We start from the raw sequence: 115,343 nt of genomic DNA, 5'->3' as shown, positions 1-115,343 counted from the left end.
TGTCATTAGTGGCACGAACTATTCCGCGAAAACGGTGCTAACCGTAAACCCCTTAACCACTAACCCGTTTTCTTCCGCAACAGCGAACCAGCAGATCAACATCACCACGGAACGAGCAATTCTTAGTTCAGGTGAAGTTGCTCGCCGAGCCGCCGAGAATCTTGGAGAAGACGTCAGTGCTTCTTCGCTTAGCGAGAATGCGAGCATTGAAGCACCCCAAGGTTCACAAGTTCTGACTGTGACCGTTGTTGACAGCGATCCGGAGCGTGCAGTGAACAAGGCCAACGCCTTGGCTGCCGCATATTTGGAGTTCCGGGCCGAAGGCGCATCCCAGGTAGCCAATACGTACATTGAAGCAATCGACAAGAGGATTGCCGCTATTGATCAATCTGAAACTGGCACTTCAGCGTCCAATTTGGTTCTGTCTGACCTCATTAACCAGCGAAATGACCTTGCTCTGGTTGCTGAAAACCCCGGAAGAATCATTGGGTTCGCGGATGCCACCGACACAAGAATGTACCCCGGCATGGACGTCTACCTGGTTGCGGGTGTCGCCGGCGGTCTCATACTTGGTGTTATCGCGGCCCTAGTGAGAGATCGTCTAAGTCGATCGACTGGAAACGCGGCTCGCCTCGCGGAGCGTACCGGGCGGAAAGTTTTCGAAGTGACTGATCCGGCGGACCTCGAAGGTGTGCGGTGGATCGTCCGAGCGCAGATGGGAGCTGAAACCCGACTCATCGGACCGAGTCGTGCAGTAGGGTTCCTTAGTCTTGGGCGGTTCCCCGAGTCGCAAATACGTAGAACCTTCGCTCAGGTTCTGAAATCGCAAGCCAGGCATTTCCATAGTCAATCGATAGCTGCCGTGCTGCCCGAAGAGCTTGATCGTGGCTGGCCCGAAAAATCAGAGTTGAGTTTGTGGTCGAGTCTGGATGCGGTGCTCACGGGGATACCGTCACACGTCGAGGCAACCAGGGTTGCAATGCTGTGCGATAGATTTCTGGATTCGATCGTACTTCTGATTGATCAGTCGACATCGTTGACGGCCGTATCCCGCTATTTGGAGATCTGCGATGGGATAGATGAGTCATCGGTGTTTTTGGTATTTATCAAACGTCGCAGCAAGAGAAACGAATATCCATCAAATTCGGAACCCTATGACGTTCCAATTCGAAGCAAAGTAAAAGTCGGCTAGAGCCGCATAGTCCGTTAGTGTTAGTTTTGCTGGAAGCGGTGACAAATGAAAATCCTACTCGTAACTTCACCAGGTGGGCACCTGGCCCAGCTCGTATCACTCAAGACGTGGTGGGGGCGTCATGAACACGAATGGGTGACTTTCAAACAGACCGAAGTTGTCTCAACGTTGGAAGGCGAGGAGATCACCTGGGCCTATTTCCCAACGTCTAGAAATATCCCCAATGCAGTCAAGAACTTTTGGCTCGCATGGCCCACCTTGCGAAGGATTCGTCCGGACTTAGTCATCTCAAATGGCGCCGGAGTCAGTGTACCGTTTTTTATCGTCTGCAAAATGATGAAGATTAGAACTGTGTACGTTGAATGTTTCGACAGGATCACACTGCCGACGCTCAGCGGAACAATTTGTTACCCGATAAGTGACCTATTTTGTGTGCAGTGGGACGAGCAAAAGAGGTTTTATCCCGATGCCGTGAATATTGGACATTTATTATGAAAACACTGGAAGAGACGCTCGGAGGCATCCGCCCGGAGATCGTGGTTTCGGTAGGTACCGATCTTCACTTGTTTGATCGGCTAATCGACTGGGTCGACGATTGGCTGGCTTGTCAAGACAACTGTCCAACGTGCCTGGTTCAATATGGGGCCAGCCATGAACCAAAACATGCCTTAGGGATAAGCAGGGTGTCTCGGTTGGAGTTGCTGGACCTGTATGCCGATGCCAAGGTGGTTATCGTGCAGGGTGGACCAGGTTCCATTCTCGACGCCCGCCAAGTGGGTGTATTGCCTATTGCAGTACCAAGGTGGCCGGAACGCAACGAAGTTGTTGACGGGCATCAAATTGCTTTTACTGAAACCATGGATGCGCATGGCGAAGCTGTGTTTGTGAATTCTGAGGACCAATTGAGGAATTCGCTCGAACTTGCGCTGGGGCATCCGGAACAATTTCATAAGAGTCCCAGAATTAGCCAGACTGAACTCGCATCCCGAGTCTTAGGTGATGAAATTGAGAGGCTGTTCAGCGAACCTAGAAAATCTCAAATAGCCAGGAGATCCTGGCGCCTCTTGAGAGCAAGAATGTCTGTATCTCACGAAGAACGAAAATCTCAACCCCAGGGCCAAGGGATCATTCAGGATGATGCGCACCGGATGATTTTTTGGGGGCCGCAGAATGAAGCTCAAAATCGGGCTTGGCCATGAAAAAACCGCATGTCGCTTCGATGTCGTTTCTGGCGATTTCGATGTTTTGCCTCGCTGGAGCCACTGGGTGTGTTTCGGAAGACCCACAGGCAGCGTCTTCTGAAACCTCCGCCACCGTGGCAAGTCAATCTCCCGCGGCCTCCAGCACTGAACCGGAAACGAAAGCAACAAAAACGAAAGACAGCCCTACGGAGGACGATACCCAGGAGCCAACCGCTAAATCCGAATCCAGTGCGAAGCAAAGTGAATCCACGCCGAATAAAACATCAAAGGCTTCCGCCGAAGACATAAAGACACCGAAAACGTGGCCGAAGGATTCCCGTGAAGGCGATGAGCAGGAGGCTTCCGTGACCGAGGGATTCATCGCGGAGACTGAAGGGCTGACCTCACCGAACTTTGACAAAAATGTGTTGAGCCCGGAAACGACACTTCCGGAGCCACCTGATTACAGCGAATTCGCCACCGGGGCCGCACTGGGAGAGCTCGAAGCTCAGTTCACGGAGTATGCGAACAACAACTGGAAGCAATCGGGCAAGGTTGTCGTGATCGGTGAATCGAAGGTGGAGGATCTAGTCATTGATGACGTACCTACCCACCGTGTTTATCTATGCCTCGACTCCAGCGATCTCCAGGTCTCGGAGCCTGACGGGTTTGTTGTCACGGCGAGGGTGGAACCAGGGACACGAACAGCATTAAATATTTACGATCTTCAGGAACGCGAAGGGCAACTTTTCGTAGTTGACCACATCTTTCCTGAAAATCCAGATTGTTGATCTTAGGTTTGGTCGAAATCATGAAACTTACTTTGAATTTCAGTTCAGGCGGGGCAAAAGGTTTGGCGCTTTGCGCGTTAGCTGCCGTTGGCCTTGTAGCTTCCACCATGAATGTCGTCAGCCCGCCAGCACAAGCTGACGGAGTACCGACATTCGATGGCTCCAGCCAGGGTAATGCAGCGGCTTCGTGCTGGGAAGTTAAGACTGTGAATCCCGCTGCTGCTTCGGGTATTTACTGGCTGCAAACGCCAGCGATGTCCGCACCCGAACAGTTTTTCTGTGATCAGGTAACTGACGGAGGTGGTTGGGTTCTGATTGGGCGTGGGCGGCAAGGCTGGAAAGAAACGTATGAGGGGCTCGGGACCACTGCTCAAGTCCGCAACGTTGTTACGGGTACGGGTGCCTTCGCGCCCAAACAGCTGGCGTCTACAACCATTGACCAGTTGCTTAACGGAAAGTCTGCCCAGACTTTGGCCGACGGCATTCGGCTGCGCCGAGCATTGGATACGGCAGGAAGTCAATGGCAGGAAGCCCGTTTTCAAACAAACAAGAGGGAACGCTGGACTTGGGCATTTTCTTCCGAAACACCGGTGACTACATATAAGTTCGGAAGTCTTGCTGGCAATGGTGGCGCGACCTCGACATTCGGTTCGGGGCAGGGGGTCAACCGAGTTGATACGCGTGAAACCCAAGCGCAGGGGTGGACCCAAGGATGGGCCTATGGATCAACTATCACCGGCACAAACTCTAGTGATAGTTTCCTCTGGTCCGCTACAACGGGGCTCGGTAGCGCGCGACCCTTCACACAGATGTATCTGCGGCCTAAATTGCTGCAAGCCGACGTTTCCTTTGCTGCGATTTCTGACAATGGAACATCAAAGTACGAACAACGATCGATGCAGCTGACCGGAGCGATGCCTACGGTGTGGGGAGTGAATGGCCTGGCCTCGGGCAGCGGCGAGTTGCGCACCGAAGCTCAGACATTTGCCCAGGTAGGACAATCCGTATTTGTGGGTGGCAACTTCCAGTATGTGCAAAAGAACTCCAGTGGCGGCAGCCGCGTGACGCAATCCTATGTAGCTGCCTTCGATGTAACTACGGGAGAATTTTTGCCGGGATTCAAACCCACTTTTAACGGTCAGGTCAAGGAACTGATTGCCCTGCCCAATGGTTTGCTGGTTGCCGGTGGAGAGTTTACCGTTGTCAACGGACAACCTGCGGTAGGAATCGTTGCGCTCAATCCAACAACCGGTGCTACTTCCACCGCGTGGAAAGTGGCGATGGAAAACCGGATTTCCGGTGGTTCCGTGTCGGTCAGGTCCTTGGGCGTGAGCGGAAATTGGCTTTACATTGGCGGTGCCTTTACTCATCTCACCGGCGGGACCAACACCAGTCCTGTTTATGCGAGGTCAGCTGCCAGGGTGTCTGTGATTGATGGAACCGCGGATCGAACGTGGAACCCGGCCTTCAACGGAACGGTGCTGGACGTCGCTCCGTCAAAAGATGGAAACCGGTTGTACGCCTCGGGCTATTTCACCACCTCTAATGGAACGCCTACGGATGCCGCGGCTGCGATTCGGACCACAGCCAATGCAGCAGTTGATCCGTGGAGTTGGACCCCCAGCGCGACGGCACACTTCCAATTTGGAATTGCTGATGAGGGTGGCCGGGTGTGGCTTGGCGGGTCAGAACACAGCCTGTTTAGTTTTAACCCTTCGACATTTCAACGGCTCTCGACCAACATCACCCGTGCGGGCGGCGACTTCCAGGATGTCACCGGACAAAACGGTCTGATCTATGCGGGCTGCCACTGTGGCAATTGGAATTACACCGACGGTACGGTCTGGCCGGGACCAGGGCCAAACTGGACGATTGCGGACAAGATCAACCTTGTGGGGATCTGGGACGCAACCACCGGGAATTACCTGCCGCAGTTCAACCCTGTGATCAAGGGACGTGGCGGATACGGTATCTGGGGCAACTTCGTTGACAGCCGCGGTGTCCTATGGAGCGGCGGAGACCTAGTGTCATCAGTCAGCACCACAGGTGCCGGACAATGGTCGGGCGGGTTTGCCCGCTTCGCCCTCAACGATTCGACGGCCCCCGGCACCCCCGGTGGGCTCAAGGTTGTCAGCAACGGAACCACCGATACCCTGACGTGGACTGCGTCCAGCGGATCGCCTTCCGGGTATCAGATCCTTCGGGGGGATCGCACCGTTGCCACCACAACCACCGGGCTGAGTGCCGCAGTGGATCACGTTGACGGAGGCCGCTACTTTGTCCGGGCCATTGATGCCTCGGGCAACCGTTCGGCATCCTCGAAGGTGGTTGTGGCGTCCACCGTGACGGTGCCAGCCGGAACGATTGATTTTATTGTCACCGGAGAGAACTGGAAGTATCGGTTCGAAAATAGTGCGCCGCCGACAGGCTGGACGGGGGTAAGTTTCGACGATACTGCCTGGGCCTCGGGAAAGGCTCCTTTGGGATGGGGTACCGCCGCGATTGAGACTACCCTCACCGCCGAAGGAACTAAACCGCTGTCGTATCATCTGCGAAAGTCTTTCACCGTCGATGACGCCAGCAAGGTTGCAAGCCTAGACCTTGCGACCCGCGCAGATGACGGACTTGTGGTGTACCTCAACGGGGTCGAGGTGACTCGGGCGAATATGGGTACCGGAACCATCACCTTCGGCTCCTACGCGACGGCTGCCCCCAGTACAGCAACGGCGACGGCGAATCCCTTGGAGGTCTCACTTCCGGCCACCGCGGTACGCACCGGAAACAATACGTTGAGTGTCGAGGTCCATTCGAATTACCGGAGCACTCCGAATTCATCATTTGATCTGAAACTGGTGGCCACCATGGGCAACTAGGCCACGCTGCATTCAACCACCGGCATCATCCTGATCCCAACGGCATTTCTACGTCAGGCAAGGGAGCATCCGCTTTATGGGTGAAGAGATGGTGTCGGCGGAAATGAGGTAGAAGATCAAAACAAGGACTGTTTGATCGATTGGATTCGTACATTTCGGGGGAACTGTGGGAACAAAAGATGCTGGGGTAGTGGTGGAAGGGCGCCCGTCCTTTACACAGGTTTTGAAGGAACTCGACCATGCTCAAAAGCCCGGCGACGGAGTTCCGGCCTACACTCGTTGGGTGAACCGACGGGCAGCAAGGGTGTTCGCCGCCGCCGCGGTGTCATCTGGTATCGGACCGAATACCGTGACGGTGCTCAGCGCCTGCTCGAGTTTTGTCGGGCTGGTATTGCTCGTGGTCCTTCCACAAAGCTGGGGCACGGGTGTACTGGTGGCTTCTCTCCTGGCCTTGGGCTACATCATGGATTCTGCCGACGGTCAGGTGGCCAGGACTACCGGGAAAGGCAGTCCGGCCGGTGAATGGTTGGATCATGTGGTTGATGCAGTTCGAACCCCGGCGCTGCACCTGGCGGTCTTCATCGGCTTTGAGCGTTGGTTCAATTTTGACCCCTGGCTGAGTTATCTTCCGCTGGTGTTTGCCCTGGTGGCGGTTGGACATTTTACGAGCCAAATTTTGGCCGAACAGTTGACCCGGCAGCGTGTTGCTCAACTGCCGGTTGCCTCTCCCGGGGTGTCCTCCGCCGAACCCCACCGGAAAGGAGCGCTCTGGTCGGTACTGATCATTCCTGCAGATACGGGAATCATGTGCTGGGTTTTTGTGCTGTGGGGGAGCCCAGTACTTTTTGCCGCAAGTTATGTGCTTCTTTTTCTGTTCTCGTTGATCTTTGCTGGAATATCGGCACGACGAAAGTTTGTGCACCTGGGGGTGCGGGTTAGATGACTTCGATTCGAGAAGAGGTGACACCGGCAACCGCGCCAGGCCACGTAAGCCCGAGCATCAGTGCGGTCATCACGACCTGTGGGCGGCCGGAGCTGTTGCGGAAGGCTGTGCGCTCAATCATCAATCAAACCTACGTCGGTGTGATTGAGATTGTGATTGTGTTCGACAAGATCCCGGTTGATGAACTGGAGGATGTGGAAACCCTTCCGAGGCGGAAGATCATTACGATCCCGAATTCTCGAACTCCAGGTTTGGCCGGTGGGCGTAACACCGGAATCCTTGCCGCGTCGGGGGAAATTATCGGGTTTTGCGACGATGATGATCATTGGCATCCAGAAAAAATCACTCAGCAGCTGAACACCTGGAACAACGTTCCAGAGGCGGTGGCCTTGGCCAGCGGTATCGATATCCGAACCGACGGAACGAACATCATTCGCAAACCGCCAGAAGAAGTGACGTTTGATGATTTTCTGCGATCCAGGGTCACTGCGATTCACCCATCCACCATGCTGTATCGACGTCATGACCTGACCGGGCGAATCGGGCTGGTTGATGAGCAACTCCCTGCCGGGTACGGTGAAGACTACGATCTACTGCTTCGAGCTACACGCTTCGGGAAGATCCACTCAAACCCAGAACCACTTGTTGGTGTTCTATGGGACCGGCCATCCTTTTTTGCGGGTCGATGGGAGAACATTGCCTCTGGGCTGACCTACCTGCTTCGCAAATTTCCGGAGTTTGAACGCAGCCCCAAGGGTGTCGCGAGGATTGCTGGCCAAGTGGCGTTTGCCCATGCAGCTCTTGGCGAGCGAATCCAAGCTCGACGGTGGGCTCGAAGTGCATTGCATCGAGACCCGACGCAATTGCGCGCCTATGCGGCGCTAATAGTCTCCACCGGTTGTGTTAACGCGGCGTGGTTAGTCAAGGCCATGCAAAAGGTCGGGCGTGGGTTATGACCGTGACACCGCACCGGCACCTAGCCTCCAAACATGACCTAGACAGTCTCAATGCAGAACTCCCGATTCGACACGTAGCAACGCGTGCGGGGGCCTTGCCTAGCTGGCCGATTTTCGCGCTCATCGTCGGATTCCCGGTGTGGTGGGCGCTGGGTGCCGTGCCAGTGATGTCTCCCGTGCTGGCCGTCGTCATGATCTTCTACTTGTTGAACGCCAAAAATCTTATGATGTTCCCCGGGATTGCCCCGTGGTTTATGTTTCTCCTCTGGGTTGGCGCCACCGTCATTGGTGTTCAAGGAGCTGGAGATCTTATCGGTTATGGAATGCGCGTCTCGGATCTGATCCTGGCCGGAGTGTGCATGGTGTATGTGAGCAATGCAGGTTTTTCGCTGTCGAAAAACCGTGTGGTGAATTATCTTGTGGTGATATGGCTCGCCATGGTTGTTCTGGGGTTCTTGGCACTGCTCATCCCTGACGTCAGATTAAAAACGCCAGTGGGAATGCTGCTCTCAGAGTCGATTACCTCGAACGAGCTCGTTCGCAATCTTGTGATGCCTCCCTTGGCTGAGGTCCAACAACCGTGGGGTGCCCCTGAGCCGTTCGTTCGACCAGCCGCCCCCTTCCCGTATGCGAATAGTTGGGGTGCGGCATTCGCGGTGCTGGTTCCGGTAGTGCTTTCGCGGATCGCGACGTTGACCAGCCGCAAGCGTTCGATTCTTCTTGGAATGGTCCTTGTTTTTTCCTTCATTCCAGCTGTGGCAACGAGTAATCGCGGCATGTTTGTGGGATTGATGGTTGCGCTGGCTTACGCACTCATGCGCCATGTTGGGCTGGGGCACTGGAAAGTTGCGGTCCTGACTGTTATCGGAACGACAACGATGACGCTAGTTCTTGTGGCGAGCGGGGCCGTGAGCGGAATTCTCGGACGGCAAGAGTTCAGCGATTCAACAGGTGGCCGTATGGCGCTGTATCTGAAAACCTGGGAGCAAAGCCTTCAAGCGCCGTTGCTGGGCCATGGAAGTCCGCGAATTGATCCCACCATTGGAGTGTCGCTCGGGTCTCAGGGATTCCTTTGGACACTGATGTTTTGTTATGGGTTTGTTGGCCTGTTCCTGTTTTTGTATTTTTTTGTTGGTGCAGTGATCCGCACACGGCGGGTCAGCACGATGCCCGATGTGTGGCTTCATGCTGCACTGATCAGTGGAATATCGCTTATCCCTTTTTATGGACTGTCGGTGCTTCAGCTGTCGGTCTTGTCCATAGTTTTTGCCTTGTTGTTGAGGCAAAGGTACGTGGGAACCAATGACTGATCCCTCGACGGCGATGGATCACGAGACGAAACGCCAATCAACAGCGACCACCACAGTATTGACCTTTTTGGGTGTGTTCAGTGGTGCTTTGTTGGCATTTGGCATCACCATCTATCTAGGACATCAGGTCGGAGAAGACGGAACCGGTCAGTTCTTTCAGATTGTGGCCTTTTTCTCCATCGCGATAACCCTGGCCACCTTCGGCGCTGACACCGGGCTGGTAAGGAACCTTGCCGCCCAAAAGGCGGTCGGCGCAACAAAGTACCTGGGCAGCACACTGACCGTGGCCGGAGTTCCGGCTGTTGTCTTGGCGCTGTTGTTGGGTATTGCGTTGTGGATGAGCGCGGAATCGTTGGAAACGCGGCTAGGAGTCGCCGGATTGGCTGGAACAATCAGGGTTATGGCGCCGCTGCTTGTTCCGGCAACGATAATGAACCTTGCCTTTGGAGCTTTGCGTGGACTGGGGCGGGTAGCAACCTTCAGCGCGTTACAGAATATTCTGCTTCCGGCGCTTCGCTTCTCAGCCGTTGTGGTGGCTGTCGCTGTGGGTGGAACCATGATCCAGCTCGCGGCCGCGTGGAGTTTTCCAACAGCGCTCGCCGCCCTCCTGGCCTGTGTGGTGACGTGGCAGACGCTGCGGCGGATTCGGCATGGAAAGGATGAATTCACGGCTGATTCCGACGGATTACCCTCGGCTAAGGTCTCATTCAGGGGATTTTGGGGGTTCTCATCCGCCCGCGGAGCCAGTGCACTGGTTGAGACAATGCTGGAGTGGATTGATGTTATCGCCGTGGCCGTGTTTCTGGGCCCTGCCGCAGCGGGAATCTACGGTGCCGTCAACCGTTGCGTCCGGTTGGGTGTCATGCTGGAACACACCGCGCGCCTGGTGACTGGCCCCATGCTCAGTGCCTGCCTGGCCGTTGGAAATAGGCAAGGTGCAAAACAACTGTTTGGTGACACCGCAAAGTTGCTGGTCTTCTGTGCCTGGCCCTTTTACCTGACGCTGGCCATCTTTGCTCCAGCAGTCCTGTCGCTCTTTGGCCCGGGTTTTGCTGCCGGGGCGCTGCCTTTGGCAATTATTAGCCTGGTGATGATGCTTGTCGTCTCGGCCGGAGGAGTTCAGAGTTTGCTCCTCATGGCAGGTAAGAGCCGCTGGCAACTCGGCAACAAAACATGTGCCCTCTTGGCGGCCCTCGTATTGAACTTGTGGCTTGTTCCTGCGTGGGGTCTTCTAGGAGCCGTCACGGCATGGTCCGTTGCCGTGCTAGTTGACTGCCTTTTGGCGACTATCCAAGTTTCGCGGGCGATGGGATTCGGTGCACCGCTGCGTCAGATGCTTCCGCTGGCGGCAACATCCCTGCTCCTATTCGGCGTAGCAGGAATCGTTTGGCGTGTAGTATTTGGACCCAGCTTGTTGGCACTTGGATTGCAGCTTGCCACGGCAGTTCCTTTGTATTTGTTTTTGTCCCTCAAATTTCGCCGCCGGCTTGGACTGGAGAAAGTAGTCGACGGGATTCGAGCGTCTCGGATTATTGCCAAGTTGCACCCGGCTGAAAACTAGCGGCGGTGTTCCTCTAGAGCCAGCCATGAAGACGTGCCGCTGGTGTCATAACTTGTTTTCCTGGGATTCCTTCGCAGCTGCAGAGCACAGATTGGTGTTGAGTCAGATACTGGAAGACCCGAGAGGGAAAACCGCGCACTTGGACCATGAGCATTTGATTTGCGGGAACAATGACGCATCGCTCGGCTGGAGTAGACCAGCCGAGCGATGCGGACGAATAACCCTGGGCTATCGAACCAAGGATGAACTTAGCGGTGAAGTCCACCCCGGATCCGAAGAGAAGCGTGCTTTTGCTTCAGATTGGCAGAGCTAGCCTTTGTACGACCATGCGCGGACATAGTCGATCTTGAAGTCTGCGGTGTCCTTGGTGGTCGAATCAGGCATTCCCCAGTACGGTGAGCCGTACTGCATGTTCAGGCGAACATGGAACTTGGCAGCCGTTTCGAAAGCCTTCTCATAGGCAGCGTTTCCAGCTCGCTTCACGGTCTTGTAGGCCTTGCCGTCGAATAGCCATGTCATGCCGTCTGGAGTCCATTCGAAGGTCCAGGTGTGGTATCCACCGGAAAGATCGGTCACAGGGATCCAGGAGTTAGTTTTGCTCTTACCCGTCTGGTCGTAGTGAAGGGTTCCTTCGCTACGGTTGAACGGATCGAACGAAGTATTAGCTGTATGTGGAGTTCCGTACGCCTCCATGATGTCAATTTCACCGCCGGTGGCGGCGCCGTCTGGACGGAGCCAGAACGCTGGCCAGACACCCTTGGCATTTCCCTTGGTCAGCGGCAGCTGTGCACGCATTTCCCAACGACCGTACTTTTGGGAGAACTTCCCAATGCTGTCGAGGTAGCCGGTGGAGAATTCGCGGGTGCCGCTCTTAACCACGGGCTTGTCCATGCGCTTACCCTGGATCGTCAAGATGCCATTTTTGGTGGTTGCGTTTTCTTTTTTGATGATGGCGCGGTCGTAGGACAGAACACCGTGGGTTGAGTCGTCACGAACCGTCCACTTCGACAAAGATCCGGAAAACTCGTCTTGCCATACCGGATTACCCCAGCCAGCAACATAGCCGTTTGTGGTTGATGGCGGAGTAGTAGGAGTGGTTGGTGTTGTCGGCACGGTCGGGGTCACAGGAGTAGCTGTGGAACCGGTGGCCAGCTTCATAGGCGAGATGACAAGGTCGTCATATGACAACGTCGACACTGGACTGTTGCTACCGCGGTACGCGCTGACATCAACGGTGCCGACACCGGTAATTGCGTCGCTGGAAGAATCGGTAGCAGAAATGTTCCAAGCCGTAGGCTCTGTGCTTCCAACGAGCCATGCTTTGGCGCGCACGCTAACAGCTGGTTTCCCGGTAACTTCAAGTTTGAGATTGACTTGCTTGTTGGCCGCAACTTTGAAGCCGAGTTTCACGGGGGTGGCTAGCGACTTCATTCCACTGCTGGTCCACCGGTTCAGCTCTAGGTAAGTAACACCCTGAGGGGATACTCGCAGGGTGGTGCGGTAGTCGCCGGCCGTTGACTTACGTGCATGGAGAGATGAGTAGATCCCTGCACCGGTAGTCGCAAGGGCATTGGTTGAAACCTTGTAGTTTGCGACGACATCCTGAAGATTGTAACTGGCGCTCACAGCTTTGGTCTGGCCGGAAGCTGGCAATGCAATCTGCGCCTTGGAGCCATTGACGGAAAACTCGCTGCCCTTGCTGCTGAAGGACACCGAAGACGAGTATTTGCCCCACCCGGAAGCCTGTGTACGAGACATCGAGTCCGAGACAATGGCTGTACCAACTGTGTATTTCGATGCGGCGTCGGCTGGAGCGGAGTTTCCAAGCACCGGCGATACGATCGCTATTGCCGTGGCGAGCGCTGCGGTTGCGACGACTGCTTTCACAATTCGTTTCGTGTTGGGTCGATGTTGCGAGCTGGGGGTCTCGAAATCGATATTCGTCAAGGGGAGGCCTCAAATCATAGGTCTGTAAAGCGAGCAAGCACCGGGGGATATCGGCGTCAAGCACAAATTGATGGGGGGAGTGCAAATCTGGGGGAGGCACTCCGCATCGGACGAGAAATATGGTTGCACGCATCCAATATTGTTAGCAAATCGTTATAAAGGTGGTTGCTCTTGCGGTTTGGGGCCAAAAAACTGCGTCAACGAGCGACTCTTGAGGCATGACTGAGGGCCTTGCGGAGCAGTTCGAATGGAATGTTGACCAGTGGCATTCGCCGATGATGCTAATCTTCCGCCGTAACGTATGAAATCACTTTGGATACCTTGTGATTCTCACCAGAATGGTAATCCGAGCGTAAGTTAAATCACGAACTGTTGACATGGCGATGGGGCTATGGGGTCCGTTGGTCAAGTTTGGCCAGCAGCGGTGCCGACTAGGCATGACTGTGGGAAGACTTCCTGGCGGTGAGTATTCGGGGCAAATTTTGTGCGTTGAGTGATTATGCAAGTCGATGTTGGGCAGGCCAATGCTTGCCAAAATGTCTCATAACAGTAGGCGCACCAATGAATGCTGCACGATTGCCGTCCAGTCGCGTTATGTGGATTGTGTTGTCCGCTGGAGATGATTGGCCCAAGCCTGTGGCCCACTCGGGCGCATATGTGCCCGAGGGCAAGGCAAGTTAAGTCCACGGTTTGATATCAGGGCTGTCGTTGTCGTAAGGGTGGAGCAGACGGCCGCCACGCGGGCTCGGTGCAGATATCTTTCAGGGTGGATGCTTGCGTGCGTGCATACCTGATGAGAACTTGCGTGGATCACCAACGGAGGGTGGGGCAACGCGAGTGTGTAATCCGGCTTCCCAGCGACATTGTTGATCGATGGTTTGTGACGAGCAGAAAAGAACTTGCCGCTATCGACCTGGTATCAGGAAACCTATTTTTGAAACCGTCTTCAGCGCGAAGAATGATGGAAGTAGAAAGTTCGTTGCCAAGCTCAGAGGGATGATCTGCAATATAATTCGTGACGTATCGGGGGAGTAATAAGTCCGTGCAGCCATGTACATTACGGGCGTACACCTAGCCATTCTAGGGGTTCGTGAAAATTTTCACAAAGTTCACAATTTGCTTCGTAACATGCGGGAATTCAAGGCAAAACGCCTCATGCGAGGGGTTAGTCTGATTAACGGAGCTCTTTCAGGAAGCGCTCCATGCAAGCCACCAGCCCAATGAAATCGCAAAGGTGTCACTCCCGTGTCTGACAACAAACCAATCGTACTTCTGGCCGAACAGCTCTCGCCCGCTACCGTCGCGGCACTCGGTCCCGACTTTGAAATTCGTCAGACCGACGGAGCAGACCGCTCTCAGCTGCTCGAAGCCATTGCTGACGTTGATGCAATCCTCGTTCGTTCCGCCACCCAGGTTGATGCAGAGGCCATTGCCGCAGCCAAAAACCTGAAGGTCATTGCCCGTGCCGGCGTAGGCTTGGACAACGTTGACATCAAGTCCGCCACCCAGGCTGGCGTCATGGTGGTCAACGCACCCACCTCGAACATCATCTCAGCTGCAGAACTGACCGTGGGACACATTGTCTCCTTGGCTCGTCGCATCCCCGCAGCCAATGCTTCGCTGAAGGGTGGCGCCTGGAAGCGTAGCTCCTATACCGGTGTTGAGCTTTTTGAGAAGAAGGCCGGCATCATTGGTCTGGGTCGTATCGGTGCCTTGGTTGCAGCACGTCTCCAGGGCTTCGGCATGGACATCATTGCATTTGATCCATACGTCACGCCAGCACGTGCCTCCCAGCTTGGTGTCACTTTGGTGACCCTTGACGAACTGTTGGCGCAGGCTGATTTCATCACCATCCATATGCCGAAGACCCCTGAGACTCTTGGGATGCTTGGCAAAGACGCTTTTGCCAAGATGAAGAACACGGCTTACGTAGTCAACGTAGCTCGTGGTGGTCTGGTTGATGAAGCGGCACTGTATGAAGCCTTAAAGAATGACGAGATCGCCGGTGCCGGTATTGACGTCTTTGTCAGTGAGCCGAGCACCGACCTTCCGTTCTTTGAATTCGACAACGTCACCGTCACCCCGCACCTGGGCGCTTCCACCGATGAAGCACAGGAAAAGGCCGGCGTATCGGTCGCGAAGTCTGTGCGCCTGGCGCTGGCTGGCGAACTTGTTCCGGATGCCGTAAATGTTGCCGGCGGTGTCATCGACGAGAACGTCCGCCCAGGTATCCCGTTGATCGAAAAGCTTGGTCGGATCTTCAACGCACTGACTTCAGGGTCGCTCACCAGCATCGACGTTGTTGTGGCTGGCGAAATCGCAGAACTGGACGTCAAAGCATTGGAGCTGTCGGCACTCAAGGGTGTTTTCATGGACGTCGTTTCGGACCAGGTCTCCTACGTGAACGCGCCGGTTCTTGCAGAGCAGCGTGGTGTAGCAACTCGACTGATCAAGACCAGCGACTCGCCTGAGTACCGTAACCAGCTCACCATCAAGGGTGCAAGCAACGAAGGTGCACAGTTGGCCGTAGCCGGTACCCTGACCGGGCCGAAGCAGATTGAAAAGCTCGTCGGTATCAACGGACACGAGATCGAGATCCCGATTTCCGACCACATGATCATTGTTCGCTACTCAGACCGTCCAGGCGTAGTTGGTGCCTTGGGTAACGTTTTGGGAGAGCAGGGCGTCAACATCGCCGGTATGCAGGTATCGCGAGATGAGAAGAGCGCTGAGGCTCTGGCAGTAATCAGCATCGATTCAGCTTTGCCACAGGGGGTACTGGACGTTGTCGGCACCGCGATTGGTGCGAGCGTTGCCCGAGAGATCAATTTAGAAGACTAGAGTCAGTTGTGTGCGATTCGGCATCAAGATGAGCGTAACTGATGCCGAAGCGCTTCACGCATAAACCGCAAATTATCCGGCTTTCGCTAGGACGAGTACGAGGAAGACTTCATGATTTTCACGTCAAGCACGTATTGACTTCGTTTCAACAGAAGGACAGTCAATTTCTGGTTCGCTTGATACGTCATGCAAGAGGTGAGGCGGGTGCCTCCTGCACTGTCAGTCATCGGGTATGATGAGACGCGAAATATTACAACGTAAGCACTATTACCATCTTCATCGTGCCCGCATTCGTTCGCTTGTTGGGCGTTGATCGTAGGTGCGGCCGCGATGCGAGATCTTGATACCACGACATCGAAGCCGCACCACTTTTCCTGATACTGGATAGTGCAGCTCAAGAATACCAATAGGAATCAGATGTTCTCTTCCATAGTCACATTGTCACCGCTAACGCTGGAGCCAGGAAACAGTGTTTTTAGAAAACCTCCGCGGCCAATCAATCAACAGCAACCCGACTACTTGGAGAAGTTTGATTCCCAGACAATCTTCTACGATGCATTTCACGACGGAGAAAATATTCGCTTCTCCGGTCCACCTCTTTTAAATTTGGCCGAGTACGTGGGTCCAGAGAATTTTCAGTCGGGACATCGCCCTCCTATTGAAGGAAAATTCTGCGATTTGGACAGGACCCAGTCATCATGGATTCGCTTTGACCACCGAACAAACGACGTATTATTCACTGGGCTTGGGATTCAGCATAAACTCTCAATTGGTGAATCATTCTTGGACGTCATGACATCACGGAATGTACTTGTAACCAAGTCAAAAAATAATGATTTGGAATGGATTCGCGACTGGATCAAGTTTCATGTGGAAGTTCAGGAAATTAACGCTGTCCTTTTGTATGATAACAGCTCAAGCGACTATGACAGTTTAGCTTTGATGGATATGATGCGTAAGATAGAGGGTCTAGAAGTTGGTGTTGTCGTCGAATGGCCCTTTAAATTCGGACCTCAAGGGGGAAATTGGGAAGGAATGAATAATGCACCTTGGGATTCCGACTTCACTGAATATAGTATTCTTGAACACGCCCGCCATCGATTCTTGAAAAAAGCGAACCTCGTTATTTCTGCAGATATCGATGAGTTGGTCATGTCTAATGGTGGCCAGTCGGTTCTTCATATTATTGACGAATTACAAACCGGCGGTATTGCATACAGCGGTCGATGGATCAACAATGTTCTTATCGATGAAAATCTGAACTCCTCGGGGACAACGTCTTTTGGTAGTTTTGGCTACTTTGATCCGCGCGAAGCGCCGACGACGCAGAAATGGTCCATTTTGCCTCGGTTAACAACAACAGCGAGCCAGTGGAAGACTCATAGCCTGGCTGGATACAAACTAACAAAGACTGATCTAGTGACTCATCGTCATTTCCGAGGGATTAGTAATAATTGGAAAACGGCCAGATCCAAACCGCAACAGCTGGATACTTCCCATCACATTTTTGATCACGTGCTTTCTAAGAATCTAGTCGAATCGGGCATTAGAGTCTCTAATGATCCAGCTGAAGATGCGTCGTCTGGAAATTTTCTTCGCAAACCGATCCTCACTTATCTCGCTGATGGCCTAAATGGAATGCGATTTGATTTTCAATGTGGTAAAGCCTTTGTTACCAGTGACAACTGCATCGAATTTCAGACGATTATTAACGGGCGAACCATTAGTATTACCATCGACCTCATTGACGATAAAGTTGTCGCGTACATTCGATTGAGCGATTCCAACAGCCAGTGGATCAGAGCACTCTTTGCCAATAGGTCGCTGTCGCTTGCCTCCGATAGAGTAATGCTCTTGACCTTGGAATCAGACGTCTCGCCTAAGGTATTCGCTGAATCGATTTTTGATCAGGTTCGCTGGATCTCACAACGTAATTACGAGCTTTTGTACCCGCAGGAACTGCGTCGCGAAGAGTCTTCGACTGCTGTGCCCACCTATTGGTGGAACGGAAGGACGAACTTTGGCGATCTGATTGGTCCTATGCTAGTCGGCTCGATTACGGGACGTCCAGTAAAGAACATGAAGGACAGTGACATGCAAGGTAGCACGTTGGTCACTGTGGGGTCTGTTCTAAACTTGATGGAACGCGAACGGATAGATATCTGGGGCACAGGTCTGATTGCACCGTTGCATTCAAAGAGTATCGCGAATTTGTCTAGGGTGAATCCTAGGCAAATTCATGCTGTGCGGGGTTGGCGTACATACAAAGAGCTAACACAAAAGATGGGCTGGGTAGTACCGAGAGTATTTGGAGATCCGGCTCTACTGTTGCCGCGTTTCTATCGTCCAAGTGCCGATAAAGCTAGTGACACGACGGTTATTCCTCATTACATGCACGCGAAATACTTCACCGATATGTCTCAGGATCTTCATGTTGTCAACGTAGAATCTACTGCCGAGGAAGTAATCTCAGTAATCGCTAATTCGAGAAACGTTGTATCGACTTCATTGCACGGTATAATTGTCGCTCAAGCGTATGGAATTCCGTGGACTTGGTTGCGAATTGAAGATCAAGTTCTTGCCGGAGATCAGTTTAAGTTTGAAGATTTCTTTTCGGTAATTGATCGAGATAGTGTGAGTAGCTTCAGCATAAAGTCATCTCAGATCAACGCTGGTGCGATAAGAAGTGTTTCCAAGTCCTCTCGTGTCCCTTCAAATAAGTTCAACTTTAATGCACTACTAGACGCCTTCCCTTCGAACTTTGAAATTTGAAAATCATAATTATAGGTTATTTGAATTTATTGCTACGAAATGCTGATCCGTTAGGTCCGTTGAATATTGATTCGAATCCGGCACTCCAGAATATTTCTCCTATGTAAAAATAACCTAAATCATAGTTTAACCTAGTAAATCCGTCAGCCTTCGAAGCTAACCGGAGGCTGCGGATTTCATAACACGTCTGATCGCGCTTGTTGAAATCGCTTTTCTGAGTGCTCGGCGCGGAATCTCTTCACTTCGCAGTCACCGAATCATATCTTTTTGTGGGCCCGGGATGTCGCATTCTCAGCTAAGGTAGTGTCCGACTAACTGATGAATATTGGTGCTAAATAGCTTCTCTTGGTAGTGCTTTTCTGGCAACCTGGTGTGTAATTGACCCTTGACTCTTTGAGAGCCAACAATATTGCGGTTCAGAGCCACCCTGTATAAGCTCCTCCCACCACGCAATAGTCTGTGTAGTGGAAGGAGCCATTTTCAATGGTACGAAAGATCAAAGCGAAGCGGATACTCCAACTTCGCGCCGAGTGCTTGTCAGGACGCACCATCGCGTCCACCCAAGGTCTCTTGCCGCAATAGCGTCGCAGAAGTCCTCAACGCTGCCGCCGCCAACCCCAATAGCTGGGACGAGCTCAAGGCCCTCACCGAAGACAAGGTCTACGAACTCTTATTCCTTGGCCGCAGTGAGCACGAGAGCGTGTTCACTCAACCCGACTGGCCCACGGTGCATAAGGAACTGGCCAAAGTCGGCAGCAACCTGAAACTCCTGCACGGCGAATACTCCGATCAGGCTAAAGCCACCGGTGTATAGCAGAGGTTTTTGGTAGCACATGTGCGCGGAAACGGTGTGAAATCTCTGGACTCTAAGGCGTTCAATCAACTGCGTGGCGGAACGATCGGCATCATGGAAGCCTATCTCGCCTCCCAAAGAAGCATGCCGATTACCGGACTACCCGGCAGGCCGACGACTCAGGGCAAGAATGAACGCTCGCACCAGACCCTTCAACAGTTCCTCAAAGCCAACAAACCCCAGAATCTTGCCGACGTGCAGAAACTGCTTGGCCGCTACCGTGCACACTACAACCAGCGCCGCCCTCATCAGTCCTTGAACCAAGTGCCAAATAGCGCCTCTTGGTAGTGCCGTTCCGGTCACCGGTCACCGGGTAGCGCTGTTCCGGGTACATGGTAGTGCGCGGGCACCTTTCGTGATGGGCTGGGCCGATCGCCGCATAATTCGATGTGGCGATCAGTTCAGAGGAGAAAGATCTTGGTGGATTACCACGCCATTATGTCCCTGCTGGTCACGGGACGAACCTACAGCGAGATCACCGCTTCGGTGGGTTGCTCGCACCGCGATGTCGCCACGGCGAAGCGAACTATGACCGCCGCCGGCATCACCGCGCAGCGGTTGGCCGCGCTGCAGGCCGCAGACATTGAGCAGCTGTTCCCAGATCAACGCAGGACGATTTCCCAAGAGTATGCGGACCCGCATTTCGCCCAGGTGATCGAGCAGATGAAGCACAACCGGTTCTTCACCCTGCAGCAGGGCTGGGTCAACTATCTGGGCGCAACCAGTGCCAAGAAGAAATACAGCTATTCGCAATACTGCGAACGCTTCAACCGGTTCGCTGCGGCCACCGATGTCGTGGCCACGTTGCAGCATGAGTCGGGCAAGTCGATGTTCGTGGACTGGGCTGGTCCGACGGTGCCGGTGGTTGACTTGGCCACCGGTGAATCGCAGAAGGCGTACTTCTTCGTGGCGTCCTTGCCGTATTCCGGGTTGGTGTTCTGCCAGGCGTTCAACACGATGAAGCAGGGATCTTGGAACCAGGCGCATGTGAATGCCCTGGCTTTCATTGGCGGGGTGCCGCAGCTGATCGTGCCGGATAACGCGCGCACTGCTACGCACCGGCGTGCCCGTAAGGATTCCGAGGTGGTCGTGACTGCCTCCTACCGTCAGCTGGCGGAGCATTATCAGACGGCGATTGTGCCGGCCAGGTCTAATCGGCCCCGCGATAAAGCCCATGTTGAGCGGATGGTGCAGGCGGTGGAATCCCGGATCATCGGGTATCTGGCCTCCCAGACGTGGACATCCTTTGATGAGCTCAACGACGCGGTTCACGAGCGGCTGCTGGACCTGAACGACCGGTTGCGTCGGGTCGACGGAAGCACTCGGCGGGAGAGATTTGAGGCCGAGGAAGCTGCTTTGCTGCAGCCTCTGCCGGATGATCCGTTTGAGTCGGTGGAATACAAGCAGTTGAGGGTCGGGAGGAATTACCACGTCACCAGCGATTACCAGCACTATTCGGTGCCTTATGAGCTGGCCGGGAAGATCCTTTCGGTGCGGATCACCTCGAGCACGCTGACGATGTTTGATGGGCAGGTCAAGGTCTGCGAGCATGCGCGGAAGGTTGGGCGCCGGGGCCAGTGTTCAACTGATCTGGCTCACGCGCCGGCGCATCATCAGCAGGTGCAGGGGTTGTGGTCAAGAGAATGGTTCGTGGCTGGGGCGAGGGCGTTTGGGCCAGCGACCGTGCAGGTGATCACCCAAATCCTGGACCGCAGCAAGGTCGAGGCCCAAGCTTATCTGGCCTGCCGCAATATTCTTTCGGAGTTAGGCAGCAAAAAGAAGGCGTTGTTGGAAGAAGCATGCCAGGAGCTGCTGAACCTGAACGGGTATCCCACCTACACCTCTTTGAAACGGGTGATGGCGGCCTTGGCGCAAGCCAAGGAGCAGGACGCGTCCGTGGTGCCTGCGCCGCAGAATGTTAAGGATCTGAGCGGGGTTCAGCACCTGCCAGGGGTGTTCGTGCGCGATGCCCAGCACTACCAGGGCTTCGGGGGCAGTGATGCTTAATAGCGAGGACCATCAGAAAATTAAGGAGCTTCGTCTGACGGTCTTCGCCGAGAAGTTCTTTGAGCTGGTACAGGATGAATCCAACGATAAGCTGCTGCCGGAGGAAGTCTTTATGGCCGCGGTGCATCATTCCTTGGATGCACGCCGTTCGCATCGGGTCGACCGGTTGATCAGGCAGGCGCAGTTTCCGTTGCCGCAGGCTTCGATTGCTGAGCTGCATTACGGTCCCGGCCGGAAGATTGATGAGGCGCGGATGAAACGCTACGCCACGCACCAGTGGCGGCATGACCCGACGAATCTGCTGATCATCGCTCCCAGCGGTGGCGGGAAGACCTATGTTGCGTGCGCGATCGGTATTGCGGCCTGCCACAGCGAGCATTCGGTGATCTATACGCGGATGGACGTGCTGGCGAGGAAGCTGCTGATTGCCCGCGAGAACGGGCGGGATCATGATGCGTTGTTGGATCGGCTGCGTGAGGCGGACCTGTTGATCGTTGATGATTTCTTAACGGTCGGTCTGGATCAGAACATCGCTAGCGATGTTTACGGGGTGCTGGCGGACCGGGAGCACAAGCTGCCGACGATGATCGTCAGCCAGACTGATCCGTCGTATTGGGTGCAGGTTTTGCCTGACCGTGTTGCCGGGGATTCAATCGTGAATCGGTTGGCGAACAACACGAGGTGGCTGTTGCTGGGTGAAGCTGATATGCGCAAGCTGAAGCATGAGAAGGCGCGGGAGTCAGTTGATTTCTGGGAATAAGTTGCGGTCTGTTCCCTGATAGCTCATCCCGAGCCTTCCTCTCAATAGCGTAATGGCTCAGAACCCCTGACGGGGTTCTGAGCCATTATCAAAAGGCCACGTCCTCCGCTACCGGCTAGCCGGATTTGAACTACCATCTGCCCGGAGCCCGTCCTACCAGGTTGCCAGAACAGCACTACCAAGAGACGCTATTTAGCACGCGCTGCTTTCCGGGTTGTTCAGCAGCCGTGCTACTAGGTCCCCCAGGCGTGAAGATGCGATCCATCTGCTGCAGTGCGTAGGGCTGGCCCGGGCCCTCGTTGCGGTCGCTCGCGGGAAGACGCTTCGAGACTGCCTCAACAGTGCGCGGGAACATGCGGTGTTCGACCATTGCGGTTGGGTTCCCATGGCTACATGACTGCGTTATTGTCAGCGACGCGAAACGGGTTTGCTGGGGACCCAACGAGGCAGAATGGAAATTCCACGTCTTGTGTAGTGCAGCAGATACCTGGGTGGTGTTACATAGGCCGCGCCGTATTCGATGCTTACGTGTTTGCTGTCGCAGGAGGCGTAGGGTGTCAATGGCTTTCTTGCAGTTCCGTGAGGGCGGAATAGCGGTACCACCTCTCCGGAACAGAAGTACCTTCAAGCGCTATTCTGCACACTGAGCCAGCGTACCGATCCGTTCAGCGATGACCGTTGAGGGCATCTCCGGTGTTTCCTTGAGCAAACGTCGTACGGCTTGTTCGTAGGGGTCGAACGCTGTTGCCTGCGGTTTGCGTTCGTATTTGGGTGGTGTGGTTGAAGCTGCCGCCTTCACAACGGTGGTGCGGGAGATTCCGAGGTCACGGGCGATCCGCGACTTGGGAACTCCTTCTTTTACGAGCCTTCTGATCAAAGCCCAATCTTCCAAAGTGATCACACTCCTTATTCTGAGAGTGTTCACTTTTCGAGTTCCGTTTATGACCAGTTTTCAACTTCCGTCGACAATGCACTCAATACAAGCAGGTCGATTGGCTGCCCGGTTGAATGCTGGTGCGTTGGCTGACGCAATCATGGAGGCATCGTTCACAACACGATCTGGGTTGAGACCGGTTGGTTCAACATGCGCGAGGCGACCATGGGTGCGGGAGCTAAACGCAGCCGGTATTCTCGGTGAGATTCTTTGCTCAGAGCCGCCGGTCAACTGTCGCGGTTGGATGGCTGCTCTGAACCGCAATAATGAGCGGCTCTCGTTCGGAATATCGATGTCTCTAAAGGCTTCGAATATTCAATCACCTCCACCATTAATCGTTGAAGCGGATATTTCTATGCTTTAGCCGGTCATATGATGAATGTTTTCAACTAGAATCATGAATTAAGTTCAATTCAATTGATCTATCGCATCCTGAATCGTCAGAAAATACTGACAACTCCACCAGCCTGAAATGCATATTAGAACTGGTGGAGCCGTAAAGCTGTTTGTAAACAGCGGGTTAATTAAGGGAGTGGAAATCTAGTCGATTTGAAATTACTTCGAACCCCAAATAGTGTCGGCAACTCGTCGGCTCGCCATCCCGTCGTCATTCGGTGCAAACTGATTCGAGTAATTCCTTACTCTGTACAGATATGCCAATGGATCTGCCTTCAATAGCGAAATCAAAGATTGAGTGGAGTCTAACAGCGGGCCGGGCAAGTTCTCACGGAAATCGAAGTAGAATCCTCTAGTTGATGAAGCGTAGTCATCGATATCCGGTGCAAGGATGAATATTGGTCTATTCAATGAGCAAAAATCAAACATGATTGAAGAATAATCGGTAACAAGCGAATCTGAAATCAGCATCAAATCGTTGATATTTGGATGCTTACTAACATCGATTACATTATCAAAATTGAACTGGCGACGAGCGTCGACTGTATTCGAATGTCCGCGCATCAATATGACCACTGAACTTCCGAATGCTTTTTTCATTGCAGAAAAGTCTAAGAAAGAAACAAGATCATAGTGATTTGAAGCTGTTCGCATATTGTCTCGCCATGTTGGTGCATACAAAACTACATGCTGATTGGGTAGAATTCCAAGCTGAGATCGCAAGGCATCCATTTTCACGCTATTTCGAAAGTTGACGAGTGCGTCGTTTCGTGGATATCCGGTGGAAAGGACCTTCCCGCTATACCCGAAGGCCTGAGCCAATCGTTCGGCGGAAAAATCATTCTGGGCAAGAAGCAAATCCCAATATGCGCTTTCGCGTTTCATTAGCGATCGGTAAGAGACGGACAGGTTTCCTGCAGGGACATCATTTCCGATCTTCTTAAGTGGCGTCCCATGCCAGGTCTGGATGTAAATCTGACCTTCAGTTTTGGCAAAGTAGTAGGGAAAATTATTGTTGTTGACAAGCCAGCGAGATGTAGACAAGACTCTTCTATACTCAGCGGAATGAAGTACAACGGGTATTGAGCCAGTTGGAACTGGAACGGAAAGATCCCTGACGGTCCAGTAGTGTGTCCCCCCAAAACCTCGTCGCTGTGCTTCTTCAAAGAGGGCAAGAGGTGAATCTGCGATCGCGTTTCCCGCGAAAGACTCAAATAGGGTGGCATCGGCAATAGATGAACCTGTCGAAGACACAATCTCTCGAGCATTTCGTTGCCCGAATTTTGTGGTGTCACCGAATGATAGCCTTGGGTAGATATTAAGCCACAAAGCTCCAGCCTTTGCTGTTCGAGAGAGCCGAACTCTAGAACTCTCGAGCATGGAGTGAATCGGAAGATTTACCTGAAGGGAATAATCTACTGGAATCCATACTTCAGCCGAACCTAAAGTAAGACGTGACTTACTGGCTTTCAGAGCATAGCCACCTTCGGGCAACGCTAAACTGCTTTCGCCACTGTTTTTTTCACTCAGTATAAACCGCGCGGAGAAGAGACCCGACTCCTTGTCGAATTCAGTGCTGTGCGGCAGAATTCTGTGGTTTGAGGAACTTTCGAAGTACAGGCGAGTTTCTGCTGCATGCGGGGAACCGTAACGACCTTCCAGAGTCAGTTCATCTCGCTCTTCATTGAATCTCACATTATGGACGCTGATTCCGAAATCTTTTTCTTCCAATCTCACAAAACCATTCGGCGATAGTGAAACTCGTAGCCGGCGTCCATGTGATGATAATTCGAGTAGGTCGTTGGACGACTGACTCGATTGGATCAGTGATGAAGAATGCCTGTTTGCAAGCCGAAGTTCCCAAAGTGCAGAACCCACTAATGTGTCGTCAAAAAGTGGAAGACTCACATCAAATATGAGTTCATCTTCAGTAACCATGCTAACTAAGAAGGAGACGTCTCGGCGATGCTTGGAACGAAGTACCAGCCTATCGAAGTCTCCGGCACTTCGTTTGTCAACGCGGAGAACTAAGTTCCTGCCATCTAAATTGATAGAACGACAAATGGGCTTTACTGTTGGAACATTGACGACCAATCCATGATCTTCATCGAAATCCAGTGCAAAGCGAACGTCCTGGGCCAGCCGACCATGCCCAAATGACGTACCGGACCCCAGAATGACTCGACCTGTCAGGTTTCCACTTCGAACGATGTTGGCTACATGCACTTCAGTCTCTACTGCCCACTTGAGGTCAGTCGTCGAAGTATCCACAGGTAGTTGGATAGCCTTTGTATCGATCTTAACCGAGTACACTGCTTCATGGTAGCTGTTGTAAGAGTCGCCGATCGGAACCAATTCGACAGGAACATCTACAGTCATGGCAGTAAGCTCGACAGGTTCGCCGTCATGGTTCAGTGGTATTAGTCTGGCCAGCACATCATAGTCAAAGACATTGGGCGACATTCCAGATATACGTAAGGCAATGATAGCTTCGATTACTGAGCCTTCATCTATCCACTTCACCCCCAAAAGATCTGCGCGAAGACGGATCGAGGATTCTGCAGGAACCAAGATATTTCGATCTACATCGAATGAAAGGTCAGGCAGGAAGTCTGTGTGACAGACTAGGCTTGAATTCTTGCCCGGCAGAATCGCATAGCCAGCCCCGTCCTCCTGCTTTTTCTGTAGTATCAATGACACGTCACTCTGGCGGCCGTTTAGAAGAGACAACGCAATGATGCGTTCCCAATAAGGAACCTCATTCCATAGTTCTTCTGTCATGAATTCATCGAGAAACCTGATTCCCAGAATCAATTCATTCCAGTACGCCTCATCCGTCCGAGGAATCTGATCATAATAAGGCTTGAGATCAAATCCAATGGACTTCAACAGCCATTTTTCAAATATTTCTGAGCTTGAATTCTGCCTAAGTACGTTGCCCACATTCTTCATGACAGCCATGCGGTCTTGTAAGTCTTCGATTTTGGCCTTTTGTTGGGTGATGCTCGTCCCGTCCTCTCGAATCACCCAAGTGTACACGACACGCTTTAGAACATCGAAATGCTCTGAGGTTGTATAGGCAATGGCAGTTGGCCCTTGATCTTCGTAACGAATATCGACAGGGAATTCTTTGATGTGTTCATCCCAAAAAGTACGACGAAATACCTTATTCCAGGCAAAAACGTCCTTGAGCAGTTCAGGATCATCAGCGAGAGTACCCGCAATTCTATCCTCCGAGTGAACGTTTTGAGCCCACTCTGGAATCCAAGTTTTCAACCCGCGTCGGCGTTCCACGGAACCCACAACAAAGTCCGAACCGGATGATTCCAACTGATCGACCATGGCTTTGTACGCGCCAACCGGAATATAGTCATCGGAGTCAGCGAAAGTAAGATACTTTGCAGTGGCTGCTCGTATTCCAGTATTTCGAGCCGCACCAAGACCAGCATTGTCTTGGGATATGACTTTAACTCGAGAATCATTGTAAGCGTACTCACGAGCGATTTCACCTGAACGATCAGGTGAGCCGTCGTCAACAACAATAATTTCGATTGGAATCTCGTTTTGAGCAAGAATTGTGTCAAGCGTTCCTTTTAGGTATTGTTCAACTTTATAGCATGGGACAATCACGCTAAGTATTGGATCAACTTCAGGTTCGACTGCCACAACAGGAATTTCAGACACTGGTACAACTGATTTTGCTACCGTGGATGTCGATTCTTCCGAATGAGAAGCGATAGATTCTCTTGACATACTTGGAACCTCAACCACAGAGGCCAAACCTTTGGTTTTGGTAGCGATTTTTTGGATTGTTCGTTTGAGCATTAGCTTCCTCGGTGGCTTGGATGAGTTCATGGTCGGATCAAGTTTCTAGTTTCGCTTCGTGCAATATCGTTATGCTTAGTCGGGCTGAAGTTTGGAAGAAAGCCGCCGCTCAAAATCATCTTGAGCATGCCTTCAGCCAAAGATTCATCTGTATTCTCAGTGATGATTCCGTCCTCTGGCCCGACTACACTGTCCACTACGTTGTATCTTGTCGTTACTACAGGCTTTCCTAAGACCATGGCTTCGATGACGGCAAGACCTTGTCCTTCGTACTTGCTGGAGAATGCGAAATAGTCGCACTTCTTAACGAGTGCGTGTGGATTGCGATGGTACCCAAGTAGATGAACATTGTCCTTTAGACTGAGGCTGGATATTAACGCTTCTAAATTAGAATAAAGCGGACCGTCGCCGATTATGTACAAATTAGAATCAGGATGGATTTCTGTTACAATTTTCATTGCCCGAATCATTCTAGATTGGTTCTTCTCGGGGGACAGACGGCCGACGGTAACGAAATTTTTACCTGTCTTAGGCGGAACAAAATTTCGGTATTCCTCAGAAAGCCTTAGCACTTCATCTTGATCAATAAAGTTCTGAACCGTAACGAACTTTTCTCGAGGTGCGTGCGCTGACATTTTGGCTCGATTAATTTCAGTCAACTCCGGGGAGACTGACACAATCTTGTCAAATGAATTGTATAAGCTAAAGAGAGAGCTTAGATTCTTATAATGTGGCATTTTTCCATTTATTGTTCTCTTTGCGTCTTGCATTAGATCATTATGCATCCAAATGTATTTCGAATTGGAATTCGCCGCAAGAAGAAGTTCTGCCCAGAACACAGAGTACCCATCGAAAGCGATAATGGTATCAAAAGTAGAATCTCCAAAACAACGCACCCATTCATGCTTGAATATTTCACGAATGGTTGACATGTTTACGTTTTTTGCTGTTCGGCCACCCTCGCTGAGATAGCGGCGATAGGCCCTTCGAGATGTCAGCGGTAGGGCTATACTGCCGACCCTTGGAAAATGTCTGATCAAATCTGAGAACTCATAAACCTTCGAGAGCTGGTGCTCTTTCTTTGAATATGGATAGAGGATACTGACGTCATGTCCATCGGCTGCCAACTGATTCGCGAAGTTAACTGCAGCGGTCGAAATACCATTTGGTATGAGAGAACCGACGTGCAACAGGATCTTCTTGTGACTTGCATCAGTTTCTATTGGTGTATCGCGTAGATGCTCGTTTTCATCCTGAAAAACGGCGTCAACGACCCGTTTTGTGGCGTTTCCGTCTTCAAGAGGTAGATACTTTGTAGTCCAGGCCTTCCTAAGATTTTTCAAGTCCTCAGTGCCGACAGGGTTTGCAATATGTGCTATGGTGTCAGCGATTGTCGAGCTAACTGTGCCCGGGAGCTCAGACTTCAAAACATACATCCCCCTACCATCGAGCGCAGAATCTGGGAAGTAGAAATGAATAGGTCTATTCTCTATTAAGAAATCGAAAACAATACTTGATTCATCTGTTATTAATTGATCTACTGCCGGGAGAATTTGATTTGTTGGAATTGAATTATCAATTATTCCAATGTTGGCAAGAGTGGCCTGATCGATTTTTCTCAGAGCGAGCTGGTGGACCTTTAGAAGCACGATGTACTCGCGAGGATTGAGACCCTGTATGAGTTCGGCGCAATCTTTCGCAAGCTGCTGACTGGAGTCGATAATGTCGCTAGGGGATGTACCTCTCCATGTGGGCGCAAACAGGACTATTTCACGATGGTCGGTGTGGTCAATCCCGAGATTTTTCCTGAGTAATTTGACATCGGTTTGGTTTGAAATTTGCGCATCCATCCGAGGGGAACCCGCCTCGATAATTTTTCCGCCGTAGATCCCTCTCAGCTTGAATGCCCTGTCCCATATTTTTTCCGTCATCAAAGAACTAGCAGAAAGAATGTAGTCGGAAGCAACTAAGTTTCGTATTACGTTTCTTGTGCTAGGTATTCCCAATGGAATGTCATATCCCATTTTTTTCAGCGGTATTCCATGCCACGTGTTTAGATATATTTGATTTTCTTTTTTCGTAAATTGATGGGGAAATGTTGAATTTGAAACAAGGTACTTCGATTTCGAAAGGTAGTAAAAATATGCTAAAGAACCGTGGTTAGCCCAAATAATGTTGCGTTTTTGTTTATATTTGTCCCACGTGTATCCCGTAGGTTCAGAGCCGCGATAACTCCAAATGAACTTAAAGTTGGCATACTCCGGGGCGTTGAGCATATATTCGAAAATTGCCAGAGGGTGGCAACTTTGACTCGAACCGTCAAATGATTCGAAAAGTACCATTTTGTTGTCAACTGAAGCAGCCTTGGACCTGAAGTGTAAGTCGTCCCTAAGATACCTTTTAAGGCGCTTCGTAAGATCGTGTAGCTGACGGTTCACTCGCAAATTGTCCTCGTATCGTGCGGCTCAGGCATTCGCATCCATAGATCCTCGCAGCATATTTTGGGGTCCGGCTGGACTTGGACCCTGGACTTGGCTACTGGGAGATTCATGGAAAATTCATTTTACTAGCGAAAGTATCCTAGCAAATCTCTGAAGGGTTTGCCCCCTGACGAACGTTGGAACATCGTCATCATGTACGCGCATCTTGACCTCAGCCCAGATCCTTCGTGATTGTCTCCGTGCTCACCAGCCCCAACCAGCATCCAGGGTTCAAGTGAGTTCTCGTAGTTCAGAGCACGACAAGTGGGGCCGAACACTTGCGCGTATGCCAGCGTCCAATGTATGGAAACTGTTGTTGAAGAAGTCAAGGACCAAGACTCAGCGGAACAGGCAACAAAATGCCCGCGCCTCCGCCGACCGGCCCGCTCTGCGATCCGTTCCCGCAGCAGAACGAGTTCCACTTTCGGTGCTGTTTTATGGAACAGCATTCGTTGGTGGCTGCTGTTGGTAACCAGTTTTACGGCCAGCGAGCAGACCCTGTGTTTCCATAATTTCAAGTCTCAACTCTATGGAGCATACTCCTCCGGCGCCACTGTCGGCTGCAACCAAAATACCAAAATCAAGGCGAGCAGGGTCAAGTACGCTCAAGTCTGGATAGCGCCGATCTTGAAGAACATCAGCCCGTCCATGCCTATAGCTTTCAACGACTTGATCCGATTCCGGCATCGGCGGTGCACTCGGTGGCGCAGGTCTGGAAATACCGGATCAATACGCGGACTATTAGTCAGAGTCGCAGTCGTCCGGTTTCCTTTAGTGTCTTACTAGCTGGCCATCGCGCTAGGATGCTACGGCTCGACCCGCAGGTCGATCGTCGTGATTGGAGTGTAGTCCTTCATCGTCAGGATTTTCGATACGTGAATTATCCACGTGCCCTTGTGCTCGACCCGTCTGGAGTGAGGGCTGGCTTCCAGCACCTTTTCTCCTATATCCATCCAATGTACCGTTCGTTGACGACCCGTATCGTGAAGGAAGTGGGGAATGGCAAGCCCAGCTGGTTCACGTGCAATAAAAACTCGCGGGTCGCATCAGACCTATTGATGCGAACCAAGATCTTTTCACAGATCAGGTTGTTGTGCTGCTCCTAAAAGCCATCAGACAATTGCTTCAGAACCTGGGCTAGGATGTTGATTTGATCGGTTGTTTAAATGGCCCTTTGTTTCCGAGACGCATCCTCATTGTCAGCACTTCGCCGATACCATAGTCTTTGTCGTGGTAGACCACTGCGATCATCGATGTGAACCGACGCCCTCGAACATAGGTGCCATTGGTGCCTTCCTAATCCGAGCGAACGTGAACGAGGGACGCACTTATATCCAGGATCGGCGGATTTGCACCGGTAGCAAGTGAGTCAGGGTTCCGTCGGCTAGTGACGGGTCAGAGTCGCAAGCGGACTCCTCGTTGAACCTTTGCGAAGTAGTCGCCAAACGCTCTAGGTTGGCCCGCCAGCCGGGTGGAGAAACAACTAAACGTCACTTCGGAGTCGATTGACTCGAACACGCCCTGCATAATGTGTACGTGTTGAGCATCACTGACTCGATCCGCACCGGCAATGGGCGCCAGGGTCTGATCACCGATGATTTCCCCTGACTGGTGGATCGCGATGGCTGGCGCGAATTGGGTGAAGCTGTCCTCGCGTAGCGTCGAGAACTCGGGACTGTTCAGTAAGCTCGGTCAGCGTACCAGACCCGAGCGGGGCGCCAGTTTTAGCTGTGTGGTCTAGATTGGGAGCGGATGGTAAGGACCGATAGTATTGTCTAGGAAAGAGGAAGTCCATTCAACGCTTCGTCCCAGACGCGTTCCCACGGAAGAAGCCCAGCAACGAAACGCTACGAATCACGGCCTGCAACTCATGGAACACCCCTCGATAATCCTCTGCGAGGATCTTCCAGTTCTCCAAGTGAGCGTTGCCCCGTTCAACCGACGCACGATGTTTTGAGAGCACTTTGTTGAACAGCTGATCATGCTTAATCAACTCTCCGGCACCGGCGCGATGCCCCTTCTTGTGCGGGATCATCCCCGACCTTCCTTGATAGTCGAGATCCGCGAGGTACGACGAATCAGCCAGCAGTTGCTCCACGCCGGTGCGGGTGAAAGTTACCCAGTCGTGTGTCCTCCGAGGCACTGGTTCACCGATATAAACAGCTCTTCAGGACAGCGTGGTGACGACTTGGATATTGACGCAATACCACTTCTTTTTCCCTGAGTAATGTTTATAATCGCGGGTCGGAGTTTGCGAACTTGTACTTCAGTGCCGTCTCTGATCTTTGATTCACCCCTGGCTAGTGCCTCTTTCGGATCGTGTGCTTCCAACGCCAGGGTCATGCTGATCAATGCCCAATGAGCGATGATTGCATGTGAAACGACTTCTGTTCGCGATGTTTTTAGCGATTGCGTATTTTAACAGAGGGCGTTTTTGTATAGCTTGGTAACGTCTAATGACTTTGCCTGGCCGGGTAAGGGCTCTTATTGGTGATTTGGGATTGTGTCAGACTTTGCGGGTGCCTTAGTCTCGAAGCCTTTGCGCTCGAAACCCTTTCATTTTGCAATGGTCAGCTTGGAGTTGGAATCGTAAAGACTTGTTATTGATGAAACGCTCACCAGCTGACTCACCGGAGAAGCGTGTTAACTTTCGAATGACAATGATGCCAGTGTGCAATACCGATTGCATCGGAAGGGGTAATGGGCTTCAACTACCCTCGTGGTCGCTCAACAACAAGAGTAAGGTTACAATCGCAAGTTTGTTCGTCGCTGTTTTCGTCGGAAGAAACGCCAAGCGTCTAGTGTACGAAGTACGATCGAATCATGACTAATCAAACTGCAATATTTATCGACGCAGGGTTCCTTCTGTCTTTAGGGGGTCACCGTGTGGCAGGAACAACTCTAAGAACCGCTTTTATAACTCAATACGAATCCTTGGTGCGCGGGATCGTGCAGACAGTAAAGAAGAATACTGGGTTGAGCAACCTGAGGGTTTACTGGTACGACGCGTCTAAGGATGGCCTGTTTACTGAGCAGCATAAGAGAATCGGCCTGATTCCTGGTGTTAAGGTTCGATTAGGGAGAATTTCGTACAACGGAGAGCAGAAGGGCGTTGATCTTCGATTGGCTTTGGATCTTGTGGGCGTCGCCCGTAATCGTTCGGCCAGTACCGCTTACTTAGTTTCTGGCGATGATGATCTGGCAGAAGCAGTAGAAGAAGCCCAAGACTTGGGGATGAAGGTTGTTCTTCTTGGGATCGCAAAGCCGGAAAGTCGACTAGGCGTTGCTTCGGTTGCCGAGCATTTGGCCTTGACCGCCGATGCAATCGAGATCCTTCCAGACCAGTTGCTGGATTCTGCGTTCAATCGTGTACTTGAATGGGACCCGGATCATTCTGAGAAATCTGCTCGTATAGCCGAAGCGGCTTCTGCAGCGAATAGCACAACACCCGCGCACAAATCGGCAGCACCTACACCTGCGATCATGGCGCAGCGCCCAGCAGTTAATCCGCATGTTCAACCTGGAGTGCAGGCTGAAATCATATATTCAAGCGATACGCATCGCCAGGGGTACCAAGGTAACGCGGCTTATGAGCAAAAAGAACTCGGAATCGCCCAAGAGATTGGCAGTCGCGTTGCCGAATCGTGGTTAGCGCTGACCACACAGACCGAGGTGGTGGAGATCATCGCGGACAAACCACAGCTGCCGCCCGAAATCGATAGAACCCTACTGAAGGACTGCGCTCAGGTGCTGGGGGAGTGGAAGACCGATCAGCAAAAAATACGACGAGCACTGCGAGGTGCGTTCTGGGATCACCTTGATCGCCTCATGTGAAGGTCCTCGAACTCTGCAGACTCAACTTTCCTCTTCGGACTAAGGTAAATTTAGATCGTGACTTCTCAGCAGAAACCCTTTTACGCAACAACTGCAATCTCCTATCCGAACGGCACTCCTCATATTGGACATGCCTATGAGGTGGTAGCCACCGATACCTTGGCGCGTTTCAAACGCCTAGATGGCTTTGATGTCTTCTTTATGACTGGCACGGACGAACATGGTCAAAAGATGATGCAGACTGCAGAAAAGGAAGGGATCGCTCCGGCTCAACTCGCGCAACGCAACTCTGACGCCTTCCAAGCTATGAATGACGAGCTTGGCACAAGCTATGACCGTTTTATCCGAACTTCTGATGCGGATCATCACGCCGCAGCCCAGGAGCTTTGGCGCCGAATGGAGGCCAACGGTGACATCTACCTGGATAAGTACGCTGGCTGGTACTCGGTTCGTGACGAAGCATTCTACACCGAGGACCAGACCGATGTTCGTGAAGACGGTATCCGTTATGCTACGGAAACCGATACTGAAGTGACCTGGACCGAGGAGGAATCATACTTCTTCCGACTCTCCAAGTACCAGGACAAGCTTCTGTCCTACTACGAAGAAAACCCTGAGTTTGGAGCTCCTCGTTCCCGCTTCAACGAAGTTGTGCGTTTTGTTGAAGGCGGACTGACTGACCTTTCAATTTCGCGCACTACCTTCGACTGGGGAATCCCTGTACCTGGCAATGAGAAACACGTCATGTATGTATGGGTTGATGCGCTGACGAACTACCTAACGGGTGTTGGCTTCCCTGATGTTGAGTCCGCTTCATTCCAGAAATACTGGCCAGCGGATGTTCACGTGATCGGTAAAGACATTTCACGCTTCCACGCTATCTACTGGCCGGCATTCTTGATGTCAGCCAAGCTGCCAGTGCCGAAACGTGTCATGATTCATGGATTCCTTCACAACAATGGCATCAAGATGTCCAAGTCCTTGGGGAACACTGTGTCGCCAGACGATTTTGTCAATCGATACGGTCTGGACCAGGTACGTTACTTTTTCCTGAGGGAAGTTCCCTTTGGGGCTGATGGCAACTACAACCATGAGACCATCGTTGCTCGAATCAACGGTGACTTGGCTAACAACTTCGGCAATCTGGCTCAGCGCTCACTGTCTATGGTTGCCAAAAATTGTGGGGGAGTAGTTCCTGCTCCCGGCCAATTGGAACCAGCTGACACAGCGATCCTGGATGCCGCGGCAAAACTGCTGGAGATTAACCGGGATGCCTATGACCGTCAGGAGTTCAGTCGTGCGCTCGAAGCCGTGTGGCATGTTCTTGGCGATACGAATGCGTACTTCGCAGAACAAGAGCCTTGGAAGTTGAAGAAAACAGACCCTGCACGTATGGAGACTGTGCTCTATGTGACTATTGAGATTGTTCGCCAGGTCGCTATTTTGCTCCAACCAGTGCTTCCGCAGGCAATGACCTCGATGCTTAACGTCTTGGCTGTTGGAGAAGGTTCTGCCCGTAACTTTGAAAACTACGGTACCTCGTTGGTTCCAGGAACCGAACTTCCGGCACCATCACCTGTTTTCCCTCGCTACGAAGAAGAGAAATAGCCTTCTATCCTAAAAACCAGGCCGTGGGTTTAAGCATTATCAATTGATCAGCTTAAACCCACGGCCTGAGCTGTTTTACGCCTGAGTGGGCCTTATTTAGGGGCTAACGACACCGGTTTGGTAAGCGATGACTACTGCTTGCACCCGATCCCGTGCCCCGAGTTTGGCTAAGATGTGACCCACATGCGTCTTGACGGTTGCCTCAGAGAGAAAGAGACCCTCAGCAATTTCAGGGTTTGATTGGCCTTCGGCGATAAGTCCAAAGACTTCGCGTTCCCGGGGTGTCAGGGACTCTACGGACGCGGTGAGCGAATTGTCCGCCTGGGCTACCGAACGTTTCAGAATTGGGGCCATATGGTCAAGGAGTCGGCGTGTGGTTGATGGTGCTATGACGGCATCCCCGCGGTTTACTGTCCGCACCGAATCAAGTAATTCTTCAGGTGGTGCGTCCTTCAGGAGAAAGCCGCTTGCGCCGGCCTGGATCGCACTGAGCGCATACTCGTCCATGTCAAAGGTTGTCAGGACAATAACCTTTGGCCCATCAGCAGCCTTCTTGGCGGGATCCAACAGACGCTCAGTTGTTTGGATTCCGTCCATTTCCGGCATGCGGACGTCCATCAAGATAACATCGGCTTGCTGTAGCAACGGGGTAGCGAGCGCCTCTCGACCGTTGCCGGCTTCGGCAATAACTTCCATATCAGGTTGAGAGTTAATGAGCATCCGGAATCCACTGCGTACCAGCAGTTGGTCATCTACAAGAGCGACCTTGATTGTGCTGCTTGACGTCATTGAGTGTTAGTCCTCCGAGTATGGAATGAATACGGCAACCGTGAATCCTCCACCGGTTCTCGGTGAAGCACTGCATGTTCCATCGTATAGGGCAACACGTTCGCTCATGCCTTGAAGTCCGTATCCTTGGCCGTCAAAGGACAATGAGCCGGCACCACGGCCATCATCATCAACACGAACTTCAAGCCCTCTGGCGGTCCAGCTCAACCGCACCGTTGCAGTCGTGTTCGGTCCTGCATGTTTTACGACGTTTGTTAATGATTCCTGGACACTTCGGTAAACCGTTAGTTCTGCTCCTGCTGGCAGTTCCTTTCGCGGTGAACTATCGCATTCGAGGTGTACTTCCAGCCCGGCGGTCCTGGCATTCTGAATGAGGTCTGGGATGTTTATGAGAGTGGGTAATGGACGGTTTTCAGCTTCCTCGTCCGTGCGCAGAACGCCCAGGAGTCGACGCATTTCTCGCAAGGATGCACGCCCCGTGTCAGACACTGTTTTGAGTGTATCGATAGCTATCTGTGGTTCCTTGACTGCGGCATACCGCGCACCATCGGCCTGTGTGATGATGACCGATAAGGAGTGCGCAACGATGTCGTGCATCTCGCGAGCAATGTGGTTCCGCTCATCCGCTGCTGCCAGGTCACGTTCAATGATTCGCTCTTTTTCGAGGCGTTCGGCATGATCTTGAAGCGCTTTCATGGCCAACCGACGGTTGCGCGCAAGGTCCCCAAAGGTCCAAGAAACGGTGACTACAAGTGCCAAGCCGACAAAGGAAATGATCATGTCGAACGTGATGATCGAGGCTTCACCTGTTGGAGAGGTGCTGTTGCTGTTGAAGAGGCTAAAGGTTGCTAATAATGCGCCCAAAAGCCCGATGCCTAGGGTTGTGAAAGATTGCCAGCGTCTGCCGTAGACAGCCATGGTGTACACCATGATTGGCACGGCCAGCTGCGAGGGCAGCATGAGTCCTTCAAACGCCAACTGCAAGAGGTGGCCGAGAGTGATGATCAGGGTTGCAGGCCATGGATGAGAACGGCGCATCATCAAGGGCGCGGTTTGCATCAGTGAGATAGCCACAAGGGAAAGGGTGGTGACTAGCGAAGCGCCATAACCAAGGCCCGCTGTCAAGAGCAAACAAAAGAGCGTAAAGGCCAGGCCGGTTGCAAAATCAACTTTGCTGGAATTCTCGCGAATCCACCGATCGATTCTGCGATGCGGGTTTGAGAAGATCAACTACGCCTCTGAACTTAGTAATTCACACGGGTGCGCACCAGCTCGGATAGTGAGGTAATCGGTGCAACGTGTCTAAGTTTAGTAGTTTCCGTATTGATCAACCTCATCCTGCGGTCTGAGCTTTACCTGCCGAAAATCCAGCTTTTCTCATTATTTGAGACGAGCTCTCACATGTTGGACTCGATTCGATAGTCTTGGTGTCATGGGAAACGTTTATGAGATTGCAGTCATCCCTGGAGATGGCATTGGCCCGGAAGTTGTTGCCGAAGCGGTCAAGGTATTGAACTTTGTCACCAACGGTGGCGAGAACAAGGTCAACCTGACCAACTACAAGTTGGGTGCTGAGCACTGGCTTGAAACGGGCGAAACTTTGCCGGAAGAGACCCTCGAGAAACTTAAGAAGCATGACGCAATCTTGTTCGGCGCCGTTGGCGCTGCGCCGGGTGATACCCGAATCCCTTCGGGGTTGATTGAGCGCGAAATGCTGCTCAAACTGCGCTTCTCACTGGATCACTTTGTAAACCTGCGTCCTTCGAAGCTCTACCCGGGAATTGAAAGCCCGTTAGCTAATCCGGGAGACATCGACTTTATCGTTGTTCGTGAAGGTACTGAGGGACCGTACGTCGGCAATGGCGGATCGGTTCGCACCGGAACTCCACATGAGATCGCCACCGAGGTATCCATTAACACGGCTTTTGGCGTGGAACGAGTTGTCCGGGATGCCTTCTCCCGCGCTTCACGCCGCGAACGTAAACATGTGACCTTGGTTCACAAACACAATGTTTTGGTCCATGCAGGCCACTTGTGGCGCCGCACGGTAGAGGCTGTTGCCGCGGACTTCCCAGAAGTGAGTCACGACTACCTTCACGTTGATGCAGCCACCATCTTCCTGACTACCGACCCATCCCGTTTTGACGTCATTGTCACCGATAACCTGTTCGGTGATATTTTGACTGACCAAGCTGGAGCAATCACCGGTGGTATCGGACTGTCGGCTAGTGGCAACATCAACATGACGCGTACCTACCCGTCGATGTTTGAACCTGTGCACGGATCCGCTCCGGATATCGCGGGACAGCAGAAGGCTGATCCAACGGCGGCAATCCTGTCCGTTGCGTTGATGCTGGATCACCTGGGCCTGTCAGATTTGGCGAAGGCTGTTGAGCGTGCTGTTGAAAAAGAGATCACTTCACGTCAGGAATTGACCGATCATCGCACCACCAGTGAAATTGGCGATGCAATTGTAGCCCTACTGGCATAAGCTAAAAGGGAAGTTTCCGGTTAGAGCCTAACCGGCAACTAATCCACAAACGGGTGTTCTGCAGCTTGGTGGGACACCCGTTGCTCGTATAAGAATTAGGAAGTCCAAAGTTAGATGGAATTCACCGAGAATCTCTCAACGAACCGCAAGAGCGCTGAAGACCGCGCTGAGGTCCTTGCCAACCCAGGTTTCGGCGACTTCTTCACCGACCACACTGCAGTCATTGACTGGTCGGCCAACGGTGAAGGTCACGGCGGAACCTGGCACGATGCCCGTATCGAACCTTATGGTCCCATTGCCATGGATCCGGCAGCCTCTGTCCTCCACTATGGACAGGAGATCTTTGAAGGTCTGAAGGCATACCGCCACGAAGACGGATCGGTATGGACCTTCCGCCCTCATGCTAATGCAGCTCGTCTCAACAAGTCGGCCGCGCGTCTGGCCCTTCCGCAGCTAGATGAGGAAGCATTCGTTGAATCGTTGCGCCGGCTCGTAGCGACCGACGTCGACTGGGTTCCAACCGGTGACGGTGAAGCGCTTTACCTGCGTCCATTCATGATCGCCACCGAGGCTTTCTTGGGTGTCCGTGCTGCACGCGAAGTTTCCTACCGCGTGATTGCTTCACCTGCCGGCAACTACTTTGGCGGTGAACTCAAGCCAGTAGCCATCTGGGTGTCCCAGAACTATGCACGCGCTGGTCGTGGCGGAACGGGTTCGGCAAAGTGCGGCGGCAACTACGCGGCGTCATTAGTTGCTCAGCTTGAAGCCGAAGACAACGGGTGCAAGCAGGTTTTGTTCCTTGATCCGTTTAATGACAACGCGGTTGAAGAGCTTGGCGGAATGAACGTGTTCTTTGTGACCAAAAACAACAAACTTGTGACTCCCGCACTCACCGGCACAATCCTAGAAGGTGTGACACGTTCATCCGTGATTCAGCTGGCTAAAGACCGCGGTATCGAGGTTGAAGAGCGTCGTATCACCCTTGACGAGTGGCGTGAAGGAATCGCTAGCGGAGACATCACCGAGGTTTTCGCCTGCGGAACCGCGGCAGTGATCACACCAATCGGTGTCCTGAAAAACGGTACCGAGCTCATTGGTGACGAAAACGCCAAGGCTGGTGAGGTCACCATGTCTATTCGTGAAGAATTACTCGGGATCCAGCGTGGAACGATCGAGGACCGCCACAATTGGCTGGAGCGTTTGGCCTAGTTTTTAGACTTGATTAGTAGAATTGCCTGTGCAACGTTGTTTGCACAGGCAATTCGTTTTGAACTGAGGAAATTTGTATGCATGTTTTGGTCACGGGCGGTGCCGGTTTCATTGGCTCGCACACGGTAGCTCACTTGCTAACCGACGGATATCGCGTATCTGTTATTGATAACTTCAGCAACTCATCACCGGAGTCATTGCGCCGCGTGGCGAACTTGGTGGGGAAGTCGCCTGAACTCTACAACATTGACCTGCTTGATGCACCTGCGCTGAAAAACGTGTTTGAATCTTTGCGACCGGACGCAGTTATTCATTTTGCAGGTCTCAAAGCTGTCGGAGAGTCGGTTGCTCAACCACTGCGCTATTACCGTAACAACGTCACAGGCACCTTGAACTTGCTTGAGGCGATGGAAGCGGTGGACTGCCGGACCTTGGTGTTCAGCTCGTCGGCCACAGTGTATGGGGAATCAACGGCGTTGCCACTGCTCGAAACAACCCCGCGCAGTGCCACGAATCCATACGGGCGAACCAAGCTGCATATTGAAGAAATGTTGGAGGAGTTGGCGGCTTCTGATCCTCGGTGGGCAATCGCAAACCTGAGATACTTCAACCCGGTTGGCGCCCACGAATCTGGTGACATTGGAGAAGACCCACAAGGTATTCCCAACAATCTCATGCCATTTGTAGCTCAAGTCGCAGTGGGAGTCAGGGAAAAGGTCAGCGTCTTCGGTGGCGACTACCCTACGGTGGACGGCACCGGTGTTCGCGACTACATTCACGTTGTTGACCTTGCTGCGGGCCACCTAGCCGCCCTCAACTACCTGCAGGGCTCAAAGGGTGCACATGTCTGGAATCTGGGAACAGGGGCTGGTTCCAGTGTGCTGGAAGTTATTGATGCATTCGCCCGGGTATCGAAGCGCCCGGTTCCCTATCAAATCACCGACCGGCGGGCAGGGGACGTGGCGGAGAACTATGCCGATCCGGAAAAAGCGCGGCTTGATCTTGGCTGGAAAGCCGAACGCGGGCTTGAGCAAATGGTAGGGGACATGTGGCGCTGGCAGAGCCAGAATCCAACAGGTTTTCCCGACCGTGAATTTGGGACGATGAGTGATCAAGAGCTGAACGAATTCATCCGTGGTGAGTAGCTCGTCGGCAGAGTTTATCCCTGTACACACGTCACGATAAGGTTCTTACATGCGTATTGCTCGATTTGTAGTTGATGGTGACCCACTGTATGGCGTCGTTGATGGTGAAAATGTTCATGTCTTGGCTGGAGACCCATTCTTCCAAGGTATTAAGACCACCGGCGCTGTGCACCAACTGGACGATGTCCGCCTCGTAGCGCCGATCATTCCTCGCTCAAAAGTTATTGGTTTCGGGCGCACCTATCGTGAGCATGCCAAGGAGCTTGGCAACGAGGTCCCACCCGAGCCCATAATGTTCCTCAAGCCCAATACCTCGGTTGTTGGCCACGGTGAACCAGTGACCCTTCCTGCGTTTTCGCAGGAAGTCTCCTTTGAGGGGGAGCTGGCAGTGGTGATTGGTCGCATTTGCAAAGACGTTCCGGCGGAGAAGGTCAATGATGTGATTTTCGGATACACCATCGCCAATGATCTCACCGCGAGGGACGCACAGCGGTCCGACCCCCAGTGGGCTCGCGCCAAGGGTTTTGACGGGTCTTGCCCGCTGGGACCATGGATTGAAACGGAACTCGAAGACCCGGATGATATCGGGATCATCACCCGAGTTAACGGGGACATGAAGCAAGACGGCTCCACGCAAGACCTGATCTGGCCTGTCGCAGAACTCGTAGCACGAGCTTCTGAAGCTTTCACCTTGCTGCCGGGGGATGTGATCATGACCGGCACCCCTGCCGGTGTTGGTCTGGTCGAAGCGGGTGATGTTGTGGAAATCGAGCTTGACGGTCTGGGTTTGTTGCGATCGGTTTTCCGTCGGTAATACGATTTGAGTAAATGTGGTTTTTCAAAGAAACTTGAAAAGCCACCAACTTGCCATCATCACTTTGGTGGCACCGCACTGGCTCCCGGTCTCAGAATGTGACCGGGAGCCTTCGCATTAAGCGTCAGCCTCGATGAGCTGAAGGCATAGAATAGGAACTATCATGACTGATCTTTCGCTGATACCTCCCGTGACCGAAGGCACTCCCGTTCGCGTCCGATTCTGCCCATCGCCTACTGGCACTCCTCACGTCGGCCTGATCCGTACGGCCCTCTTCAACTGGGCCTACGCCCGCCATACTGGTGGCAAGCTGATTTTCCGCATCGAAGACACCGACGCGAAGCGTGATTCCGAGGAAAGCTTCAACCAGGTGCTTGATGCCCTGGACTGGTTGGGTATCGATTGGGACGAAGGCGTCAATGTCGGGGGCCCGCATGTGCCCTACCGCCAGTCGCAGCGCGGTGATATTTACCAGGACGTGATCGCTAAATTGCGTTCCGCTGGCCACGTATACGAGTCGTACTCGACACCAGAAGAAGTTGAGGAACGCCATAAGGCCGCCGGCCGTGATCCAAAACTGGGATACGACAACTTTGACCGCGAGCTGACAGAAGAGCAGATCGCAGCGTTCAAGGCTGAAGGCCGTGAACCTGTATTGCGTGTGCGGATGCCGGACGAAGACCTCACCTTTACCGACTTGGTTCGTGGGGAAATTACCTTTAAGCCTGGAACCATTCCGGACTACGTGGTTGTTCGGGCCAATGGCCAGCCGCTGTACACCTTGGTGAACCCAGTTGATGACGCACTGATGGGTGTGACTCACGTTCTTCGTGGTGAAGATCTTCTGTCTTCCACTCCGCGCCAGATTGTCCTCTACGCGTTGCTGCATGACATCGGTGTTGCACAGTACATGCCACGCTTCGGGCACCTCCCGTACGTCATGGGTCAGGGCAACAAAAAGCTCTCCAAACGAGATCCTGAATCAAGCCTATTCTTGCACCGGGACCGCGGTTTCATCCCCGAGGGCCTGCTGAACTATCTCGCACTGCTGGGATGGTCGCTGAGCGCGGACCAGGACATCTTCAGCAGCGATGAATTGGTCAAAGCCTTTGACGTGACCGACGTACTCTCAAACCCGGCGCGTTTTGATGTCAAGAAGGCCGAGGCCATCAACGGCACCCACGTGCGGATGTTGGAGCCAACTGACTTCCGTAATCGTTTGGTGCCATACCTGCAGGCCGCAGGCCTCGTTGGCACCGAGCTGAGCGAGCGCGAAAACGACATTCTGGATCAGGCGGCTCCGCTGGTGCAGGAGCGCATCACCCTTCTGGGTGAGGCGGCGGAGATGCTTGAGTTCCTCTTCAAGAACGATGATGAAATCGTTGTGGAGGAAAAGGCACTCAAGGGTATGCCTGCGAACCTCGAAGAGGTTGTCAGTGCTTCTCTCGAGGCACTTGAGGGTGTGCAGGACTGGAACGCTGAAGAGATCCAGAATGCCCTGCGAGATAAGTTAGTGGAGCAGATGGAACTGAAACCACGCCAGGCCTTTGGGCCTGCCCGCGTAGCAGTTTCCGGCAAGCGTGTCTCGCCACCGCTATTCGAATCTATGGAAATCTTAGGTCGCGAATCGAGCCTTAATCGTCTTCGTGCCTTTGGCGCCACTCAGTAGTTCGAGGCTCAATTTTCGTGAGTGAAACGCACAACACCCTGGATGGTTCAGCCATTGAATCCATCCAGGGTGTCCTTTTTGACATCGACGACACCCTAGTAGATCTGCATTCAGCGGCCATTGAAGCATTTGAGAAGAATACCCGTCAAGACCTTGGCGAACTGGATGCCACCACGCATCGTCGGGTTGCGCTCGCTTTTGCGGATGATCAAGCCGGAGCCTACGAACGTTACATGGCCGGGGAGCTTACGTTTTTAGAACAGCGTGAAGTCCGACTGCAGCATGCCTATGCCTTGGTAAATGCGGAACCACCACGGGGCGAGGCATACATCTCCTGGGCATCAATATATGAAGGCGATGTGCGCAGCCACTGGCGCCCATTTGAGGACGTTCTTCCGCACCTTGCCGAACTCCGAGAGATGGGAGTTCCGTTCGGCGCAGTGAGCAATAACATCGAATCGTATCAGCGCACCAAACTAGAAGTTGCAGGGTTATCCGAAATCAAAATTGTCATTGGTTCGGATACCGCTGGAGCGCCCAAGCCAAACGCAGCACCGTTTCTTGCCGGATGTGCACAGCTTGGAAGTTCTCCGGAGCGGACCCTCTACGTGGGGGATAACCGCGTTAACGATTACGTAGGCGCGAAAAATGCGGGACTGCTCGCGGTCCTTGTAGATAGGGGCGGAATCCATGAGGACTTCTCAGGCCTTCGAATTCGAAACCTGTGGGATCTGGCGGAGTTAATCCGCACTGATTCGGGTAGATTTCGCTTTTCCGCCTGAGGCGAGCGTCGATTTGTCTTGATCCTTGAACGTCGGTATAGTTAAATCTCGTGCTGAAGCGATCAGACTGAATTGAAATATCAATTTAGTCTGAACGTCCAAGTCATAGTGGGATATGGTGTAATTGGCAACACAACGGTTTCTGGTTCCGTCATTCTAGGTTCGAGTCCTGGTATCCCAGCGCTTCATCAAAGAAATTTGATGAGCTAAGAAGAAATTCTTGGCATACGGCCCCATCGTATAGCGGCCTAGTACTCCGCCCTCTCACGGCGGCAACACGGGTTCGAATCCCGTTGGGGTCACCAAGCATTCTTCGCAGGCCTCCCGCAAGGGAATATACGGCCCCATCGTATAGCGGCCTAGTACTCCGCCCTCTCACGGCGGCAACACGGGTTCGAATCCCGTTGGGGTCACCAAACAAGCCACAGATAAATCTGTGGCTTGTTGTATATCAACCCAAATCTGTCGATGTGTTTCAAATTACCTCCTGTCATAGGGCAAGATGGTCACATGGAGGCAAAACCGGAGTCCCTTGCTGCAGGTGGTGCAGCTGCACCTGACGGATCAGATTATGCTGTGCAGACCATCAAACACCTCGCTGCACTTAGCTCGTCTCTGGAACGGCTTAAATTTCTCCAAGCAAAATCGCAGCCGACACTACCAAGTGAGCAGCTGAGGAAAAAGAGTCTTCATCAGATTACGGACTACATTCTTGCCCGGGTGGAAAATCTGCATGCGCCACTGCTGATCGTCGTCGGCGGATCCACTGGTGCAGGAAAATCTACGCTGGTGAATTCGCTGCTGGGCGAGACCATAAGCCCATCTGGCGCTGTGCGGCCAACGACTCGTATGCCGGTCCTTGCCTATAATCCGGCAGATGAATCGTGGTTTGCGAGTCAACGAATTCTCACCGCGCTCAAGCGCTTAAAATTCTCCGGCGTCAAAACTGACGGAGCACTATCCACTGAACCAGCAGTGCAGCTTGCTCCACACCCAAAGATCCCTCAAGGGATCGCTATGATTGACGCTCCTGACGTTGACTCTATCTCAGATGAGAATCGAGCACTGGCCGTTCAACTACTCAACGCAGCCGACCTGTGGCTTTTCGTCACGACGGCCAACCGGTATGCAGACGCGTTGCCTTGGGACTTACTCACGGAAGCTGGAGCACGGGACATTACGGTCAACATCGTGCTCAATCGAGTCCCTGCCGGTGCCGAAGTTGAAATCTTGCCTGATTTGGAGCGTTTGCTAGCTGAGAGAAACCTCGGATCCTCTGCTGTACATGTCATTCATGAGACCGTCTTGGGGCAGGACAGACTATTAGTACCAGAGCTTGTTGATCCGATTTCGAATTGGTTGATTTCCCTGGCTGGAGACGCAAAAGAACGCCGGCGGATTGCAGCGCAGACCTTGGACGGTGCACTCAAACGGACACTCGCTGACGTGAATGAACTCTACGCGGAGGTTCAAGATCAGGAAGTTCAGCTAAACGAGCTGATGCTGGCAGTTGATCAACGATTCGACGGCGCGATGGACGAGGTGAAGCTCGCGCTAAAAGATGGGTCGTTGCTCCGCGGCGAAATCTTGGCTCGCTGGCAGGATTTTGTGGGTGCCGGTGAGCTGCTGCGCGGGCTAGAGGGTCGTGTTGGACGCATCCGGGATCGTATAGGTTCATTTTTTTCGGGCAAGCCACCATCAAGCCATCGGGTTGAGGAAGCCATCCAGGCCGGCCTGCATTCGATTTTTGTCGCAGAAATTACCTCGGCGGTTCAAGATCTTGACCGGAGCTGGAGGAATACTCCCATCGGGTTGGAGCTTCGAAGTGAACTCCCAGCGCCGCGTCCTTCCGAAGACCTGGACGTCCAAGCAAGTACTGCCGTGCGGGAATGGCAAAAAGACGTCCTGTCCATGATCCGCGAAGAAGGGGCAGGCAAACGGAAAACCGCGCGCATGGCCGCATTTGGAGTCAATGGCATAGCGGTCATTCTCATGATTGTTGTTTTCGCTTCCACAGCTGGCTTGACTGGTTTGGAACTTGGAATTGCCGGCGGCTCAGCGGTCATTGGTCAAAAGTTATTGGAAGCCATCTTTGGAGAAGATGCCGTCCGGCGGATGGCTACTAAAGCCAATGGCATGCTTGAAGAACGAGCGCGAGCGCTCATTGAAAGCAACGCGGAACCGTACCGGATGGCCATCAGACACCATCAACAACCTGATGAGGTGCAATCGCTTGCCGAGTTTATTCGTTCCCAGGGCGGAAAGGGCGTAACGAATGAGTGAACGCAAAGTTCTCAGGGCGCATTCACATCTCAATTCGCAGATTGAGGCCATCACTGAGGCAATGGAAATTGCTGAACCGTACCTTGACCCGGAAACCGTGAACTTCGCTGCAAACGTTGTCTCCCACGCCGCAGACAGACGGCGTCTTTCCGCCGAACATGTGGTTGTGGGACTGTTCGGAGCTACGGGATCGGGAAAGTCCAGCCTCTTTAACGAGTTGGTTGGAGCCCCGCTCGCTCGCACGGGCGTGATCCGACCAACAACCACAAAAACTGTCGCTGCCATTTGGCAAGCAGAAGGCTCTGCAGAGTTGCTTGATTGGCTAGAAGTGGATGGCCGGCACATCATTGATTCCGGCTCTGGCTCCGGCAATAATTCACTCGGCAAAATTGACAGCGGGGGGCTCATCCTCTTGGATCTTCCCGATATGGATTCAACGGCTGTTGAGCACCATGTCATTGTTGACCGCCTTGCGGGGCAAGTCGACGTCTTGCTCTGGATTCTTGACCCGCAGAAATATGCCGATGCGTCGATCCACCAAGGGTTTCTGGATGCGCTGGGATCCTATGAAGGCAATGTGCTGGTGGTGCTGAATCAGATCGATCTTGTTGATCAACCAAGCCGTCGAGAAATCCAGAAGTCTTTGAACACAATTCTCGGCCTTGACGGGTTCAAAGATCTGGAGATCCTGTTGGCTTCTGCCCAGACCGGCGAAGGACTTGATGCCTTGCGTCACAAGATTGCGAAAGTGTCCGAAAACAAGGCACTGTCGATTCGTCGGCTTAAAGCCGATGTGGATCAAGTGATACATCAGCTGGCCTCCGAACTGGATGCCAGTGGAGCGAGAGTCCCCGGCAAATTGGAACAAGCTGAACTTGAAGAAAAAATTGCTGCTGCCCACGGTGTGCGCCTGATCTCTGAAGCCGCTGAGACCTCCTACCTGCTGCGCGCCGCAAACCATACCGGCTGGCCACTGACCAGCTGGTTGCTTCGATTCCGCAGAGACCCGCTGAAACGAATGAATCTTGGGCGAAACCACGATCAACCCGAGCTAGTGATGACCTCACGGCCCGCGCTGTCTGTGGCCCAGTCCGCAAGCGTTAAACAGGCGACTAACAAGTATGTCGGCTTGGCCTCGGACGAAATGCCCGACGGCTGGTCCGATGCGTTGAGATCCCAGGTATCTCACCGAATGGGAAGCCTGGAACAAGATATTGATCAAGCAATTGCCACGACAGACCTTGCCGCCGAACAAAAATCTTGGTGGTGGCCACTGACGCGTTTCCTTCAATGGTTATCTATTGTCGTTGCGTTGGGTGGAGCGCTTTGGCTTGGAGCTCTAGCGTTCGCGGGATACCTGCAAATCAACCTGCCCGCACCGCCAAGAGTCGAGGGAATTGCAGTTCCTACCTTGATGCTCGCCACTGGGTTACTCTTTGGTATCGTTCTTGGCATCTCAGGTTCATTTCTCAATCGAATGGTCGCTAAGATGAAAAGAAAGCGCATTCAACGAAACCTCGAACGCTCGGTCGCGGGAGTAGTCCGTGAGATCATTGTGGATCCCGTCGCCGCGCAAGTGGATCAATTCAATAGCTATGCGGGCCTTATCTATCAGGCCGCGAAGAAAGCCGATTAATATTCCGTGACGAATCACCCAGTGAAAAAGCTCCCGACGGTTGGCGACCTAGGCGAGCAAGGAATTCTTGATGTTATCTTGCCGTTGCTGGACTCCAGCAAGGCGGCGCTCGGACCGGGTGATGATGCCGGAGCCCTCGCTGTTTCGGGTGCTGAAGTCATTGTGTCAGTTGATACGCTCGTTCAAAATCAAGACTTTCGACTCGTCTGGGGCAGTGGTTTTGAACACAAGGCTTTTGACATTGGCTGGAAGTCAATTGCCCAGAACGTTTCCGATATTAATGCAATGGGCGGCGTTCCCACCGGTGCTGTCATTTCATTGTCTTTGCCTCAAAACACAACTATTCAGTGGGTCAGGGACTTCGCCAAGGGAGTCTCGGCGGCCGTTGAAGGGCTTGGCGCTCAGCGTCTATCGATCATCGGCGGGGACCTGGGAAAGGCCTCGGAGATATCTGTGACTACAACGGTCTTCGGTGAGTGTGAATTCGGAAAGATCCTCAGAAACGGTGCCAAGCCTGGCGACCGTCTTGCAATAGCTGGCCGCGTGGGATCTGCAGGAGCCGGCCTGGCGATACTCGACAGTGACAAACAGTGGGAGAACTGGAACCGCTCGGTGGCACGAATCGCTGATTCCCAGTGCAAGCCGACGCCACCTCTTGAATCGGGCCCACGGGCAGCGCAGGCCGGTGCCAGTGCAATGTTGGACATCTCAGATGGGCTGATTCGTGATGCATCACGATTGGCAAAGGCCAGCGCCGTTAACGTCAATCTGAAGTCCGCGGTACTGAAAAAATTTGCTTCGCGTCTAGATCCTGCCGCCACCTTGCTGGGTATTGATCCAATGTCATGGATCTTGGACGGCGGGGAAGACTTTGGACTGTTGGCGACCTTCCCGCAAGACGTCAACATCCCCGAGGAATTCACCGTGATAGGTGAAATCAGTGCTCAAGCTGGGCGCCGTGCCCTCGTTAAAGTTGATGGGCACATCGTTAACGGATCGCGAGGTTTTGACCATTTTCCGGTAGCCGCGGACCGTTAGACCCCGGCTAGCCTAAGCTTCCTGGACGGTCAGACTGAACCCTGAGGAGATCTGATAGTTCGTTCGCCGCGGCAACAACAACTTCGTGAAAAATCTTGCCCGGCTGACGTGTCAGACGTTCAATAGGTCCTGACATGGATAACGCGGCGATCACTCGACCGGATTGTCCGCGGATAGGCGCGGACACTGAGGCAACTCCGGGTTCGCGTTCTCCCAGAGATTGCGCCCATCCGCGCCGGCGAACCCCGGCAAGAATGGTTGGGGTGAATCGTGCATGATGCAGACCGTCAATCATGCGTTCGTTATCTTCCCACGCTAAAAGAACTTGTGCAGCAGAGCCTGCTTTCATGGACAGCTGAGTTCCTACCGGGATGGTGTCTCGCAAACCGACAGGGCGTTCCGCACTGGCAATGCAGACGCGGAAGTCACCTTGTTTACGGAAGACCTGGGTGCTTTCACCCGTTTGATCTCGAAGCTTGAGCAGTACAGGACCCGCTGCGCTCACCAAACGGTCCTCGCCGGCAGCACTGGCAAGCTCGACAAGACGACTACCCAGCTCGAATCGTCCATGCATATCCCGCCCCACAAAACCGTGGTGCGTGAGTGATTGAGCGATTCGATGAACGGTGGGCCGGGATATCTGTGTCAGCTCCACCAGCTGCGAAAGCGTGGTTGGGCCATTCTCTAACGCATTGAGAATGGCGGCCGCTTTGTCGAGTACACCTACACCGCTACCTGTTGTCATATCTCAATTCTTGCGTCTCAGTATTTGAGATTCAAGTCCGCATACTGGAAATGTCATTCTGTGAAGTGTCACAGTTGAAGTATCAAAAGTACGTAGCTTGAGGAGTGTGTCGCATGTCTACCACACAGTCGCCACAGACACTGGCCGAGAAGGTCTGGAACGCACACGTAGTGCGCCGTGGAACCGGTGAGGGCGAATCTCGCCAACCGGACCTGATTTATATTGATCTCCATCTGCTGCATGAGGTCACCTCACCGCAGGCATTTGAAGGTCTTCGGCTTGCTGGGCGTCAGTTGCGTCGCCCGGACCAGACTATTGCCACCGAAGATCACAACACTCCCACGCTGGATATCGACAAGCCCATTGCTGATCTGACCAGCCGTACCCAGATCAACACCTTGCGAGAGAACTGCAAAGAGTTTGGGGTTCGGTTGCATTCACTCGGTGACAAAGAGCAGGGTATCGTCCACGTGGTCGGCCCGCAGCTCGGGCTCACCCAGCCGGGTATGACCGTGGTGTGCGGCGACTCCCACACCTCGACCCATGGTGCCTTTGGTGCCTTGGCCTTTGGTATCGGCACGTCTGAAGTTGAACATGTGATGGCTACTCAGTCGCTGAGCCTGAAGCCATTCAAGACCATGGCCATCAACGTTGAAGGCACCTTGAAGCCAGGGGTGACCGCTAAAGATATCATCTTGGCGGTAATTGCCAAGATCGGCACCGGCGGTGGCCAGGGATACGTACTTGAATACCGTGGGTCCGCCATCCGCGCGTTGTCCATGGATGCCCGTATGACCATCTGCAACATGTCAATCGAAGCTGGCGCTCGCGCCGGAATGATTGCACCGGATCAGATCACGTTTGATTACGTTAATGGACGTCCTCACGCACCGCAGGGTGAGGACTGGGATGCTGCGGTTGAAGACTGGAAGCAACTGCATTCAGATGAAGGTGCTCGGTTTGATTCGGAAGTATTCCTGGATGCAGATGAATTGGAACCATTTGTCACTTGGGGAACGAACCCGGGCCAGGGTGTCTCATTGTCGTCTAGGGTTCCAACCCCAGAAGACTTTGAAGATGAAAATGATCGCAAGGCCTGCGAACGCGCTCTGGAGTACATGGGGCTAACCGGTGGCACCCCGATGAAGGAGATCCGTGTTGACACGGTTTTCCTTGGGTCCTGCACGAACTCGCGTATGGAAGACCTGCGCGCCGCGGCCGCTGTTGTTCAGGGTAAAGAAAAAGATCCCAACGTTCGTATGATTGTTGTCCCGGGATCAGCTCGGGTCCGTTTGGAAGCTGAGGCTGAAGGCCTTGACCAGATCTTTAAAGATTTCGGTGCGGAATGGCGATTCGCCGGATGCTCCATGTGCCTTGGCATGAACCCGGATCAGCTTGCTGAGGGAGAGCGTTGCGCCTCGACCTCTAACCGCAACTTTGAAGGACGTCAGGGCAAGGGTGGGCGCACCCACCTCGTCTCACCGCTGGTGGCCGCGGCAACCGCCATCCGCGGTACCCTGTCTTCGCCAAGCGATCTCATCAACACTTCGGTAACGGTCTAGGAGGGATCACCGTCATGGAAAAGATTGTTAGCCACACCGGAATCGGTGTACCACTGCGTCAGAGCAACGTGGATACTGACCAGATCATTCCCGCTGTTTATCTGAAGCGCATCACTCGAACTGGCTTCGAAGATGCCTTGTTTGCCGGCTGGCGTCGGGATGAGAACTTCATCTTGAACCAAGAGCCATTCAACGCCGGCTCGGTGCTGGTTGCCGGGCCAGACTTCGGAACTGGATCTTCCCGTGAACACGCAGTCTGGGCTTTGAAAGACTACGGTTTTAAAGCGGTCATTTCAGCACGTTTTGCTGACATTTTCCGCGGCAACTCGGGCAAACAGGGGTTGGTTGCCGCCGAGGTGGCCCAGAGCGACATCGAGTTGATTTGGAAAGAGCTGGAAAACAACCCAGGTACCCAGGTCACCGTAGACCTTGAATCGCGTACGGTACAGTGCGGCTCGATTTCAGCCCCGTTCCAGGTGGACGACTACACTCGGTGGCGTTTGATGGAAGGCCTGGACGATATCGGTCTGACCCTCCAGCATGAAGAGGACATTACGGCGTTTGAAGCCCTGCGCCCTTCTCACAAACCAAAAACGCTTCCAGCGCGTTTCGCAGACTAAGGGGGACTCATTAGCATTGGCAGTTCATTCTTGATGCTGCTGAGCTGAGGCTCCTGTGACGGCTCGTTTGTCATTCAACACAAACTATTGTGCTGAATGCGAACGAGCCGTTTCACGTTTACGCGGTCGGAGACAGGTTTGCCCGGAATCAAAGGCTGAAAGCATGCTCACAATCCCTGCGCCACGCGTCTAGCGGTCCCTTTTCATGCTGGCTAAGGCGGTATGCTTACTTAGTCCTGCTTGTTTGAGGCTTAGAGGCTAAAGCAGGAAATAACGACTACGCGATGAGGTATTTCATACATGGGTAAGATCCTGACGATCCATGGCGGTGTGCCACTAGAGGGCACCGTACGAGTCGGTGGAGCCAAGAACCTGGTTCCCAAGGCCATGGTGGCTGCGCTGCTAGGCGACACGCCGTCGGTGCTGCGCAACGTGCCAGAGATCAAGGATGTTACCGTTGTTCGCAGCTTGCTGGAGATCCACGGGGTCAAGGTTGAGCAAGACCCGGAAACCGGCGACCTCACGATGGATCCCAGCCAGGCGAAGTCGGCGTCCAATCAAGCAATTGACGCCCACGCCGGAGACTCACGCATCCCAATCCTTTTCTGTGGTCCGCTGATCCATTCACTCGGTGAAGCCTTTATTCCAGACTTGGGTGGCTGCCGCATTGGTGACCGCCCCATCGATTTCCACCTCGAAGTGCTTCGTGAATTCGGAGCCGTCGTGGACAAGGCAACCGACGGCATCCGTATTTCAGCACCATTGGGCCTCAAGGGCGCAAAGCTGAACCTCAAATACCCAAGCGTTGGTACCACCGAGCAGGTGCTGCTGTCTGCGGTCCGGGCAAAGGGTGTCACCGAAGTCAGCAATGCTGCCATTGAACCTGAAATCTTGGATCTCATTTCACTGCTTCAAAAGATGGGTGCAATCATTTCGGTGCACCGAGACCGTGTGATTCGCATTCAGGGCGTCGACAAACTGAACGGCTACGAACACACAGCTCTTCCCGACCGCAACGAAGCAGCTTCGTGGGCATCCGCCGCATTGGTCACCCGCGGTGACATCTTTGTCGAAGACGCTCAGCAGCGCGATTTAACCGCTTTCCTCCACGTCTACCGCCAGATCGGTGGGGAATTTGAAGTTAAATCAAACGGCATCCGTTTCTACCACCCAGGTGGCGACCTGAACCCACTGATCCTCGAAACGGATGTGCACCCGGGCTTCATGACCGACTGGCAGCAACCGCTGGTAGTTGCTTTGACCCAGGCCAAAGGTGTTTCCGTCATCCATGAAACGGTGTATGAAAACCGTTTCGGATTCACCGACGCGCTGGTTCGTATGGGTTCCACCGTTCAGGTGCATACAGACTGCCTTGGATCCACACCGTGCCGATTTGAACACAGAAACTTCAAGCACTCCGCCGTGGTGGTTGGCCCCGCAAAGTTGGTTGGGGCGGAGATTGACGTTCCAGACCTGCGTGGTGGATTCTCGCACTTGATCGCAGCGCTGGCTGCAGAAGGCACAAGCAAGGTCACCGGTATTGAACTTATCAATCGTGGCTACGAGCACTTCATGGACAAGCTCATTGCGCTTGGCGCCAATGTTGAACTGAGCGAATAGAGGATACCGGTCCGTGGTTAAGATTCAGGCACCCGGCGAGAGCACACGTACCAAGATCGTTTTTAACGTTCTGGGAAATATTGTCCGCCCGCTCATGAATTCTTTGATGGGGAAAACGTGGAAAGGTTTCGAGAACCTTCCGCAAGGTGGATATATCCTATGCCCTAATCATTTGACCGAGATCGATCCGCTAGTTGTTGGACATGCGGTCTACAGCAATGGCCGCCTGCCGCGCTGGATGGCCAAAGAATCCCTGTTCAAGCCGCCTGTACTCGGGTGGATCCTGAGGGAAACCGGACAAATCCCAGTGGCGCGAAGCGCTGCGGGTGCGGGGGACTCCCTGAAGGCTTCCAAAAAAGTTTTGGATGCCGGGGGAGTCGTGGTGATTTACCCGGAAGGCACCTTAACGCGTGATCCCAACTTGTGGCCAATGGTCGGCCGTACTGGGGCAGCTCGTTTGGCATTGCAGACGGGTGCACCGGTAATTCCCATGGCTCATTGGGGTGACCAAGAACTGTTGCCTCGGTATTCGAAAAAAATGTACCTGTTTCCCCGAAAGCATGTGACCGTTTCGGTTGGCCAGCCAGTGGATCTTGACGACTTGCGTCATGGTCCACGAACCCGCAAGGTTCTGGAAGAGGCAACTGACCGTATTATGGCTTCAATCACGGGACTCCAGGCGGAGATCCGTGGTGAAGAGCCGCCACATAAGCTTTGGGATCCAAGTGAGCACGGCCAGGCGCGAACAGGCCGCAGCTTTGAAAATCCAGACACGTCAAAAACGTCGAAAGAAGAATCGTGACCAAGCCTTTACCACGCAAAATCGCCGTCATGGGTGCCGGAAGTTGGGGAACAACTTTCGCAAAGGTGATGGCAGACGCCGTGGCCGAGCACGAGATTTCGGTTCAAATTTGGGCGCGCCGGGAAGATGCCGCTCAAGAGATCAACGGACGACATACGAACTCGCGTTACCTGCGCGAGACGAAGCTTCCTTTGAACATCACTGCGTCTTCAAACCGCCAAGAAGTTCTTAGCGGTGCCGACCTAGTTGTTCTGGCAATACCAGCACAGTCTCTGCGTGCAGAACTGCAGGGATTTAGAGAATACCTAGAGCCAGGCGCTGTGGTTCTTTCGTTGATGAAGGGTCTTGAGCGCGGTACAGACCTGCGGATGAGTCAGGTCATCGCGGAAGTTGCAGCTCTTCCCGACCACCAGATCGCCGTATTGTCCGGCCCAAACCTGGCGATGGAAATTGCCCGTGAACAACCAACTGCCTCGGTGGTGGCGTGCACGGATGAGCCAACGGCGAACTGGATCGCCCAGCTTTGTTCGGCCCCATATTTCCGTCCCTACACCAACGATGACGTGTTGGGTGTGGAACTCGGTGGCATCGTGAAAAACATTATCGCGTTAGCCGTCGGCATGTGTGATGGCATGGGCATGGGGGATAATACCAAATCCACCGTCATCACCCGGGGCCTTGCCGAAACTACTCGCCTAGTTTTGGCCTTAGGTGGGCGACTGGACACCTTGGCGGGACTCTCCGGTTTGGGTGACCTGGTGGCCACTTGCTCGTCCTCACTCTCACGAAATAACACTGCTGGACGGCTCTTGGGCCAGGGGCTTTTCCTCGACGAGGTTAATGACCGCATGTCCCAAACCGCCGAAGGCATCAAGTCTGCACGCGCGGTGTTTGACCTGTCCAGATCGTTTGATGTTGAGATGCCTATTACCGAGGCCGTGGTGATGGTGCTCGAAGGAACGCTGAGTGTTGAAAACATGGCGCAGCGTCTGCTGGCTCGCGAACTGAAGTCTGAAGGAGAACTGCAGTAATGACTGAACGCAAACCACGGGTTCTGCTCTTGTTTGGTGGCCGCTCTTCCGAGCATTCGGTATCTTGTGTGACGGCGGCTGGAGTCATGCACGCAATCGATAGAGATCGTTTTGAGGTTGTGCCGGTAGGTATTACGCGTCAGGGCGAATGGACCTTGCTGACCGAAGACCCGCAGGACTGGGCCCTGAATACTGGAAGTCTTCCGGAAATCTCAGATGTCGAGAATCCCGTGCAGCTGTCGACCGACCCGAACAAAACTTCTCTGATGTCTTTGTCGAAATCGATAGTTTCGGAACTCGGTGAAATTGATGTCGTGTTCCCACTGCTGCACGGCCCTTTCGGGGAAGACGGTTCGATCCAGGGAATGCTGGAAATGGCCGGTGTTTCCTACGTTGGTTCGGGGATCGCCGCGAGCGCCATGGGCATGGACAAACACTTTATGAAAGTCGTCTTCGCCAACGCGGGCTTCACGGTTGGCCCCTATGAAGTCATCACCAACAAACAGTGGTTGCGAGACAGCGAAGCTGCCCTGCAACGTTGCGATTCGTTAAATTACCCCTTGTTCGTTAAGCCGGCCCGCGCCGGTTCATCGGTTGGTATCACCAAGGTGGATGTTCCCTCGGACCTGCGGGCGGCCATTGAGGTTGCACGCCGTGAAGATCCCAAAGTCATCGTCGAGCAGGGGATTGTCGGCCGTGAAATTGAATGCGGTGTCCTCGAAGGCCGCGGTTCATCCCATTCGCGCGCATCGCTGCCAGGAGAAATCGCAGTCGCAGCTAACGGGCACACCTTCTATGACTTCGAAGCCAAATATGTAGACGGAGCAGCCGCGCAATTAAGCTGCCCCGCTGATCTCAGCGACGAAGCCACGGCGCAGATCCGCGAACTGGCAGTCAAGGCATTTGATGCAATTGATGCGGAAGGTCTTTCGCGTGTTGATTTCTTCTACACACCAGAAGGTGAGTGGATTATCAACGAAATCAACACCATGCCCGGATTCACTCCTTCCAGCATGTACCCGCAAATGTGGGCTAAGACGGGGATCGAGTATCGGGAGCTCATTGATGAGCTCATTGCCCTGGCTTCCGAACGGAAGATCGGCTTGCGCTAACTTGAGAATGGTACAAACAAGCGTCGGGCAACTTTCCATTAGCGGAAAAGTTGCCCGACGCTTGTTTAGTTTGATGTTTCGGTAATCCGTGGAGGAACGCTAGAGTGTTTCGTCCTTTTGGATACTGACACATTTTTTCTCGGCGGGTATCCGTGAAGCGGCGTCAGATAGTGTCGCAAGCACCGTGCTCGACGGGATGACCTGCGGATCCATGACGATCTCCGTTGCAGGTGTGCGCCCGTAGGTTGTCAGCGTCCAAATACCGTTCTCGCCCTCGTGCGCGATCCAATCAACATTGTTGACGGACACGCAGGGATCGGTGGTCGGTCCGGGGACCTCGACACCGCAGCGCAGCACCAGCTGGGAAGGATCGCCCCATGCGGAGGTAGCCTGCGATGAGGTTTGCCGACGCTCGGCATCCCCAACAACTTCGGGAAGAACTACCATCATTTCTGCACACAATGGATTGGCTGCGTCTGCTGCGGCATCAACCGATGCGATCGACGTACAAGATGCAAGAGTTGGTGCGACTAACGAGATTAATGCGACCAGGGACACAGTTCGGCCAAATTTTCGATTAAGTTTTGGTGACGGTTCCGGGTTCAAGCTGATTTTGGACACGTTCCAAGGGTACCGTGCCATTCTGATAGATAAGATGGTTTGAGTTGAAACTGTGAAAGGTAGCATATGTCATTCGAAGAACAACCTACACGTTCGCGTGCCAAGAAAAAGAAGCGCACCGGTCGGGTAGTCCTTCTGAGCGTTCTGTCGTTGGTGGTTATTGCGGCACTTGTTGCTGGTGGCTACGCATGGAACCTCGGACGTACATTCAATGACAACAGCCAGAAGCTGGAGAACGCCTTCCCTGCGGAAGAAACTCGTCCGGAGGTCAAGAAGGAATCTGAGGATGCGTTGAACATTCTGCTGCTGGGTAGTGATACCCGTGCAGAGCGAGACGAGGACGAGCAGGGTGAAGATTTCGCCACTCTTCCGAATGGTGGCCGTTCGGACACGATGATGCTCGTACATATTCCATCTGACCGTTCAGGTGTTTACGTTACGTCCATCATGCGCGATACGTGGCTTGATCTTCCAGGAATTGGCGAAGCGAAAATCAACCGAGCTTTTGCCAGCGGTGGTGTAGCGAAGGCCGTTGAAACCCTTGAAGGGCTTTTCGGGGTGCGAATCAATCACGTGGCTTCCGTTGACTTTGAAGGCTTCAAAGGCCTCACCGACGCCGTGGGTGGTGTAACTGTTAACAACCCCATTGCATTCCGTCCAGTACACAACAAGAGCTTCTACTTCCCTGAAGGAGAGCAGAAGCTTAACGGCGAGGAAGCGCTAGCTTTTGTTCGTGAGCGTAAGGCCTTCACTGGGGCTGGGGGCAGCGACTACCGCCGTGTGAAGAATCAGCAGTTGTTCGTCAAGGCTCTTCTCGGACAGATCCTGTCCAAGGAGACATTAACGAATCCGCTGAAGATCCAAGATGTTGTTTCGGAGTTTGCGCCGTTCGTTGCAGTTGATGACACGCTAGATGCCGGCAAGGTTGTTGAAATTGCTTCATCGATGATCAATGTCAGCACCAGCGATATGGAATTTTTCACCCTGCCGAACAACGGACCTGGCCGTTCAGCCGATGGACAGTCGATTGTCATCCCAGATATGGATACGATTAACAAGTTTGGTGAAGCACTCCAGAACGACACGGTTGATGAATTCGTAGCATCTACCGATTTGTCCCAGTAGGCGTTGAAGGAATAACAATTTATGACGACCCAGAAACTTGATACGTCGGTTCGCGCTATTCGTCATTGGCTGGCGCGCAGTGTCAAGAGCCTGGGCAATCATTCAGACCGGCTCAATGCCATCAACATCTTTCCTGTGGCCGACGGAGATACTGGGAGCAACCTGTACCTTACCGCGCGTGCTGGCCATGATGCGGTCAGCAAACTGGAAAGTGACGACATTGGTGGTTTCCTGGAAGTTGCCGCACGCGCCGCCATGGAGTCGGCGCGCGGCAACTCGGGGACTTTGTTGGCCGTATTCCTCAGCGGGCTCAGTGAGCCGTGGCAGGGTCAGGAACGATTGACCGCGCCACTACTTGCCTTGGGCCTTGAGCGGGCCAAGGTCCGTTCGTGGTCTGCGCTGAGCGAACCTGTTGAAGGCACCATGCTTTCGGTCATCAACGCATTGGCTCTGGCGGCGGCTTCAACCTTGATGCATCTGAAGGTGGACCGAGATAGCCGCGCGGCTCTTGATACCCTGTTGACGCAGATGACCCAGGCCGCGCGCTTGGCCGTCAAGGGAACCGAAAGCGAACTCCCTAGCCTCGTCAAGGCCGGTGTGGTGGATGCCGGGGCGGTGGGCATGCTAGTTATTATCGACGAGCTTTGCGCTGCCATTCGCAATGAACATACCGATTTTGAAGACTATGAACGTTTCAGTGGCTACAGTGTGCAAGACCCGCACGTTCATTTTGATGCCGAAGTAGCTGAGGGTGTTGAGGTGATGTGCACCGTCACCTTGAACGCATTGGGTGCGGCCACCTTGCGTGGCCAGTTGGACGCACTGGGCGATTCCGTGATCATGTCGCCTGTGAACCAGATTGATGAGGATACCTATCGTTGGAGGGTGCACGTTCACGTGGCGGATTCCGAGGCTGCGCTTGATCTGATTCGCACGCAGGGCAACCCAGTAAATATCAGCGTCACCGATCTTTGCATTCATGACGGCTGAGTCAACGGATCAAGGATTCGAGGGCCTGGAACTTGCGTCCGTGCTCGGTGCCAAGAATGCTTCGGCACTTGAAAAGGCTTTCGGCTACGGTACTGTCGGCGAGTTTTTGCACCATTTTCCGCGGCGATACGTTGAGGTCGGGCAGCTAACCCCGATTTCCGAACTTCCTTTCGACGAGCATGTCACGGTGGTCGCCCAGGTGGTGAACATCAGCCAACGGCAGATGCACTCACGCAAAGGTTTCATCTTTGAAGTCACGGTAAGTGACGAATTGGGTGATGCCGGCCAAGAACTGAAAATGACGTTTTTCAACGGTTACCAAGCACGTACAGACTTGTTGGTGGGCACGGTTGCCATGTTCAGCGGCAAAGTAGGTTGGTATCAGGATCATCTCCAGCTGAATCAACCGGACTATGCGATTTTGGACGAAGCGTCTCAGGCAGATCCGAAACCAATCCCGATTTATCCAGCCTCTGCCAAGATGCCTAACAAGAAGATCCGAGATTTGATGGCTCTTCTTCTAGACCAGATCACGGAAGAAAACCTCCCCGAATTCCTCCCAGCACAACTCCTCGATGCGCATCACTATCCTTTGCGACATCAGGCATACCTCAATCGACATTTCCCTCGCGAGGTGAAATTCGCTTACGTTTCGCGTCAACGTTTCGCATTCGAAGAGGCGTTTTTGCTGCAGCTTTCATTGGCAGAGCGAAATCGCCAACTGGGTACCCAGCATTCGGTGGCCAGAAGACGGCATCGTGGCGGTCTCGCTGACAAGTTTGATGCCCAGCTACCGTTTGTCCTGACAGAAGACCAGCAACGTGTTGGCGAGGAAATCAGCCAAGATTTAGAGCTGAACCATCCGATGCATCGATTGCTGCAGGGTGAAGTGGGTTCCGGTAAGACGATTGTAGCCTTGCGGGCCATCCTCCAAGTGATCGATGCCGGAGGTCAGGCAGCACTGCTGGCTCCCACCGAAGTACTTGCCGCACAGCACTATGCCTCGATCACCAAAATGCTTGGAACACTGGCGGATCCGGGACTCTTTGGCGAGGGTGAGGGCACCGGAGTCGCTTTGCTGACGGGATCCGCAAAAACTGCTCAACGGCGCGAAGCTCTCCTCGGTATCGCCAGTGGCGAGACCGGACTTGTTGTGGGCACCCACGCACTGTTGAGCGACCATGTGCGATTCGCGGAACTAGGACTGGTGGTGATCGATGAACAGCACCGCTTTGGTGTTGAACAACGTGACGCACTGCGGGCCAAGGCCAACGACTCGGTACCCCATACCCTGGTGATGACGGCAACCCCAATTCCCCGCACTGTGGCCATGACGGTCTTCGGCGACTTGGATACCTCGACAATCAAGCGACTACCTGTAGGCAGGGCGCCAATCTCAACCCACATCGTGCCGATGCAGCTTACGGGTTACAGGAACAGACTGTACTCTCGAATTCGTGAGGAGGTTGGCAAAGGCCATCAGGTCTATGTCGTTTGTCCACGGATTAGTGACTCGGCCGGTGAGCAAGGAGTTTTACTGGCCAGCTACGAGGACACGACGGGGCAGTCCATGAGTGTCGAAAAAATGCTTGAACTGTTGCAAGGCTTGCCTGAGTTTGAAGGCATTCGTATCCAGGGGCTGCATTCGCAGTTAGACTCCGTCGACAAGCAAGAGGTGATGGATGAATTCGCGGCGGGACAGATTGATGTTCTGGTCTCGACCACCGTGATCGAAGTGGGCGTGGATGTTCACAATGCCACCTTGATGGTCATCATGGACGCAGAACGATTCGGCATATCCCAGCTGCATCAGTTGCGCGGTCGTGTAGGGCGTGGCGGTCTTCCCGGAACATGTTTGTTGTCGACATGGTTAGACGCGAGCCACCCCTCGGTAAATAGGCTGAGAGTCATCGAGTCGACGATCGATGGTTTTGAATTAGCCGAAGCTGACCTTGCTGAACGCAAGGAAGGAAACATTCTCGGTGTTCAGCAGTCAGGCAGTCAATCTACCCTGCGTGAACTGAGTATTATCAGGGACCGCTCATTAATCGAAAAAGCCCGGGATGACGTCAAGGTATTGATGACCTTACCCGATTGGCGTGAGAGCTATCCGTTGCTTCTCAACGCGGCCAAGAACTGGGTTGACGAGTCCACCCGTGAATTTCTAAACAAGAACTAAACGAAAGCTGCAAGAACCGATGAGTCGAATCATTGCCGGGGCGGCCGGTGGCAACCCGTTGAAGTCAGTTCCGGGGGATGCCACCCGTCCTACAACCGACCGAGTTAAAGAGGCGCTTTTTTCGCGCCTAGAGAGCTGGGACATCCTGCACGGTGCACGTGTATTGGACCTCTTTGCTGGATCTGGTGCTTTGGGGTTGGAGGCCGCCAGCAGGGGAGCACGCCAGGTGACGCTCGTGGAGAAGGCACCCAAGGCAGTGGCGGTCTGCCAGTTGAACGCTGGAATCGTCAACAAGGTTCTAAAAAGTACTGTCGCTTCCGTACAGCGTGGAACCGTCGATTCGGTACTTGAGAATTATTTCGATGAATCCACTCTCGCCGCACGAAAGACCTTCGACGTAGTTTTTCTAGATCCGCCGTATCCGTTAACTGAGACCGAACTGGAAACAACCTTGTTGAAGCTTGCCAGGGTGCTTGCTGATGATGCCACAGTCGTTGTTGAACGCTCCAGCCGTTCTCCGGAACCTGTATGGCCTGAAGGCCTGAAACTGTTTGCAGACAAGAAATACGGCGAGACGATCCTATGGTTTGCCGAACCGGTCGAGTCCCGTTGAGTGTCTGATCTCGGATGGGAATGGCCCCGCTGCTTGGCATTGCTCGATGCTGGTGCCGTCAATTCGTGATTTCGAGGCGGTGAGGATCAAGTTGCCCGGGAATCTTCGGGTAAATATTTCCGGGGAAGAACTCAACATGACAAAGCTAAAGCTTTGTTGTGCGGCCGTCACCTGACGGTCGGTAAAACTCAACGGCGGGTCATCACCAATGTTCACGAACAGTAGTCCGTCATCCTCGAGTGCATTGGCCAGCTCCGAATAATATTCGGGAACTGTCAGATGTTCTGGTGCTTCGGGTCCACTAAAGATGTCTACGATGATCACATCAAATTTTTGCCCTGCTAGTTTGTTATTGAGCACTTCACGAGCATCCGCCACGATGGTGGTCAGAGAGCAGTTTTGCGGAAGTGGGAGGTTTGTTAGAACGAACTCAAGGAGTTCCCGTTCAATGTCTACGGCCACATGGGTGCTCGAGGGGTAAACCACGCTGGCCCATCGTGCAAGGGTCAACGCCCCTGCACCAAGGTGGAGCATTTTTAGTGGTGTTTCTGGATCCTTGAGCACTGTGAGATGGTTGGCGACACGAGCGAGGTATTCATAAAAAACTTCGTCAGGATGAGACAAGTTCACATGGGACTGTTCGGCGCCGCCGATGGCCAAAATCTTGGCTCCCTGAACAAGGTCGTCGTCGTAAATGGTGGCGTGCTCTTGTACGAATCCCAACCAGCGTTTCAGCACGGGGCCACTCACTTTGCCAGCTCCATAAATCCGCTGAGACGTCCAACTGCTTCGACAATGACCTCTTCTTTTTTGCAGAATGCGAAACGCAGAAGTGATCCATAAGCATCCCGGTTCTGCGGATGCGCGAAAACTGACATCGGTATGGCAGCTACTCCGAGACGTTCAGGCATGAGACGAGCCAGATCCGTGGCGTCTGAATAACCCAACTTACTGGCATCCGCCACCAGGAAGTAAGTTCCCTGAGGCCGATAGACGGGAATGCCTGATTTTTCAAGTCCGTCGGCAAGAAGTCTTCCGGTATGGCCGAGTGAGGCCGCGAACTGGTGGAAAAAATCATCCGGCAACTTCAAGGCCTGTGCAACTGCTGGTTGGAAAGCCGGACCGGACGAGTAGGTCAGAAACTGCTTAACGGTCCGAAGAGCGGTGATGAGTTGTTCGGGTCCGGTGGCCCAGCCCACCTTCCACCCGGTGAAGGAGAAGGACTTCCCGGCTGAAGAGATGGTGATGGTGCGTTCGAAGCCCCCAGGAAGTGTGGCGATTGGGGTATGGGTCGCGCCGAACGTCAGATGTTCGTAGACTTCGTCAGAAACTATGAGACAGTCATGCCTGTGGGCTAATTCGACAATCTCTTTAAGGACATCGATTCCAAAGACCGATCCGGTTGGATTGTGAGGATTGTTCAAGATGATCATCCGAGTCTTGTCGGTGATCACCTCGTGAAGCTGAGATAAATCTGGCTGAAAGTCGGGGGCATTCAACTGCACCACTTTGTGTTCAGCATGAACAAGGCCAATCATGGCCGCGTATGAGTCGTAATAAGGTTCAAATGTGACAACTTCATCGCCTGGTTCAACGAAGGCCAAAACTGCGGCTGAGATCGCTTCGGTAGCGCCGGTCGTCACGACAACCTGTGCATCTGCATCGAGTTCAATGTTGTAGAACCGCGATTGGTGGTCGGCGATTGCCTTGCGCAGTACCGGGATTCCCGAGCCGGGTGCGTACTGATTGGCACCATTCGAAATCGCATCGAGCGCAATTTGGCGGATGACCTCCGGTCCTTCAGTATCTGGGAACCCTTGTCCAAGGTTTAGGGCATTGTGTTTGTTGGCTAGCCCGGTGATTTCTTCGAAGATTGTCACCCGAGGCAGGCCTGACGGATCCAGTAGATTCGCGCCGTGTGCTGTTCGTTGCCATGGGGTGAAATTCAGACTCATAGAACCATTATGAAGCGGGACTGCAGGCAATATCGTATTTGAAACGTGACTTCGTTACTTTGGTTGATCCGTAATCCGCGTATTGGACCGTACTTCTTGGTACATTCAACATATGCGTAGAGCCGTTTGCCCCGGATCCTTTGACCCGATTCACAATGGTCATGTGGAGATCATTGCTCGTGCCGCGAGCCTTTTCGACGAAGTGATCGTTGCTGTCTCGACGAACTACTCAAAAACTTATCGTTTTAGTGAAGAAGAGCGAGTCGCCATAGTTGAAGAAACCGTAGGCGGTCTTCGTGGAGTCTCGGCACTTCCCATGGGGCAGGGTCTGCTAGCTGATTTCTGCAAGGAGCAAGGTGCAGAGGCCATTGTGAAGGGGCTTCGCAGTACTGTTGACTACGCATATGAAATCCCCATGGCGACCATGAATCGGCACCTCACGGGGGTGGAAACAGTGTTTCTTCAAGCGGACACCCGCTTCACGCATCTCTCATCCTCCTTGCTCAAAGAAGTCCAGACGTTAGGTGGGGACGTAGCCGAGTACTTCCCACGCGCTGTGATGAAACGACTACTGAAGAAGTAGTCGGAAATTTGTATTTCTACCCTGTAGATATATGCTGGTTGTCTCGTATCCACATTCGCACACTCTGATTAGGTCGATTCATTTATGACTCATCGCCCAATAACCAAAGCAGTCGTTCCGGCGGCAGGACTTGGAACTCGGTTTCTTCCCGCTACCAAGGCCATGCCCAAGGAAATGCTTCCCGTTGTCGATAAGCCAGCCATCCAGTATGTCGTTGCCGAAGCGGCTAAGGCCGGTTTCACTGATCTTCTGATGATTACCGGTCGCAACAAACGAGCTTTGGAAGACCATTTTGATCGAGTTCCTTCGCTGGAGTACTCCTTGGAAGCCAAGGGGGACATAAAGAAGTTGGAAGCAATCCACGAGGCCACCCATCTTGGTGATATTCACTACGTCCGTCAGGGTGATCCTAAAGGTCTCGGTCATGCGGTGCTCTGCGCTAAACAGCATGTCGGGAATGAACCGTTTGCTGTACTACTCGGCGACGACCTGATCGATGAACGAGACGAGCTCTTGTCCGTGATGGCAGAAGTTCAACAGAAAACTGGTGGGTCGGTCATCGCGTTGATGGAAGTTGCTCCTGAGCAGATCAGTGCATATGGTTGCGCCGATGTCGCAGTGGTAGAGGGCGAAGACTTTTTCAAAGTGAATGGCTTGGTGGAGAAGCCAGCTGTTGCGGACGCGCCAAGTAACCTCGCGGTAATTGGGCGATATCTTCTGCATCCGCGTGTATTCGAAGTTCTGGAACACACCGCTCCTGGTCGCGGTAACGAAATTCAGTTGACGGATGCGCTTCAAGTCCTTGCTGGAGCAGAAGGGGAAGGGGCAGGAGTTCACGCGGTCGTATTCCGCGGACGACGGTACGACACGGGGGACAAGCTCAGCTACCTTCAGGCGAACATTACCCTCGCGGTTGACCATGAGGACTTAGGCGATGGCCTCAAGGCTTGGCTTAAGGACTTCGTGGCGAGGCTCGACAGCTAACTTCTTGAAAAGGCTACTCAGGATAATCACATTTATCTTGGGTAGTCTTTTTCCTTGCACGAAGTCACCTGGAAGGTCCGTTGGCTTCGACGGATATTTCTCGGTGGGGTATAAGTGAACTCAGACGATCCAAGTCAAACGAATTTAGGCTCTCGAAGTGAGCGCTTTGGGGTTGCGCGACGCAAGAAGAGGCGTGTACGCGCCGTAGTTCTTTCCGTTGTGGCAGTGGTATTGGTGGCCGTGCTCGGAGCAGGCTACTACCTCTTCAATTTGCAGCATGCTTTTAATTCGAAAACCAACACGGTGGCGCTGAACTTTACGCAAGAGCAAGAAGAAGCCCGTCCGGTGAAAGACCCAGACGATGGGTCAATGAACATTCTTCTCGTGGGCGTCGACCACGCGGATGATGATTCTGCGCAGGACGCTGCTTTGGATGGAGCTGTCAGCCAGCGGAGCGATTCCATGATGCTGGTGCACATCCCGGAGGACAGATCTCAGATCTATATCATGTCTACGGTCCGTGACATGTATGTCGATATCCCTGGATACGGAAAAAACAAGCTAAACGCCGCGGTCTCGTTAGGCGGGATTCCATTGTTGATGCAGACCATGGAGGGAATCCTGGATACAAAGATCGATCACGTTGCAATGATCGACTTCGACGGTTTCAAAGAGTTATCAACCGCACTTGGTGGCGTGACGGTCAAGAACGAAATCCCATTTACCGCAAACGATACCGATTATTTCTACCCTGAAGGAGAAATCACGCTGGAAGGGGACCGCGCGCTGAGATTCGTGCGTGAACGTAAGTCGTTCACCAATGGTGACTACCAGCGAGTGGCGAACCAGCGGAAGTTCATAGCCGCAGCTGCGAACCAAATGTTGTCAACCGATACACTCACGAATCCTGTGAAGCTATACGAAATCGTGGATAAGGTATCGCCCTACCTGACCTTCGACAGCGATTTTGATGCAGCGACGATGGTCGGCCTTGGGCTGCAGCTGAAAAACATCGACACGGAAAACTTGGCCATGTTTACCATGCCGACAGCAGGATCTTCAGTGAGTGCGAACGGACAGTCGATTGAACTGCCCAGCGAACAGGCGGTAACCCAGATTCGTGAAGCGCTCGATACCGACACGATGGATGACTATCTTCGAGAGAATCCTCCTGAGGAATAGCCGAGTTCAGTGATGGGCGCAACAGTTAGGCTCGTTGCCTAGGGCAAATCGTCGAAATTCCAAGCCGATCTACTAGACTTTGATCATCTGTGCTTACGAAGCATGAACAAGTTGGTTGAGGACATTGAGGACAATTCACACATGACAGTGGCAGACGAAGCCGAGAAGTTTGGCTTGCACCGTGTGGGTGCCCGCCCAACGCTGGCCAACTATCTGAAGCAAACGTGGGAACGGCGAGAGTTCATCTACGAACTAGCCAAGGCACGCGTTCAAAAACAAAATCAGCAGAACCGCTTGGGCATGATCTGGGTTGTCCTTAAACCCACGCTGAACGCGATCATGTATGGCGTCATTTTCGGCGTACTTCAGGGAGACAACAAGGCTCCGGACTTTCCCGTTTTCGTGGTGATTGGTGTTTTCCTGTTTGAGTTCTTCACGAGCTCAATGAACGGTGGTGCGAAGTCCATCACCGGAAATCAAGCGCTGGTCCAATCTTTGTCCTTCCCGCGCTTGACCCTGCCCGTTGCACAAGTAACTCAGAACCTGCTGACTTTGATGCCTATGGTTGTGGTGATGTTCATCTATGCGCTCATTTTGGGTACCACCCCTAAATGGACGTGGTTTGTCATCATCCCGCTGCTGGCGATCTTTAGCGTCTTCAACATGGGTGTGGCGCTGATCTGCGCACGTATCACGGTCCACATCCGTGACTTCACGCAGATTCTCCCGCTGATCACCCGGATGTTGTTCTATACCTCCGGCGTACTTTTCAGTGTCGACCGAATCTTGAATCACTGGCCGTGGCTTGTGAAAATCTTCGATTTTCACCCGTTGTATCAGACACTGCAGATTGCCCGTGCCATGATCATGGACAACGTAACCTATGATCCGTTCGCGTGGATTGTGATTTCAGTCTGGGCTGTACTGTCTCTCGGATTTGGACTCATTTTCTTCTGGAAGGCTGAGGAGCTCTACGGCCGTGCCAATTAGTTTTGACGATCTAATCAACCCGGGCCTACACCCGGAGTATGAACCTGCCCCCATATTCTCCGATGACACATCGTTCATTGATGTGGTCAAACCCGAGGACATCAAACACGCTCCGTTGACTGTTGACGAATCGCGTCAACCGGTGGTCATGGTGGACAACCTGCACGTGAAGTATCAGGTCTTCTCCAGCGGAAAAGCAGTCGGGAACGCGGGAGCACGGCGGCTGCTACAGCCGAAAATGCGTGGCGTTCGCACAGTCCATGCGCTTAAAGGCATCTCCTTCGTGGCCTATGAAAACGAATCGATCGGCATCATTGGCTCTAACGGTTCAGGAAAGTCAACCTTGCTTCGGGCGATTACTGGATTGACGCCACCCGCTTCCGGTGCGGTCTTTGCTCGGTCACGCCCTAGCTTGCTTGGTGTTGGTGCCGCGCTGATTCCGGACCTGTCAGGCGACAAGAACATTACTCTTGGCGGACTGGCTCTTGGTTACAACCGTCAAGAAGTTGAAACCATGCGCGAAGAGATCACGAAGTTTGCCGAGCTTGAAGAATTTATCGACCTGCCAATGCGCACCTATTCTTCGGGTATGGCTGCCCGTTTGAAGTTCGCCATTGCTGCGTCCAAACAGCATGACATCCTCATCGTTGATGAAGCGTTGGCAGTTGGCGACGCAAAGTTCCGCAAGCGCAGTGAGGCCAAGATTCGTGAGATCCGGGAAAACGCGGGAACCGTATTTTTGGTCTCGCACTCGATGAATTCGATCAAGGAAACGTGTAATCGCTGTATCTGGATCGAGAAGGGCGTCCAGAAAATGGATGGCGACCCCGACACGGTCATCAAGGCATATCAGCAGTTCAAGAAGTAAGTGACAGATGACTGATTTTCCTGGCGTTTCATACGTCATGCCGGTATTGAACGAAGCCGAGTATCTCGAAGAGGCTGTTCAATCAATTCTTTCGCAGGACTATGAAGGCGATAAGGAGCTTGTCCTAGCCCTGGGCCCTAGCAGCGACGACACCAATGCCGTTGCCGCGCGAATCGCGTCGCAGGATTCCCGTATCGTTCTTGTGGAGAACCCGAAGGGACGGACTCCTAGCGGGTTAAACCTTGCCATTGGTAAGTCCACCCATCCCATCATTATGCGGGTCGACGCGCACAGTGAGCTTCCACCGGAGTACACCCAACGTGGAGTGCAAACACTTTTCCGCGTTGGCGCACATGACGTCGGCGGCCTGATGGATGCCAAAGGCAAAACACCTGTCCAGCGTGCTATCGCTGCGGCGTATCACTCGAAATTCGGTTTCGGGGGACCCGCTTATCATTCAGGCGCGCCAGAAGGCGAAGCTGAGTCTGCGTACCTGGGAATCTTCCGCCGCGAAGTTTTCGAAACAGTTGGTCTTTACAACGAGGACATGTGGCGTGCTCAGGACTGGGAACTGTGTATGCGAATCCGGCAGGCAGGATTCAAGGTCTGGTTTGATCCAGAGCTTAAGGTCGGATATTACCCGCGGGATAATTTCAGGGCCTTGATTCGGCAGTCTTACGCTTCAGGAACGTGGCGCGGTGAAATCGCCCGTCGGTACCCAGAAGGAAAGTCACTTCGGCACGACCTTCCGCCACTGTTGCTACTCGGGGTGACAACAGGTGTGCTTGCAACCGCAGTAGCTCCAGTGCTGAAGGGTAGGCTTCCCAAGATCGCACGGTTGGGCCTGAACTTGCTTCAGGCGGCACCATTGGTTTATGCCGGAGCAACGGTTGCTGCAGGTATGTCGTCCAAGGCTGAAAACCTGAATGAGAAACTGCTGGCTTCGATTGCTTTTCAGAACATCCACTTGCCATGGGCGGCTGGATACCTGAAGGGCCGTCTTTTTGGGGCGGCTGGAACGCTGGATCGAGGTCGAGTTAAATGACGGTTGAACGTCCCAAGAACCCAACGCTGGACCAATTACGGGCTGTATGCCAGCCACCTGAGGTTCGTGCACGCAAAAACGCTGAACACTGGACCGCAGAGCTTTACCTGCGTCATATTTCCATCTACCTCACCGCGATACTGGTTCGCACCAGGATCACCGCGAATGGTGTCACCGGGCTGATGATCCTTGCAGGGTGGTGCATGTCATTGGCGCTGCTGATTCCCGGTGTTTGGGGTCCGCTACTGGCTGTAGTCCTATCCCAGGTTCAGTTGTATTTTGATTGCTCGGATGGTGAGGTTGCTCGCTGGCGAGCTTCGCAGTCGCCTCGGGGAATTTTTATCGACATGGTTGGGCACCACACAACTGAAGCACTGATCCCAATTGCCCTGGGCTACCGCGTGTACGTCGAGCTCGCAGCCGACCCGGTGACACTGAACCAGGCATGGCCAACCCTGTTTATGGCCGCCTGCCTTTCGGTTCTCTTAGTGCTGAACCGCTCTCAGTCGTTGATGGTTCACGCTGCTCGGAGCATGGCGGGTCTGGGCAAGCTTCCGGATACCGCGGCCGCTCGTGCAGTTCCGACCACCACCGTGATCGGCAGACTGCGATCGTTGGCTCGTTTCCTGCCGTTTCACAAACTTTTGCATGCGGTAGAGCTCAGCCTGATCATTCTGGCATGTGCGGTCATCTCAGCGATTCTGGGCGAGCCCGGCAGCGCGGAGAAATGGATTATTTGGGTGTTGCTTCCTGCTTGTGTCTTGGTTAACTTCGGCCATTTTCTGTCAAATATGGCTTCATCGAGATTGAAGGCCTAACCATGGATAATTCGACTGATAACTTCGAAAATTCCGCGACTGTTGATCTCTCATCTTTGCCCAGTATCGGTGTTGTTGTGCTCACCATGGGTAATCGCCCAACTGAGCTACGCAGGGCACTGGAGTCACTCCTTGAACAAAAAAATGTGTCAATCGATGCTGTGGTTGTAGGCAACGGCTGGGACCCAACCGAAATCCCAGGTTCGATAAAAACACTCTTCTTGCCTGAAAACCTCGGTATTCCAGCTGGACGTAACGCAGGTGTCGCAAAGGTCTCGGGCGAGTACCTATGTTTTCTTGATGACGATTCGTGGTTCCTAGATGATGATTTTCTCATTGGCGCGGTCCGCCGATTCGAAAAGTACCCAGGAATGGGTCTGCTCCAACCGAGGATCACTGATCCTGAGCATGAAGACCAGAACCCAACTCGATGGATCCCGCGTTTAAACAAACGTACGGCAGTTGAGCCAAGCAAAGTGTTCCACGTTGGGGAGACCTGCCTGGTTACCAAAAGGGATCTGTTCGACAATACGGGCGGTTGGGCTGGAGGATTCTGGTACGCTCACGAAGGAATTGAGCTGGCATGGCGTGTATGGGATTCCGGTACCTACGTTTGGTATGCCGGCGACATGAGAATCGGGCATCCTGTAGTAGACCCACGCAGGCACGACGAGTTCTATAGATTGAATGCACGGAACCGCGTCTGGCTAGCTCGCCGAAATCTTCCCGCACCACTGGTCTGGATTTACCCTACCTCGTGGATGCTGATCGAATGTCTCAGATTACGCAAAAACAAAAATGGCGTGAAACAATATCTTTCAGGTTGGAGAGCTGGCTGGAAGGGTAGCCCTTGGTATAAGGAACCGCGGGCGAAACTCTCTTGGCGCACCATCATCCGAATGACGCTGGCCGGGCGACCGCCTGTTCTCTAGCGCAGAACGATATTTTCGCTCACTCAATCACTATGCACCTTGAACATGACGTGGAGGTAAACATGACTAAAACTGTTTTGACCTATGGAACATTCGATCTCTTTCACATCGGACATCTTAATATTTTGAAGCGGCTCAGCGAAAAAGGCGACAGGCTCATCGTTGGTGTTTCCACCGACGAGTTTAACGCGATCAAGGGCAAAAAGCCTGTTGTGCCGTTTGAGCAGCGTCGTGAAATCGTGGAGTCCATCAAGTTTGTTGACCTTGCGATTCCCGAAGAAAACTGGGAACAGAAGCGGCTGGACATCAAAAAATACGACGTCAAGGTGTTCGGTATCGGTGAAGACTGGAAGGGAAAGTTCGATGACCTTGACGACGAGGTCGAAGTTGTATACCTGCCTAGGACCGCAGGCATCTCCACGACCGAGATGAAACGAGTGCTCAGCGAATTCGACGAACGGCACGTTGAGTCGCTAAAGAACACCCTTGACACTCTCAGCCAGATCGTTAAGGAACTCAGCTAGCAGGTGGCGCGCCCTCCAGGTTTTGGGCCCAGCTGACATTGCTAACCGAGCGAATTGCCAAAGCTGGGCAACACTGGAATTGTAAGACGCCGAATATCGGTGTTTCCCGACGGACCGTCGGTGCGTTCGCCTATGTAGGCATGAGAACATGGGACTCTGGGCAGACCAAAACGAACTTCACGGTCGAATAGTGGCCCTGCAAGCTCGCACGACGGCTATTCGTACGCAGTATTCGATCGACTGAAACGACAGTCAGCTACTTGCATAGTGCCATTCAGTCTGTGTGTTGATTGTGTTGGTAGGATTGTGTGTCACATTCAGCGAATTTAAAGGTCGACTTGAGGTTATTTGTCGGGTCTGGTGAGCTAATTTCCGTAGAATGTTCTGTGGTTCTAGTTGCCACTAGGAATATCTGAGACGTTAAGGGCGGGAACGAATTTGAAGCTGGCTGGTTGGCGCGGAATTATGGGACGTTCTGTCCCTGCGCCGTTGGTACGCCGCATCTTGGATCTCAAGATTCCAAGTGAATCTTCGGACCGCACTGTGATTTCGTCCGCCCGTGAACAAAACGTGGTTCAGTCAGCTGCCATAGCTGATCGACTAGACATCAACTATGGATTCGATGAGATTTCCCAATCCTTTGTGATTGCCTCTGCTGATTGGGGAAAATTTCGAGCGGGTCTCGTTGGTGAATCGTTTACAGCCTCCAGATTGGCGGACGGTGGGTCAACTGCTGCTTCGAGCGTTTGGAGCGTGCGCAAACGACGGTCTGATGTCCGAGGTACTGTAGCTGACCTTTCTGGAACAGGTGCCCTATGGCAGGTTTACGCAGGAACGATCGATTGCGTTGCGGATGCCCAGGACTTTTGTGGGCCAGTCGATGCAGTCTATACGTGGGTTGATTCGGACGATCCGCAATGGCAGGAACAATATCGATCAAGCTTGGCCTCGCATCAGGGTCCCTTGGAGAAAAGTAGTGCAGACCCGGCGCGTTTTACGTCTCGAGACGAGTTGCGATATTCACTTCGCTCGCTTGAAATGAACATGCCTTGGATCAACAAGATTTATCTGGTCACAGCGGGACAGAGACCTGCTTGGCTCACTGATACGCATGCGAAACTGACAGTGATAGACCATGAACAAATTTTTGATCCGAACCTAGGCGCACTGCCAACGTTTAATTCTCACGCCATTGAAGCTCGGTTGTCGTTCATCCCTGACCTAGCTGAACACTTTATCTATATCAATGATGATGTGTTTTTTGGTCGTCCGCTTCATCCAAATAGCTTTTTCGGGCCGGTGGGTCAGACAAAGTTCTCCATGTCGCAGCAACACTTTGCTGATGCGAGTGAAGAACACTTGCCAGTGAATGTTGCTGCTGCAAATAATAGAAATCTGATGGTCAAGGCCTATGGGCGAACGACCTCTCGGAAGTTCAAGCACGCCGCACACCCTCAGCGGCTGAGTATTCATCGTTTGGCGCATTCAAAATTTCATTCTGAACTAGCGGAAACTGCCCAACATAAATTTCGTGATCCCCAGGATATCTCCCTCCCTTCGTCACTTGCCCACCAAATCGCTGCCTGTGAAGGCCAGGGCTTCCATAGCGAGATTGACTACACTTATTTGGATATCGGCTCAGTGGAGTTCTATTTGCAGGCGCTGAGGCTCGTCCAGAGGCGCAAGCCGCAGATGTTTTGTATCAATGAGGTGCTCCAAACTCTGGATGCCGCAGAGCGCAGTGAAGTGGTCGTCGAGATGCTTCAAGCTTTGTATCCGTTGCCGTCATCATTCGAGAAATAGTTTGGCCAGGAAAGCCTCGCGACCTGCAAACGAACGAAAAACTAAAGGAACGCCGTAGTGGTCTTCGAAAAACCGTCCGCACCAAAACTGGTCCAGTCGTTTCTCCGCGGCATTCGCGATCAGCAGTTGAAACGGAAATCCTACCGCTACTACCCTGGATACCAGCAGCTCAAGGTGACAGTCCAAGATGGCTCCCTGATGCTCTCGGCTAAGGTTGAGCAGCAGGCTGAAGGGCTCTCAGTACTTCACGGGCGCAACATCGTGATGAGTGTTCCTGTGCGCACTGAGCAAACGCCGGTCAATTCCCAACACGCGAACGTATTCACGGTTTCAGGAACAATTGCGCTGGGTGGTCTACTTGACCAATGGGAAGCCTACCGTGAGCGCGTGGCTCAAGAAGCTGACGAACAGGATACCGAGCCAGAACTATCCGAGGATTCTGAGAATTCTGAGCTAGATGATGTCAGTGGACTAGCCTCCGGTACTGTGAGGTTTGCATTTTCCCTACGCACCGAATTTGACTCCATGCCTACCGGCATTGCCTGGATTCAACTGACAGACGATGGAGAACTCCTTCGGCGCAAGGAAGTCCAGGAACTCATCGAATCTGGTGATTTTGATGGCACTCAGCCAGTCATCGCTCACCGAATTGTTGGCCGTTTCGCACAAACCTCATTTGAGGGCCATCGGTTGTATAGCGAGGGGGAGCGTTCGGCCGGCGTCTACATCAACAAAAAATCGGAACTGGCCCTAGGCATTAATCGTCCGGTTGACCACAAGTATCGAATTCGCACGGATACGACGCAGGTAGCTGATGGCATTCTGTCGTTGTCGGGGATCTTGGAAACTCAGACTGATCGCCTTGATTCCGCCTCTTTGCAGGTGATCGGACGTCGTTCCAGCGCAGTTTTTGAATCGCCGGTCGCCCTCACCATGGATTCAAGCTTGACTGAACGGCGCTTCGGTCGTGCGATGTACAGCTGGGATACGGCGTTGAACTTTGCAACGTCCGATTGGTCGGAAATTGATCGCGGGGATAACTACGACCTATATCTCGTGGTGAATGTGACAGGTGTAGGCGAGCCTGTTCGTATCCGTGTGACCCGTACCCCTTTTATCGTAAGATCAACCACGAATGCTGACGCTGTCACCGTCGGTGAGAAGACTTTGGCAATCTCGCCGTATTTCACTTTCAAAGCGAAGTCTACGTCGTTGACGCTCGAAGTTTTCGACAAGGATGCATTCGCGGTACTTGAACAGGCCAAGCAGCGCAGTTTTCCGATCCGTGAATCGGGAAAGGCTCCAGTATGGATCGTAGGCGAACTGGCTTACAAGGCTCAGGACAATGGCCTGCATCTGTTCCGATATCTGCGAGCCAACCGTCCAGACATCGATGCGTACTATGCGATTGACGAAGACTCGCCAGATCTTCGGAACTTCGAAACGCTTGACCACGTGGTCTTCCATGGAAGCAAAGAACATTTCGAACTAGCTCTCAGAGCCGAACGATTTATTGGTACGCATCACGCGGATTATTTGTATCCGACAAGACACCATGCGTTCTCTTCCCGGAGCCGGGCGACTCGGGTGTTTCTTCAACACGGGGTGATGGGCACCAAGTGGATGGTACCCAACTACGGGAAAAATTCACCGGGTTTTGCAACCGACCTATTTATGGTCTCTTCCGAACGTGAAAAACAGTACATCGTCTCCGATTTTCTTTATCAGGAGAACGAGGTCAAAGTTACTGGATTGTCCCGATTCGATTCGCTGCTTGCGGGTGATATTCCCGTCAACGAGAACATGTTGTTGATCATTCCCACGTGGCGCGACTGGCTGCAGAACGAAGAAGCCTTCCTCGAATCGGATTACCTGGAGCAATGGAAAACGCTCCTGAACTCTCCTGAACTTGCGCGAATGGTCAAGGACTACAACTTAGAAGTTGTATTCAGCCTCCATCCAAACATGATGCAGTTTCGTGAACACTTCCGCGATGCGCCGGCACGACTCATTGTCCAGGGAGAAGTAGACGTACAGGAGCTCATCAAGACTGCGGCGGTCATGGTGACGGATTACTCGTCAGTTAATTTTGACTTCAGCTTCCTGCACCGTCCGGTTCACTACTTCCAATTTGACCGAGCACGATTCCTCGGGCGCAATGGTTCGCACCTCGACCTCGACAACGAACTTCCAGGAAAAATCGCTTTTGACGCGGCGGATCTGTTAGCCGACCTAGAGAACACCTTGACTCGCGGCAAGTCAATGGAAGACCAGTATCGCCGGCGTGCGGATATCTTCATCACACACCGCGACCGAAACAACTCGCAACGAGTAACAGCAGAGATTGAAAAGGCCTCACTGCGTCAAAGGGCAAATGAGGGTTGGCAGGCAGAGCTACCGGTTCGCCTCCAAAACCGCTTCCGCAGGAATAAGTACTATTTCTCGATCATGAGGGCCATGTCCAAGGCTATGAAACTGGTCCCTGCCGACGAAGAGCTTATTGTCTTCGAATCAGGACTGGGCAAGCAGTATGGCGATTCCCCACGCTACATTTATGAAGAACTCCTGCGCCAGGGTGACAAACGAACCAAAGTTTGGATTTACACGGGACGGCATCGATTCACGGATCCCAATACCAAGGTCGTCAAGCGTCTCTCGCCAGAATACTTTTGGTACCTAGCACGTGCTAAATACTGGGTGAACAATCAAAGCTTCCCTCATTACCTTCGCCGCCGCAAGGATGGCATCTTCCTGCAAACATGGCACGGTACGCCACTGAAGCAGATGGCAATGGATATCGATGAGGTCCAAGGACGGGATGAGGGCTACCTCGAACGAGTCGTTAACGCGACTAAACAGTGGACACACTTGATTTCGCCTTCCAGTTACACCAGCCGAATCATGCGCTCGGCTTATGGATTTTCCGGCGCGGCAGTCGAGTTGGGATACCCGCGCAACGACATCCTCGTGGGTGAACATGTGCGCGAGCATGAAGCTCACGTTCGCGAGTCATTGGGGTTGCGTCCAGCCCAGAAGACTGTTCTCTATGCTCCAACTTTCCGTGATGACGCGGGCAATGGTAAAGGCCGTTTCCGCTTTGAGCTTCCACTGAACCTTGAAGAGTTTAATACTCGATTCGGAGACGACACCGTGCTCCTGTTGCGTATGCATGTGTTAGTTTCAAACGCTGTGGTTATCCCGGAGGAGTTGCGCGGGCGGGTGATTGATGTGTCCGGATATGCGGACATCCAAGAACTCTATTTGGCCACTGATGTTCTGGTGACCGACTACTCGTCGGTGTTTTTTGACTACTCGATCTTGCGCAGGCCAATCGTGTTTTACGCATATGATCTGGCGAATTATCGTGACAATTTGCGTGGCTTCTATCTTGACTACGAAACAGCCTTGCCAGGGCCGATCGTCGAGACTGAAGAGGAACTGTGGAATACCGTCTCGAAAGCTCTGGCTGGTACAGATATCGGTGGAGTAGATCGCGAGAAGTTTATTGCTGACTTTGCGCCAAACGATGACGGGTTAGCTGCACGACGAGTAGTTGACAGATTCTTCAAATAATCCCCGCATTAGAGGCGCCGTTGCAGATCGCGATGCGGCGTTTCGACCCAACCACTAGGCCGGCTCACTATAGTGAGCCGGCCTAGTGGTTGGGTGTTTGCACGTAGAAAGAACCCTTCCTTCTCGCTCTGATCAAGGAACGAGAAGGAAGGGTTCTTGTCGTCGGAAGAATTCCTGACTGGTTAGGCAGCTCGGCGAGGATGCACTGGGCAAGGAGCAGCCAAGCCGGAACCGGCAATTGTTAGATCGGTGTCTGCGCTCGGCGCGACGGGCAATACCGTAGAATCTTGGTGCGAGGAACCGAGAAGTTCTTTTGTAGCGCTGACAAAACGCGCCAAGCTAGCGCCAGGTGTGATGTCTCCGAAATAATAATTGACGAGGTCTTTGGTGTCGTCGTTTTTGGACTGCAGAGCCTCGTTTATGTACTCGGCAACATTCGAAGCGTGCCCGGTGGACAATGCAGGGATCTGCGAGAGCGCGCGTGAGTTGGCAATCTCCGCGCCCTGGGAACTCGGCTTCGTTAGGAACAATGGCTTTCCAGTGGCTAAGAAATCGTAGGCCGCTGCTGAAATGTCAGTGATACACAGATCTGCGGCCGTCCACTGCCAACCCCAATTCGACGAATCATCAAAGTATATGACCGCGGAAGAAGTCTTGGCAGCCTGTTCTAGGCGGATCTTGAGCTGGCGAACAGCCTGCCCGTAGGCGGGTGAACTCGCACCTGACCGGGGATGTGGTCTGAAGATGATGTTGAATTGCTCATTGGCCAACAGCGCCTCGATAAGTTTGTCGCCGTGGGACATGGCTGACCCATAGTGCATCGTAGGGCGATCGCCTTCCCACGTTGGTGCGTAGAGAATCGTGGGGCGCGAGTTATCCAGTTTTAGGGGTGAGGGGTAGCTGACATCAATCTGGGGGCGTCCAACCAACTTGGTTCGTTGCTCGACATCAAAATTGTGCAGGTGCTCTGCTAGCCGATCCCGCGCCGCCTGGCCAGCAGAAAAAACAAAGTCATAGGCCTTGAGCTGGTTGGTCCACATGTAGGACTTGTCGCTCTCGCCGTGGCAGAGGAATACATGATTCGGGTTGTTAAACCGCATCATCTGGAAATTCTGAATATTTTGATTGACATAGAAAACGATGTCAAAGGCTTGAGAGCTAACCAATGCTTCGAGGTCGCCTATTGTCGGAGCGTAGAAAACTGGGAGTGGACACTCCTCGCGCAGTGCCAATGCCGTCCCGGGCTTGCGAGTAATGACCACAGTTGGAGCATCCTGAGTCAGTGCGCTCAGCGGTTCGTACCATTGGCGAATCTGGTATGCGTTGACCATCTCATCGGCAAAGTACACGGCAACGCGATAACGGTCGTCTCCTGTCGGGGCATGAAACAGCTCAGCAGCGTTCTGTGCGATTGCTTTTTGGCTTCGACGCATTGATAGCCGACGCTTGGCGAAGTTGGCTGCACGATTCCAGGATTTCAGCACCTTCATGAGTCCTCTCCAGTCCGATTTTGATGGCGTTTCATTAGCTTATGGCAGTAAATTGAGCGTAACCTTTCAACATGCCATGCGGTAGACAGGAATTAAGGAAATTCACCGGGGGACTTCTGTTTTTTCACAGGTAAGATGAAGATGATTTCGAGATTTCTGGACGCGGACCGTTACGTATACGGTGCCTGCACGCAGATCCGACTTACGCGTGAATTTGAAGCACGTGTGACCAGCCAGACATGTTTTTGGTGGCAGTTGAACCGGCGCCAGTTTGGGATCTCACTGTTCTTCAAGCTAAGATGAAATGTCGGACTATGTTCTATAGGAGTCATCATTAGCGATAAGCGTTCTGATCGATCGTCACATGGCGAAATCGATCGCAACTCGCCTTTGGTCATATCAGCCAAAGAGCTCGGCCGTTCGCCTGGCTCGATGAGAATTCTTAGCGAGCAGGTCTCGGCTCCCACGGATGTGGGAAATGCACTCATCGGTATTCGTGGAGGATCTGAGCTTGACTTAGATCTTCGCCTTGAATCCGTGCATGAGGGAATCCTGGTATCGGGTACCGCTACCGCAGAAATTGCGGGGGAATGTGGACGATGCCTGGAGCCCATCGAGTACGATTTCGAGGCTGATATTCAAGAGCTGTTCTACTATGAGGGCAGCGAAGAATTCGAAAACGATGATGAAGTGGATCAGTACTGGGTCATTGATGACTTCATTGACATCGACCCGGTAGTGCGTAGCGCAATTGGTACCGCACTACCTTTCCAACCGGTTTGCCGGGAAGGTTGTTTGGGTCTCTGCAGTGAATGCGGGGTCAGCCTGAACGACGACCCTGAGCATCACCATGAGGTACTGGACCCGCGTTGGGCAGCGCTTGCGCAGCTGGCCGACATTGTCGCAGATGATGCGGCAACAGATAATACGTCAGACAAGAGAGAAGAGAAGTAGTCGTGGCTGTTCCAAAGCGGAAAATGTCCCGTGCGAATACTCGTGCCCGCCGTTCTCAGTGGAAGGCTACCGCACCGAGCTTGGTGAAGACCGTTGAAAACGGTCGCGTCACCTACAGCCTGCCTCACCAGGCTAAGGTTGTTACCGACTCGGCAGGTACCGAACTGTTCCTTGAGTACAAGGGTCGTAAGGTCGCAGACGTCTAAGACATGTCTTCAAAAGAAGAACTAATGAAGCGTCTCGGAATCGATATTGATTCCGAGACGCTTCGTCTTGCGCTGACCCACCGTTCGTATTCATACGAAAACGGTGGCATACCTACCAACGAACGTGTCGAGTTTCTTGGTGATTCGATTCTTGGTTTCTCTGTCGCGGAATATCTGTACCAGAAATATCCCGACCTCCCTGAAGGCGATTTGGCCAAACGCCGTGCCGCTATTGTCAGCACCCGTGCCCTGGCAATCATCGCCCGTGACCTCGGCGTCGGTGAACACATCCTCTTGGGTCGTGGCGAAGCACAGTCCAACGGTGCCAATAAGTCCTCCATTCTGGCCGATACCATGGAAGCCTTGATCGGTGCCACGTATTTGGTGCAGGGTATGGATGCGGCTCGTGACCTCGTTTTGCGCTTCGTGACGCCGCTGCTGGAAGACGTCAGGCTTCTTGGTGCAGCAACAGACTGGAAAACTGTAATCCAGGAAGAAGTAGCTGCAAAAAAGCTTGGTGAAATGCGTTACCAGGTCACCGGTTCCGGACCCGATCATGCACGCAGCTACGAGGCGACACTCGTCATTGCAGACGAATCCTTCGGCAAAGGCAACGGGCCTTCCAAGAAGGAAGCCGAGCAAGAAGCGGCACGCAACTCTTGGCTGATGATGCACCCCGGCGAGCAAATTCCTCGCAGCTAGGTATCAACTATGCCGGAATTACCAGAAGTTGAAGTTGTCCGCGAAGGGCTGAACAAGTGGGTTCGAGGCCGCCGAATTGAATCGGTGGAAGTTTTGGACCCACGTTCAGTTCGCCGGCATATCGATGGACCCACTGATTTTGAACAGTCGCTGTCCAACTGCACGGTGTCTACTGTTGTTCGCAGGGGAAAATTCCTCTGGCTGGAGCTGGCAGGGTTGCCGGTCGCTACGTCGCTGATGGCCCACCTGGGAATGAGCGGCCAGCTGCTTGTCGAAGAACCTAGCGCACGGGATGAGAAACATCTGAAGGTTCGTCTTTCGCTCAGTGAACAACCCGGCGCTCCTGCCGAACTTCGTTTTATTGACCAACGAATATTCGGCGGGATGTTTTTGTCCCCATTAGTGCCAACATCAGATGGGGGAGCAGGCGGCCTTGGTAGCCAGAGTCAGCTGATCCCTCAAGCCGCCGCGCATATTGCCCGTGATGTCTTGGACCCGGCGCGTAATGCGGAAACGCTGTACGTTTCCTTGCGTAAAAAGACCACACAGCTCAAGCGAGCAATTCTTGACCAAGAAATCATTTCGGGCGTAGGCAATATCTATGCCGATGAAGCACTGTGGGATGCGGGCCTTTCAGGGCTACGCAATACCGCTACGATCCGCCGTTTCGAAGTAACCCGCCTCAACGAGGCACTGATCGACGTGATGACACGTGCATTGGAGGCTGGCGGGACCAGTTTCGACTCGCTCTACGTCAACGTCAACGGCGCCAGCGGCTACTTTTCCCGTTCATTAAACGCCTATGGCCGCGAAGGCAAAGCCTGCTTGCGTTGCGCCGACAATGGGGTGGATTCCGTGATTCGCCGCGATCCATTTATGGGCCGTTCCTCCTACACCTGCCCGGTGTGCCAGCCTAGACCGCGGCGAGCCCTCAGATAGCTCCTACGCGGTGTACTGTTTCAGGACACGCTCGTTGTAGCCCGCCCAGATCTCAGCGGCCCACGGGCCAAAATTACGGTCCGTGAGGGTCACACAGGCGAGCTGATCGACAGGGTCTACCCACAGGAACGTTCCAGATTGGCCAAAATGGCCAAAGGTTGTCCCTGGATGGGTAGTGCCCGTCCAATGCGGATTTTTCGAAGAACGGATCTCGAACCCCAAACCCCAATCATTGGGGTTCTGCCGGCCGTAACCAGGCAGGATGCCGGCCAATCCCTGAAAATGGACTCGGGTGGCGTCGGCCATGGTTTCTTGCGAAACGAGTGTTGGCCTCAGTAGTTCGGCCGCGAATCTAGCCAAATCGGATGCGGAAGACCGCCCGTCCTTGGCGCAGCTACCCTCGATCTGCGTATCGCTCATGCCCAGCGGAGTGAAAACTGCCTCCTGCGCGTATTCAGCGAAAGGGATCTCCGCTTCGCGCTCAAGGTGTTCAGCCAATTTCTCGAAGCCGCGGTTTGAATAACCGCGTTTGGCACCGACCGGGAACCGGATAACTTCCGAATCGAAATCGTAACCGGCGGTGTGAGAGAAGAGGTGATGAACCGTTGAACCTTCAGGACCGGCGGGGTCCGCCAAGCTCATCGCGCCCTCTTCAAGGGCAATGAGGAAAGCATAGGTACTCAGCAGCTTGGTGACAGACGCCAGCGGATAAACCCTGTTCAGGTCGCCATGAGCTCCTACGGTTGTTCCTTGTCCATCCACTACAACAGACACCGCGTTGTCGACTGGCCAGCCCTGAATCTCTGATAAGACGTCCATGAAATGATTTACCCCTCGTTTTTGATGTGCGCCAAGGCGAGCAGAAACCGGTTTTCGGCGAGTCGTTTCGATAGAATCGACTCTGAGAACAAGGGCCTACGCGCCTAAGTCAACACTATCGATATCGGGCCAAACATAGGAATTCCACGCTGTGCATCTCAAGACTCTCACCGTTCGGGGATTCAAGTCTTTTGCGTCAGCGACGACATTCGATTTTGAACCCGGTGTTACCGCAGTTGTTGGACCCAACGGTTCGGGCAAGTCTAACGTTGTTGATGCGCTGTCGTGGGTGATGGGGGAGCAAGGTGCCAAAACATTGCGCGGCGGCAAGATGGAGGATGTCATCTTTGCCGGAACCTCCGGGCGCCCACCGCTTGGACGTGCCCATGTTTCCCTAACCATTGACAATGCGGATGGTCAGCTTCCCATCGACTATGCCGAAGTCACCATCTCACGCACACTTTTCCGAGCCGGTGGCTCGGAGTACGCAATCAACGGTAATTCGTGCCGTCTGTTAGACATCCAAGAATTACTCTCGGATTCCGGACTCGGCCGCGAAATGCACGTCATTGTGGGGCAGGGACAGCTTGACCGCATCCTTCATGCCACCGCTGAGGACCGGCGTGGTTTTATCGAAGAAGCCGCCGGAGTGCTCAAACACCGCCGGCGCAAAGAAAAAACCCTACGCAAACTGCAAGCAATGCAGGGCAACATGGAACGCTTGGAAGACCTCAACTCAGAGGTCCGTCGCCAGCTGGCACCTTTGGGACGCCAAGCAAAAATTGCCCGCCGCGCGCAGACCGTGCAGCTGGACGTGCGCGATGCCAGGGCCCGGCTGCTGGCCGATGACTTAGTGTCCCTGAACAACAAACTTGCCCAAGATATTAATGACGAATCCAAGATTCAGGCTCAACAGCAGGAAACCACTGCCCGATTAGGGCATGTTCGACGCCAGGTAGCTGAGCTTTCGGATTGCATGGAAAGTCTCACCCCTCGACTTGCCCAGATGCAAGATACGTGGGTTGCGCTGACTACGCAGACCGAGCGTTTCCGTTCATTGAGTGCTCTAGCACGTGAGCGGGGGAAGCTGCTTGAAAGCAATCAAACCCATTTTGATTCGAGCCGAGATCCAGATCGACTAGACGCCCAAGCGGACCGACTCAGCGAAGAGCTTGAAGAGCTGATCGAAGCGGTCGAAGACCGGCATGAAATCCTTGCCGAAAGCATTGAAGCCAAAGAGCACGCCGAAGAGCAGTCCCGCGCGGAACAGCAGCGGATGGCGTCCATGCTCCGTGCCGCGGCCGATCGGCGTGAAGGCATGTCCCGGCTCGCGTCGCAGGTTGCCTCGGCCCGAAGCCGGGTGGATGTCACCAGGGCTGAAATTTCTCGTCTCCAGGACAGCGTGCAATCCTTTGATGCTGACCTAGCTGCAGATGCTCGCTCCTACGAAACCGTCAGTGCTGAACTTGATAGCCAGCTGGCCGGTGAGCGTGAACTGAACATTGAATTCGAAGCAGCCGACTCGCGGTTCTTAAACCTGTCGGAAGAGCAAAATAGGGACAACCAGCGCGAACGTGAGCTGTCGGTTCGGATGTCTGGCTTACAGGCCCGATTGGAAGCGCTGAAACTAAACTCCAAACCGGATGACCGCTCCGCCCATCTACTTGAAAATTCCCAAGACGTTTTGGCAGGACGGCTGGGAGAGTTGCTGACGGTCAGCGAAGGTTACGAACAAGCCGTGGCCGCAATTCTTCGAGAATCCGCTGAACATCTGGTCGCCCGCAGTGCGGCCGGTGCGCTTGGACTGATACGCGAGCTCATGCAGGATGATTCTTCCAGTGCGTCATTTGTTCATGCCGATGTGCCCGGGGTAGTCACCGCAGAAATTGGAGAACTCGCCATCAGGGCGCGAGACGTCGTGGCCTCGGTAGATGAATATTCGACTCTTCTAGACACCATCTTTGCCAATCATTATGTGGTGGTTGACCCACAGCAGATCGCAGAAATTCTTCAGACTCACCCGGAAGCCAAACTCACTTCCTTGGACGGGGTATCGGTGTCACTGCTTCAAAGTTCTATCGGTGATTCTGCCGGGGCATCACTGATCGCCCAACAGTCGTTGGTGGAACAGACAACACTAGAGCTCAACGAATCCGCGGAAGAACAAAAACAGCTGGAATCTGTCGTATCCCAGCGTGCACCGTTGCTTGCAGAAGCTCAGCAGAATCGCGAAGAGGCCCTGTCGCAACTAACCGAATCAGACGCTGCAATCGATGAACTCTCAAACTACCTGGCTCGTTTGGGGCACAAACTTCGCTCGGCCCAATCTGAAAAACAGGCTCTGGAAGATCGGCTTGAAGCAGCGGTAGAAAAACTCGAGATTGAACAAGAGTCCTATGAAGAAATCAGTGAACGAATGGAAATGGCGTCGACTGATTCCGAGGACGAAACCGTAGACGACGCAGCACGTGCTGCCTTAGCTGATGCGGCCGCCACAGCCCGTCAGAAGGAGCTCGAAGCCCGCTTGGCACTGCGAAGCAGCGAAGAGCGAGTTTCTGCCTTGCGCTCACGGGTGGAAGGTTTGCGGCGCACCGCAGCCGCTGAGCGCACCCATCGTGAGGTTGCCCAACAACGAGCCGCCGAACGCAAGGCTCAGGCTGCCAAGGCGCAGCGTGTCGAACAGGCAGCCGAACGGGTTCTTCGATTCATCGAACTCTCGCTGACCATGGCTGGGCAAGAAAGAGACGAACTCTCGGTCAAGAAATCCGAGCTCGAGGAGCTCCTGGGAAGCAACCGAACCGAAGCTGAGCAGCTTTCCGCTGAACTTACCCGGTTGGCTGATGCGGTGCATCGTGATGAGGTTCTCCGTGCTGAGTTGCGGATCAAAATTGAAAACTTGGAGACGAAATCACTTGAGGACTTGGGGTACACCCCCGATTTCCTTATAGCTAATTTTGGGCCAGACCAGCTCATTCCCGAAGCTGCCGACCCTGATGACAAGTGGGCGGAACTGCGAGTTAACGTGGATGAGGAAGGTGTCGTGATTGGCACCAAACCTTTTGACCGCGTGGAGCAGGAAAAACGGCTTAAGAAGGCCGAGCGAGACTTGGCTGCGCTTGGCAAGGTCAATCCTCTGGCCTTGGAGGAGTTTGCAGCGTTAGAAGAGCGGCATAAGTTCCTTGCCGGACAACTTGAAGACCTCAAAAAATCCCGTGGTGATTTGCAACAGATCATCAAAGACGTTGATTCTCATGTCGAACGGGTATTCACCGAAGCCTACAACGACACAGCTGTTCAATTTAAGCGGATCTTTGATCGTTTATTCCCCGGTGGGGAAGGGCAACTGGTTCTCACCGATCCGGAGAACATGCTCACCACCGGTATTGAAGTCGAAGCAAGGCCGGCGGGCAAAAAAATCAAGCGCCTCTCCCTGCTTTCCGGAGGCGAACGCTCATTGACGGCGGTCGCACTTCTGGTTGCGATCTTTAAGGCGCGTCCATCCCCGTTCTATGTCATGGACGAGGTGGAAGCGGCTCTGGATGACATGAACCTAGGCCGACTCATCACGATCTTTGAAGAGCTTCGAGAATCGTCTCAGCTGATCATTATCACCCATCAAAAGAAAACGATGGAAGTCGCCGATGCCTTGTACGGCGTGACCATGCGCGGAGATGGTGTCTCGACTGTGATCAGTCAGAAGATGGAGCGTCGGGTTTCGCCTGGAGCATGATTTGGAATACTTGGCTATAGTGGTGCTCATCCACACACCTAGATTTTGAACATTCTCGGGGTGAATGATGATAGGCAAAAAACTTGGCGACCTGGCACGGGGAATTTCTAAACCACTAGGTCGTGGAGACAGTCCGAACCTGACCGAGCCGCAGTCATCTGCTGACGTACCGATTCGTCGGCAATCGGAGATTATGGTCAGCGTTGTCATTCCCGTGTACAACTCCATGCCGTACCTGACCGAACTACTGAACTCTTTGGAACGACAAGATCTTGAACCTGAACGATTCGAGGTCGTTGCAGTGGATGACGGTTCTACTGATTACAGTGGCGAAATTCTTGATGTCTATGCCAAACGCAATACCAACCTGCGTGTCTTCCATCAAGAGAACAGCGGGTGGCCGGGGAAACCCCGCAACGTCGGAATTGAGAAGGCTCGTGGTCGGTACGTCTTTTTTGTTGACGCAGACGACCGGTTGGGGCCGGAGGCCCTGCGTCGAATGGTCGAGTTTGCACAAGAACATGCCGTAGATCTGCTGATGCCCAAGATGGTTGGAATCGATGGCCGCAGAGTCCAAACATCACTATTCAGCCAAACACGAACTGAAGCCACCTTTGAGTTCATGCTTCGGAGTTTGTCCCCGCAGAAGATGATCCGTCGCGAACTCCTAAACGGAGCTCCGATCAGATTCCGTGAGGATAGGGTCCGGCTCGAAGACGGCATGGCGATGGTTCAAGCCTATGCCTCGGCCAAACGTATGAGCATACTTGCCGATTATGACTACTACGAGATTCGTTCGCGGGCCGACGGGCAGAATATCAGCGCGGGAACCATTGAACCGGACGGTTACGTGAGCTCATTGTCCGAGATCGCGAGAACCGCCCGTGCCTTCGCACACAATGATGAAGACTTTGCTCGGCGGTTGTGCGCTGGACTCTTTACCCGTAAGGCCTTGAGATTTTATGAGGGAAAGCGATTCTTCCGGTATTCCGTCTCAGAACAACAATCTTGGGTTGACTCCCATCAAAAATTTCTTGATGAGTTCGTTCCGATCAACCGGTCGAAATATTTCTCGGAAGATCGGATGATTGTTGTTGGCCTAATTTCTAAGGGAGACCTTGATGGGCTTCGAGCTAGGGCGCGGAGACAAATTGACCAGGCTGAGTCACCGCAGGTGGAACAGGTAGCAGGTGACGGAACCCGGACAACATTCCGGGTCAAGGCTGCCACCGGTTCTGCCGTACCGGTTCAACTACGAATTGTTGACCGTGATACCAAAGAAATCACCCGTATCGACGGTACGTTCATAGAATCCACAGGTTCGTTTCACACGAGCACCGAGAGCGCCGTCATCGCTGGCAAAATTCGTCGTTTGGGCGACGTGTCTGTGCACTATTCTGATGGATCGTCCCGACGAATCGCTGCACCGCCGGAATTTAATGAATTCGTTGGAAATGGTGTCAGGGTGTACCGGACAGTGAATGGGTTCCTCAGTGTTGATACCAGAACCTAGATTCACCGTTCGCAAAACCAAGGGACGGATGCTTTCGAATTGGACGCACAAACTCCCCGCCGCAATAGTTCGCGGCAGGGAGTTAGTGAAGTTCATAAAACTCTAGCTGTAGCCTACTTGCGGGTCACGGGAACAGCTTCAGGACGCACTTCACCTTCGAACACGTTGAGGTAGCTATTGGTCAAGTGGCCGATATCAAGGGCGCGAATACCTGCCTTAGCAAGTTGGTGGGCCAAAACGGTTCCAGCTGGGCCCAGCGCGATCAGCACAACATCAGTTTTCGTTTCGCGAAGTTCCGCAACTATGCGTCCGAGATCGGTGAACGCGTTGACAGAAGTTGAAGAGATCTGGTTCGTCGAAGCGACGTTGTCAAAGAGCTGGGGGATCAGGTCAAACCGAGAGCCTTCGCCCGTAACGATCGTGACGTTTTTGTTGTCCCACACCTTGCGCCAGAGGTCGACAGCTTGTCGACCGAGCAGTGAAAACACCTGCGGCCGACTGATATGGGCATTCACAAATTTCTGGTCAGAAACGATCAGTTGATTGAGGCTCGGCCACAGTTCTTGGAATACGCCGGACCAATGCGCATCTCGGAACAACTGTGGAAAACCTACCCGTAGATTTGGCAGATCTGAGGTGAATACCTCTCGCAGCGACTCTTGAAGCTCGGGGGAGTTAGTTTGAAAACGCAGGTTGAAATCCTGCCTTAACATCATCCTGAATTCACCGTCGCCGAAACGTGCCAAAGACGTATCGGTGTTGGCCAGCACCTCAAGCGATTCCCGGAGCGAGAGTACCTGCTTTGCGTGGAAGTCGGTGACTTCGTTCATTACGGAGCTGGTTGCGGCAAACCGGATCGTTTCGATTTCACGGCGATGAGTCTTGAGTTCATTGAGAATCTGTTTCAGCGTTTTCTCAATTCCTCCACCCATCGCGTTCTGCTCCGAGAATTTGACGGGCAGTGGCTCCGAGTTCTGAATCTCAACATTGAAAGTTCGGTTTGCGAACCTTTTCAATCGTGCAAGCATTGATACTCTCTTTAGCTCTGATAGGGCATAATTAGTCCAACTGTAACGTACCGTCGGCAATCGATGGTCAGCGTACTGCGCGTCCTTCTGGATGTGACCGAACTGTTATCTCTTGAGGCCAGCAGGACGGCCGTGGCACCCGGGGGTTCACTTAATCTGCAACGGGTTTGCCCAGCCTGAGCGTTAACAGCGCGACTGATTTTTGGCGCAATGCGTTACTGCCCTGTGGCCTCGGAGCTCCTCGTATGGATTGCCATCACGGTTGCGTTAGGGCCGATTTTCTTGCGGCGAGTCTGCCTGCGGTCGCTTCGCAGGCACAGGTTGCAGGTTTTTAGGGACAAAAAGCCACGCAATGACTCCAACTAGGCCGACAGAGGCGGAGATGGCGAATGCTAGTTCGTAGCTGATCATGTCGGCCATGACACCGGCGAGCAACGGGCCGATGATGGAACCCAGATCCGTGCACATCTGAAATGCGGCTAAAGCTTTTCCGCCGTTGCGTCCCGAACCGATCACGTCGGCCACGGAGGCCTGTTGCGCCGGTCCCAAGATGCCTCCGCCGAACCCAGCGACGATAGAGCAGACGATGAACCCGGTCAGCGAGGTGAACACCCCCATGGCCCCGATGGACAACACCAGCACACTCATTCCCAGCAAAACCGGGATCTTTCGACCAACCCTGTCCGTGAGTTTGCCAGAGAACAACAGGGCGCATCCGTTACCCACGGCGAAGACGGCCATAGAGACACCGGCAACGTAGGTTCCTTGACCCGCTCCGAATACTGCCAGTGCAAAGAGTGGAATCATGCTGTTTCGGATGCCGAAGGCGAGCCAGCCGTAGCTGAAACCTGAGAATAGGGCGGCACGGTAGGTAGGTGAAGCCAACGCTTCCTTGGCGGTAACCACCTCGATGGAAGGTTTCCCGCTGGCGGGGTTTGCGGATCCGTCGTCCAATTTGCGGCGTCGGCCCAGCGCCACATAAACCACACCGGCTGCGATGACCAGCGCCGTACCGTAGATCAGGAATGGAAGTCGCATACCCAGCGGTGCGAGGACGGTTCCTAAGACCGGCCCGGCGACATTGCCCAGGAGGAACGAGCCGGCGTAGAGTCCAGAAATCCTTCCCCGGGATTCTTCGGGGGCTAATCGTGCAATGAGCGCCATAGCTGAAATGGTGAACATGGTTGAACCAAACCCGCCTAGGCCACGGGCGACAAGTAATTGGGTGTAATCCTGGACGACTGCGCACAGTAGCGTCGACACAGCGACGAGCAGCACTCCGGTGACGTAGATCTTGGGTTCACCTAGTTTGCCGACGAGTGCACCGGCTACCGGTGCGAAGATCAATCTGGTGAATGCGAAGATGCTGACAATCACGGTCGCAGCGGCGGCGCCCACATCGAAACTCACCGCATATTGGGGGAGGATCGGTGCGATCAGGCCGAAACCCAACGCGATGATGAAAGCGGCAATCAGCAGCACACCAATTTCTTTGGGGATCGGTGGGCGTACGGATTTTTTGCGCAGTAGTGCCATGTTCATTGCCATAGGTCCAGACCGGACCGGACAGCAGCCTTTCTTTTCAGAACCTCAGGGCCACAACGTTGGCCACTGGTAAGTCTATGTCTTCCGGCCCAACCGTGAATACAAGGGCAGTTTCGGCCATAAATCTCTGAGTCCAGGTAAGTTATGAGACGATCTATGATGTGACCGATTCGCTATTACTTACCATTATCATTGTCGCGGTTGTTGCCGTGGTCGGCATCGTGGCAGCCACATTTGTTGCCAAGGGCCGCAAGCCTAAGACGCCTTACACCTCTGAACGAGATGAAGACGACGTCCCGACTAGCGTAGCCGCCCAGGATGAAGCCGACGCAGAGCTTTCAAGCGTTGACGAGTCGGCTACCGGAAGCGCGCCCGTTGCTGTGGCGGAGCCCGAAGCCCCTGCGGCGCCAGTTTTGGACGTACCAGAGCCCGTTCAGGGGCGTCTGGCGCGTCTGCGCGCGCGACTGACCAAGTCCAACAGCATGTTCTCCAAGGGTCTGCTGGCGCTTCTCAGCCAGGATTCCATTGACGAGGACGTATGGGACGAAATTGAAGAAACGCTGCTGCTGGCCGACCTAGGCACCGAACCAACCCTAGAGCTGGTGGACGCGCTGCGCGAACGAGTTAAGGTTGAGGGCAGCCGAGACCCGCAACGGGTTAAGGCAATGCTTCGCGAAGAACTGTTGAAGCTGGTTGATCCGTCTTTGGACCGTTCATACCTTCCAGCGCCGCATCCGGACCGGCCAAGCATCATCATGGTTGTTGGTGTCAACGGCGTGGGTAAAACGACAACTATTGGCAAGATGGCCCGTGTACTGGTTGCCGAAGACAAAGACGTATTACTTGGTGCGGCGGATACATTCCGTGCGGCTGCTGCCGAACAGTTGGCGACATGGGGAGACCGAGTTGGCGTCCCCACCGTGCGTTCAGACATCGATGGAGCAGACCCGGCGTCGGTTGCCTTCGAAGCTGTTGCAGCCGGTATCGACCAGGAAGTCGACATCGTGATGATCGACACCGCGGGCCGCCTGCAGAACAAGGTTGGCCTGATGGACGAGCTTGGAAAGATCAAGCGCGTCGTTGAGAAGAAAGCCACCGTTGACGAGGTGCTCCTCGTTTTGGATGCCACCACCGGACAGAATGGCCTCTCGCAGGCCAAGGTGTTCTCCGAGGTGGTCAACGTTTCGGGAATCGTGCTGACCAAACTGGACGGCACTGCCAAGGGTGGAATCGTTGTGGCCATTCAGCGTCAGCTGGGTGTGCCGGTGAAGCTTGTTGGTCTTGGCGAAGGTCCGGATGACCTTGCACCATTTGACCCGGAGGCATTTGTCGACGCACTGCTGGAGGGCTAATTTCCTCTTCTGGCCAGTTGGTTCACTCAGATGAGGGTTCCGGCTGGCCAGAGGTGTGTCTAGCACCGTCCACACCTCGGGCATCCGTTGAGATTTGAGTCAACGCAGATTTTCAAAGAAGAAGGTTTTACTCGTGAGCAGTGCGCAAAACATCGCTGGACTGTCTGCACCTGGCGCAAAAAAATCGGTGTTCCGAGCCGACATACAAGGTCTGCGGGCCTTGGCCGTCGGCATCGTCGTGATCTACCACTTCTGGCCCAAGGCGTTGCCCGGAGGCTTCGTAGGCGTCGATGTGTTTTTTGTGATTTCCGGATTCCTGATCACCTCGCACCTCTTGTCCAAACCGCCCCGGTCGGTGCGGGACGTAGGCCAGTTTTGGATGCGTCGTGTCAAACGCCTGCTTCCAGCTTCTTTTCTGGTGATCCTCGTCAGCCTCATCGGAGTGTGGCTCTTGGCTCCGGAAACCTTATGGCAAGACTGGGGTTTCCAAGCGATTGCCTCCACCTTCTACTTTCAAAACTGGTTCCTTGCGTCCTCTAAGGTCGATTATCTAGCCGAGGCAGATGCGCCAAGCCCTTTCCAGCACTTTTGGTCGTTGTCCACTGAGGAACAGTTTTACCTAGTCTGGCCAATCCTTATCGGTCTGTCGGTGCTCATGGCCGTGAAACGACGGAAAAACACGTACCGGTTTGCGCTCGCCGGAATCGCCGTCGTGTTTCTGGCCTCGTTGTCATACTCAATCTACGCCACGGCCACGGACCCCGGCACAGCATACTTCTCCACGCTGACCCGAGGTTGGGAATTCGCAGCCGGAGCGTTGGTCGCCGCCTTCGGCGCCAGCGCCCATGCCTCGAAGAGAGACAGGCTTAGCTCCATTGCCGCCTGGGTGGGCTTTGGCGCCATCGTGATCAGTGCGCTGACGTTCAGCGGAGAGATGCCATTCCCCGGTGCCGTGGCGTTGCTCCCGGTTCTGGGTACCGCGCTGCTCCTACTTTCCAATGCCACCCGCCGATCTTCACCCCAGCTCTTGCTGGGGAATAAAGTTGTACGTTTCCTCGGGGATAATTCATACGCAATCTATCTATGGCATTGGCCGCTGTTGATCCTTGTTCCTTATGCGGTCAGTGAATTTGGGGTCATAGCGCAACTGCTGACCTTGGCACTGACAATTCTCCTGGCGGTTTCGACACAGGTATTGGTCGAGACGAAATTCCGTAAATTTATTGATGTGTCGCGAGTTGTGTCCGGTCCGAGGTTTTTGCTCGCCGGATCAGCGACCCTAGCAATTGTTGCCGGCAGCTTCTATGCGATGAGTAGCCAGATCATAGAAGACTCCCAAGATATCACCGCGTCCGTTCTTCGGGTCGAAAAATCACTTGGAGAGGACTGCACGGGTCCCAATGCTCTCACTGACAGCTGTGCTTCCGGAGCTGGAATCGCCCAGAGTTTCAAGTCTCTGGCGCCCGCGCCGGTTGTGGCAAAAACCGACAAACCCAAAATCTACGCTGACAATTGTTTTGCTGGGCAATCAGACGATTTCGGTAACAAACCGGTCTGCAGCTATGGCGACGGGGAGATCAAAGTCGCGCTCATTGGTAATTCACACGCGGGACAGTGGTTCCCAGCACTTGAACCTATTGCTCAGCGTAACGATTGGTCGTTGGACACTTATCTGATCAGTCGCTGCGCGGTTAATGGCGAACGACAACAGTTTGATAGCGAGGGACGTATCGAAGGATGCGCGGAATATGAATCGTGGGCCTTGGACAAATTTGAAGCCGAGGACTACGACCTGATCATCTCTTCAAGCCGACAGTCATTGGCCCTTGAAGGGTACGACTTCGAATCAAGCACCGAGCCTTCACGACAGGCTTTTGAAGTTGCGCTGGAGTCGTGGGCCGACACGGGTGCCGAAGTTGTGGTGATCGAAGATACCGCCTTCCCCGGGGCAACGGTGAAAAATGTGCCTGACTGCGTTGCCGAAAATAGCAACAAGCTCCTGGACTGCAGCGGTCCGGCCGGTGAATGGATCCCGGCAGACCCGCTGGCTGAAGCCGCTGAGACGATCAATGATGAACGAATCGATTCCGTTGATATGAACGGCTTTCTTTGCGGATCCGGTACCTGTCATGCGGTGATTGGTGGCCTAGTTGCGTACTGGGATCATTCGCATTTGAGCAACACGTATGCGGCTTCACTGAGTCCGATGTTGGAGCAGAAGATCGAAAACGCGGTTTCCGAGCCCGAGCTGTTTACGTCCGATTAGACGAAGGTCTAAGAATCCGGTACTTCATAATTTCAAGCCCGTGGCGCATTGCGCCCGGGCTTGAATGCTGAAACGGTGTTGTTTCCAGGAAGCCAGAATCGCCATGGAAATTCTGGCCCTCCAGCAATGCCTGAAACTCCCACCCGGGGGCCGCTGGCAAAACCCTGCGCACAGCGCTCAGGTGCCTCTAGTATGAACGGTGGTGCAAGAACGTCCAGCCCGTTGTGTTCTGAACGGTTGATTCCCAAGGCCGTCGCCAAGTTTCCGGGCCCACGGGCAAGTTCACGGACTGATAGCGTAGACCGATGTGAACTCGGCGGTTGTTTTGCAAGCCGCCGTGCTCTTGCGATGTCGTGGCCGCGAATGACCTCTCCGGAGCGAATGAGCACGCCAGACGCGGTTCCCTCGGGCGAGCATACAAGATTTAGTGCAAAGTGCATGCCATAACTGACATACACGTAGGCATGCCCAGGGCCGAGGAACATTGAAGCGTTACGTTCAGTTTTGCGATCTCTGGCGTGGCTCCCCGGATCGTAGGGGCCAGGGTTGCCCAGCCCGGAATACGCTTCAACCTCGGTGATGCGCAGACGGACTGCCCCGTCAGGCCCCTGCAACCCTAGCACTGCACCAAGAAGACGCGGCGCCACATCTACCGCGCTGGCCACAAAAAATTCTCGATCCATAGCAGTAGTATCTCAGCGAGATCCCGTTTTGTCGGTTGTTGTTTCCACAATAGGCGCTACCTGGCAACAGGGAATTGCTGGGCACTCGTACCATCATGATTGGGGGATCATCGTGAAGAAAATCTCGATCTTCGTCGTTGCATTTGTCGCTGTATTCGCGCTTGCTGGTTGCGGAGTTTCGACGGAAGAACACGAGGCGGTTCAGGCATCAGCCGCCGCCGTGACCGTTGAAAAGCAAGAGCTGGAAACCCAGCTGGCCGACACAACGTCGAAGCTAACTGCCGCGCAGGCCGAAGTCGATCAGTTGCAGACAGCCAACGAGGAACGGGAATCCGCGGAAAAAGTCGAAGCGGATCGCAAAGCTGAAGAAAAGGCCAAGAAAGATGCTAAGGAAAAGGAGGAAAAGGACAAAGCCAACAAGGCTAAAAAAGTCTCTAGCCGCGAACTCGCTCAGATCGTCAAGAAACCAAGCTCGCACTTGGATAAGAACGTGATCGTTGACGCGAGGATAACCCAGTTCGATTCGGCGACTGGTCCATGTACCTTCCGTGCAGACGTGAGCCACACCCAGGTGGGCAAATACGACTACGAGCACAACACGATCTTCAATGCTGGAGACGGTTTGATTAACTGCGACATCCTAGATGATGTTGTAGCCGAGGACATCGTGAAGGTCACGGCCACCGTAACCGGTTCGCTGACTTATGACACTCAGGTGGGTGGCTCGACTACCGTCCCGGAGATGCAAGTAGTCAAAATTACCCGGCTCTAGTCCTTAATAGATCAGCAAAAACCGCGGCAGCCTCCCAACGGCTGCCGCGGTTTTTGCCATGGTGCACTTTTCGAAACGTATCCGTAACACCGTAGGAAACAGACCGTTACGTGTCGGCTTGGTTTGTCACACGCTTGAAATGAGCCGTGGAGGAAGGTGAAACATCGGTGGCGAAGAATCTTATATCGAGACAAGGGCCGAGTAATCCGGTCACGTCAAAAGAATTATTCACCGATACACCAAACACCTTTGAGGGGATGTGGACTAGATGGAGTTGGACGTAGCCAGCTTATGGATCTTGATCGCCGCAGCACTCGTTCTGCTGATGACACCAGCACTCGGACTTTTCTATGGGGGAATGACCCGTGCTACCGGCGTAGTCAACATGATGTTGATGAGTTTCTCCGCGGCGGCCATCACCGCAATCGTCTGGGTTCTATGGGGATACTCCTTCTCCGCCGGTGAACCAGCCATTGCGGGAATCATTGGCAACCCAATCAGTGACTTCGCTATGCAGAACACCCCCGAAGACGCACTCTTGGCCGCCGGCTTCGCAGGAACCTTCGCCATGATCTCGGTGGCAATTATCTCCGGAGCTATCGCCGACCGCGCACGTTTCGCTCCATGGCTCATCTTCGTTCCACTATGGGTGACCCTGGTGTACGCACCGGTTGCCTTCTGGATCTGGGGCGGCGGCATGCTGTCCGCAGACGGTTTCTTGGGCCAGATCTTCGGCGAAGCCATTGACTTCGCTGGCGGCGCAGTAGTTCACACAAACGCCGGTGTGGCAGCTCTTGTCCTTGCCCTCAAGCTCGGCCAGCGCCACAACTTCCATGACCGCCCACAGCCACACAACACCCCACTGGTGATGCTGGGCGCTGGCCTGCTGTGGTTCGGCTGGTTCGGATTCAACGCCGGCGCTGCTACCACCGTTGAGCAGGCGGGTCTGATCTGGATCAACACCCTGGCAGCTCCGGGTGCAGCAGTACTTGGCTGGATTCTTGTCGAGAAGCTTCGCGGAGGTCGCCCAAGCTCGTTGGGTGTGGCCTCGGGATTGGTCGCAGGTCTGGTAGCTATCACCCCTTCGTGTGCAGACATCGCACCATGGGCCGCAATGCTGCTGGGTGTCCTGGCCGGCGCTGGCTCTGCGTGGGCAGTCAACCTCAAGTGGAAGCTTGGCTACGACGATTCGCTTGACGTGGTGGGTGTCCACCTGGTCGCAGGCATCATCGGAACCCTGTTCCTCGGATTCTTCGCCCTGCCAACCGCAGAGACTGCAGGCGGCCTGTTCTACGGCGGCGGCTTCGGCCAGCTGATCTCGCAGTTCATGACCCTGCTGGTAGTGATCATCTTCTCGGCCATCATGACCTGGGTGATCGCCACGGTTATTGAAAAGTTCTCTCCTTGGCGAGTGGCTTCGGACGTCGAAATCGCGGGCATCGACGTTGCCGAGCACAACGAAAGTGGGTACCAGCTGATGACCAAGTAGCTCTGGTGAAGCTGATCAATCACCAATGAACTAAAACAGGGGTAGGGTCCTGGGCTATCAGGAACCGAACAGAATCGTCGGTGGGCCAAGCAGCCACCGGCGATTCTGTGTGTCTTGGAACCTCGGCAATTTGCTGGTTTGCACAGTATCAGGCAATTACCTGCAAAAATCTCTGGTCATGCAAGCCCGGAGCCGATACGCTGAAAGCCACTTTGGATTTGCAGTTTGGGGACTAGCAAATTATGAAAAGACGCCATCAAGTCAACCACAAGCCGGCTGTTGTCGACGGGCCGCCCGAGTTCAAACGTGCCTGGTACGGTGCGGCCAGCGTGGTGCTGGCACTCGGAATATCAAGCACCTTGGCTACCCCGCTTATTGCCGGCGGCGATGATTCGCGCGCGGTAAGCCGCCAAGCGTCCATTGATGCGCTCGCCGGGTGGGCCGTAACCACAGAGCCCGTCTACGTGGATCCATATGCCCCGTTGGCGGTTTTTAGCGGAACCGGTCAAAAGCTTGATATTGATGGTCGTCCCCATGGCATGTCGACGCAATCAACTCCAACCGCAACCCCATCCCAGGATGTTGGAGAATTAAATACCGGGACTTTCAACGCAGGCACGGCAGGATCATCCACTCAAACGGCTGATACATTGCTGGCCGGTGAAACGGGACAACTCGGTGTGCTTCCCGCTGGTCTGCAATTAATGCACCCGGTGACCAGCCGGATGATCACCAGCCCATATGGGTGGCGGTTAAATCCGACCGGGTCCGGAAATCAAATTCACATCGGCCAAGACTACGCGATCGCCTGCGGATCCCCGGTGTATGCCAGTGAGGCCGGTACGGTGACGGTATCCGGGTGGGCCGGCCACTCTGGCATGCGGGTGACCATAGACCACGGGAACAATGTACAGACCGGGTACAGCCACAATTCAAAACTATTGGTCAGCGTAGGCCAGCAGGTTGAGCGCGGTGAACTGATTGCCCGGTCCGGGACCACCGGCAACTCAACGGGTTGCCATGTGCATTTTGAAGTGATCGTCAACGGCCGGTGGCACGATCCTCGGAATTACCTGCCAGTGATCTCCGGGCAGCGCCAGGCCATGGTGGATTCAACACGGTTGACGGTCAGCGCGAAAAGCGCACCGAAGGGTTCGGCCACCCAGGGGACCCGAACCCCAGCGCCAAGCTCCACCGATTCTCCGGATGACGGTCAGAATCCCGATGTGGTGACCCCGGAAGATGACACCCCGGTGGTGCCGACGGCTAAACCTACGGCCAAGCCCACCGTCAAGCCAAGCGCAAAACCGAGCGTCAAGCCAACAGCCAAGGCCACACCGACTCCAACACCGCCGACACCCAAGCCCACCACGTCGACGCCGAAGCCAAGCCCCTCCACATCTGAGCCGGCGCCGACGACGAGCCCAACACCGAGTAAAACTCCAAGTAGCCCGAGCCCGAGCGCACCGCAGACGACATCCTCAGCTCCACATAGCTCAAGCCCGAGTGCTCCAGAACCAAGCCAGAGTGCACCTGAAACAGTTGCGCCAACAAATGCCACAGCGCTTCCCACCGCTCCAAGCTCCGAGCCAGCGCCGAGCAGCAATGGCGAGCAGTCTCCCAAAGCCAGCGAGCAACGTGACGCGACGACACCGAAAGACGCGGTGACGCCGAAGGCCACGGTCACTCCAGTTGCAAGCGAGCCAAGTAGCGCTAAGGCCACGGGGGAGAAAGACACCTCTGTCGAAGCAACACAAAGTGCCGTCCCCGGGAAACTGGATTAGTGCGCCGGTCTCGGCGCCGCGCGTTGGTGCTCTGTACGGGTGTGTCTGATGCCGGATTGCTTTGGGGCATCAGGTGAGAAATTTACCTCTTCCGCACCTGGCTTAATATGGATAGGATAACCTTAGTTACTACCTATAACTAACTAGGGGAATCATGGTTCACGCTGGCGGACGGCCACGCAAGCTCACCACCGAAGACATCATTCGCGCAGGCCGCCAGATCGGTTTGGCGCAGCTGAGCCTGAACGCGGTCGCTTCCAGGCTGTCCGTGACACCGGCCGCACTCTACCGCCATGTGGCCAACCGCTGGGAGCTGGAGAGAATGGTAGGCGAGGACATCCTGGCCGAACTTATCCTCACAGACGACCCGCAACAGGACACCGCGCAACATCTGCTCTCGGTGGGACTTCAATTGCGCGCTTTTATCCTGGACCACCCGGGCTTGGCCGCCTACGTCCAGACACTTTTCCCGCGCGGCGCCTCCGGGCGGCGGCTGCTGTCCATGGAAGCCACGGCGCTGGGAAAACGCGGCTACAGCGTTGAAGCGGCCCTGGTCCTGAGCTCCGCCGTGGCCTCGGTGGCCATCGGGTATGCGGCCACCGAAGAACTTCAACGAACCCGCGGGGAGGGATATGCCACCCAACGCAATGCCGCCCTGCAAGACATCAACACGGATACCGAGCTAGCCGAAGCCCACCAACAGCTGCCAGACATCACCCCGGACGAATATGTCCGCATGTGGCTCGGGGCCGCGGTGGCAGGATTTATCGCCGCCGCACCGCCGGGGCGCTCGGTGTCCGAGATTAGAAACGCATTACACGCAGCCACCGAAGGGGTCAACCATGGCTAAACGAGGATTCAACGGAGCAATGACCCGGGCCTATGGGGCCAAGGACCACCAGGCAACCGTCACCGCCGTCAAACACCTCGCCCCGCATTTCTTGCGGGTGCGCTTTCACTCGGACACACTTCTTGCCGAAGTAGTTCCAGCCCCTACCGCCTTCCTGCGTTTCTGGTTCCCGGACCCAGCTGACCCGCAGACCGAACATCAGCGGGCCTACACCCTGAGCGACGTTGATCCGCAGACCGGAGACTTCGCCGTGGACGTGGTGCTCCACGAACCGGCCGGCCCGGCCTCCGCCTGGATGAAGCAGGCGGCCGTGGGGGATACGGTCAGTGTCACCACCTTGGGCTCCTCGCGCTTCGACCTTCCCGACGAACTGCCCGCCGGCTACCTGCTGATTGGCGATTCGGCTTCACTGCCCGCCATTAACGCGATCCTGGAGGTCATCCCGCCGCAGGTGCCCGTCGAGCTCTACCTTGAAGAGCACCACGAATACGACCACCAGTTGCAGCTCACCGACCACCCGCGTGCTACCGTGCACTGGGTGCCGCGCCGGGGCGAAGAATCCCTGGCCGCCAGCCTCCAGGTGCGGGACTGGTCCAACTGGTACGCCTGGGCCGCCCCGGAATCCGGAAGCCTCAAACACCTGCGCACTCGATTGCGTGATGAATTCGGATTCCCCAAGGGGGAAATCCATGCTCAGGCCTACTGGTACTACGGGCGGGCCTTCGGCTCTCGCCGGCCCAAGGACCTGGTTGAACCCACCGCCGAACCCCAACACACACCAAGTACGGAATCCACCAGCTCACCTGAACCCGAGGCGGCACCTGCCGCGAAGGGTAATTGGAAAGCGGCGGCTGCCGGCAAACTGCTTGCCGGGCTCAAACCCACCCTGATCATTGCCGGTATTCTCCAAGCCGTAATCACTCTGGTGCAATTGGCGCCATTTGTGCTGCTCACCGAACTGGCACGCCTGCTGCTTGCTGGCGCACCCGGTGCAGACCTCTGGACCTTGGGTTTCTGGGCCGTTGGGCTCATGGGTGCCGGGGTGCTGCTCAGCTCCGCACTGTTTATCTGGCTGCACGCCGTAGATGCCAGCTTCGCGCACCAGCTGCGCCGACGCCTGCTGGACAAGCTGGCCAAGGTCCCGCTGGGATGGTTCGATGCCCGAAGCTCCGGACAAGTCAAACAGGTCATCCAGGACGACACCCTGTCCCTGCACTACCTGGTCACCCACGCGGTGCCGGACGCCGTGGCCGCGGTGACCGCGCCCGTAGCGGTGCTGATCTACCTCTTTGTGGTCGACTGGCGGATCGCCCTGGTGCTGCTGATTCCGGTGCTCACCTACATCGTGGCCATGGCCATCATGGTGGTCCAATCAGGCCCGCGGACCGGCCAAGCCGCACGCTGGGCCGAACGGATGAACTCAGAGGCCGGCTCCTACCTGGAAGGCCAACCGGTGATCCGCGTGTTCGGCGGCGGGGCGTCCTCCGGCTTCCGTGCCACCCTTGATTCCTACCTCACCTTCCTCCACGACTGGCAACGCCCGCTCAGCGGACAGAAAACCATGATCGATCTGGTTACCCGCCCGGCCACCTTCCTGCTGTTGATCTGCGTGATGGGAACCTGGCTGATCACCGCCGGGGCGATGGCCCCGGTTCAGCTCTTGCCCTTCCTGCTGCTGGGAACCACCTTCGGGGCACGGCTGCTGGGGGTCGGCTACGGGTTGGCGGGCCTGCGCGCCGGCATAGTCGCCGCCCGGCGTATCCAGAACACCCTGGATGAAACCGAGCTGGAAACAGCGGACAACCAGTCGACCGGGCTAACCAGCCCGCAGACCGCAACCCGGGTGGACTTCGAGGCCGTGCAATTTGCCTACCGCCCCGGGGTACCGGTGCTTCACGACGTCACCCTGAGCCTGGAACCCGGAACCGTCACCGCACTGGTGGGTCCCTCCGGGTCAGGAAAATCCACCTTGGCCAGCCTGCTGGCCCGCTTCCACGACGTCACCGGGGGAGCCATCCGCCTCAACGGACGCGAGCTGCGCACCTTGGACGCGGATCAGCTCTACTCCACCGTCGGATTCGTCTTCCAGCAAACCCAAGCGGTCTCCGGAACGATCCATGACAACATTGCGCTCGCCGTGCCGGAAGCAACCCGCGCCCAGGTGCAGCAGGCGGCGGCCGACGCCCAACTCCATGAGCGGATCACCCGGCTGCCTGACGGGTACGACACGGTCCTGGATGGTTCCACCGGACTGTCCGGCGGCGAACTGCAACGTCTGACCATCGCCCGCGCGTTACTGGCCGATACCCCGGTTCTGGTGCTTGACGAGGCGACCGCCTTCGCCGACCCGGAATCAGAATACGAGGTGCAACGGGCCTTGGACCGGCTGACCGCCGGGCGCACCGTGCTGGTGATTGCCCACCGGCTTCACACCATTACCGGGGTGGACCGCATTGTGGTGCTGGAACAGGGCCGCGTGGCCGAATCCGGAACCCATGCCGAACTGCTGTCCGCCGGCGGACGCTACCAACAGCTCTGGGAGGCCGGGCAGGCGCCCGCATCCCGGACACCGCACACCGAGGCCAAGGAGGCCAGCCGATGATCCGCACACTGTTGACCCTGCTGGGCGAGTCCCGCGGTCGGCTGGTCGCAGCCCACCTGGCGCTCACCGTGATCGGCCTGATCCTGCGGGCGGCAGGCACCGTGCTGCTGGTCCCGCTGGTGGCCGCGTTATTCTCCGCCGAGCCGTCCACTGCCTGGAAGTGGTTGGGGCTGCTGGTCGTGGCGACCGCCGGAGGCTGGTGGATCGATACCCTGGCCGCGCGGCGCGCCTATGCCTTGGGTTTCGCCCTGCTTGACTCCGGGCAGCGTTCGCTGACCGATCGGATCAGCCGGATCCGCCTGGCGTGGTTTGATGCCGAACATACGGCAACAACCCGGCAGGCGGTGGCGGCGACCGGACCGGATCTGGTGGGGATCATCATCTACCTGGTCACCCCGGTGCTCGGCGCCATCTTGCTGCCGGTGTTGATCGGCGTGGCGTTGGTGCCGATCAGCGTCCCGCTCGCATTGGCCGCCCTGCTGGGTGTCCCGCTCTTGCTGGGTGCCTACGCGGCGTCCTCGGCCTTCGGCCGCCGGGCGGAGCAGGAGGCCGCCGACACAAATACCGAGCTGACCGAACGTCTTGTCGAGTTCGCGCGGACCCAGCAGGCACTGCGCGCCGCACGCCGGGTGGATGCCGCCCGCAGCCTGGCCGGGACCGCGCTGGATGCCCAGCATCGGGCCGGGATGAAATTGCTGCTGTTGCAGATTCCCGGGCAGCTGGTGTTCGGACTGGCCAGCCAACTGGTGCTGATCATCCTGGCCGGCACCGTGGTGTTCTTGAGCCTGCGCGGCGAGATTGAGGTTCCCCAGGCTATCGCGCTGATTGTGGTCATCGTGCGCTACCTGGAATCCTTTACGGTGCTCGCCGAGCTGTCCCCGGGAATGGAAAGCATCGCCGGGTCGCTGCGCCGCATGGGCGAGGTGCTGAAGGCCCCGCAGGTAACTGCCGGAAACGAGGTACGTTCTGCGGCCGGTGCCCCGCGGCTTGAACTACGTGAGGTGAGCTTCCGGTACGCAGCCGACTTAGGTGCACCCGCGGTACTGCAGGACTTCAACCTGGTGCTGGAACCGGGGAGCACCACCGCCCTGGTGGGCCCCTCCGGCTCCGGGAAAAGCACCATCCTGTCCTTGCTGGCCGGATTGCATGAACCGGATGCCGGCGCCATCCTGATTGACGGGGTGCAGGCCCAGACGCTGGACGAAGAATCACGCCGCGAGCAGACCAGCATGGTCTTCCAACACCCCTACCTCTTTGACGGCAGCATCAAAGAAAACCTGCGCAGCGGCCACCCGGAGGCGGACCAGCAGCACCTTGAACAGGCTGCCGCCCTGGCCCGTGTGGACACCCTCATCACCCAGCTGCCCGACGGCTGGGACACCCGGGTGGGGGAGGCCGGGAGCAGCCTCTCGGGAGGCGAACGCCAGCGGGTGTCCATTGCCCGGGCACTACTCAAACCCGCGGGAATTCTCCTGGTGGATGAGGCAACCAGTGCGTTGGATACCGAAAACGAATCAGCGGTCGCCGCGGCGCTCAGCGACGACCCGCTGCCGCGCACCCGGGTGATTGTCGCGCACCGCCTGAGTTCCATCCGCGCCGCGGACCGGGTGATCTTCCTTGAGGGCGGAAAGATCATTGAGGACGGGAGCATTGAAGAGTTGCTTGAATCCGGCGGACGTTTTGCTGACTTCTGGACCCATCAGCATGCCGCCGGCGCCTGGAAGCTGGGGCAGGTCGCGGAGTAGGGACAGCACGATCATCGTGGCCGCCTCGCCAGTGCGATGTGCTGATGCTCGGGTTCGCCCCGGGGACCAGCCCGGGGCGGAATATTTTCGCGGGACGGGCCAGGGACTGGCCGCTGACCGAGGCCGGCGTCATGGCCCGCCATGGTGATTCTCAGCCTGCCACCGAATACGCGGAGCTGAATTTTCGGTTGCCATGCAATGGGTGAAGTTTGTCCTTTGGAACAGGTGCGCCTGGTTGTTCATATCCTTGCCGCAGGCAGGTATCAGCGGAATCACCTCGTGGCGGCGGTCTGCCCACGCCTCGATTGTTGATATTCTTAGATGTTGAGTCCTGTGCGCCGTTGGTGCGCACCACAAGACCTACCGAAAGAAGTGCCCGGCACGTGTTTAATTCACTTTCCGATCGCCTGACAGCAACCTTCAAAAACCTGCGTGGCAAGGGCCGCCTGACCGAGGCGGACATTGACGGTACCGTCCGCGAAATCCGTCGCGCCCTGCTGGATGCGGACGTTGCGGTCCCGGTGGTCCGCGCCTTCGTGGCCCAGGTGAAAGAACGCGCGCTGGGGATTGAAGTTTCCGAGTCGCTGAACCCGGGCCAGCAGGTTGTCAAGATCGTCAACGAGGAGCTTGTTGCCATCCTCGGTGGCGAAACCCGCCGCCTGAACCTGGCCAAAAACCCTCCAACGGTCATCATGCTGGCCGGCCTGCAGGGTGCTGGTAAAACCACCCTGGCCGGAAAGCTGGCCAAGCACCTGAAGGCGGAGGGGCACACCCCGATGCTGGTGGCCTGTGACCTTCAGCGTCCCAACGCGGTCAAGCAGCTGCAGATCAACGGCGAGCGTGCCGGGGTGCCGGTCTACGCGCCGCACCCGGGTGTCTCCTCCGAATTCGACACCCCCACCGGGGATCCGGTCACCGTGGCCCGTGACGGTGTCGCCGAGGCCAAGGCTAAACTGCACGACATCGTGATCGTGGATACCGCCGGCCGCCTGGGTGTGGATACCGAGATGATGGCCCAGGCCGCGAATATTCGCGCCGCCATCAACCCGGACGAAGTGCTATTTGTCATCGACGCCATGATTGGCCAGGACGCGGTGAACACCGCCCAGGCATTCCATGAGGGTGTGGACTTCACCGGCGTGGTGCTCTCCAAGCTTGACGGCGACGCCCGCGGCGGCGCCGCCCTGTCGGTGGCCTCCGTGACCGGCAAACCGGTGATGTTCGCTTCCACCGGTGAAAACCTGGATGATTTCGAGATCTTCCACCCGGATCGTATGGCCAGCCGCATCCTGGACATGGGCGACGTGCTCACCCTGATCGAGCAGGCTGAGAAGAACTGGGACAAAACCGAAGCCGAGCGGATGGCGAAGAAGTTCGCCGACCAGGAAGACTTCACCCTGGATGACTTCTTGGCTCAGATGGCCCAGATCAAGAAGATGGGCTCCATGAAGAAGCTGCTGGGCATGATGCCCGGCGCCCAGATCTCCCGCCAGCAGCTTGAGCAGTTCGACGAACGCCAGATTGACCGTGTTGAGGCCATTGTGCGTTCGATGACCCCGCACGAGCGTGTGGCACCGAAGATCATCAACGGCTCACGCCGCGCCCGCATCGCCAAGGGTTCGGGTGTTGCCGTGTCCGAGGTCAACCAGATGCTTGAGCGTTTCACCGAAGCGCAGAAGATGATGAAAAAGATGGCCGCTGGCGGCGGCATTCCGGGCATGCCCGGTGCCGGCAAGGGAGCCGCCCGCAAGGCGAAGGCCAAGGGCAAGGGCAAAAAGCAGGTCAAGTACGGCAACCCGGCCAAGGCCGCGGCCGCCCAGCTGGAATCCGAGCAGAAAAAGGCGGCAGCCCCCAGCGGAGCGGCCTTCGGCAAGGGTGCGGCGCAGGATTTTGATCCGTCAAGCCTGAACCTGCCTGCAGGTTTTGAAAAGTACCTTGGGAAGTAACCACCCAGAGCCAATCCAGGGCGGCGACCAGCCACAGACGCTGGTTGCCGCCCTGGCGCTTATCCTCCACAACACCACCCCGGCCGACGCTGAACGTACCGTGCGCCAGGTGCTCACCGCCCGTGAGGTCATTTCGCTGATCTCGCAGCCGGTGGCTTGGAACGAGCTGGTGATCATCGAGGTAGGCATCGCGGTGAACCCCGAGGGGTTGATCATCTTGGCCGGCGCGGATGGAACCACCCGGCTGGGACAGCAGGTGGAGGACTTCGCGCTCGCGCTGAAATTCGGCACCGGCGCCCTGTATGTCGACCAAGACGATGTGGAAGTTCAAAGCGGTGAACCCATTGACGATGAACGCCTGGAGGCCATGCCCTCCGGACGCACCCTGCTGTCAGGCCAACTGACCGAAGCGGAGATGATCATCCTGGCCTCGGCTTCCAAAACCAGCTGGCACCTTGTGCCTCCCGCGCAGCCAGGGTCTCGCACCGTGGCCGTCCACGATGGGTTTTTGCTGGGCGGGGCTCCCGGGGTCGATCAATATCCAGCCATCATGATCAGCCAATCCGGCCCGCGGTTCGCCGCAAGTTTTTGGTTTCCGAAACAAAGCGGCAAACTCGCCGGCACTCCCGCCTGGGTGCATATCTGGCCCATCGCCGCCAGACCGGCCTTTGAACCTGCGGCCGGGACACCCGCGGCGGGCGAACTGCAGACGCTGCACACCCACTATGTTGCCGTTGACCCCGAAGCCCTGGATGAACTGGCTGAGGCGGGAATCCCGGCCGAGGACATTGCTCGGCTCAAAGAAGTACTCCCTGGCACCGGCAGCGCGCAGGCCGTGCAACAGGTCCTGCAAGTTTTCGGCCATGACCCGCACACGGCCCGTTATCTTGAAGAAACCGCAGCCCCGCAAGGTTCCAGCTTGATTGAACCGGTGGGACTGGGCAAGGCCATTGGCCGCGCCATCGCCATCGAGGCCCGCAAGGGAAGTTCCGCCCCGAAGTTCTACAACCCGCTGTCCTGGAAGCCGCCCACGCAGGTGCTCTGGGGCGTGATCGAGGCGCTGATTTTTGCACTCATCCTGGCCGGCACCGACTGGGCACAGCCCTGGGCGCCGACCTGGCTGATTGTGGTGATCCTGGTGGCTTGGCTGGTAGATGGCCTGGGAAATCTGGCGATCGGTGTGGTGCGGTGGCGGCGCAAGGGGCGCCGGAACCGGTAGCGCTGCGGAACTCCGCCGGCTGCTAAATCCGGGGCTGGCGGTGTCCGCGCGCCTATGATTAAAGCTAAAGTCCTGTCCCACCCATCCCAAAAGGGGTTTACCTTCGTGGATTCCAGCGAGTTCAGCTACCTCAACATCGAGTTCATCTTCCTTGGCGACAGGCCGGATGCTGCCGAGGTGGTGCGCACCGCCCTGGCCGACCGCCGTTTGCTCGGTTTTGTGGGTGGGAGTGTTGAACGCGAACTGTCCACCGAGGTCTCCGCCCAGGTCGCCACGGTCAGTCCCGCCCGTGACGCGGTGCTCTACCGGGTGGATGCCAAGGGCAAGTTGCGTGAAGGTTCCCGGGTCACCAAGCTGGTCCACGAGCTGAAAAACTCGACCCAGGCCGACTTTGTGCTTCTGGACGGGGAAGAAATTGACGGCCCGACCCCGGATGAGGATGTTCTGGGCGACTACGGACCCACCACCGAGCTGATCCACGGACGCAAGCTCAAGGGCTCCGAGGTGGTGGTGGCCGCGGGACTTGAAAACAACGTGCTGACCCTGTGGAATCACGGCACCGGGCTGATGGCCATGGCCGCCGAATCGGTGTTCACCTCTGGCATTGCCCGGTCGAACCGTCCGTTTGTGTCGCTGACCCGCAACGGGAACACCCTCAGCGCGCTGGTGACCGGCACCGGCACCCGGCGCGAGTTTTTCCCCCGGACGGTACGGTACTACGTGGATCTAGAACGCAGCGTCATCATTGAACCGGAGGCGGACAGCCCGGCGGCCGAACGGCTCACCGAACTGGACGCTTCGCTGCTGGGCTGGGACGAACAAGACGATGCGACCCTGGCAGAATTCATCACCGATCCGGTGAAACTCGACGAGGCGCGCCAGCTGGTGAAAAGCGCGGGGAGCCTGAAAAACCTCAAACGATTTGTCACCCTGCTGGGTTTCGACGCACGCAGCGTGGATTACCTCACGGGCAAACCCTTGCCGGAGAACATCCGCGTCATCGCCACCGGCGGGCCGGTGAAAACCATCAAGGCGGCCCTGGCCGAACACGAACGCGAAGCCCGTGGGCTGGAGAAACTTCTCTACCGCGGCGGCTGGTCGCCAAGGGCGCTGATTGCCTCCAGCCTGGCCGTGCTGGGCTCCGGCGCACTGACCCACCTGGCCCTGAACAAATGCAACCGGCTGTCGGGGATTCCCAAGCCGCTGCGCAACCTGCTGATGATCGCCTGGTACGCCGACGGTGTGTACTACCTGGGCAAGGGAATCCTCGGCGCGGTGAAGGCCCGCGGCAAATAACCCCTGTACTCACCCTGTCTTCACCCCGCCCTCACTCGGTGCACCGGCTGATGCGGCTTAAACACCCAGCCCAGAAGGGCTGACGGCGTCCGGGCGCTGGGTTATGCTGGAAAGCACTTCTGGCGATGGAGTTCTTGGGGGTGCGTGATGTCCGAACCCACGTTGATTGGCTCTGTGCAAAAGGCGCTTCGCCTTTTGCAGACCGTTGCCGCCGGGGACGGGGTGATGCCGGCCAAAAAGCTCGCTCGGCTCACCGACCTGCCGCTGCCCACCACTTACCACCTGCTGCGCACGCTGACCTTCGAAGGCTACCTGCGCAAGGCCGAGGGCGGCTACCTCATTGGCCCCACCGCGGTGATGGCTCCGGAAGACCCGCTGAAGGAACTGCTGCCGCGGATCCGCCCGGTGTTGCGTTCATTGGCCGCCGAACTGGGCGGTGCCACCTACCTTTCGCTGTTCGACGCCGGTGAGATCCGGTTGGTCGCCATCGCGGAGGAACCGTCCGGGCAACAGGTGGATCTGTGGGTGGGAGTGCAGGAATCAGCACATGCGACCGCCTTCGGCAAGGCCATCCTGGCCAGCCTTGATGCCGAGGAACGCGCCGACTACCTCAACCGCCACGACCTCTACGACCTGACCCCGCACACCATCACCAGCCGGGGAACACTAGCCCGCCAGCTGGCGGACGACACCTCGATCTGGTCGGATGAACAGGAATATCTGCTGGGCGTCTCCTGCCTGGCCGCCCCGGTGGCCGGCGGAGGCCTGCGCGGCGCGGTCGCGGTCTCGCTGCCGGCGCAGCGGCCGGTCAGCCCCGGGGACCGGCTGGCGCTGAGCCGGGCCGCGGCCCGGCTGCGACGGACCTTCGGCACCCTGGATATCACCATCTGAAATACCCGCCCTTGAACCGGCTTGCCCGTCAGGCACATCATAAAACCCTAGGCAAGGAGGCGTGATGGAGCCAACGGTCAGGCTGGATCTCTACCGGCAGATGGTGCTGATCCGGACCTATGAAGAAGCCATCCTGCGCGAATACCACGCGGATAAAAAACCGGTGTTCGACATCGGTGCCGGGCTGATCCCCGGAGAGATGCACCTTGCCGCCGGCCAGGAACCGGTTGCCGCAGGGGTCTGCGCCCACCGGATTCCCGGCGACTCGGTGACCGCCACCCACCGGCCGCACCACTTTGCCATTGCCCACGGGGTTGACCTGAACGCCATGACCGCGGAGATTTTCGGCCGTGTCGACGGGCTGGGACGCGGCCGCGGCGGCCACATGCACCTGTTCGATTCGGCAGCCAACTTTTCCTGCTCCGGCATCATCGGCGAGGGCCTTCCGGTTGCCGTCGGCCAGGCGCTGGCCTTCAGCCGGCGCAACACCGGCAATGTGGCGGTGGCCGTCGCCGGAGAGGGGGCCGCGAACCAGGGGGCATTCCACGAGGCGCTGAATCTGGCGGCGGTATGGAAACTCCCTGTGCTCTTTGTCATCGAAGACAACGACTGGGGGATATCGGTCCCGCGTGCCGCCGCCACCGCGGTGCCATCCAATGCGGACCGCGCCGCGGCCTACGGGATTCCCGGGGTGCGCGTGGAAAACAACGACGTCCAGGCGGTGCATGAGGCGGCCGGCACGGCCATTGCCCGAGCCCGCAACGGCGGGGGACCAACGCTGTTGGAGGTGCATACCCTGCGCTTGTGGGGCCACTTCGAGGGTGATGCCCAGGGTTACCGCACCGACCTGGCGCAGGTTTCCGGCCGGGACCCGCTGCCCGCCTACCGGGCGGCGCTCTCCGAGGCAGGAATCCTGGATGAGGCTGGCACCCAGGAGATCTCCCGCCAGGCCTCCGAGCGTGTGGAGGCCGCCATCAGCTTCGCCAAGGCCAGCGCCGAACCAGACCCGGCCCACGTCGGCGACTACGTTTTCGCCTGAAATCGAAAGGATCCCGCCATGAGTACCGAGGCTACCGGCACCCGCCGGCTGAACACTGCCAAGGCTACGGTCGCGGCCATCGCCCGCGAAATGGAACGTGATGAGAACGTGATTGTGCTCGGCGAGGACGTGGGCGCCTACGGCGGGATATTCTCCTCCACCACGGGCCTGCTCGACCGGTTCGGCCCGCAGCGGGTCATCGACACCCCCATCTCCGAGACCGGGTTCATCGGCGCGGCCATCGGGGCGGCCACCCAGGGCCTGCGCCCCATCGTGGAACTGATGTTTGTCGACTTCTTCGGTGTGTGCATGGACCAGATCTACAACCACATGGCAAAAATCCATTATGAATCCGGAGGGCGGGTCACCGTGCCGCTGGTGCTCACCACCGCGGTGGGCGGCGGGTATTCGGATGGCGCCCAGCATTCCCAATGCCTGTGGGGGACCTTCGCCCACCTTCCGGGGCTGAAGGTGGTGGTTCCCAGCAACCCGGCCGACGCCGCAGGGCTGATGACATCCGCCATCCGCGATGACAACCCGGTGGTGTTCATGTTCCACAAGGGGGTCCAGGGCCTGGCCTGGATGGCGAAAAACCCGCGCGCCATTGGCCCGGTGCCCGACGGGGATCATGTGGTGCCCCTCGGCAAGGCGGCGGTGGCCCGCGAAGGTCGCGATGCGAGCATCGTGACGTTATCACTCTCGGTGCATCACGCGTTGGATGTGGCCGATGAGCTTTCCGCGCAAGGGATCGAGGTCGAGGTGCTGGATTTGCGCAGCCTGGTCCCGCTGGATACCGAGGCGATCCTGGCCACGGTGGCCAAAACCGGCCGGCTGGTCATCGTCGACGAGGATTACCAGTCCTTCGGGCTCTCCGGGGAGATCGCGGCACGGATTGCCGAACACGACCCGCGACTGCTCACCGCGCCGATCGCGCGTGTGGCCAATCCTGATGTCCCGGTGCCCTACGCCCGCTCGCTGGAATACGCGGCGCTGCCCACCCCGGCGCGGATCAAGCAGGCGGTCCTGAAGGTGGTGGCCGGATGAGCAGCATCCGTTTCCCGGTACTCTCCGAAAACGACCCAACGGCCCAGGGCACCGTGGTCACTTGGTTCGCTCCCGACGGGGCGCAGGTTGCCGTTGGCGAGCTGATCGCCGAGGTGGCCGTGGACAAGGTCGACATGGAGATCACGGCCCCTGCGGCCGGAATCCTCACGCACAAGGTAGGGGAGGGCGCCATCGTAGAACAACACACCGAAATCGCCACCATCGGTTGATCCCCAAGGCCCTGGCAGGCCCGTGCCTTCCCCCAAGGGGCGCGGTCCGGCACCGGCCCAACCGATGCACTGCTCACGGCCCGCGTCGCCGACCCCCAAGGGTGGCGCGGGCCGTGAGGCGTGCTTAACCGCGGTGTTTCAGCTCAGGGAAATCCGTGTCCCGGTATTCGTTCGCCGGCACCTTGCCCTGGGCGTGCTGCTCGCTTTCGGCCAGGCGCAGCTCGACCCGCCTGATCTTGCCCGAAATGGTTTTGGGTAGCTCGGAGAATTCAAGCCGGCGAATCCGCTTGTAGGGCGCCAGGTTCTCGCGGCAGTACCCCAGGATGCTTTCCGCGGTCTGCGCGTTTGGCTCGTGTCCGGCCGCCAGCACCACAAACACCTTGGGCACCGATAGCTTCATGGGATCCGGCGAGGGAACCACGGCCGCCTCGGCCACCGCCGGGTGCTCGAGCACCACCGATTCAAGTTCGAAGGGGCTGAGTTTGTAGTCGCTGGATTTGAACACGTCATCGGCGCGGCCCACATAGGTCAGCACACCCTCGGCATCCCGTTCGGCAATATCCCCGGTGCGGTAGATCCCGCCACGGGTCGCTTCCTCGGTTTTCTGCTCGTCGTTGAAGTACCCCTTCATCAGTCCCACCGGGCGCGGAGCCAGGCGCAGGCAGATTTCCCCGACCTCCGCCAGCGCTCCGGTGGTGGGGTTGCGAAGTTCGACCTCGTAACCGGGCATGGGCCGTCCCATGGCGCCGACCTTGATCGAGACTCCCGGCGGGTTGGCGATCTGCACGGTGGTTTCGGTCTGCCCGTATCCGTCGCGGATCACCTGCCCCCAGGCCTTGCGCACCTGCTCGATGACCTCGGCGTTCAGCGGTTCGCCGGCGGACACCAACTTACGCGGGGGAGTTTGCAACAAACCGAGGTCGGCCTGGATGAGGTAGCGCCAGACCGTGGGAGGGGCGCAGAAGCTGGTGACCTTCTCCAGATCCATCTGCCGCATCAGGGCTGCCGGGTCGAATCTTTCGTAGTTGTAGACAAATACCGTGGCCTCGGCGATCCAGGGGCCGAAGAAGTTGGACCAGGCGTGTTTGCCCCACCCCGGGGAGGCGACGTTCAGGTGCACGTCCCCTGGTTCAAGGCCGATCCAGTACATGGTGGCCAGGTGCCCCACCGGGTAGGAGGTGTGGGTGTGCTGGACGAGTTTGGCCTGCGAGGTGGTGCCCGAGGTGAAGTAGAGCAGCAGGGTCTCATCCGCCGCCGTCGGGGTATCCAGTGAGAATTCGGCTTCGGCGTGGTGCGACTGGTCAAAATGCAGGGTTCCGGGTACTGCCTGGCCGCGGACCTGAACCGTGGTGTAGTCCCCGGGCACCTGCTCCAGCTTGGGCAGCTGGTCGTGGCTGGTGACAATCCAGTTGGCTTGCCCCCGTTCGATGCGGTCCACCAGGTCAACCGCGGTGAGCTGGGTGGTGGACGGGATGATGATGGCGCCGAGTTTCATGCCGGCGAGCATGATCTCCCACAGGGCCACCTCGTTGCCCAGCATCACCACCATGGTGTCTTGGCGTTTGAATCCGTTCTCGCTCAGCCAGCGGGCGACCTGGGTGGAGCGCCTGGAAAGTTCGGCCCAGGTGTAGCGGGCGCTGCTGCCATCCGGTTCGGTGAGGATCAGCGCCGGGGTATTCGCCCGGGCCGGGTCCTTGGCTACTGCATCGAACCAGTCGTAGGCGAAGTTGAAATCGCTGAACTCAGGCCAGCTGAAAGCTTCCCGGGCCCCGGCGTAGTCGTCGCGGTGGGTCAGCAGGAGGTCGCGCGCCGCACGGAATTTCTCGGTATTGCTCATGGGAGTCCTTTCCGCGGCAGGAGAACTGCACGGACAGCTGGTGAACATTTCCCTGATCAATATACTCTGGTGCTCACTTTGGACGAATTGTTTCGTCAGGTTGTGCGGTTGGTTTGCGCTCAAGGCGAATAATTGATCAATTTTGCGCTTCGGTGAAAAATCTTCGGTGTTCGCGGACGCTGGTGGGGTGTGGACCACATTCCACCTAAAAGCTTGAAGCTTCAACAAAATGAGCGTACGCTGAAATCAAGAAGAAAATCTACCCAAAGAAAGGGCGCCGATCATGGCACACTTGAAAGAAGACAAGCTCCCCGAGCAGCTGTCAATGAATGCCGTGCAGCTGAAGGTCGGCGACCTGAACACCATGAGCACCTACTACCAGCAGGCGCTGGGACTTGAAGTCCTTGCGGAAGACTCCACTTCCACCCGCCTGGGGCGAGGCGCCGATACCCTGGTTGAGCTCACACCTGCCCCGGAGCTCAAGCTCCCCGCCCGCGGCGAGGCAGGCCTCTTCCACACCGCACTGCTCTTCAACACGCAGGCCGACCTGGCCGCCACGGTGCTCTCCGCGGCCCAGTACAACCCAAACAGCTTTGTGGGCAGCTCGGATCACCTGGTCTCCGAAGCCTTCTACTTCACCGACCCGGAAGGCAACGGGATCGAGCTGTACTTCGACCGCCCGCGCGATACCTGGACCTGGAATGGGGACCAGGTTTCGATGGACACCATCTACCTCGACCCGAATGCGTTCCTGAGCTCCCACCTGAGTGAAGAGGCTGTCTCCGGGCAGAAGCAGGCCGGTGCAGAGGTGGGGCACGTTCACCTGCAGGTGGGAGACGTCGCCACCGCGCACCAGTTTTATGTCCAGACCCTGGGCTTTGATCAAACCGCGGCCCTGGGCAATCAGGCGCTGTTCGTCTCCGCCGGCGGCTACCACCACCATATGGCCATGAACGTGTGGAATTCGCGTGGCGCCGGACCGCGCAAGGACACCCTGGGTCTAGGTGAAGTGCTCATCAACGTTCCAACCCAAGATGAAGTGGGCAAGCTCGCCGAACGTTTGAACCATGCCGGAGTGCAAAACCATCACACAGGTGCCGAGCTGCAGTTCAAGGATCCGTGGAACAACGAACTGCGTGTCGCCGTGCGCTAGGCAGCCGCCTGCCTGGCTCGCCCGCCGGAATCCGAGACACCCGGGCAGCACTCCCTGCGGAGCGCTGCCCGGGTGCATTTTTGCCTCGGAGTTGGCGCGCTTGAAGAGGCAGGTTGCAGCGGTTTCCGAAACGGCATTCGCCGAAATGGAGCTGGTCGTCGGGATGACGGAGTCATTGCCTGCGGTCGGCGGCTACATGTCACGCCGGCAGGTGCCGAAGCCGGATAGAAAATGGCCGATGCCCGGCATCTGGATCACGCGGATCGGGTCGCCGGGCATCCAACGGGACAACTAGCGGCGGGTGAGCCGCTGGTGTGCGAGCAGTCTGGCATCAGCAGGGCTTCCAGGTTTTTCCGCCGGGTGCGTAGCAACGCGGACCGGTGTAGTTCGAGTAGGAGTTCATCTTCGGAGCCGACTGCTTGGGCTGCGTCTGGGTCTGCGGCTTCGAATACGACTTCGGCGCGGAATAGTTCTTCTGCTGCGTCGTCTGCGCTGCCTTCGCCGCGGCTTGCTGCTCGGCTGCTCGTTGGGCGGCGGCTTCGGCCTTCTTCTTTTCTTCGGCTTCCTTGCGTTTCTTTTCCTTCTCCACCAGTTCAGCTCGTTGTTCCTTGTGGAAGGCCTCAAGCTGCTTGGTGTCATCGATCCGCGTGGCGAGGCGGGTAATGTCGCTTGCATAGCGCCCGCTCATCAGCGCGTGGGTCACCGGGTGCGTGGCAGACTTCGCCTTGTTCAGGGTGCTCTTCACCGCCAGGCCCACGCCGACCGCGGCTGCGGCTTCGCCCATGAGCGATTCAGCGTCCTCGATGCTGTCGCCCGGCAGCGATGAAACCTCGGAGAGTGCGGTGTTCGCCCCTTCAAGCTGGGCCGGGATGGTGCATTCGACAGCCGGGTCGAACAAGCCCTCGCCGGTAGCGGCGGCCTCCTGCTCGGCGGCCAACACGTCGTCGTAGAACTTCACGTTCGGTTCGTATTTCACGGCGACGCCCAGGCCGGCAGCCGCAATGGCGCCATTGACGAACAAG

87 protein-coding genes, 3 tRNA genes and 3 pseudogenes (2 of these 93 cut by a window edge) are annotated in these 115,343 nt (G+C 55.2%); 74 read left to right on the top strand and 19 right to left on the bottom strand.

The features are described from left to right. From ACIOWL_RS01030 to ACIOWL_RS01000, 7 genes and pseudogenes are all read left to right on the top strand, one after another. Positions 1 to 1,192 carry the 3' portion of a YveK family protein gene (locus tag ACIOWL_RS01030; protein WP_400380554.1) on the top strand. It extends 257 nt beyond the left edge of the window, so only the last 1,192 of its 1,449 coding nucleotides appear in the window; the start codon falls outside the window, past its left edge; its stop codon occupies positions 1,190 to 1,192. 45 nt (positions 1,193 to 1,237) lie between these two features. After that, on the top strand, positions 1,238 to 1,687 hold the full coding sequence (gene pssD, locus ACIOWL_RS01025) for a PssD/Cps14F family polysaccharide biosynthesis glycosyltransferase (protein WP_400380552.1): 450 nt from the start codon (positions 1,238 to 1,240) through the stop codon (positions 1,685 to 1,687). Next, positions 1,684 to 2,391, top strand: coding sequence for a hypothetical protein (locus ACIOWL_RS01020; RefSeq protein WP_400380550.1), 708 nt, complete (start codon positions 1,684 to 1,686; stop codon positions 2,389 to 2,391). The genes pssD and ACIOWL_RS01020 overlap by 4 nt, the downstream gene beginning before the upstream one ends. Further along, positions 2,388 to 3,164 carry a hypothetical protein gene (locus ACIOWL_RS01015; RefSeq protein ID WP_400380548.1) on the top strand — a complete coding sequence of 259 codons (777 nt, stop codon included), beginning with the start codon at positions 2,388 to 2,390 and terminating at the stop codon, positions 3,162 to 3,164. The genes ACIOWL_RS01020 and ACIOWL_RS01015 overlap by 4 nt, the downstream gene beginning before the upstream one ends. A 20-nt stretch (positions 3,165 to 3,184) precedes the next feature. After that, a pseudogene (locus tag ACIOWL_RS01010) lies at positions 3,185 to 3,421 on the top strand (hypothetical protein); the annotation flags it as partial. A gap of 639 nt (positions 3,422 to 4,060) precedes the next feature. Further along, complete coding sequence (locus tag ACIOWL_RS01005; protein WP_400381543.1) at positions 4,061 to 6,037, top strand: hypothetical protein; 1,977 nt, start codon at positions 4,061 to 4,063, stop codon at positions 6,035 to 6,037. Positions 6,038 to 6,320: 283 nt separating this feature from the next. Further along, the gene (locus tag ACIOWL_RS01000) at positions 6,321 to 6,980 is read left to right on the top strand and encodes a CDP-alcohol phosphatidyltransferase family protein (protein ID WP_400380545.1); all 660 of its coding nucleotides are present in this window, start codon (positions 6,321 to 6,323) and stop codon (positions 6,978 to 6,980) included. Here the strand turns inward: ACIOWL_RS01000 and ACIOWL_RS00995 are convergent. Continuing rightward, the gene (locus ACIOWL_RS00995) at positions 6,973 to 7,101 is read right to left on the bottom strand and encodes a hypothetical protein (protein WP_400381541.1); all 129 of its coding nucleotides are present in this window, start codon (positions 7,099 to 7,101) and stop codon (positions 6,973 to 6,975) included. The two genes, ACIOWL_RS01000 and ACIOWL_RS00995, sit on opposite strands and share 8 nt — an antisense overlap. Here ACIOWL_RS00995 and ACIOWL_RS00990 point away from each other — a divergent pair. The 3 genes from ACIOWL_RS00990 to ACIOWL_RS00980 are packed head-to-tail and all read left to right on the top strand — an operon-like array spanning position 7,049 to position 10,807. After that, on the top strand, positions 7,049 to 7,936 hold the full coding sequence (locus ACIOWL_RS00990; RefSeq protein ID WP_400381522.1) for a glycosyltransferase family 2 protein: 888 nt from the start codon (positions 7,049 to 7,051) through the stop codon (positions 7,934 to 7,936). The two genes, ACIOWL_RS00995 and ACIOWL_RS00990, sit on opposite strands and share 53 nt — an antisense overlap. Then, complete coding sequence (locus tag ACIOWL_RS00985; RefSeq protein WP_400380542.1) at positions 7,933 to 9,246, top strand: O-antigen ligase family protein; 1,314 nt, start codon at positions 7,933 to 7,935, stop codon at positions 9,244 to 9,246. Before ACIOWL_RS00990 ends, ACIOWL_RS00985 begins: the two co-directional genes overlap by 4 nt. Beyond that, positions 9,239 to 10,807 carry a lipopolysaccharide biosynthesis protein gene (locus ACIOWL_RS00980; protein WP_400380539.1) on the top strand — a complete coding sequence of 523 codons (1,569 nt, stop codon included), beginning with the start codon at positions 9,239 to 9,241 and terminating at the stop codon, positions 10,805 to 10,807. The genes ACIOWL_RS00985 and ACIOWL_RS00980 overlap by 8 nt, the downstream gene beginning before the upstream one ends. A gap of 309 nt (positions 10,808 to 11,116) precedes the next feature. On the opposite strand, the gene ACIOWL_RS00975 is transcribed toward ACIOWL_RS00980, so the two are convergent. Next, positions 11,117 to 12,565: a family 16 glycosylhydrolase gene (locus tag ACIOWL_RS00975; RefSeq protein WP_400380536.1), complete on the bottom strand. Its 1,449-nt coding sequence runs from the start codon at positions 12,563 to 12,565 to the stop codon at positions 11,117 to 11,119. Positions 12,566 to 13,999: 1,434 nt separating this feature from the next. On the opposite strand from ACIOWL_RS00975, the gene serA reads away from it, so the two are divergent. From serA to ACIOWL_RS00945, 6 genes and pseudogenes are all read left to right on the top strand, one after another. After that, positions 14,000 to 15,595 (top strand): phosphoglycerate dehydrogenase, encoded by a 1,596-nt coding sequence (serA, locus tag ACIOWL_RS00970; RefSeq protein WP_400380533.1) that lies wholly within the window; start codon positions 14,000 to 14,002, stop codon positions 15,593 to 15,595. Positions 15,596 to 16,012: 417 nt separating this feature from the next. Continuing rightward, a complete protein-coding gene (locus tag ACIOWL_RS00965; RefSeq protein ID WP_400380530.1) occupies positions 16,013 to 18,367 on the top strand; it encodes a polysaccharide pyruvyl transferase family protein in 2,355 nt (784 codons plus the stop codon). 483 nt (positions 18,368 to 18,850) lie between these two features. After that, positions 18,851 to 19,175, top strand: a pseudogene (locus tag ACIOWL_RS00960) (IS21 family transposase); the annotation flags it as partial. A 42-nt stretch (positions 19,176 to 19,217) separates the two neighbouring features. Next, a pseudogene (locus ACIOWL_RS00955) lies at positions 19,218 to 19,505 on the top strand (integrase core domain-containing protein); the annotation flags it as partial. Positions 19,506 to 19,640: 135 nt separating this feature from the next. Continuing rightward, positions 19,641 to 21,227, top strand: coding sequence for an IS21 family transposase (gene istA / locus ACIOWL_RS00950; protein ID WP_400380528.1), 1,587 nt, complete (start codon positions 19,641 to 19,643; stop codon positions 21,225 to 21,227). Beyond that, positions 21,220 to 21,987, top strand: a complete 768-nt coding sequence (locus tag ACIOWL_RS00945; protein WP_400380525.1) for an ATP-binding protein — start codon at positions 21,220 to 21,222, stop codon at positions 21,985 to 21,987. Before istA ends, ACIOWL_RS00945 begins: the two co-directional genes overlap by 8 nt. Positions 21,988 to 22,618: 631 nt before the next feature. Here the strand turns inward: ACIOWL_RS00945 and ACIOWL_RS00940 are convergent. The 4 genes from ACIOWL_RS00940 to ACIOWL_RS00925 all read right to left on the bottom strand — a co-directional run bounded on the left by ACIOWL_RS00940 (position 22,619) and on the right by ACIOWL_RS00925 (position 31,765). After that, positions 22,619 to 22,888: a helix-turn-helix domain-containing protein gene (locus tag ACIOWL_RS00940; RefSeq protein ID WP_400380523.1), complete on the bottom strand. Its 270-nt coding sequence runs from the start codon at positions 22,886 to 22,888 to the stop codon at positions 22,619 to 22,621. Positions 22,889 to 23,476: 588 nt separating this feature from the next. Continuing rightward, a complete protein-coding gene (locus ACIOWL_RS00935; protein ID WP_400380522.1) occupies positions 23,477 to 27,142 on the bottom strand; it encodes a CDP-glycerol glycerophosphotransferase family protein in 3,666 nt (1,221 codons plus the stop codon). A 26-nt stretch (positions 27,143 to 27,168) separates the two neighbouring features. Then, positions 27,169 to 29,580, bottom strand: coding sequence for a CDP-glycerol glycerophosphotransferase family protein (locus ACIOWL_RS00930; protein WP_400380519.1), 2,412 nt, complete (start codon positions 29,578 to 29,580; stop codon positions 27,169 to 27,171). Between the two features lie 1,837 nt (positions 29,581 to 31,417). Next, positions 31,418 to 31,765: a transposase family protein gene (locus ACIOWL_RS00925; protein WP_400380517.1), complete on the bottom strand. Its 348-nt coding sequence runs from the start codon at positions 31,763 to 31,765 to the stop codon at positions 31,418 to 31,420. A gap of 680 nt (positions 31,766 to 32,445) precedes the next feature. On the opposite strand from ACIOWL_RS00925, the gene ACIOWL_RS00920 reads away from it, so the two are divergent. Together ACIOWL_RS00920 and metG are read left to right on the top strand one after the other, a co-directional pair. Further along, a complete protein-coding gene (locus ACIOWL_RS00920) occupies positions 32,446 to 33,456 on the top strand; it encodes an NYN domain-containing protein (protein WP_400380514.1) in 1,011 nt (336 codons plus the stop codon). A gap of 57 nt (positions 33,457 to 33,513) precedes the next feature. Beyond that, positions 33,514 to 35,064 (top strand): methionine--tRNA ligase, encoded by a 1,551-nt coding sequence (gene metG, locus ACIOWL_RS00915; protein ID WP_400380512.1) that lies wholly within the window; start codon positions 33,514 to 33,516, stop codon positions 35,062 to 35,064. Positions 35,065 to 35,160: 96 nt separating this feature from the next. On the opposite strand, the gene ACIOWL_RS00910 is transcribed toward metG, so the two are convergent. Beyond that, positions 35,161 to 35,853 carry a response regulator gene (locus ACIOWL_RS00910; RefSeq protein WP_400380510.1) on the bottom strand — a complete coding sequence of 231 codons (693 nt, stop codon included), beginning with the start codon at positions 35,851 to 35,853 and terminating at the stop codon, positions 35,161 to 35,163. 6 nt (positions 35,854 to 35,859) lie between these two features. Continuing rightward, positions 35,860 to 37,083 carry a sensor histidine kinase gene (locus tag ACIOWL_RS00905; protein ID WP_400380507.1) on the bottom strand — a complete coding sequence of 408 codons (1,224 nt, stop codon included), beginning with the start codon at positions 37,081 to 37,083 and terminating at the stop codon, positions 35,860 to 35,862. A gap of 202 nt (positions 37,084 to 37,285) precedes the next feature. On the opposite strand from ACIOWL_RS00905, the gene ACIOWL_RS00900 reads away from it, so the two are divergent. The 12 genes from ACIOWL_RS00900 (at position 37,286) to thiL (ending at position 48,920) form a co-directional block, all read left to right on the top strand. Beyond that, a complete protein-coding gene (locus ACIOWL_RS00900; protein WP_400380504.1) occupies positions 37,286 to 38,344 on the top strand; it encodes a 3-isopropylmalate dehydrogenase in 1,059 nt (352 codons plus the stop codon). A 114-nt stretch (positions 38,345 to 38,458) separates the two neighbouring features. Further along, positions 38,459 to 39,553, top strand: coding sequence for a branched-chain amino acid aminotransferase (locus ACIOWL_RS00895; protein WP_400380501.1), 1,095 nt, complete (start codon positions 38,459 to 38,461; stop codon positions 39,551 to 39,553). A 77-nt stretch (positions 39,554 to 39,630) separates the two neighbouring features. Further along, the gene (gene galE / locus ACIOWL_RS00890) at positions 39,631 to 40,698 is read left to right on the top strand and encodes a UDP-glucose 4-epimerase GalE (protein ID WP_400380499.1); all 1,068 of its coding nucleotides are present in this window, start codon (positions 39,631 to 39,633) and stop codon (positions 40,696 to 40,698) included. A 49-nt stretch (positions 40,699 to 40,747) separates the two neighbouring features. Beyond that, positions 40,748 to 41,512, top strand: a complete 765-nt coding sequence (locus ACIOWL_RS00885) for a fumarylacetoacetate hydrolase family protein (protein WP_400380496.1) — start codon at positions 40,748 to 40,750, stop codon at positions 41,510 to 41,512. Between the two features lie 163 nt (positions 41,513 to 41,675). Next, complete coding sequence (gltX, locus tag ACIOWL_RS00880; RefSeq protein ID WP_400380494.1) at positions 41,676 to 43,181, top strand: glutamate--tRNA ligase; 1,506 nt, start codon at positions 41,676 to 41,678, stop codon at positions 43,179 to 43,181. Between the two features lie 17 nt (positions 43,182 to 43,198). After that, on the top strand, positions 43,199 to 43,963 hold the full coding sequence (locus ACIOWL_RS00875) for an HAD family hydrolase (protein ID WP_400380491.1): 765 nt from the start codon (positions 43,199 to 43,201) through the stop codon (positions 43,961 to 43,963). A 109-nt stretch (positions 43,964 to 44,072) separates the two neighbouring features. Continuing rightward, positions 44,073 to 44,144 (top strand) — tRNA-Gln (locus ACIOWL_RS00870). Between the two features lie 48 nt (positions 44,145 to 44,192). Next, positions 44,193 to 44,268: transfer RNA gene (locus tag ACIOWL_RS00865), tRNA-Glu, on the top strand. A gap of 35 nt (positions 44,269 to 44,303) precedes the next feature. After that, positions 44,304 to 44,379: transfer RNA gene (locus tag ACIOWL_RS00860), tRNA-Glu, on the top strand. Positions 44,380 to 44,473: 94 nt separating this feature from the next. Next, complete coding sequence (locus ACIOWL_RS00855) at positions 44,474 to 46,246, top strand: dynamin family protein (RefSeq protein ID WP_400380489.1); 1,773 nt, start codon at positions 44,474 to 44,476, stop codon at positions 46,244 to 46,246. Beyond that, positions 46,239 to 47,882: a GTPase gene (locus tag ACIOWL_RS00850; protein WP_400380486.1), complete on the top strand. Its 1,644-nt coding sequence runs from the start codon at positions 46,239 to 46,241 to the stop codon at positions 47,880 to 47,882. Before ACIOWL_RS00855 ends, ACIOWL_RS00850 begins: the two co-directional genes overlap by 8 nt. A gap of 6 nt (positions 47,883 to 47,888) precedes the next feature. After that, positions 47,889 to 48,920, top strand: a complete 1,032-nt coding sequence (thiL, locus tag ACIOWL_RS00845; RefSeq protein WP_400380484.1) for a thiamine-phosphate kinase — start codon at positions 47,889 to 47,891, stop codon at positions 48,918 to 48,920. Between the two features lie 7 nt (positions 48,921 to 48,927). Here the strand turns inward: thiL and ACIOWL_RS00840 are convergent, their stop codons facing one another. Next, positions 48,928 to 49,665 (bottom strand): IclR family transcriptional regulator, encoded by a 738-nt coding sequence (locus ACIOWL_RS00840; RefSeq protein ID WP_400380481.1) that lies wholly within the window; start codon positions 49,663 to 49,665, stop codon positions 48,928 to 48,930. A gap of 113 nt (positions 49,666 to 49,778) precedes the next feature. On the opposite strand from ACIOWL_RS00840, the gene leuC reads away from it, so the two are divergent. The 6 genes from leuC to ACIOWL_RS00810 all read left to right on the top strand — a co-directional run bounded on the left by leuC (position 49,779) and on the right by ACIOWL_RS00810 (position 56,412). Further along, a complete protein-coding gene (leuC, locus tag ACIOWL_RS00835) occupies positions 49,779 to 51,227 on the top strand; it encodes a 3-isopropylmalate dehydratase large subunit (protein ID WP_400380479.1) in 1,449 nt (482 codons plus the stop codon). Positions 51,228 to 51,241: 14 nt separating this feature from the next. Next, entirely contained in the window at positions 51,242 to 51,847 is a 606-nt protein-coding gene (leuD, locus tag ACIOWL_RS00830) for a 3-isopropylmalate dehydratase small subunit (protein ID WP_400380476.1), read from the top strand. Positions 51,848 to 52,147: 300 nt separating this feature from the next. Continuing rightward, positions 52,148 to 53,467 (top strand): UDP-N-acetylglucosamine 1-carboxyvinyltransferase, encoded by a 1,320-nt coding sequence (gene murA / locus ACIOWL_RS00825; protein ID WP_400380474.1) that lies wholly within the window; start codon positions 52,148 to 52,150, stop codon positions 53,465 to 53,467. A gap of 13 nt (positions 53,468 to 53,480) precedes the next feature. After that, positions 53,481 to 54,269 (top strand): lysophospholipid acyltransferase family protein, encoded by a 789-nt coding sequence (locus ACIOWL_RS00820; RefSeq protein WP_400380471.1) that lies wholly within the window; start codon positions 53,481 to 53,483, stop codon positions 54,267 to 54,269. Next, positions 54,266 to 55,300 carry an NAD(P)H-dependent glycerol-3-phosphate dehydrogenase gene (locus ACIOWL_RS00815; RefSeq protein WP_400380469.1) on the top strand — a complete coding sequence of 345 codons (1,035 nt, stop codon included), beginning with the start codon at positions 54,266 to 54,268 and terminating at the stop codon, positions 55,298 to 55,300. Before ACIOWL_RS00820 ends, ACIOWL_RS00815 begins: the two co-directional genes overlap by 4 nt. Then, on the top strand, positions 55,300 to 56,412 hold the full coding sequence (locus tag ACIOWL_RS00810) for a D-alanine--D-alanine ligase family protein (RefSeq protein ID WP_400380467.1): 1,113 nt from the start codon (positions 55,300 to 55,302) through the stop codon (positions 56,410 to 56,412). The genes ACIOWL_RS00815 and ACIOWL_RS00810 overlap by 1 nt, the downstream gene beginning before the upstream one ends. Positions 56,413 to 56,511: 99 nt before the next feature. Here the strand turns inward: ACIOWL_RS00810 and ACIOWL_RS00805 are convergent, their stop codons facing one another. After that, entirely contained in the window at positions 56,512 to 57,033 is a 522-nt protein-coding gene (locus ACIOWL_RS00805; RefSeq protein ID WP_400380464.1) for a DUF3515 family protein, read from the bottom strand. A gap of 66 nt (positions 57,034 to 57,099) precedes the next feature. Between ACIOWL_RS00805 and ACIOWL_RS00800 the strand changes: the two genes are divergently transcribed. Genes ACIOWL_RS00800 through rsmD form a run of 4 tightly spaced genes read left to right on the top strand, consistent with a single transcriptional unit; the run spans position 57,100 to position 61,940 of the window. Next, positions 57,100 to 58,158 (top strand): LCP family protein, encoded by a 1,059-nt coding sequence (locus ACIOWL_RS00800; protein ID WP_400380462.1) that lies wholly within the window; start codon positions 57,100 to 57,102, stop codon positions 58,156 to 58,158. Positions 58,159 to 58,179: 21 nt separating this feature from the next. Next, positions 58,180 to 59,148 (top strand): DAK2 domain-containing protein, encoded by a 969-nt coding sequence (locus ACIOWL_RS00795; protein ID WP_400380459.1) that lies wholly within the window; start codon positions 58,180 to 58,182, stop codon positions 59,146 to 59,148. Continuing rightward, the gene (locus tag ACIOWL_RS00790; RefSeq protein WP_400380456.1) at positions 59,138 to 61,327 is read left to right on the top strand and encodes an ATP-dependent DNA helicase RecG; all 2,190 of its coding nucleotides are present in this window, start codon (positions 59,138 to 59,140) and stop codon (positions 61,325 to 61,327) included. The genes ACIOWL_RS00795 and ACIOWL_RS00790 overlap by 11 nt, the downstream gene beginning before the upstream one ends. Before the next feature lie 19 nt (positions 61,328 to 61,346). Further along, entirely contained in the window at positions 61,347 to 61,940 is a 594-nt protein-coding gene (gene rsmD / locus ACIOWL_RS00785) for a 16S rRNA (guanine(966)-N(2))-methyltransferase RsmD (RefSeq protein ID WP_400380453.1), read from the top strand. Here the strand turns inward: rsmD and ACIOWL_RS00780 are convergent. After that, on the bottom strand, positions 61,908 to 62,690 hold the full coding sequence (locus tag ACIOWL_RS00780) for a spermidine synthase (RefSeq protein WP_400380451.1): 783 nt from the start codon (positions 62,688 to 62,690) through the stop codon (positions 61,908 to 61,910). The two genes, rsmD and ACIOWL_RS00780, sit on opposite strands and share 33 nt — an antisense overlap. Continuing rightward, on the bottom strand, positions 62,687 to 63,895 hold the full coding sequence (locus ACIOWL_RS00775; RefSeq protein WP_400380448.1) for an aminotransferase class I/II-fold pyridoxal phosphate-dependent enzyme: 1,209 nt from the start codon (positions 63,893 to 63,895) through the stop codon (positions 62,687 to 62,689). Before ACIOWL_RS00775 ends, ACIOWL_RS00780 begins: the two co-directional genes overlap by 4 nt. Before the next feature lie 112 nt (positions 63,896 to 64,007). On the opposite strand from ACIOWL_RS00775, the gene coaD reads away from it, so the two are divergent. The 11 genes from coaD to ACIOWL_RS00720 all read left to right on the top strand — a co-directional run bounded on the left by coaD (position 64,008) and on the right by ACIOWL_RS00720 (position 77,197). Further along, positions 64,008 to 64,478, top strand: a complete 471-nt coding sequence (coaD, locus tag ACIOWL_RS00770) for a pantetheine-phosphate adenylyltransferase (protein ID WP_400380446.1) — start codon at positions 64,008 to 64,010, stop codon at positions 64,476 to 64,478. 84 nt (positions 64,479 to 64,562) lie between these two features. Continuing rightward, entirely contained in the window at positions 64,563 to 65,462 is a 900-nt protein-coding gene (gene galU / locus ACIOWL_RS00765; RefSeq protein WP_400380444.1) for a UTP--glucose-1-phosphate uridylyltransferase GalU, read from the top strand. Between the two features lie 114 nt (positions 65,463 to 65,576). Next, positions 65,577 to 66,644: an LCP family protein gene (locus ACIOWL_RS00760; RefSeq protein WP_400380442.1), complete on the top strand. Its 1,068-nt coding sequence runs from the start codon at positions 65,577 to 65,579 to the stop codon at positions 66,642 to 66,644. 141 nt (positions 66,645 to 66,785) lie between these two features. Further along, positions 66,786 to 67,634, top strand: a complete 849-nt coding sequence (locus ACIOWL_RS00755; RefSeq protein ID WP_400380440.1) for an ABC transporter permease — start codon at positions 66,786 to 66,788, stop codon at positions 67,632 to 67,634. Further along, positions 67,624 to 68,502, top strand: coding sequence for an ABC transporter ATP-binding protein (locus ACIOWL_RS00750; protein ID WP_400380438.1), 879 nt, complete (start codon positions 67,624 to 67,626; stop codon positions 68,500 to 68,502). The genes ACIOWL_RS00755 and ACIOWL_RS00750 overlap by 11 nt, the downstream gene beginning before the upstream one ends. A 7-nt stretch (positions 68,503 to 68,509) precedes the next feature. Further along, the gene (locus tag ACIOWL_RS00745; RefSeq protein WP_400380435.1) at positions 68,510 to 69,547 is read left to right on the top strand and encodes a glycosyltransferase family 2 protein; all 1,038 of its coding nucleotides are present in this window, start codon (positions 68,510 to 68,512) and stop codon (positions 69,545 to 69,547) included. Beyond that, positions 69,544 to 70,365, top strand: a complete 822-nt coding sequence (locus ACIOWL_RS00740) for a CDP-alcohol phosphatidyltransferase family protein (RefSeq protein ID WP_400380433.1) — start codon at positions 69,544 to 69,546, stop codon at positions 70,363 to 70,365. The genes ACIOWL_RS00745 and ACIOWL_RS00740 overlap by 4 nt, the downstream gene beginning before the upstream one ends. A gap of 2 nt (positions 70,366 to 70,367) precedes the next feature. Then, positions 70,368 to 71,297 carry a glycosyltransferase family 2 protein gene (locus ACIOWL_RS00735; RefSeq protein ID WP_400380430.1) on the top strand — a complete coding sequence of 310 codons (930 nt, stop codon included), beginning with the start codon at positions 70,368 to 70,370 and terminating at the stop codon, positions 71,295 to 71,297. A gap of 62 nt (positions 71,298 to 71,359) precedes the next feature. Next, positions 71,360 to 71,821: an adenylyltransferase/cytidyltransferase family protein gene (locus tag ACIOWL_RS00730; RefSeq protein WP_400380427.1), complete on the top strand. Its 462-nt coding sequence runs from the start codon at positions 71,360 to 71,362 to the stop codon at positions 71,819 to 71,821. Positions 71,822 to 72,325: 504 nt separating this feature from the next. After that, positions 72,326 to 73,624, top strand: coding sequence for a stealth family protein (locus tag ACIOWL_RS00725; RefSeq protein ID WP_400380424.1), 1,299 nt, complete (start codon positions 72,326 to 72,328; stop codon positions 73,622 to 73,624). 57 nt (positions 73,625 to 73,681) lie between these two features. Next, complete coding sequence (locus tag ACIOWL_RS00720) at positions 73,682 to 77,197, top strand: CDP-glycerol glycerophosphotransferase family protein (protein ID WP_400380421.1); 3,516 nt, start codon at positions 73,682 to 73,684, stop codon at positions 77,195 to 77,197. Positions 77,198 to 77,379: 182 nt separating this feature from the next. On the opposite strand, the gene ACIOWL_RS00715 is transcribed toward ACIOWL_RS00720, so the two are convergent. After that, positions 77,380 to 78,687, bottom strand: coding sequence for a CDP-glycerol glycerophosphotransferase family protein (locus ACIOWL_RS00715; protein WP_400380419.1), 1,308 nt, complete (start codon positions 78,685 to 78,687; stop codon positions 77,380 to 77,382). A gap of 432 nt (positions 78,688 to 79,119) precedes the next feature. Here ACIOWL_RS00715 and ACIOWL_RS00710 point away from each other — a divergent pair, with 432 nt between their 5' ends. Genes ACIOWL_RS00710 through mutM form a run of 4 tightly spaced genes read left to right on the top strand, consistent with a single transcriptional unit; the run spans position 79,120 to position 81,488 of the window. After that, positions 79,120 to 79,641, top strand: coding sequence for a YceD family protein (locus ACIOWL_RS00710; RefSeq protein ID WP_400380416.1), 522 nt, complete (start codon positions 79,120 to 79,122; stop codon positions 79,639 to 79,641). 2 nt (positions 79,642 to 79,643) lie between these two features. Beyond that, entirely contained in the window at positions 79,644 to 79,847 is a 204-nt protein-coding gene (gene rpmF / locus ACIOWL_RS00705; RefSeq protein ID WP_060701450.1) for a 50S ribosomal protein L32, read from the top strand. 3 nt (positions 79,848 to 79,850) lie between these two features. Beyond that, entirely contained in the window at positions 79,851 to 80,549 is a 699-nt protein-coding gene (rnc, locus tag ACIOWL_RS00700) for a ribonuclease III (RefSeq protein WP_400380414.1), read from the top strand. Between the two features lie 9 nt (positions 80,550 to 80,558). Continuing rightward, on the top strand, positions 80,559 to 81,488 hold the full coding sequence (gene mutM / locus ACIOWL_RS00695) for a bifunctional DNA-formamidopyrimidine glycosylase/DNA-(apurinic or apyrimidinic site) lyase (protein WP_400380412.1): 930 nt from the start codon (positions 80,559 to 80,561) through the stop codon (positions 81,486 to 81,488). 3 nt (positions 81,489 to 81,491) lie between these two features. On the opposite strand, the gene ACIOWL_RS00690 is transcribed toward mutM, so the two are convergent. Further along, on the bottom strand, positions 81,492 to 82,307 hold the full coding sequence (locus tag ACIOWL_RS00690; RefSeq protein WP_400380409.1) for a serine hydrolase domain-containing protein: 816 nt from the start codon (positions 82,305 to 82,307) through the stop codon (positions 81,492 to 81,494). Positions 82,308 to 82,458: 151 nt separating this feature from the next. On the opposite strand from ACIOWL_RS00690, the gene smc reads away from it, so the two are divergent. Further along, complete coding sequence (gene smc, locus ACIOWL_RS00685) at positions 82,459 to 86,037, top strand: chromosome segregation protein SMC (protein WP_400380406.1); 3,579 nt, start codon at positions 82,459 to 82,461, stop codon at positions 86,035 to 86,037. A 64-nt stretch (positions 86,038 to 86,101) separates the two neighbouring features. Further along, entirely contained in the window at positions 86,102 to 87,550 is a 1,449-nt protein-coding gene (locus ACIOWL_RS00680) for a glycosyltransferase family 2 protein (RefSeq protein WP_400380404.1), read from the top strand. A gap of 113 nt (positions 87,551 to 87,663) precedes the next feature. Here the strand turns inward: ACIOWL_RS00680 and ACIOWL_RS00675 are convergent, their stop codons facing one another. Together ACIOWL_RS00675 and ACIOWL_RS00670 are read right to left on the bottom strand one after the other, a co-directional pair. Then, positions 87,664 to 88,578 carry a GT-D fold domain-containing glycosyltransferase gene (locus ACIOWL_RS00675; protein WP_400380402.1) on the bottom strand — a complete coding sequence of 305 codons (915 nt, stop codon included), beginning with the start codon at positions 88,576 to 88,578 and terminating at the stop codon, positions 87,664 to 87,666. 267 nt (positions 88,579 to 88,845) lie between these two features. Next, positions 88,846 to 90,114 (bottom strand): MFS transporter, encoded by a 1,269-nt coding sequence (locus tag ACIOWL_RS00670; protein ID WP_400380399.1) that lies wholly within the window; start codon positions 90,112 to 90,114, stop codon positions 88,846 to 88,848. Positions 90,115 to 90,284: 170 nt separating this feature from the next. On the opposite strand from ACIOWL_RS00670, the gene ftsY reads away from it, so the two are divergent. Both ftsY and ACIOWL_RS00660 read left to right on the top strand, forming a co-directional pair. Beyond that, positions 90,285 to 91,475, top strand: a complete 1,191-nt coding sequence (gene ftsY / locus ACIOWL_RS00665) for a signal recognition particle-docking protein FtsY (protein ID WP_400380397.1) — start codon at positions 90,285 to 90,287, stop codon at positions 91,473 to 91,475. A 133-nt stretch (positions 91,476 to 91,608) separates the two neighbouring features. Next, positions 91,609 to 93,741, top strand: coding sequence for an acyltransferase family protein (locus ACIOWL_RS00660; RefSeq protein WP_400380395.1), 2,133 nt, complete (start codon positions 91,609 to 91,611; stop codon positions 93,739 to 93,741). Between the two features lie 32 nt (positions 93,742 to 93,773). On the opposite strand, the gene ACIOWL_RS00655 is transcribed toward ACIOWL_RS00660, so the two are convergent. After that, on the bottom strand, positions 93,774 to 94,424 hold the full coding sequence (locus ACIOWL_RS00655; protein WP_400380392.1) for a DNA-3-methyladenine glycosylase: 651 nt from the start codon (positions 94,422 to 94,424) through the stop codon (positions 93,774 to 93,776). A 112-nt stretch (positions 94,425 to 94,536) separates the two neighbouring features. Between ACIOWL_RS00655 and ACIOWL_RS00650 the strand changes: the two genes are divergently transcribed. The 13 genes from ACIOWL_RS00650 (at position 94,537) to ACIOWL_RS00590 (ending at position 111,331) form a co-directional block, all read left to right on the top strand. Continuing rightward, complete coding sequence (locus tag ACIOWL_RS00650) at positions 94,537 to 95,196, top strand: hypothetical protein (RefSeq protein ID WP_400380391.1); 660 nt, start codon at positions 94,537 to 94,539, stop codon at positions 95,194 to 95,196. Between the two features lie 268 nt (positions 95,197 to 95,464). Continuing rightward, positions 95,465 to 96,685, top strand: coding sequence for an ammonium transporter (locus ACIOWL_RS00645; protein WP_400380389.1), 1,221 nt, complete (start codon positions 95,465 to 95,467; stop codon positions 96,683 to 96,685). Positions 96,686 to 96,927: 242 nt separating this feature from the next. Further along, positions 96,928 to 98,469 (top strand): peptidoglycan DD-metalloendopeptidase family protein, encoded by a 1,542-nt coding sequence (locus ACIOWL_RS00640; protein ID WP_400380386.1) that lies wholly within the window; start codon positions 96,928 to 96,930, stop codon positions 98,467 to 98,469. A 154-nt stretch (positions 98,470 to 98,623) separates the two neighbouring features. Next, the gene (locus ACIOWL_RS00635) at positions 98,624 to 99,319 is read left to right on the top strand and encodes a TetR/AcrR family transcriptional regulator (RefSeq protein ID WP_400380383.1); all 696 of its coding nucleotides are present in this window, start codon (positions 98,624 to 98,626) and stop codon (positions 99,317 to 99,319) included. Further along, positions 99,312 to 101,921 (top strand): ABC transporter ATP-binding protein/permease, encoded by a 2,610-nt coding sequence (locus tag ACIOWL_RS00630; RefSeq protein ID WP_400380381.1) that lies wholly within the window; start codon positions 99,312 to 99,314, stop codon positions 101,919 to 101,921. The genes ACIOWL_RS00635 and ACIOWL_RS00630 overlap by 8 nt, the downstream gene beginning before the upstream one ends. Next, entirely contained in the window at positions 101,918 to 103,666 is a 1,749-nt protein-coding gene (locus ACIOWL_RS00625; protein ID WP_400380378.1) for an ABC transporter ATP-binding protein, read from the top strand. The genes ACIOWL_RS00630 and ACIOWL_RS00625 overlap by 4 nt, the downstream gene beginning before the upstream one ends. A 383-nt stretch (positions 103,667 to 104,049) precedes the next feature. Further along, positions 104,050 to 105,612, top strand: a complete 1,563-nt coding sequence (ffh, locus tag ACIOWL_RS00620; RefSeq protein WP_400380375.1) for a signal recognition particle protein — start codon at positions 104,050 to 104,052, stop codon at positions 105,610 to 105,612. Further along, positions 105,602 to 106,831 carry a hypothetical protein gene (locus ACIOWL_RS00615; RefSeq protein WP_400380373.1) on the top strand — a complete coding sequence of 410 codons (1,230 nt, stop codon included), beginning with the start codon at positions 105,602 to 105,604 and terminating at the stop codon, positions 106,829 to 106,831. Before ffh ends, ACIOWL_RS00615 begins: the two co-directional genes overlap by 11 nt. Before the next feature lie 105 nt (positions 106,832 to 106,936). Then, positions 106,937 to 108,127, top strand: a complete 1,191-nt coding sequence (locus ACIOWL_RS00610) for a hypothetical protein (RefSeq protein WP_400380370.1) — start codon at positions 106,937 to 106,939, stop codon at positions 108,125 to 108,127. Positions 108,128 to 108,274: 147 nt separating this feature from the next. After that, positions 108,275 to 109,018, top strand: a complete 744-nt coding sequence (locus tag ACIOWL_RS00605) for an IclR family transcriptional regulator (protein ID WP_400380367.1) — start codon at positions 108,275 to 108,277, stop codon at positions 109,016 to 109,018. Between the two features lie 64 nt (positions 109,019 to 109,082). Beyond that, positions 109,083 to 110,057, top strand: coding sequence for a thiamine pyrophosphate-dependent dehydrogenase E1 component subunit alpha (locus ACIOWL_RS00600; protein ID WP_400381519.1), 975 nt, complete (start codon positions 109,083 to 109,085; stop codon positions 110,055 to 110,057). An 18-nt stretch (positions 110,058 to 110,075) separates the two neighbouring features. After that, a complete protein-coding gene (locus ACIOWL_RS00595; RefSeq protein WP_400380365.1) occupies positions 110,076 to 111,101 on the top strand; it encodes an alpha-ketoacid dehydrogenase subunit beta in 1,026 nt (341 codons plus the stop codon). Beyond that, positions 111,098 to 111,331, top strand: coding sequence for a biotin/lipoyl-containing protein (locus tag ACIOWL_RS00590; RefSeq protein WP_400380363.1), 234 nt, complete (start codon positions 111,098 to 111,100; stop codon positions 111,329 to 111,331). Before ACIOWL_RS00595 ends, ACIOWL_RS00590 begins: the two co-directional genes overlap by 4 nt. Positions 111,332 to 111,455: 124 nt before the next feature. On the opposite strand, the gene ACIOWL_RS00585 is transcribed toward ACIOWL_RS00590, so the two are convergent. After that, positions 111,456 to 113,168, bottom strand: coding sequence for an AMP-binding protein (locus tag ACIOWL_RS00585; RefSeq protein ID WP_400380360.1), 1,713 nt, complete (start codon positions 113,166 to 113,168; stop codon positions 111,456 to 111,458). Between the two features lie 283 nt (positions 113,169 to 113,451). Here ACIOWL_RS00585 and ACIOWL_RS00580 point away from each other — a divergent pair, with 283 nt between their 5' ends. Together ACIOWL_RS00580 and ACIOWL_RS00575 are read left to right on the top strand one after the other, a co-directional pair. Then, a complete protein-coding gene (locus ACIOWL_RS00580) occupies positions 113,452 to 114,321 on the top strand; it encodes a VOC family protein (protein WP_400380357.1) in 870 nt (289 codons plus the stop codon). Positions 114,322 to 114,421: 100 nt separating this feature from the next. Continuing rightward, on the top strand, positions 114,422 to 114,616 hold the full coding sequence (locus ACIOWL_RS00575; protein WP_400380354.1) for a hypothetical protein: 195 nt from the start codon (positions 114,422 to 114,424) through the stop codon (positions 114,614 to 114,616). 36 nt (positions 114,617 to 114,652) lie between these two features. On the opposite strand, the gene ACIOWL_RS00570 is transcribed toward ACIOWL_RS00575, so the two are convergent. After that, on the bottom strand, positions 114,653 to 115,343 hold the 3' portion of the coding sequence (locus tag ACIOWL_RS00570) for a thermonuclease family protein (protein ID WP_400380351.1). Its footprint extends 347 nt past the window's final position; the window shows 691 of its 1,038 coding nt (coding positions 348-1,038); the start codon falls outside the window, past its right edge; its stop codon occupies positions 114,653 to 114,655.

Origin of the sequence: Glutamicibacter sp. NPDC087344, from assembly GCF_044744225.1 — a bacterium.
Taxonomy (GTDB): Bacteria; Actinomycetota; Actinomycetes; order Actinomycetales; family Micrococcaceae; genus Glutamicibacter.
The sequence above is the reverse complement of the archived record's forward strand: the minus strand, read 5'-3'. Positions and strand labels throughout refer to the sequence as shown.

What these genes read in the sequence shown, in the direction of transcription:
- ACIOWL_RS00635 (WP_400380383.1), top strand. Translation starts at nt 98,624, where the DNA reads ATGGTTCACGCTGGCGGACGGCCACGCAAGCTCACCACCGAAGACATC.
- ACIOWL_RS00595 (WP_400380365.1), top strand. Translation starts at nt 110,076, where the DNA reads ATGAGTACCGAGGCTACCGGCACCCGCCGGCTGAACACTGCCAAGGCT.
- ACIOWL_RS00710 (WP_400380416.1), top strand. Translation starts at nt 79,120, where the DNA reads ATGAGAATTCTTAGCGAGCAGGTCTCGGCTCCCACGGATGTGGGAAAT.
- gltX (WP_400380494.1), top strand. Translation starts at nt 41,676, where the DNA reads ATGACTGATCTTTCGCTGATACCTCCCGTGACCGAAGGCACTCCCGTT.
- ACIOWL_RS00800 (WP_400380462.1), top strand. Translation starts at nt 57,100, where the DNA reads ATGTCATTCGAAGAACAACCTACACGTTCGCGTGCCAAGAAAAAGAAG.
- ACIOWL_RS00655 (WP_400380392.1), bottom strand. Translation starts at nt 94,424, where the DNA reads ATGGATCGAGAATTTTTTGTGGCCAGCGCGGTAGATGTGGCGCCGCGT.
- ACIOWL_RS00790 (WP_400380456.1), top strand. Translation starts at nt 59,138, where the DNA reads ATGACGGCTGAGTCAACGGATCAAGGATTCGAGGGCCTGGAACTTGCG.
- ACIOWL_RS00920 (WP_400380514.1), top strand. Translation starts at nt 32,446, where the DNA reads ATGACTAATCAAACTGCAATATTTATCGACGCAGGGTTCCTTCTGTCT.
- ACIOWL_RS00585 (WP_400380360.1), bottom strand. Translation starts at nt 113,168, where the DNA reads ATGAGCAATACCGAGAAATTCCGTGCGGCGCGCGACCTCCTGCTGACC.
- ACIOWL_RS00995 (WP_400381541.1), bottom strand. Translation starts at nt 7,101, where the DNA reads ATGATTGAGCGCACAGCCTTCCGCAACAGCTCCGGCCGCCCACAGGTC.
- ACIOWL_RS00590 (WP_400380363.1), top strand. Translation starts at nt 111,098, where the DNA reads ATGAGCAGCATCCGTTTCCCGGTACTCTCCGAAAACGACCCAACGGCC.
- ACIOWL_RS00680 (WP_400380404.1), top strand. Translation starts at nt 86,102, where the DNA reads ATGATGATAGGCAAAAAACTTGGCGACCTGGCACGGGGAATTTCTAAA.
- murA (WP_400380474.1), top strand. Translation starts at nt 52,148, where the DNA reads ATGGGTAAGATCCTGACGATCCATGGCGGTGTGCCACTAGAGGGCACC.
- ACIOWL_RS00640 (WP_400380386.1), top strand. Translation starts at nt 96,928, where the DNA reads ATGAAAAGACGCCATCAAGTCAACCACAAGCCGGCTGTTGTCGACGGG.
- ACIOWL_RS00935 (WP_400380522.1), bottom strand. Translation starts at nt 27,142, where the DNA reads ATGCTCAAACGAACAATCCAAAAAATCGCTACCAAAACCAAAGGTTTG.
- ACIOWL_RS00965 (WP_400380530.1), top strand. Translation starts at nt 16,013, where the DNA reads ATGTTCTCTTCCATAGTCACATTGTCACCGCTAACGCTGGAGCCAGGA.
- leuD (WP_400380476.1), top strand. Translation starts at nt 51,242, where the DNA reads ATGGAAAAGATTGTTAGCCACACCGGAATCGGTGTACCACTGCGTCAG.
- rsmD (WP_400380453.1), top strand. Translation starts at nt 61,347, where the DNA reads ATGAGTCGAATCATTGCCGGGGCGGCCGGTGGCAACCCGTTGAAGTCA.
- ACIOWL_RS01020 (WP_400380550.1), top strand. Translation starts at nt 1,684, where the DNA reads ATGAAAACACTGGAAGAGACGCTCGGAGGCATCCGCCCGGAGATCGTG.
- ACIOWL_RS00645 (WP_400380389.1), top strand. Translation starts at nt 95,465, where the DNA reads ATGGAGTTGGACGTAGCCAGCTTATGGATCTTGATCGCCGCAGCACTC.
- ACIOWL_RS01005 (WP_400381543.1), top strand. Translation starts at nt 4,061, where the DNA reads ATGCAGCTGACCGGAGCGATGCCTACGGTGTGGGGAGTGAATGGCCTG.
- ACIOWL_RS00795 (WP_400380459.1), top strand. Translation starts at nt 58,180, where the DNA reads ATGACGACCCAGAAACTTGATACGTCGGTTCGCGCTATTCGTCATTGG.
- leuC (WP_400380479.1), top strand. Translation starts at nt 49,779, where the DNA reads ATGTCTACCACACAGTCGCCACAGACACTGGCCGAGAAGGTCTGGAAC.
- ACIOWL_RS00840 (WP_400380481.1), bottom strand. Translation starts at nt 49,665, where the DNA reads ATGACAACAGGTAGCGGTGTAGGTGTACTCGACAAAGCGGCCGCCATT.
- ACIOWL_RS00580 (WP_400380357.1), top strand. Translation starts at nt 113,452, where the DNA reads ATGGCACACTTGAAAGAAGACAAGCTCCCCGAGCAGCTGTCAATGAAT.
- ACIOWL_RS00945 (WP_400380525.1), top strand. Translation starts at nt 21,220, where the DNA reads ATGCTTAATAGCGAGGACCATCAGAAAATTAAGGAGCTTCGTCTGACG.
- ACIOWL_RS00690 (WP_400380409.1), bottom strand. Translation starts at nt 82,307, where the DNA reads ATGGACGTCTTATCAGAGATTCAGGGCTGGCCAGTCGACAACGCGGTG.
- mutM (WP_400380412.1), top strand. Translation starts at nt 80,559, where the DNA reads ATGCCGGAATTACCAGAAGTTGAAGTTGTCCGCGAAGGGCTGAACAAG.
- ACIOWL_RS00745 (WP_400380435.1), top strand. Translation starts at nt 68,510, where the DNA reads ATGACTGATTTTCCTGGCGTTTCATACGTCATGCCGGTATTGAACGAA.
- ACIOWL_RS00895 (WP_400380501.1), top strand. Translation starts at nt 38,459, where the DNA reads ATGGAATTCACCGAGAATCTCTCAACGAACCGCAAGAGCGCTGAAGAC.
- ACIOWL_RS00740 (WP_400380433.1), top strand. Translation starts at nt 69,544, where the DNA reads ATGACGGTTGAACGTCCCAAGAACCCAACGCTGGACCAATTACGGGCT.
- galE (WP_400380499.1), top strand. Translation starts at nt 39,631, where the DNA reads ATGCATGTTTTGGTCACGGGCGGTGCCGGTTTCATTGGCTCGCACACG.
- ACIOWL_RS01015 (WP_400380548.1), top strand. Translation starts at nt 2,388, where the DNA reads ATGAAAAAACCGCATGTCGCTTCGATGTCGTTTCTGGCGATTTCGATG.
- ACIOWL_RS00715 (WP_400380419.1), bottom strand. Translation starts at nt 78,687, where the DNA reads ATGAAGGTGCTGAAATCCTGGAATCGTGCAGCCAACTTCGCCAAGCGT.
- ACIOWL_RS00855 (WP_400380489.1), top strand. Translation starts at nt 44,474, where the DNA reads ATGGAGGCAAAACCGGAGTCCCTTGCTGCAGGTGGTGCAGCTGCACCT.
- ACIOWL_RS00735 (WP_400380430.1), top strand. Translation starts at nt 70,368, where the DNA reads ATGGATAATTCGACTGATAACTTCGAAAATTCCGCGACTGTTGATCTC.
- ACIOWL_RS00670 (WP_400380399.1), bottom strand. Translation starts at nt 90,114, where the DNA reads ATGGCACTACTGCGCAAAAAATCCGTACGCCCACCGATCCCCAAAGAA.
- ACIOWL_RS00975 (WP_400380536.1), bottom strand. Translation starts at nt 12,565, where the DNA reads ATGTCTCGTACACAGGCTTCCGGGTGGGGCAAATACTCGTCTTCGGTG.
- ACIOWL_RS00730 (WP_400380427.1), top strand. Translation starts at nt 71,360, where the DNA reads ATGACTAAAACTGTTTTGACCTATGGAACATTCGATCTCTTTCACATC.
- galU (WP_400380444.1), top strand. Translation starts at nt 64,563, where the DNA reads ATGACTCATCGCCCAATAACCAAAGCAGTCGTTCCGGCGGCAGGACTT.
- ACIOWL_RS00600 (WP_400381519.1), top strand. Translation starts at nt 109,083, where the DNA reads ATGGAGCCAACGGTCAGGCTGGATCTCTACCGGCAGATGGTGCTGATC.
- ACIOWL_RS00755 (WP_400380440.1), top strand. Translation starts at nt 66,786, where the DNA reads ATGACAGTGGCAGACGAAGCCGAGAAGTTTGGCTTGCACCGTGTGGGT.
- ACIOWL_RS00980 (WP_400380539.1), top strand. Translation starts at nt 9,239, where the DNA reads ATGACTGATCCCTCGACGGCGATGGATCACGAGACGAAACGCCAATCA.
- ACIOWL_RS00885 (WP_400380496.1), top strand. Translation starts at nt 40,748, where the DNA reads ATGCGTATTGCTCGATTTGTAGTTGATGGTGACCCACTGTATGGCGTC.
- ACIOWL_RS00625 (WP_400380378.1), top strand. Translation starts at nt 101,918, where the DNA reads ATGATCCGCACACTGTTGACCCTGCTGGGCGAGTCCCGCGGTCGGCTG.
- ACIOWL_RS00850 (WP_400380486.1), top strand. Translation starts at nt 46,239, where the DNA reads ATGAGTGAACGCAAAGTTCTCAGGGCGCATTCACATCTCAATTCGCAG.
- ACIOWL_RS00775 (WP_400380448.1), bottom strand. Translation starts at nt 63,895, where the DNA reads ATGAGTCTGAATTTCACCCCATGGCAACGAACAGCACACGGCGCGAAT.
- rnc (WP_400380414.1), top strand. Translation starts at nt 79,851, where the DNA reads ATGTCTTCAAAAGAAGAACTAATGAAGCGTCTCGGAATCGATATTGAT.
- ACIOWL_RS00810 (WP_400380467.1), top strand. Translation starts at nt 55,300, where the DNA reads ATGACTGAACGCAAACCACGGGTTCTGCTCTTGTTTGGTGGCCGCTCT.
- ACIOWL_RS00985 (WP_400380542.1), top strand. Translation starts at nt 7,933, where the DNA reads ATGACCGTGACACCGCACCGGCACCTAGCCTCCAAACATGACCTAGAC.
- coaD (WP_400380446.1), top strand. Translation starts at nt 64,008, where the DNA reads ATGCGTAGAGCCGTTTGCCCCGGATCCTTTGACCCGATTCACAATGGT.
- ACIOWL_RS00675 (WP_400380402.1), bottom strand. Translation starts at nt 88,578, where the DNA reads ATGCTTGCACGATTGAAAAGGTTCGCAAACCGAACTTTCAATGTTGAG.
- ACIOWL_RS00605 (WP_400380367.1), top strand. Translation starts at nt 108,275, where the DNA reads ATGTCCGAACCCACGTTGATTGGCTCTGTGCAAAAGGCGCTTCGCCTT.
- ACIOWL_RS00910 (WP_400380510.1), bottom strand. Translation starts at nt 35,853, where the DNA reads ATGACGTCAAGCAGCACAATCAAGGTCGCTCTTGTAGATGACCAACTG.
- pssD (WP_400380552.1), top strand. Translation starts at nt 1,238, where the DNA reads ATGAAAATCCTACTCGTAACTTCACCAGGTGGGCACCTGGCCCAGCTC.
- ACIOWL_RS00630 (WP_400380381.1), top strand. Translation starts at nt 99,312, where the DNA reads ATGGCTAAACGAGGATTCAACGGAGCAATGACCCGGGCCTATGGGGCC.
- ACIOWL_RS00900 (WP_400380504.1), top strand. Translation starts at nt 37,286, where the DNA reads ATGGGAAACGTTTATGAGATTGCAGTCATCCCTGGAGATGGCATTGGC.